The 115,343-nt window shown below is 31.0% G+C and carries 130 protein-coding genes and 2 pseudogenes (2 of these 132 cut by a window edge); 32 read left to right on the forward strand and 100 right to left on the reverse strand.

Annotation, left to right across the window (positions count from 1 at the left end):
- The 5 genes from GVY01_RS07745 to GVY01_RS07765 form a co-directional block, all read right to left on the reverse strand.
- On the reverse strand, positions 1-98 hold the start of the coding sequence (locus GVY01_RS07745; protein ID WP_017638497.1) for a SepA family multidrug efflux transporter. Its footprint begins 370 nt before the window's first position; only the first 98 of its 468 coding nucleotides appear in the window; its start codon is at positions 96-98; its stop codon lies beyond the left edge, outside the window.
- Positions 99-296: 198 nt separating this feature from the next.
- Positions 297-1,628, reverse strand: coding sequence for a multidrug efflux MFS transporter SdrM (gene sdrM / locus GVY01_RS07750; protein WP_159333701.1), 1,332 nt, complete (start codon positions 1,626-1,628; stop codon positions 297-299).
- Between the two features lie 133 nt (positions 1,629-1,761).
- Positions 1,762-2,448 (reverse strand): PAQR family membrane homeostasis protein TrhA, encoded by a 687-nt coding sequence (trhA, locus tag GVY01_RS07755; RefSeq protein ID WP_017638495.1) that lies wholly within the window; start codon positions 2,446-2,448, stop codon positions 1,762-1,764.
- Positions 2,449-2,466: 18 nt separating this feature from the next.
- Complete coding sequence (locus tag GVY01_RS07760) at positions 2,467-3,654, reverse strand: UTP--glucose-1-phosphate uridylyltransferase (RefSeq protein WP_017638494.1); 1,188 nt, start codon at positions 3,652-3,654, stop codon at positions 2,467-2,469.
- A 69-nt stretch (positions 3,655-3,723) separates the two neighbouring features.
- On the reverse strand, positions 3,724-4,245 hold the full coding sequence (locus GVY01_RS07765) for a metal-dependent hydrolase (protein WP_017638493.1): 522 nt from the start codon (positions 4,243-4,245) through the stop codon (positions 3,724-3,726).
- 200 nt (positions 4,246-4,445) lie between these two features.
- Here GVY01_RS07765 and GVY01_RS07770 point away from each other — a divergent pair, with 200 nt between their 5' ends.
- The gene (locus tag GVY01_RS07770) at positions 4,446-4,706 is read left to right on the forward strand and encodes a SunI/YnzG family protein (RefSeq protein WP_017638492.1); all 261 of its coding nucleotides are present in this window, start codon (positions 4,446-4,448) and stop codon (positions 4,704-4,706) included.
- 169 nt (positions 4,707-4,875) lie between these two features.
- Positions 4,876-5,196 carry a heme oxygenase gene (locus tag GVY01_RS07775; RefSeq protein ID WP_017638491.1) on the forward strand — a complete coding sequence of 107 codons (321 nt, stop codon included), beginning with the start codon at positions 4,876-4,878 and terminating at the stop codon, positions 5,194-5,196.
- 107 nt (positions 5,197-5,303) lie between these two features.
- On the opposite strand, the gene GVY01_RS07780 is transcribed toward GVY01_RS07775, so the two are convergent.
- The 7 genes from GVY01_RS07780 to GVY01_RS07810 form a co-directional block, all read right to left on the reverse strand.
- Complete coding sequence (locus GVY01_RS07780; RefSeq protein WP_017638490.1) at positions 5,304-6,674, reverse strand: YjiH family protein; 1,371 nt, start codon at positions 6,672-6,674, stop codon at positions 5,304-5,306.
- 285 nt (positions 6,675-6,959) lie between these two features.
- A complete protein-coding gene (locus GVY01_RS07785) occupies positions 6,960-7,925 on the reverse strand; it encodes a FecCD family ABC transporter permease (RefSeq protein ID WP_017638489.1) in 966 nt (321 codons plus the stop codon).
- Complete coding sequence (locus GVY01_RS07790; protein ID WP_159333702.1) at positions 7,922-8,953, reverse strand: FecCD family ABC transporter permease; 1,032 nt, start codon at positions 8,951-8,953, stop codon at positions 7,922-7,924. Before GVY01_RS07790 ends, GVY01_RS07785 begins: the two co-directional genes overlap by 4 nt.
- A gap of 11 nt (positions 8,954-8,964) precedes the next feature.
- Positions 8,965-9,963 (reverse strand): ABC transporter substrate-binding protein, encoded by a 999-nt coding sequence (locus GVY01_RS07795; protein ID WP_017638487.1) that lies wholly within the window; start codon positions 9,961-9,963, stop codon positions 8,965-8,967.
- A 258-nt stretch (positions 9,964-10,221) separates the two neighbouring features.
- On the reverse strand, positions 10,222-11,289 hold the full coding sequence (locus tag GVY01_RS07800; protein ID WP_017638486.1) for an alanine/ornithine racemase family PLP-dependent enzyme: 1,068 nt from the start codon (positions 11,287-11,289) through the stop codon (positions 10,222-10,224).
- 3 nt (positions 11,290-11,292) lie between these two features.
- Complete coding sequence (locus tag GVY01_RS07805; RefSeq protein ID WP_017638485.1) at positions 11,293-13,050, reverse strand: IucA/IucC family protein; 1,758 nt, start codon at positions 13,048-13,050, stop codon at positions 11,293-11,295.
- Complete coding sequence (locus GVY01_RS07810; protein WP_108017163.1) at positions 13,050-14,222, reverse strand: MFS transporter; 1,173 nt, start codon at positions 14,220-14,222, stop codon at positions 13,050-13,052. Before GVY01_RS07810 ends, GVY01_RS07805 begins: the two co-directional genes overlap by 1 nt.
- Positions 14,223-14,324: 102 nt before the next feature.
- Between GVY01_RS07810 and GVY01_RS07815 the strand changes: the two genes are divergently transcribed.
- The gene (locus GVY01_RS07815; protein ID WP_017638483.1) at positions 14,325-16,283 is read left to right on the forward strand and encodes an IucA/IucC family protein; all 1,959 of its coding nucleotides are present in this window, start codon (positions 14,325-14,327) and stop codon (positions 16,281-16,283) included.
- Between the two features lie 138 nt (positions 16,284-16,421).
- Here GVY01_RS07815 and GVY01_RS07820 read toward each other — a convergent pair whose 3' ends face one another.
- From GVY01_RS07820 to GVY01_RS07885, 14 genes and pseudogenes are all read right to left on the reverse strand, one after another.
- Entirely contained in the window at positions 16,422-16,937 is a 516-nt protein-coding gene (locus GVY01_RS07820) for an Asp23/Gls24 family envelope stress response protein (protein WP_017638482.1), read from the reverse strand.
- 84 nt (positions 16,938-17,021) lie between these two features.
- Positions 17,022-17,261, reverse strand: a complete 240-nt coding sequence (locus tag GVY01_RS07825) for a DUF2273 domain-containing protein (protein WP_002450482.1) — start codon at positions 17,259-17,261, stop codon at positions 17,022-17,024.
- Between the two features lie 12 nt (positions 17,262-17,273).
- A complete protein-coding gene (gene amaP / locus GVY01_RS07830; protein ID WP_017638481.1) occupies positions 17,274-17,810 on the reverse strand; it encodes an alkaline shock response membrane anchor protein AmaP in 537 nt (178 codons plus the stop codon).
- A gap of 346 nt (positions 17,811-18,156) precedes the next feature.
- Positions 18,157-19,164 carry a zinc-binding alcohol dehydrogenase family protein gene (locus tag GVY01_RS07835; protein WP_017638480.1) on the reverse strand — a complete coding sequence of 336 codons (1,008 nt, stop codon included), beginning with the start codon at positions 19,162-19,164 and terminating at the stop codon, positions 18,157-18,159.
- A gap of 66 nt (positions 19,165-19,230) precedes the next feature.
- On the reverse strand, positions 19,231-20,238 hold the full coding sequence (locus GVY01_RS07840) for an NADP-dependent oxidoreductase (RefSeq protein ID WP_017638479.1): 1,008 nt from the start codon (positions 20,236-20,238) through the stop codon (positions 19,231-19,233).
- A 226-nt stretch (positions 20,239-20,464) separates the two neighbouring features.
- Complete coding sequence (locus GVY01_RS07845) at positions 20,465-21,325, reverse strand: alpha/beta hydrolase (protein ID WP_108016865.1); 861 nt, start codon at positions 21,323-21,325, stop codon at positions 20,465-20,467.
- A 105-nt stretch (positions 21,326-21,430) separates the two neighbouring features.
- Positions 21,431-22,843 carry a 6-phospho-beta-galactosidase gene (gene lacG, locus GVY01_RS07850; protein ID WP_046467169.1) on the reverse strand — a complete coding sequence of 471 codons (1,413 nt, stop codon included), beginning with the start codon at positions 22,841-22,843 and terminating at the stop codon, positions 21,431-21,433.
- A gap of 18 nt (positions 22,844-22,861) precedes the next feature.
- On the reverse strand, positions 22,862-24,583 hold the full coding sequence (locus tag GVY01_RS07855) for a lactose-specific PTS transporter subunit EIIC (protein ID WP_026083542.1): 1,722 nt from the start codon (positions 24,581-24,583) through the stop codon (positions 22,862-22,864).
- A gap of 5 nt (positions 24,584-24,588) precedes the next feature.
- A pseudogene (locus tag GVY01_RS07860) lies at positions 24,589-24,900 on the reverse strand (PTS lactose/cellobiose transporter subunit IIA).
- Positions 24,901-24,931: 31 nt separating this feature from the next.
- Positions 24,932-25,903, reverse strand: a complete 972-nt coding sequence (lacD, locus tag GVY01_RS07865) for a tagatose-bisphosphate aldolase (protein WP_017638475.1) — start codon at positions 25,901-25,903, stop codon at positions 24,932-24,934.
- A 3-nt stretch (positions 25,904-25,906) separates the two neighbouring features.
- Complete coding sequence (lacC, locus tag GVY01_RS07870; protein ID WP_017638474.1) at positions 25,907-26,839, reverse strand: tagatose-6-phosphate kinase; 933 nt, start codon at positions 26,837-26,839, stop codon at positions 25,907-25,909.
- 12 nt (positions 26,840-26,851) lie between these two features.
- A complete protein-coding gene (gene lacB / locus GVY01_RS07875; protein ID WP_017638473.1) occupies positions 26,852-27,367 on the reverse strand; it encodes a galactose-6-phosphate isomerase subunit LacB in 516 nt (171 codons plus the stop codon).
- A 17-nt stretch (positions 27,368-27,384) separates the two neighbouring features.
- Complete coding sequence (gene lacA / locus GVY01_RS07880) at positions 27,385-27,813, reverse strand: galactose-6-phosphate isomerase subunit LacA (RefSeq protein WP_017638472.1); 429 nt, start codon at positions 27,811-27,813, stop codon at positions 27,385-27,387.
- 285 nt (positions 27,814-28,098) lie between these two features.
- A complete protein-coding gene (locus GVY01_RS07885; RefSeq protein ID WP_017638471.1) occupies positions 28,099-28,854 on the reverse strand; it encodes a DeoR/GlpR family DNA-binding transcription regulator in 756 nt (251 codons plus the stop codon).
- Positions 28,855-29,075: 221 nt separating this feature from the next.
- Between GVY01_RS07885 and GVY01_RS07890 the strand changes: the two genes are divergently transcribed.
- On the forward strand, positions 29,076-29,855 hold the full coding sequence (locus tag GVY01_RS07890) for an NAD-dependent protein deacylase (protein WP_181299896.1): 780 nt from the start codon (positions 29,076-29,078) through the stop codon (positions 29,853-29,855).
- A gap of 62 nt (positions 29,856-29,917) precedes the next feature.
- Here GVY01_RS07890 and GVY01_RS07895 read toward each other — a convergent pair whose 3' ends face one another.
- From GVY01_RS07895 to rpsJ, 38 genes and pseudogenes are all read right to left on the reverse strand, one after another.
- Positions 29,918-31,543 carry an ATP-binding protein gene (locus GVY01_RS07895; RefSeq protein WP_159333704.1) on the reverse strand — a complete coding sequence of 542 codons (1,626 nt, stop codon included), beginning with the start codon at positions 31,541-31,543 and terminating at the stop codon, positions 29,918-29,920.
- Positions 31,536-32,708, reverse strand: coding sequence for an SIR2 family protein (locus GVY01_RS07900; protein ID WP_159333705.1), 1,173 nt, complete (start codon positions 32,706-32,708; stop codon positions 31,536-31,538). The genes GVY01_RS07895 and GVY01_RS07900 overlap by 8 nt, the downstream gene beginning before the upstream one ends.
- A 643-nt stretch (positions 32,709-33,351) precedes the next feature.
- A pseudogene (locus GVY01_RS07905) lies at positions 33,352-38,091 on the reverse strand (DEAD/DEAH box helicase).
- A gap of 527 nt (positions 38,092-38,618) precedes the next feature.
- Complete coding sequence (gene rpsI / locus GVY01_RS07910) at positions 38,619-39,011, reverse strand: 30S ribosomal protein S9 (protein WP_002450501.1); 393 nt, start codon at positions 39,009-39,011, stop codon at positions 38,619-38,621.
- A gap of 19 nt (positions 39,012-39,030) precedes the next feature.
- A complete protein-coding gene (rplM, locus tag GVY01_RS07915; RefSeq protein ID WP_017638501.1) occupies positions 39,031-39,468 on the reverse strand; it encodes a 50S ribosomal protein L13 in 438 nt (145 codons plus the stop codon).
- A gap of 268 nt (positions 39,469-39,736) precedes the next feature.
- On the reverse strand, positions 39,737-40,540 hold the full coding sequence (gene truA / locus GVY01_RS07920) for a tRNA pseudouridine(38-40) synthase TruA (protein WP_017638502.1): 804 nt from the start codon (positions 40,538-40,540) through the stop codon (positions 39,737-39,739).
- A 5-nt stretch (positions 40,541-40,545) separates the two neighbouring features.
- Positions 40,546-41,352: an energy-coupling factor transporter transmembrane component T family protein gene (locus GVY01_RS07925; protein WP_017638503.1), complete on the reverse strand. Its 807-nt coding sequence runs from the start codon at positions 41,350-41,352 to the stop codon at positions 40,546-40,548.
- On the reverse strand, positions 41,342-42,202 hold the full coding sequence (locus tag GVY01_RS07930; protein ID WP_017638504.1) for an energy-coupling factor transporter ATPase: 861 nt from the start codon (positions 42,200-42,202) through the stop codon (positions 41,342-41,344). The genes GVY01_RS07925 and GVY01_RS07930 overlap by 11 nt, the downstream gene beginning before the upstream one ends.
- A complete protein-coding gene (locus tag GVY01_RS07935) occupies positions 42,199-43,008 on the reverse strand; it encodes an energy-coupling factor transporter ATPase (RefSeq protein WP_108016860.1) in 810 nt (269 codons plus the stop codon). Before GVY01_RS07935 ends, GVY01_RS07930 begins: the two co-directional genes overlap by 4 nt.
- Before the next feature lie 331 nt (positions 43,009-43,339).
- Complete coding sequence (gene rplQ / locus GVY01_RS07940; RefSeq protein WP_017638506.1) at positions 43,340-43,708, reverse strand: 50S ribosomal protein L17; 369 nt, start codon at positions 43,706-43,708, stop codon at positions 43,340-43,342.
- Positions 43,709-43,724: 16 nt separating this feature from the next.
- Positions 43,725-44,669: a DNA-directed RNA polymerase subunit alpha gene (locus tag GVY01_RS07945; RefSeq protein ID WP_002450508.1), complete on the reverse strand. Its 945-nt coding sequence runs from the start codon at positions 44,667-44,669 to the stop codon at positions 43,725-43,727.
- Between the two features lie 76 nt (positions 44,670-44,745).
- Positions 44,746-45,135 (reverse strand): 30S ribosomal protein S11, encoded by a 390-nt coding sequence (gene rpsK / locus GVY01_RS07950; RefSeq protein WP_002450509.1) that lies wholly within the window; start codon positions 45,133-45,135, stop codon positions 44,746-44,748.
- Positions 45,136-45,158: 23 nt separating this feature from the next.
- Positions 45,159-45,524 carry a 30S ribosomal protein S13 gene (rpsM, locus tag GVY01_RS07955; protein WP_002450510.1) on the reverse strand — a complete coding sequence of 122 codons (366 nt, stop codon included), beginning with the start codon at positions 45,522-45,524 and terminating at the stop codon, positions 45,159-45,161.
- A 22-nt stretch (positions 45,525-45,546) separates the two neighbouring features.
- Positions 45,547-45,660 (reverse strand): 50S ribosomal protein L36, encoded by a 114-nt coding sequence (gene rpmJ, locus GVY01_RS07960; RefSeq protein WP_000868342.1) that lies wholly within the window; start codon positions 45,658-45,660, stop codon positions 45,547-45,549.
- Between the two features lie 31 nt (positions 45,661-45,691).
- Complete coding sequence (infA, locus tag GVY01_RS07965; RefSeq protein ID WP_001829792.1) at positions 45,692-45,910, reverse strand: translation initiation factor IF-1; 219 nt, start codon at positions 45,908-45,910, stop codon at positions 45,692-45,694.
- Positions 45,911-46,104: 194 nt separating this feature from the next.
- Positions 46,105-46,755, reverse strand: coding sequence for an adenylate kinase (locus GVY01_RS07970; protein WP_029055863.1), 651 nt, complete (start codon positions 46,753-46,755; stop codon positions 46,105-46,107).
- A 17-nt stretch (positions 46,756-46,772) separates the two neighbouring features.
- Positions 46,773-48,068 carry a preprotein translocase subunit SecY gene (secY, locus tag GVY01_RS07975; protein ID WP_017638508.1) on the reverse strand — a complete coding sequence of 432 codons (1,296 nt, stop codon included), beginning with the start codon at positions 48,066-48,068 and terminating at the stop codon, positions 46,773-46,775.
- The gene (rplO, locus tag GVY01_RS07980; RefSeq protein ID WP_017638509.1) at positions 48,068-48,508 is read right to left on the reverse strand and encodes a 50S ribosomal protein L15; all 441 of its coding nucleotides are present in this window, start codon (positions 48,506-48,508) and stop codon (positions 48,068-48,070) included. The genes secY and rplO overlap by 1 nt, the downstream gene beginning before the upstream one ends.
- Positions 48,509-48,524: 16 nt before the next feature.
- Positions 48,525-48,704: a 50S ribosomal protein L30 gene (gene rpmD, locus GVY01_RS07985; protein WP_002432330.1), complete on the reverse strand. Its 180-nt coding sequence runs from the start codon at positions 48,702-48,704 to the stop codon at positions 48,525-48,527.
- Between the two features lie 16 nt (positions 48,705-48,720).
- A complete protein-coding gene (gene rpsE, locus GVY01_RS07990) occupies positions 48,721-49,221 on the reverse strand; it encodes a 30S ribosomal protein S5 (protein WP_002450514.1) in 501 nt (166 codons plus the stop codon).
- Positions 49,222-49,241: 20 nt separating this feature from the next.
- Positions 49,242-49,604, reverse strand: coding sequence for a 50S ribosomal protein L18 (gene rplR / locus GVY01_RS07995; RefSeq protein WP_017638510.1), 363 nt, complete (start codon positions 49,602-49,604; stop codon positions 49,242-49,244).
- Positions 49,605-49,635: 31 nt separating this feature from the next.
- Positions 49,636-50,172, reverse strand: coding sequence for a 50S ribosomal protein L6 (rplF, locus tag GVY01_RS08000; protein ID WP_017638511.1), 537 nt, complete (start codon positions 50,170-50,172; stop codon positions 49,636-49,638).
- 24 nt (positions 50,173-50,196) lie between these two features.
- On the reverse strand, positions 50,197-50,595 hold the full coding sequence (gene rpsH / locus GVY01_RS08005; protein WP_002450517.1) for a 30S ribosomal protein S8: 399 nt from the start codon (positions 50,593-50,595) through the stop codon (positions 50,197-50,199).
- Positions 50,596-50,625: 30 nt separating this feature from the next.
- Entirely contained in the window at positions 50,626-50,811 is a 186-nt protein-coding gene (locus GVY01_RS08010) for a type Z 30S ribosomal protein S14 (protein WP_001829713.1), read from the reverse strand.
- Positions 50,812-50,833: 22 nt separating this feature from the next.
- Complete coding sequence (gene rplE, locus GVY01_RS08015) at positions 50,834-51,373, reverse strand: 50S ribosomal protein L5 (RefSeq protein ID WP_026083545.1); 540 nt, start codon at positions 51,371-51,373, stop codon at positions 50,834-50,836.
- A gap of 25 nt (positions 51,374-51,398) precedes the next feature.
- Positions 51,399-51,716 carry a 50S ribosomal protein L24 gene (gene rplX, locus GVY01_RS08020; protein WP_002466469.1) on the reverse strand — a complete coding sequence of 106 codons (318 nt, stop codon included), beginning with the start codon at positions 51,714-51,716 and terminating at the stop codon, positions 51,399-51,401.
- Positions 51,717-51,751: 35 nt separating this feature from the next.
- The gene (gene rplN, locus GVY01_RS08025) at positions 51,752-52,120 is read right to left on the reverse strand and encodes a 50S ribosomal protein L14 (protein WP_017638514.1); all 369 of its coding nucleotides are present in this window, start codon (positions 52,118-52,120) and stop codon (positions 51,752-51,754) included.
- A gap of 31 nt (positions 52,121-52,151) precedes the next feature.
- The gene (gene rpsQ, locus GVY01_RS08030; RefSeq protein WP_002432741.1) at positions 52,152-52,415 is read right to left on the reverse strand and encodes a 30S ribosomal protein S17; all 264 of its coding nucleotides are present in this window, start codon (positions 52,413-52,415) and stop codon (positions 52,152-52,154) included.
- Between the two features lie 25 nt (positions 52,416-52,440).
- Positions 52,441-52,650 carry a 50S ribosomal protein L29 gene (rpmC, locus tag GVY01_RS08035; RefSeq protein ID WP_000644737.1) on the reverse strand — a complete coding sequence of 70 codons (210 nt, stop codon included), beginning with the start codon at positions 52,648-52,650 and terminating at the stop codon, positions 52,441-52,443.
- Positions 52,640-53,074 carry a 50S ribosomal protein L16 gene (rplP, locus tag GVY01_RS08040; protein ID WP_002450520.1) on the reverse strand — a complete coding sequence of 145 codons (435 nt, stop codon included), beginning with the start codon at positions 53,072-53,074 and terminating at the stop codon, positions 52,640-52,642. Before rplP ends, rpmC begins: the two co-directional genes overlap by 11 nt.
- Positions 53,075-53,076: 2 nt before the next feature.
- Complete coding sequence (rpsC, locus tag GVY01_RS08045) at positions 53,077-53,733, reverse strand: 30S ribosomal protein S3 (RefSeq protein ID WP_017638515.1); 657 nt, start codon at positions 53,731-53,733, stop codon at positions 53,077-53,079.
- Between the two features lie 23 nt (positions 53,734-53,756).
- The gene (gene rplV, locus GVY01_RS08050) at positions 53,757-54,110 is read right to left on the reverse strand and encodes a 50S ribosomal protein L22 (protein ID WP_029055861.1); all 354 of its coding nucleotides are present in this window, start codon (positions 54,108-54,110) and stop codon (positions 53,757-53,759) included.
- Between the two features lie 28 nt (positions 54,111-54,138).
- On the reverse strand, positions 54,139-54,417 hold the full coding sequence (rpsS, locus tag GVY01_RS08055; protein ID WP_002450522.1) for a 30S ribosomal protein S19: 279 nt from the start codon (positions 54,415-54,417) through the stop codon (positions 54,139-54,141).
- A 67-nt stretch (positions 54,418-54,484) separates the two neighbouring features.
- Entirely contained in the window at positions 54,485-55,318 is an 834-nt protein-coding gene (gene rplB / locus GVY01_RS08060) for a 50S ribosomal protein L2 (RefSeq protein WP_017638517.1), read from the reverse strand.
- 28 nt (positions 55,319-55,346) lie between these two features.
- The gene (gene rplW, locus GVY01_RS08065; protein WP_002450524.1) at positions 55,347-55,622 is read right to left on the reverse strand and encodes a 50S ribosomal protein L23; all 276 of its coding nucleotides are present in this window, start codon (positions 55,620-55,622) and stop codon (positions 55,347-55,349) included.
- A complete protein-coding gene (gene rplD, locus GVY01_RS08070) occupies positions 55,622-56,245 on the reverse strand; it encodes a 50S ribosomal protein L4 (RefSeq protein ID WP_017638518.1) in 624 nt (207 codons plus the stop codon). The genes rplW and rplD overlap by 1 nt, the downstream gene beginning before the upstream one ends.
- Before the next feature lie 28 nt (positions 56,246-56,273).
- The gene (gene rplC, locus GVY01_RS08075) at positions 56,274-56,945 is read right to left on the reverse strand and encodes a 50S ribosomal protein L3 (RefSeq protein WP_017638519.1); all 672 of its coding nucleotides are present in this window, start codon (positions 56,943-56,945) and stop codon (positions 56,274-56,276) included.
- Positions 56,946-56,972: 27 nt separating this feature from the next.
- The gene (rpsJ, locus tag GVY01_RS08080) at positions 56,973-57,281 is read right to left on the reverse strand and encodes a 30S ribosomal protein S10 (RefSeq protein ID WP_001118667.1); all 309 of its coding nucleotides are present in this window, start codon (positions 57,279-57,281) and stop codon (positions 56,973-56,975) included.
- A 355-nt stretch (positions 57,282-57,636) separates the two neighbouring features.
- On the opposite strand from rpsJ, the gene GVY01_RS08085 reads away from it, so the two are divergent.
- Positions 57,637-58,029: a hypothetical protein gene (locus GVY01_RS08085; RefSeq protein ID WP_017638520.1), complete on the forward strand. Its 393-nt coding sequence runs from the start codon at positions 57,637-57,639 to the stop codon at positions 58,027-58,029.
- Positions 58,030-58,098: 69 nt separating this feature from the next.
- Here GVY01_RS08085 and GVY01_RS08090 read toward each other — a convergent pair whose 3' ends face one another.
- Positions 58,099-59,433 carry an NCS2 family permease gene (locus GVY01_RS08090; RefSeq protein WP_017638521.1) on the reverse strand — a complete coding sequence of 445 codons (1,335 nt, stop codon included), beginning with the start codon at positions 59,431-59,433 and terminating at the stop codon, positions 58,099-58,101.
- Between the two features lie 111 nt (positions 59,434-59,544).
- Positions 59,545-61,683: a DNA topoisomerase III gene (locus tag GVY01_RS08095; RefSeq protein ID WP_017638522.1), complete on the reverse strand. Its 2,139-nt coding sequence runs from the start codon at positions 61,681-61,683 to the stop codon at positions 59,545-59,547.
- Positions 61,684-61,849: 166 nt separating this feature from the next.
- Here GVY01_RS08095 and GVY01_RS08100 point away from each other — a divergent pair, with 166 nt between their 5' ends.
- The 3 genes from GVY01_RS08100 to GVY01_RS08110 all read left to right on the forward strand — a co-directional run bounded on the left by GVY01_RS08100 (position 61,850) and on the right by GVY01_RS08110 (position 64,608).
- Positions 61,850-62,743 carry a GNAT family N-acetyltransferase gene (locus GVY01_RS08100; RefSeq protein WP_108016856.1) on the forward strand — a complete coding sequence of 298 codons (894 nt, stop codon included), beginning with the start codon at positions 61,850-61,852 and terminating at the stop codon, positions 62,741-62,743.
- Positions 62,744-62,930: 187 nt separating this feature from the next.
- Entirely contained in the window at positions 62,931-63,794 is an 864-nt protein-coding gene (locus GVY01_RS08105) for a GRP family sugar transporter (protein WP_108016855.1), read from the forward strand.
- A gap of 22 nt (positions 63,795-63,816) precedes the next feature.
- A complete protein-coding gene (locus GVY01_RS08110; protein WP_017638525.1) occupies positions 63,817-64,608 on the forward strand; it encodes a glucose 1-dehydrogenase in 792 nt (263 codons plus the stop codon).
- A gap of 107 nt (positions 64,609-64,715) precedes the next feature.
- On the opposite strand, the gene GVY01_RS08115 is transcribed toward GVY01_RS08110, so the two are convergent.
- Entirely contained in the window at positions 64,716-65,627 is a 912-nt protein-coding gene (locus GVY01_RS08115) for an AEC family transporter (protein WP_017638526.1), read from the reverse strand.
- Positions 65,628-65,754: 127 nt separating this feature from the next.
- On the opposite strand from GVY01_RS08115, the gene GVY01_RS12535 reads away from it, so the two are divergent.
- Positions 65,755-65,922 (forward strand): SE1832 family protein, encoded by a 168-nt coding sequence (locus GVY01_RS12535; protein ID WP_017638527.1) that lies wholly within the window; start codon positions 65,755-65,757, stop codon positions 65,920-65,922.
- A 99-nt stretch (positions 65,923-66,021) separates the two neighbouring features.
- Positions 66,022-66,339 carry a membrane stabilizing protein MspA gene (gene mspA, locus GVY01_RS08120; RefSeq protein ID WP_017638528.1) on the forward strand — a complete coding sequence of 106 codons (318 nt, stop codon included), beginning with the start codon at positions 66,022-66,024 and terminating at the stop codon, positions 66,337-66,339.
- Between the two features lie 44 nt (positions 66,340-66,383).
- Here the strand turns inward: mspA and GVY01_RS08125 are convergent, their stop codons facing one another.
- Together GVY01_RS08125 and GVY01_RS08130 are read right to left on the reverse strand one after the other, a co-directional pair.
- Complete coding sequence (locus GVY01_RS08125) at positions 66,384-69,548, reverse strand: efflux RND transporter permease subunit (RefSeq protein WP_108016854.1); 3,165 nt, start codon at positions 69,546-69,548, stop codon at positions 66,384-66,386.
- Positions 69,549-69,666: 118 nt separating this feature from the next.
- Positions 69,667-70,917, reverse strand: a complete 1,251-nt coding sequence (locus tag GVY01_RS08130) for a lipid II:glycine glycyltransferase FemX (RefSeq protein ID WP_159333706.1) — start codon at positions 70,915-70,917, stop codon at positions 69,667-69,669.
- Between the two features lie 202 nt (positions 70,918-71,119).
- Between GVY01_RS08130 and GVY01_RS08135 the strand changes: the two genes are divergently transcribed.
- Positions 71,120-71,380: a hypothetical protein gene (locus GVY01_RS08135; RefSeq protein WP_231290217.1), complete on the forward strand. Its 261-nt coding sequence runs from the start codon at positions 71,120-71,122 to the stop codon at positions 71,378-71,380.
- Here the strand turns inward: GVY01_RS08135 and GVY01_RS08140 are convergent.
- Complete coding sequence (locus GVY01_RS08140) at positions 71,377-72,138, reverse strand: VOC family protein (protein WP_017638532.1); 762 nt, start codon at positions 72,136-72,138, stop codon at positions 71,377-71,379. The two genes, GVY01_RS08135 and GVY01_RS08140, sit on opposite strands and share 4 nt — an antisense overlap.
- 178 nt (positions 72,139-72,316) lie before the next feature.
- On the opposite strand from GVY01_RS08140, the gene GVY01_RS08145 reads away from it, so the two are divergent.
- Complete coding sequence (locus GVY01_RS08145; protein WP_017638533.1) at positions 72,317-72,751, forward strand: MarR family winged helix-turn-helix transcriptional regulator; 435 nt, start codon at positions 72,317-72,319, stop codon at positions 72,749-72,751.
- Positions 72,748-73,953: an MFS transporter gene (locus tag GVY01_RS08150; protein ID WP_017638534.1), complete on the forward strand. Its 1,206-nt coding sequence runs from the start codon at positions 72,748-72,750 to the stop codon at positions 73,951-73,953. Before GVY01_RS08145 ends, GVY01_RS08150 begins: the two co-directional genes overlap by 4 nt.
- Positions 73,954-74,027: 74 nt before the next feature.
- Here the strand turns inward: GVY01_RS08150 and GVY01_RS08155 are convergent, their stop codons facing one another.
- The 7 genes from GVY01_RS08155 to GVY01_RS08185 all read right to left on the reverse strand — a co-directional run bounded on the left by GVY01_RS08155 (position 74,028) and on the right by GVY01_RS08185 (position 78,719).
- A complete protein-coding gene (locus GVY01_RS08155) occupies positions 74,028-74,378 on the reverse strand; it encodes a SarA family transcriptional regulator (protein WP_017638535.1) in 351 nt (116 codons plus the stop codon).
- 282 nt (positions 74,379-74,660) lie between these two features.
- Positions 74,661-75,683 carry a GTP 3',8-cyclase MoaA gene (moaA, locus tag GVY01_RS08160; protein ID WP_017638536.1) on the reverse strand — a complete coding sequence of 341 codons (1,023 nt, stop codon included), beginning with the start codon at positions 75,681-75,683 and terminating at the stop codon, positions 74,661-74,663.
- A gap of 12 nt (positions 75,684-75,695) precedes the next feature.
- On the reverse strand, positions 75,696-76,301 hold the full coding sequence (gene mobA / locus GVY01_RS08165; protein WP_017638537.1) for a molybdenum cofactor guanylyltransferase MobA: 606 nt from the start codon (positions 76,299-76,301) through the stop codon (positions 75,696-75,698).
- Positions 76,302-76,305: 4 nt separating this feature from the next.
- Complete coding sequence (moaD, locus tag GVY01_RS08170; protein WP_017638538.1) at positions 76,306-76,539, reverse strand: molybdopterin converting factor subunit 1; 234 nt, start codon at positions 76,537-76,539, stop codon at positions 76,306-76,308.
- A gap of 1 nt (position 76,540) precedes the next feature.
- Positions 76,541-76,987, reverse strand: a complete 447-nt coding sequence (locus GVY01_RS08175) for a molybdenum cofactor biosynthesis protein MoaE (protein WP_017638539.1) — start codon at positions 76,985-76,987, stop codon at positions 76,541-76,543.
- Positions 76,988-76,992: 5 nt separating this feature from the next.
- Positions 76,993-77,463, reverse strand: a complete 471-nt coding sequence (mobB, locus tag GVY01_RS08180; RefSeq protein WP_017638540.1) for a molybdopterin-guanine dinucleotide biosynthesis protein B — start codon at positions 77,461-77,463, stop codon at positions 76,993-76,995.
- On the reverse strand, positions 77,460-78,719 hold the full coding sequence (locus GVY01_RS08185) for a molybdopterin molybdotransferase MoeA (protein ID WP_017638541.1): 1,260 nt from the start codon (positions 78,717-78,719) through the stop codon (positions 77,460-77,462). Before GVY01_RS08185 ends, mobB begins: the two co-directional genes overlap by 4 nt.
- Before the next feature lie 58 nt (positions 78,720-78,777).
- On the opposite strand from GVY01_RS08185, the gene moaC reads away from it, so the two are divergent.
- Complete coding sequence (gene moaC, locus GVY01_RS08190) at positions 78,778-79,266, forward strand: cyclic pyranopterin monophosphate synthase MoaC (RefSeq protein ID WP_017638542.1); 489 nt, start codon at positions 78,778-78,780, stop codon at positions 79,264-79,266.
- A 68-nt stretch (positions 79,267-79,334) separates the two neighbouring features.
- On the opposite strand, the gene GVY01_RS08195 is transcribed toward moaC, so the two are convergent.
- The 5 genes from GVY01_RS08195 to modA all read right to left on the reverse strand — a co-directional run bounded on the left by GVY01_RS08195 (position 79,335) and on the right by modA (position 83,126).
- Positions 79,335-79,838 carry a MogA/MoaB family molybdenum cofactor biosynthesis protein gene (locus GVY01_RS08195; protein ID WP_017638543.1) on the reverse strand — a complete coding sequence of 168 codons (504 nt, stop codon included), beginning with the start codon at positions 79,836-79,838 and terminating at the stop codon, positions 79,335-79,337.
- 20 nt (positions 79,839-79,858) lie between these two features.
- On the reverse strand, positions 79,859-80,863 hold the full coding sequence (locus GVY01_RS08200; RefSeq protein ID WP_159333789.1) for a ThiF family adenylyltransferase: 1,005 nt from the start codon (positions 80,861-80,863) through the stop codon (positions 79,859-79,861).
- A 187-nt stretch (positions 80,864-81,050) separates the two neighbouring features.
- Positions 81,051-81,656, reverse strand: a complete 606-nt coding sequence (locus tag GVY01_RS08205) for an ATP-binding cassette domain-containing protein (RefSeq protein ID WP_159333707.1) — start codon at positions 81,654-81,656, stop codon at positions 81,051-81,053.
- The gene (modB, locus tag GVY01_RS08210) at positions 81,657-82,328 is read right to left on the reverse strand and encodes a molybdate ABC transporter permease subunit (protein ID WP_017638546.1); all 672 of its coding nucleotides are present in this window, start codon (positions 82,326-82,328) and stop codon (positions 81,657-81,659) included.
- Positions 82,329-82,340: 12 nt separating this feature from the next.
- A complete protein-coding gene (gene modA, locus GVY01_RS08215; protein ID WP_017638547.1) occupies positions 82,341-83,126 on the reverse strand; it encodes a molybdate ABC transporter substrate-binding protein in 786 nt (261 codons plus the stop codon).
- Positions 83,127-83,313: 187 nt separating this feature from the next.
- Between modA and fdhD the strand changes: the two genes are divergently transcribed.
- Positions 83,314-84,117, forward strand: a complete 804-nt coding sequence (gene fdhD, locus GVY01_RS08220) for a formate dehydrogenase accessory sulfurtransferase FdhD (RefSeq protein WP_017638548.1) — start codon at positions 83,314-83,316, stop codon at positions 84,115-84,117.
- A 25-nt stretch (positions 84,118-84,142) separates the two neighbouring features.
- On the opposite strand, the gene GVY01_RS08225 is transcribed toward fdhD, so the two are convergent.
- The 5 genes from GVY01_RS08225 to GVY01_RS08245 all read right to left on the reverse strand — a co-directional run bounded on the left by GVY01_RS08225 (position 84,143) and on the right by GVY01_RS08245 (position 88,867).
- Positions 84,143-84,898: a GNAT family N-acetyltransferase gene (locus GVY01_RS08225; RefSeq protein ID WP_017638549.1), complete on the reverse strand. Its 756-nt coding sequence runs from the start codon at positions 84,896-84,898 to the stop codon at positions 84,143-84,145.
- 73 nt (positions 84,899-84,971) lie between these two features.
- Positions 84,972-85,520: a biotin transporter BioY gene (locus GVY01_RS08230; protein WP_017638550.1), complete on the reverse strand. Its 549-nt coding sequence runs from the start codon at positions 85,518-85,520 to the stop codon at positions 84,972-84,974.
- Between the two features lie 68 nt (positions 85,521-85,588).
- Complete coding sequence (locus GVY01_RS08235) at positions 85,589-86,527, reverse strand: nucleoside hydrolase (RefSeq protein ID WP_017638551.1); 939 nt, start codon at positions 86,525-86,527, stop codon at positions 85,589-85,591.
- 156 nt (positions 86,528-86,683) lie between these two features.
- Positions 86,684-87,592 carry an ABC transporter substrate-binding protein gene (locus GVY01_RS08240; RefSeq protein WP_017638552.1) on the reverse strand — a complete coding sequence of 303 codons (909 nt, stop codon included), beginning with the start codon at positions 87,590-87,592 and terminating at the stop codon, positions 86,684-86,686.
- Between the two features lie 129 nt (positions 87,593-87,721).
- Positions 87,722-88,867, reverse strand: coding sequence for an acyl-CoA dehydrogenase family protein (locus tag GVY01_RS08245; RefSeq protein ID WP_017638553.1), 1,146 nt, complete (start codon positions 88,865-88,867; stop codon positions 87,722-87,724).
- A gap of 155 nt (positions 88,868-89,022) precedes the next feature.
- On the opposite strand from GVY01_RS08245, the gene GVY01_RS08250 reads away from it, so the two are divergent.
- The 4 genes from GVY01_RS08250 to GVY01_RS08265 are packed head-to-tail and all read left to right on the forward strand — an operon-like array spanning position 89,023 to position 92,012.
- Entirely contained in the window at positions 89,023-89,772 is a 750-nt protein-coding gene (locus tag GVY01_RS08250) for an amino acid ABC transporter ATP-binding protein (RefSeq protein WP_017638554.1), read from the forward strand.
- A 26-nt stretch (positions 89,773-89,798) separates the two neighbouring features.
- On the forward strand, positions 89,799-90,626 hold the full coding sequence (locus tag GVY01_RS08255; RefSeq protein ID WP_236549866.1) for an amino acid ABC transporter substrate-binding protein: 828 nt from the start codon (positions 89,799-89,801) through the stop codon (positions 90,624-90,626).
- 1 nt (position 90,627) lies between these two features.
- The gene (locus tag GVY01_RS08260) at positions 90,628-91,311 is read left to right on the forward strand and encodes an amino acid ABC transporter permease (protein WP_017638556.1); all 684 of its coding nucleotides are present in this window, start codon (positions 90,628-90,630) and stop codon (positions 91,309-91,311) included.
- An 11-nt stretch (positions 91,312-91,322) separates the two neighbouring features.
- The gene (locus tag GVY01_RS08265) at positions 91,323-92,012 is read left to right on the forward strand and encodes an amino acid ABC transporter permease (RefSeq protein ID WP_159333710.1); all 690 of its coding nucleotides are present in this window, start codon (positions 91,323-91,325) and stop codon (positions 92,010-92,012) included.
- Between the two features lie 50 nt (positions 92,013-92,062).
- Here the strand turns inward: GVY01_RS08265 and yut are convergent, their stop codons facing one another.
- On the reverse strand, positions 92,063-92,974 hold the full coding sequence (gene yut, locus GVY01_RS08270) for an urea transporter (RefSeq protein WP_017638558.1): 912 nt from the start codon (positions 92,972-92,974) through the stop codon (positions 92,063-92,065).
- Between the two features lie 264 nt (positions 92,975-93,238).
- On the opposite strand from yut, the gene GVY01_RS08275 reads away from it, so the two are divergent.
- From GVY01_RS08275 to GVY01_RS08305, 7 genes are read left to right on the forward strand one after another with little or no spacing between them, the layout of a single operon-like run.
- Entirely contained in the window at positions 93,239-93,541 is a 303-nt protein-coding gene (locus tag GVY01_RS08275) for an urease subunit gamma (RefSeq protein ID WP_017638559.1), read from the forward strand.
- Between the two features lie 13 nt (positions 93,542-93,554).
- Positions 93,555-93,962, forward strand: coding sequence for an urease subunit beta (locus GVY01_RS08280; protein ID WP_017638560.1), 408 nt, complete (start codon positions 93,555-93,557; stop codon positions 93,960-93,962).
- Positions 93,962-95,677, forward strand: a complete 1,716-nt coding sequence (ureC, locus tag GVY01_RS08285; protein ID WP_017638561.1) for an urease subunit alpha — start codon at positions 93,962-93,964, stop codon at positions 95,675-95,677. The genes GVY01_RS08280 and ureC overlap by 1 nt, the downstream gene beginning before the upstream one ends.
- Before the next feature lie 14 nt (positions 95,678-95,691).
- Positions 95,692-96,144: an urease accessory protein UreE gene (gene ureE, locus GVY01_RS08290; protein ID WP_017638562.1), complete on the forward strand. Its 453-nt coding sequence runs from the start codon at positions 95,692-95,694 to the stop codon at positions 96,142-96,144.
- Positions 96,137-96,826 (forward strand): urease accessory protein UreF, encoded by a 690-nt coding sequence (locus GVY01_RS08295; RefSeq protein ID WP_017638563.1) that lies wholly within the window; start codon positions 96,137-96,139, stop codon positions 96,824-96,826. Before ureE ends, GVY01_RS08295 begins: the two co-directional genes overlap by 8 nt.
- Before the next feature lie 12 nt (positions 96,827-96,838).
- Positions 96,839-97,453, forward strand: a complete 615-nt coding sequence (ureG, locus tag GVY01_RS08300; RefSeq protein WP_159333711.1) for an urease accessory protein UreG — start codon at positions 96,839-96,841, stop codon at positions 97,451-97,453.
- A complete protein-coding gene (locus GVY01_RS08305; RefSeq protein WP_017638565.1) occupies positions 97,453-98,289 on the forward strand; it encodes an urease accessory protein UreD in 837 nt (278 codons plus the stop codon). Before ureG ends, GVY01_RS08305 begins: the two co-directional genes overlap by 1 nt.
- Before the next feature lie 349 nt (positions 98,290-98,638).
- Here the strand turns inward: GVY01_RS08305 and GVY01_RS08310 are convergent, their stop codons facing one another.
- The 5 genes from GVY01_RS08310 to GVY01_RS08325 form a co-directional block, all read right to left on the reverse strand.
- Positions 98,639-98,980 (reverse strand): transcriptional regulator, SarA/Rot family, encoded by a 342-nt coding sequence (locus GVY01_RS08310; RefSeq protein ID WP_029055839.1) that lies wholly within the window; start codon positions 98,978-98,980, stop codon positions 98,639-98,641.
- A gap of 414 nt (positions 98,981-99,394) precedes the next feature.
- Entirely contained in the window at positions 99,395-99,724 is a 330-nt protein-coding gene (locus tag GVY01_RS08315) for a PH domain-containing protein (protein WP_046467138.1), read from the reverse strand.
- Positions 99,725-99,752: 28 nt separating this feature from the next.
- On the reverse strand, positions 99,753-100,475 hold the full coding sequence (locus GVY01_RS08320) for a transcriptional regulator, SarA/Rot family (protein ID WP_046467137.1): 723 nt from the start codon (positions 100,473-100,475) through the stop codon (positions 99,753-99,755).
- Between the two features lie 40 nt (positions 100,476-100,515).
- Positions 100,516-100,965: a hypothetical protein gene (locus tag GVY01_RS12630; protein WP_236549867.1), complete on the reverse strand. Its 450-nt coding sequence runs from the start codon at positions 100,963-100,965 to the stop codon at positions 100,516-100,518.
- On the reverse strand, positions 100,962-102,488 hold the full coding sequence (locus tag GVY01_RS08325; RefSeq protein ID WP_236549868.1) for a helix-turn-helix transcriptional regulator: 1,527 nt from the start codon (positions 102,486-102,488) through the stop codon (positions 100,962-100,964). Before GVY01_RS08325 ends, GVY01_RS12630 begins: the two co-directional genes overlap by 4 nt.
- Before the next feature lie 624 nt (positions 102,489-103,112).
- Here GVY01_RS08325 and GVY01_RS08330 point away from each other — a divergent pair.
- Positions 103,113-103,895: a CHAP domain-containing protein gene (locus GVY01_RS08330; protein ID WP_017636248.1), complete on the forward strand. Its 783-nt coding sequence runs from the start codon at positions 103,113-103,115 to the stop codon at positions 103,893-103,895.
- A gap of 435 nt (positions 103,896-104,330) precedes the next feature.
- Here the strand turns inward: GVY01_RS08330 and nhaC are convergent, their stop codons facing one another.
- Together nhaC and GVY01_RS08340 are read right to left on the reverse strand one after the other, a co-directional pair.
- Positions 104,331-105,725, reverse strand: coding sequence for a Na+/H+ antiporter NhaC (gene nhaC, locus GVY01_RS08335; protein ID WP_029055835.1), 1,395 nt, complete (start codon positions 105,723-105,725; stop codon positions 104,331-104,333).
- Between the two features lie 71 nt (positions 105,726-105,796).
- On the reverse strand, positions 105,797-106,867 hold the full coding sequence (locus tag GVY01_RS08340) for an NAD/NADP-dependent octopine/nopaline dehydrogenase family protein (RefSeq protein WP_017636250.1): 1,071 nt from the start codon (positions 106,865-106,867) through the stop codon (positions 105,797-105,799).
- A gap of 391 nt (positions 106,868-107,258) precedes the next feature.
- Here GVY01_RS08340 and GVY01_RS08345 point away from each other — a divergent pair, with 391 nt between their 5' ends.
- The 5 genes from GVY01_RS08345 (at position 107,259) to GVY01_RS08365 (ending at position 110,358) form a co-directional block, all read left to right on the forward strand.
- A complete protein-coding gene (locus tag GVY01_RS08345; RefSeq protein WP_159333713.1) occupies positions 107,259-107,702 on the forward strand; it encodes a DUF4870 domain-containing protein in 444 nt (147 codons plus the stop codon).
- 319 nt (positions 107,703-108,021) lie between these two features.
- On the forward strand, positions 108,022-108,522 hold the full coding sequence (locus tag GVY01_RS08350; RefSeq protein ID WP_017636445.1) for a CHAP domain-containing protein: 501 nt from the start codon (positions 108,022-108,024) through the stop codon (positions 108,520-108,522).
- Between the two features lie 151 nt (positions 108,523-108,673).
- Entirely contained in the window at positions 108,674-109,006 is a 333-nt protein-coding gene (locus GVY01_RS08355) for a DMT family transporter (protein ID WP_017636446.1), read from the forward strand.
- Positions 109,006-109,320 carry a DMT family transporter gene (locus GVY01_RS08360; RefSeq protein ID WP_017636447.1) on the forward strand — a complete coding sequence of 105 codons (315 nt, stop codon included), beginning with the start codon at positions 109,006-109,008 and terminating at the stop codon, positions 109,318-109,320. Before GVY01_RS08355 ends, GVY01_RS08360 begins: the two co-directional genes overlap by 1 nt.
- A 78-nt stretch (positions 109,321-109,398) precedes the next feature.
- The gene (locus GVY01_RS08365) at positions 109,399-110,358 is read left to right on the forward strand and encodes a 2-hydroxyacid dehydrogenase family protein (protein WP_017636448.1); all 960 of its coding nucleotides are present in this window, start codon (positions 109,399-109,401) and stop codon (positions 110,356-110,358) included.
- 67 nt (positions 110,359-110,425) lie between these two features.
- Here the strand turns inward: GVY01_RS08365 and GVY01_RS08370 are convergent, their stop codons facing one another.
- The 5 genes from GVY01_RS08370 to fdhF form a co-directional block, all read right to left on the reverse strand.
- A complete protein-coding gene (locus tag GVY01_RS08370; protein WP_017636449.1) occupies positions 110,426-111,550 on the reverse strand; it encodes an FAD-dependent monooxygenase in 1,125 nt (374 codons plus the stop codon).
- A gap of 172 nt (positions 111,551-111,722) precedes the next feature.
- Entirely contained in the window at positions 111,723-112,499 is a 777-nt protein-coding gene (locus tag GVY01_RS08375; protein ID WP_017636450.1) for an N-acetylglucosaminidase, read from the reverse strand.
- A 23-nt stretch (positions 112,500-112,522) separates the two neighbouring features.
- Positions 112,523-112,771 (reverse strand): hypothetical protein, encoded by a 249-nt coding sequence (locus tag GVY01_RS08380; RefSeq protein WP_017636451.1) that lies wholly within the window; start codon positions 112,769-112,771, stop codon positions 112,523-112,525.
- A 142-nt stretch (positions 112,772-112,913) separates the two neighbouring features.
- A complete protein-coding gene (locus GVY01_RS08385; protein ID WP_017636452.1) occupies positions 112,914-113,384 on the reverse strand; it encodes a DUF1641 domain-containing protein in 471 nt (156 codons plus the stop codon).
- On the reverse strand, positions 113,384-115,343 hold the 3' portion of the coding sequence (gene fdhF / locus GVY01_RS08390; RefSeq protein WP_017636453.1) for a formate dehydrogenase subunit alpha. The gene runs 995 nt beyond the window's last position; the window shows 1,960 of its 2,955 coding nt (coding positions 996-2,955); its start codon lies beyond the right edge, outside the window; its stop codon occupies positions 113,384-113,386. The genes GVY01_RS08385 and fdhF overlap by 1 nt, the downstream gene beginning before the upstream one ends.

Genomic DNA, 115,343 nt, shown 5'->3' on the forward strand with positions numbered 1-115,343 from the left:
CCTAAAAACATTAAAAATATCGTTCCAGAAATTATAAAAATAGTTAGAACAATAAGTGTAGATATTAAATTATAAAATTTATCTTTAAAAAACTTCATTACACTTATCCCCCTAATTTATTCAATACAAATGTATTTTACCACTAATTAATGACCTTATAAAATTATAAAAAATGAGAAGCTAACATGAAGTAAATATAAAGTATCACAAAATCATGAATTAGTCTTACCGTCGTTTAATACAAATATATGTTTAGAGCCTAAGGCACTTAAATATGCCCTAGGCTCTTTTATAGTTTAATTGCTTTGTTTTATATATATTAATGCCCAGCTAATAATTAAAATTATTTCTACAGCAATTACAAAACTTAATATATTTTGTAGATCTGACCCAAACCAACCTGCTTTGATTGCATATAAATAGCCCATTAAAGTTGAACCTATTGATGAACCTAAATTTTTAGTTAGAGAGTAAAATGACATCATTTTCTTCATTTGATTTGGAGTCGTTTCTTCCTGAACTATAACACTGTCTTTTGTGTAAATATAACCAAAACCTACACCAGCTAAAATAACACTAAGTGCAATGAGTAATGGTAATTTTAAACCGAATAATATGATAATACTTGATACAATAATTAAAGTAAAAGCCGATAAATATAGAGTCTTTCTTGTTAAGCTTTCTTCGACTTTACCCAAATAAAAATTAAATATTGTCCAAGCTACTGAAAGCGGGAATATAACTAGGCCACTTTGTAATGGGCTGATACCTACTTTTTCTTGTAGATAAACCGGTATATAAATATTGAATCCCATAAGACATAACGCAGTTAATAAATCCGTAATAAAGACTAAAGATATTGATTTATTAAACTCGATTACTGGTAAAAATGGGTGATCACTTTTCTTTTCAACTTTATATAATAAAACAGCTACACACACTGCTAAAATCAAACTGACTATATTTAAAATGAACATCGTTTGATTTAATAAACCGTACATTAATAAACCAATAAAAATATAAAATAATGTTAAACCTTTAGCATCAAAATTAATATTTTTATTAACCTCTTCCTCTTTAAAGTTAAAGGTAAAAATAATTAATATAATCGCAATGATAGCTATAGGTAAGTTAATAAAAAATAACCAGTGCCATGTTGCAACTTCTAATATACCTCCACCAACGAGTGGCCCTACTATACTAGAAATTCCCCAAACACTACCAACAATACCCATTACTTTATATCTTAAAGGAATTTCAAAAGCTAATTTAGGTACAATTTGTGATAGAGACATAATCACTCCAGCGCCAAAGCCTTGTATAATTCTTGAAATAATTAATAATGTAAACGTATCGCTTAAACCAGACATCAAACTCCCAATACCAAATAAAATCACACCGCATATCGCAACAAACATGATTTTAAAACGTGATATAAATTCACCAACTATTGGGTTAGCAATGACTAACGCAATAAAGTAAACAGTAACTACTAACGAAATATGTTTACCTGCATTTAAATCACGATTAATACTAGGAAGTCCTAGAGATATAATAGAGGTTTCAATTGCAGCCATGAACATAATCATAATTAATGCAATGACTGTAACAATAGATCTTAATTTCATTATTTTACTCCCTTTCGTTTTCTTTCAACTCAAACAATAATATAGACTTTATGTTGATAAAACAATCGTATATTAGTATGAATTTTTGAAAATAAAAATGACGAGGCCAATCCCCGTCATTTTTGTCATACTTTTATTTCATAAAAAATAGAATGCCAATCAAATGGAAAAAAGAAGCTACCACTATAAATATGTGCCAAATCATATGGAAGTATGGACGGTTTTTCTGAGCATAAAACCAAGCTCCAATAGTATATGAAAGGCCACCTAAAACAATAAATAAAATAAATAACCATGATGTTCTTAATATGATGATAGGTGCAAAGATTACACCTACCCATCCCATTACTAAATATACAATTAAACTCAGTTTGTGATTAACATGAGTAGCCAGTGATTTATATAAAACCCCCCATACTGTAGTACCCCATAATAGTAAAAACACTAACCAACCGAGCCAACCACCAATCACATTTAATAATATAGGTGTATAAGTTCCTGAAATTGCTATATAAATCATACTATGATCAATAATTCTCAACACATATTTTTGCAATGTGTGATTAGCCATAGCATGATATATAGTTGAAGATATAAACATTAAAAATATACTAATTACAAATATAGATATACTTGTTGATAAAAGGGCGCCACCCTTATTATAACTATGAACAGCAGCATAAGGTAATATCATCATTGTAATCAGTGAGGCAACACCGTGAGATATAGAATTACCTATTTCTTCACCGAATGACAGTGGCATGATGTCTCTAAATGAACTTTTATTAGTGTTATTTTGATGTGTTTCTGAATTTGCCATTTGCTTATCCACCTTAATTTAGATCATGTTCATTCTTTTTAAATCAGCAGTAGCTGTTTCTACGCTATCTTTACCTTCTTTGTTTTTTAAAGGTGAAAATTCTTCTTCTCTAGGAACTTGTAGTGTGATAAAACTTGTACCATAACGGAATATATCAAAATAAAATAGTTCAAATTTTAAAGTTGGTTGTTCTATTACACCAAAATCTTCATCTAGTTGTTTCAGATTTTTTATAGCTATATGATACGGTAATTCTCTATCTACTGCACTCATAATAAATCCTAATTTAAAAGCATGTATTCCGATATTAGCATTTTCAAATTGATTAGCTATATTTGGGTCTAGTTCAGAGTATTCAAGTACAGTATCTTTACTATCTTTGTTTACAAGTCTTCCTACACTTTCGCCATGTTTAGGTTGAATCGTTTTAGATGTAATATCTTTATTGTTAGCAACAGTGAATCCTGCAAACATAGGATCTAATACTTTTACTAACACATTATCAATATTATTTAAGAATACATATTTCACATTATCTTGTTTCATCTTGTCAAGATAACCCGCTTTTTTAAGCGATTTAAATATACCACCATTACCATTTGGCGTTTCCATGATATGTCCAGTTTCATTTAATACAAGTTGACCCGCTTCACTTAAAGCTACAATATTATCTTGTTTAAAGAAATGAATCTTTTCAGGGTCATATTTAAAATAGTTATGTTGAGCAAAGTAATCTTTAGTAGCTTCATGATTAATATCACTTGTCATGATGTACCAATCTATCGTATGTCCACTTTGTTCTTTTAAATCAATCAATTGACGTGCCTGTAGTTCAAATAAACTAACACCTTCAATTTCAAATGAACCTTTTGGACCAGAATAACCTAATCGAGTTCCTTGACCTCCAGCCATCAATACAACAGCAAACTGCCCATTTCTAATTGCTTCAATGCCTTGTTCTTTGTATGTATTTATCGTTTTGTTATCCATATTAGACTTTACTGAATACTTAACTTCTGAAACATCCGAAGTATCATCAATTGTTTGTCTATTAACATATAAGTTGTTATACATTTTTTGAATGTCTTCTAAATCTAGCGTTTCAATTTTCTCTTCAAGTGCTTGTTTTTCATTAGTGCTCATTAATTTTTCATATTCATATATATGCTGTTGATTAAATTTCTCTAATTTGTTTTTGTCTAACATCAATTAGTCTCCTTATGTAAAATATAAATTTTCGCTCGATAACCTTATCATAAATACACTATACAATTTTTAATCATTCGCAAAAAAGTATCTCCAATAATGTATGATATCATTTACTCCAATTTGAAAAAACACATAAACAGCACCAACTGTTAATGCAGTAGCAAGAGATAAATCTACAAGCCCACCTGTTTTAAAGTTAATCGGCATTTTAATTGTGATTGGTAAAGGATATAAAAATTTTACTCCTTTAGGTGTAATCATATCTAGTATAACATGTGAAAACAAGCCTATGATAATAGCTACTCCATAATATACTGGCGTATCGATGAGATATAATAAAAAACCTATAATACCAATAAATAATAAGGAATGGGTGAATGTTCGATGTCCAAAAATAAGTCGAATGAAAAAACTAAGTAATTTAAATTTCTGTCCAATTTTACTTTGTGTATGACAAATATCTGGTAACAAACTAGAAATCACTGATAAGACAACCACTGTTACTGATGAAAATAAGTCTGTATGAAAATACTGAGTTGTTAATGCGCCTACTAATAAACCACACGATGCATGTGTCTTTCCAGTCATAATTACCTCTCCTTTAATAGCAATATTTTACCATATTTAACCACTTTATACGAACGTATTTTCGGTTACTATTCACTAAATCAACATCATTCCAATTAGTATGACTTAATTTATAAAAAGTATCACATTATGTGTTGAAAACGTTTCCAAAATAATATATGATATATGTACAAAAATAATTAAAGGATGTGTATTGAATCATGGCAATGACAGTAAAAAAAGATAATAACGAAGTAAGAATTCAATGGAGAGTTGCAGATATTAAAATACCTACAAACGAAATTAAAAATATTTATCAAGACCAAGACATCCATGCTGTTCCAAACGCTGAAGGTAGAGAAATCTCTAGAATAGGTTCTACTTTTGGCAAAACAAATCGAGTTGTAATTGATACAGCTGACCATGAATACATTATTTATACTCAAAATGATCAAAAAGTTTATAATGAGCTAACTAAGTAAACTCTAAAAATAGGTTTACTTCTGTATATATCGGGGCAATAACTTAGCATTTCATAATGTTTTAAGTTATTGTCCCCTTTTGTTTTTATTAATGCTGTAACAAGTATTATAATTTATATAAACTTAAGTAATAATAATAGTATTTAATATTAATAGAGGAGTGATATAAATGTTCGTAGTAACTAATCGTATTACTGTCAAACAGGGATTTGCTGAAAAAATGGCACCAAGATTTACAAAAGGTGGGAAAATCGAATCGTTAAAAGGATTTAACAAGATTGAAGTTTGGCAAGTAGAGAAAGATGATGACACTGAAGATATGTATGTTAACACATGGTGGGATACTGAAGAAGATTTCAAAAATTGGTTAAATAGCGATGCATTTAAAGAAGCACATCAACGTCCTAAACAATCAGATAATAAAGAAGCTTCCCCAGTTATAAAAAGTGAAATTGTAAAAGCGAATGTTCTTTCTGTTCTTAATCCTTAAACTTTAATTTATAATAAAAACCAAGTAGCTGCATTTTAAAATGTATATGTTAAGTTTTGTTACTAACACTTATACACTTATATTAAATGACTACTTGGCTTTTTTAATTATAGAAATAGATGTGCAATTAAAGCTATGATAGGTAAAGTGATAACCGTTCTGATTAAGAAGATAATAAATAATTTCCCTATATTGACCGGTATTTTAGAACCTAGAATAACCCCACCTACTTCAGATAAATAAATCAATTGTGTAATACTCAACGCACCGATAACAAAACGAGTTATTTCGCTGTGTGCACTTTCAATTAAAATTGATGGTAAAAACATGTCAGCAAAACCAATTAATATGGTTTGAGATGCATGTGTCGCCTCGGGAATTTGAAGTAATTGTAAAAATGGAACAAAAGGTTTTCCAATATATTCAAATAGAGGTGTGTAATTAGCTATTATTGTTGCTATTGTTCCTATACTCATAACTACAGGTAAAATAACAAACCACATATCTATAACCGTTTTAAATCCTGATTTAAAAAAGTCTTTTAAACCTGGTGCTTTGATTCCAACTTCAGTTGCCATATCGAAGCCATGACCAATTGCTGTTTTACCTTCTGGCAACTGTTCAGTTCTAGCATCACTTGAAACTTCTTTTGCATATTCATCAGGAATTTTATTTAATGGCCAAATTCTAGGCATAATCATTGCCGCAATTAAACATGATATAATCACGCTTAAATAGAATAAGAAAAATTTATCTTGCATTTTAACTGTGTCAGCTATAATTATCGCAAATGTAATTGAAACAACACTAAATGTCGTGGATATCACAGTTGCTTCTCTTCTAGAGTAAAACCCTTCTTCATATTGACGGCTTGTAATTAATACTCCTACTGTACCATCACCTATAAATGAAGCTAAATTATCTACTGTTGATCTTCCCGGTAATGTGAACAATGGACGCATAATGGGTCTAAATAATGGTCCCAATAGTTCTAGTAATCCATACTCCATTAATAATGGTAAAAATAATGCTGCAAATAAAAACACAGCAACTAATGTAGGTAATAGACTTGAAAATACAAGACCTCCAGTGTCTTCTGAATATATCATCTTAGGACCTATTTTCAAGAAAGTAACCCAGGCAAATATCACTGCTAACAATCTTAAAATCATCCAGCTGATATTAACATTGAATGCATTATACATTAAACCTGTTGGATTCAATTTACTTTTTAAAACTGTAGAACAAAGTAGTGTTAATATTGCTGATAATGTAATAATTGTGACGATAATAATAGGCATAGCATCACCGACAACATCTTTTAACCAATTGGCTAAAAATGCGACAGGTAATGTTGTTTGCTTTTTGCCATCTTGTTCAACTGGTATAGGAATTAAAAATAGTATAATTCCGATAAGCGACATTGTAATAAATTTTATTCTACCTTTAATAATCTCTTGCTTAGTGTGTCCATTCATTTTATGTCATCCATTTCTCTCTATTTATAATTGCAATTTTATGTATTCATCCATTTCAATAAAATTATTGAATGTTTTATTAATATATATACACTTTTATGAATAATTAAGTATTTATAACTATACTCGATTTATGTTCAAAGCGCAATGATATTTCGCTAATTATTATTATTTATCCATTAACAATCAACGTATGATTAACTTCAAATTGAAAATGCACCAAGCAACATCATACGATGCTGCTTGGTGCATCTTATTAATTTATGCTGTACTGTTCGTTCATTATTACATTTTTCTTAATAGGAATAAGAAATATGGCGCACCGATGATTGCGATAATGACACCCACAGGAATATCTAACGGTGGATGTATACCTCTTGCTAAACCATCGCCAAATGTTAATAATATTGCTCCAATAAAACCTGACATAATAACAACATGCATATTTTTATGTCCGACTAGTTGTCTAGCAATATGTGGTGAAATTAAACCTAAGAAGCTAATACCACCCACAACTGCAATAGAAGCTCCTGCTAGCATTACAGATAAAATAAGTAACACCATTTTTAACAGTTTAACTCTTGCACCTAAAGCTAAAGCAACATTATCTCCTAAACCTAAAATATCTAATTGATGACTAAGAATTAGAATAATCGGAAGTGTAATTACAAACCAAGGAACAATAGATAAAAAGTTCGAAATATTATGTCCATATAAACTTCCTGTTAACCATACTAATGCATTATTTGCATCCATAGGATTTCTAATTAATAAAAATTGTACGATAGCTGTACAGATAGCACCAATAGCTAAACCAATTAAAGCTAAGTTAGAACCTTTGACATCAAATTTAGAAATCAAGAATGATAAAATCAAACTAATAATTAATGCACCAAAGAACGATCCGATTGGCAATACTGCTAAGGGTGCTGATGGAAATAGCATAATGATAATAACTGCTGCTAAACTTGCACCTTTAGATATACCTATTACATCAGGAGAAGCAAGAGGGTTTCTAACAACGCCTTGAATTACTGCACCAGATATCGCTAAACTACATCCGATAATCAATCCCAATAAAGTTCTTGGAATTCTATACTCATTCAAAATAAAATTATCTTGTGTAAATATACCTTGTATTGCTTCAATAGGATTAACGATTACTGAACCCACACACAAACTAAATAAAGTACTTAGTATTAATAGTATAAATACAATGCTATATCTAATCATATGCTTCTTTTTTGTCATATGCGTTTCACCCCTCTAACAGTAATTAATAAGAAGTAAAATGCACCAACGAAAGAAGTTACTATACCTACAGGTGACTCAAATGGATAAGTGACTAGTCTTGATAACACATCTGAGAATAATAATAAATCTGCACCAATGATTATAGTGAGCGGAATCATTAAAATATAGTTATTATTGATATAACGTTTTACTATGTGTGGCACAATTAACCCTACAAAACCTATTGGACCAGCAATTGATACTGATAAACCTGCTAATATAACAACTAATAAACCTAATATTAATCTAACGACTTGAATTTTCTGACCTAGTCCTTTAGCAATATCATCACCTAATTCCATGATTGTTAATTGACGTCCCATAAGCATAGTGATAATCATTGCTACAATTAACCATGGTGAAATGACAATAATTTCTGGCCATTTCACGCCAGACAATGAACCTACTAACCAAAACATAACAGATGAGTTTGAATCTTCATTTAATAAGATAACACCTTGTGTCATACTACTAAAAAATAAATGGACTGCCATACCAGCTAGTGCAAGTTTGACTGGTGTCATAGATCTAGTTGAACCTGACAAAGTATACACGGTTAAACCACCTAGAAATGCACCAATCATTGCTAATATCATTGAATAATTTTCAAGAGCTGGCACAAGAACAGTGATTAGTACAATGACAAAAGATGCCCCACCATTAACACCAAATATTTGTGGTGATGCTAAGGGATTTCGAGTTATAGATTGCATTAATAGTCCTGCTAGACCTAAAGCGCCACCTATTAATAATCCTGCTAACATACGAGGCATTCTTGAATTATGTATTAAAAATGTCTGTTCCGTATCCGTATGTCCTGTAATATAATGAACAATATCTTTAAATACTATATGAGAAGAACCAATCGCTAAATTTAAATAAATACAAATAAAAAGAAAGCACACACTCACAATATATGTGAGTGTAGTGCGTTTTCTTTTATTTTGTAATATAGCGGATTGACTACTTTTATGCTTCATAGTCATAATTTTCCACCTTACTTATCTTCTTTATTTTGATCCTTTTTAGAAATTTCTACTAATTCTTTGGCCATTTCTTCAGAAGAAATTAAACCACGCGCTCTTGCCCATAGGTCTCTGTCTACAACACTTACTCGATCATGTTTAACTGCATCTAATTTTTTCCAAACTGGATCTTTTTGCATTTTTTTGAATGTTGGTTCATCTGGACTTGCTTTATCAGTCATAACAAACATACGTCCAGGATTAACATCTAATAATGTTTCAAAACTCATTTCAAGATAAGGTCCTTTTAAGTATTTACTTAAACCTTTAGTTACTTTAGGAGTTAAGGCTTCTTTGAATCCTAATTCTTTTAAGAACTGACCTACATATGATTCACTTGGATGTCCTAAGAAACTTGATTTTGCTGCTACAGCTGGTAATACTTTTTCATCTTTGTTGAATTTAATTTCTTTTTTGTACTTAGCAATTTTCTTGTCATGTTCTTCTAAACGTTTGTCACCTTGTTTTTCTTTACCTAGTGCTTTAGCGATTGTTTTGAAAGCATCTATATTATCATCGTAGTCACCATCAAAGCTTTTCAATTCTATTGTCGGCGCAATTTTACTTAAATCTTTGTAGATACCTTTATGTCTGTTGCTATCTGCAATGATTAAATCTGGTTTTAATTTACTAATTTTTTCTAAGTTAGGTTGTTTACGTGTACCTACTGAAGTATAATTTCCAATTTTATCTCTAAGTGGTTTGATAATACGTTCTTTTTTATTATCATCAGCAATACCCACTGGTTTTACATTCAATGCTGCTAATGCATCAACAAATGAGTATTCAAGTACAACTACTCGTTTAGGATGCTTAGGTACTTTAGTAGTGCCCTCAGCGTGTTTAATTTTCACACCATCTTTAGGTTCTTTACTACTAGAGCTATTTGAACTGTCGTTATTTCCACAGGCAGTAACTAAAATTAAAGCAAATAATATGCCAATTATGCTAAAAATCTTTATTCCCTTCATGATTCCACTCCTTATTGTATGTATATGCTTTCATATAACAGTTTATTGATAACGATTATCATTGTCAACATACTTTTTATAATTTTTGAAATTAATTTGAGTCCTCTGAATACATTTTAAATATATATTACTTTTCGTATTAATAATTAGATGGAATTGGATTTTTTAAGAGAATAAAAAAAGAGTAATCAACACTGTGTGCAAATTTAACCAAGTTTGCATGTGTCGGTACTCTTAATTATTAAAATTTATATTTAATTATGATTTATGCATTGAACATAAAGACTGATTAAAACTTTCTATGAGGGTTTCTACTTTTGAATCTAGTATATAAACTTTTTCAAGATTTTTATTATACATTGAGCGTGATAATGCTTCATAACTTAATTCGAATTGAATCATATCACCTACTTGATAATGATCCTGATTATTTAAATCAATCATTAAATGGTCACTAGACGCACCCATTATATGAATATCATTTGCAATCGGAGTAATGTGAGTCGTATCTGTATCTATATATCCAATATCAACAATAGCTTGTAAATATGATTGATTTGTTATGTGATTTAAACGTGGTTTAATTTCTATAACTTCCGCTTCAAGTACAATGGTATTTTGATATAAATGTGCTACTGGTTTATCTGTAGTAGTATCGACACCTCTAAATAGTGTTTCTCCTATTCGTAATTCATTTATTTTACCTAAATCATTATACATTATTAACGGTAACATACTTGAGTTGCCACCTGAAACGATGGTCATACGGTAACCTAATTCTCGTTCTATAGCACTAACAAATTTATTTATCATAAACACATCATCTTCAATTGGTAATTTTGATTTGAAACACATGAAGTTAAATGACACGCCTACCAATTGAATATGAGATAGTTGTAAAATTTGTTCAATATATTTTACGACATCATAAGTTAATATACCTTCTCTACCATCTTTCCAATCAACCATTAAAATCACTTGATGTTTTATATCTAGTGTTTTAGCAATACGATTGATTTCAAAAATAGTGTTTAATTCAGTTTGTATACTTATTTTTGTACATTGAATCATGTCAGCTAACTTAGATTGTTTTGTGGATCGTAATATAGTATAAGAACAATTAAAATCATTTAATTGACTGATATTTTCTAATCTGGAATCTGCGAAATGTGTGATTCCTAAATCAATTAATTTTTGTACAATTTGTCTATCTCCAGCTATAGATTTAATCACTGGTGTAAAATGTATTTGCTTAGAATCTAAAATTGTTTGAAGTACTTTGGCATTATATTGTATTTTTGATAAATTTATTTTTAAATTTGCCATGTACTACACCTCTTTTTTTATTGGATTGTCCAATTCTGTATTTAAATACTTTTTAACTTTATTTTCCATTCTCATACTTAATAATGCTTTAACTGAAATCGTTGAACCAAATAGTACTTGATATAATGCATGCGCATGATTTTTATTACTATCAATAGCTGATTCTACTTCTTGTTGCACAATCTTAAATAAGTTATTCTCATTAACAAAATCATATTGATTAAAATGATGGATTAATTCAGCCAATTGATTTTGAATCACTGCATGTTGGAATTTAGCTATAACCGCTTCAATATTTTCAGCTATTAAACTTTCATTTGTTATTTCAATGTGCGGTAATTTTTGCTGAAGCGTTTTGATATCTATACGTGATCCACCTAGATCTCTTACTAAAAATGTAATTTGATAGTCAGGCCCAAGATTAACTATTGTATTTTGCATATGAGCTTCTAATGCAATACCGTAATCTTGAATATACGCAATGAGTGGTTTCACTAAAGTACGTGTATATTCACGCATAAAACGTTCAATATTATCTTTAGTAAGTTCATTATCTAGCCATTTAATATAACTATCTACAACCACTTCAAGATCAACTGGATTACGATTAACTAAACTCGCACTGACAATCGTTGAACCTACTTGATTTAATTCTGGTTTTTCTCGAATAATACAAGCGAGTTGTCGAGCTAAATCAGGATCTGTATTAATATATTCTCCAAATGGTTCTGCAGCTACTTTTAACTCAGGATAAATATTCAGCATATCTTGTAATGCATAACTTAATTTCGGACCATCTACAGTTGTTACAGTAGATACAGTTCGTACAGCACTAGTAGCTTGAACATTTACTGGAAGCTTAACATGGAAAGGTCGTTTTAATAATTCCATAGTTCTAAATGATAATGTTGCTTTTGAATCTACTGTAAATGGAGTTGGGATTAATATTTTTTCACTTATCCACGTTTTAAATTTATCTCCAATCACATGGTCATACTGCCAAGGGTGGACAAATATTGCTCTATAGTCATCCACATTCAAATCAAAAGGATTTAAAAAATGTTGTATTTTATCTTTTAATTCTGGGATGACATTATTTATTATAAATTGGTCATCCCCTTCCATGGATGTCGTAACCATTTCCGAAGAAGAAACTAGCATAATATGTAATGGTATAATTTTTTCGAATTCCGGTGAATATCTACGAACCTCATCCTTAGTCAGCGGTAATTTCGTTTTAGTTAGAGGGTGAGTTGGATGTCCTTCAATAACTAAACTTTCTGAATAACTTAAATCATCAGTAGTATCATTAGCATTTAAATGTTGTAACCAAGTAAAAAAGTTTATAGTATCTGGTAACATAGAAAATTTCATACTCTGATGTATAAGTGATTTTCTATTATTGAATTGTTTATATGTTTCGACAAAACTGTCTCTACTATGAATTAATTCTCGGTATAAACGATCAGATATTTTGATATCAAATTGGTCATTTAATATTTTTAGTAGCTGTTCTAGGTTACTAATTTGGATTTTTTGTTCAGCACATTGATATGTAAACTGTCCATCAAATACATATCTTTCCAACATACTTTTTCTTAAAATACGGCCAGTTAATACACGGCCATGATATTGTAACTCAATGTTTTCAAATGATTTATTTATTTTGGCATCTTCTGGACATATCTGTTCTTTGATGATTGCATTCAATATCCGATGCTGAATATTTTCATCCGCAAGTAACCATTCATTGCGCTCCATTATGAAATTCCTCCAATTTTAGTAATTCGTTGCATTAAGTAAAAGATGACTGAAATAGCTACAGTACTAATGCCCATAATTAAAAATGTATTTAATACACCGAATTGATCCGCAAAGAAGCTCATAATTAAACTTCCTAAAGGTATCATGCCGCGATCCATCATAACAATACTTAATACCTTACCCCTTTCGTTATCCTTAACACTATTTTGGAAGTAAACTCTATTGGTTGTTCTTGCCCATTGACTAAACAATCCAATTAACGAAATACAAATAAACATCACAACTAAATTGTGAATAATAATTCCTAATAATGCTAAGCCAAATAGAAAAGAACTCAAATAATACATTTTTACTGCATTAATATGATCAAGTATTTTAGGTAAAATAATAGTGGCAACAATACCGCCTACCGCACAACAAGTCATAGCTATACCAAATATTTCAGATTGACCTGGAAATACATGATTAGTAAGAACAGGTAAAATTGTCGTATAACAAAAACCAGTTGCCATAATTAAAAGAGATGTGATAAAGATTTTACTTGCTTCTAAATTGTGTTTGAAATAATTCATCACTACTTTAAGTGACATCTCTTTATTATTTTTACCTAATTCTGTTGCTTTAATATGAATCGGTATACATAGACCAACTGCTAAGAGATAGCAAAGTGCTTGGGCTAAAAACGTTGTTGGTGCATGATAAGCTGCTAATATAACACCAGCAATTGCAGGACCAATTGAACGGCAAATATTGATAATAAATGAGTGGAATGAGACAGCTTGTGTTGTTGTAATTTTATTAGATAACTCTGGTAAAACGGCTTGTCTAACCGGTGTTTCAACAGCACTTAACATTCCACGTAACGTAGCATATATTAAGATAAAATACACAGGAATATTATCGATGGTATAAGTTAATACACATAATATTGCTGTAACTAAAAATGATGAAGATATTGTAATACGTAATAAATTTCCTTTATCATATTTATCAGCAATAGAACCAGCCCATACACTTAATATCAAAATCGGTACGAGTCGGCAAAAATTAACTAAACCTAAATAAACTGCGTTATGATATGTAGTAAGCACAAACCAGTTGAGACCGATTTGCCCAATCCAATTCCCCAAAAACAGAAGAAATGAACTGGAAAAGAAAAATTTTGCCATAAATTTCACCTGTCTTTTTAATTGATAATAATAATCATTATCATTAATATGGATTATACAAATCTTATTAATTTTTGTAAAATATTTTTTTAGAGGTGAAATATGAATTCAATTAAAAACACAAATAAAAATAATTTATATATGACTAAGGATGAGCAAGATGCATATGATTTCTTAAGTCAATCACATCCAGAATGGGCAAATCATTTTATTAATCAAATTGCTAATGGTCGTGATAAGGTTACACAGCGATTAGTTACATCTATACATAGAGAAAATCTTGTTCATGGTAATGATCATAGTAGAATACTTAATTCTGATAAAATTGAATCCTTACCTTGCGAAACTACTAATGTTTTAGAAATAGAATTTAAGTCTGCACAAAAATTACTATATGCCCCTATTAGTGGTCAGCATGCTTTCAATCGTGTAGATGTGAAAGGTCCATTTTATTATAAATATAATACAGAATCAGATCAGACATTTCATCGCGTAGAACATCCAAATGATATTCTAGATTGGATATTAATTGAAGCACCAGAATTAAATAATGAGGCAAGTAATCAATTTAAAGATGATTTAAATAATAGTGCGGCTAATATGATATTCGCAATGAGCTACCAGTCGTATTCAATGCAAGACGAGTCAAGAACTTTATTCGACATTATAAAAAGTGATGAGGACAGCTATTTACGATCTGAACAAGCTGTTATAGAAGGTCACCCACTACATCCCGGTGCTAAATTGAGAAAAGGTATGAATTCAAATGAAACATTTATGTATTCATCAGAATTCTCACAACCTATTTCACTTAAAGTAATACTCATACATCAACATTTTTGTAATGTTCAATCATTGTCAATGTCATATAACGACACTATTAAGCAATTGTTTCCAAGTATGTATCAAAAACTTCAAGAGGAAATGCAACAACATCATCAGCTTAATATAGATGATTATCAAGTTATGATTGTCCACCCTTGGCAATATGATGAAGTTCTAGACCGAGATTATCACGATGAAATTGCTCAACAAATGATTATCAAATCACAATATACTTTACCTTATTATGCCGGTTTATCATTTAGAACTTTAATGCCTAAAGCGCCTAATAGTGATCCACATATCAAACTATCAACCAATGTTCATATCACAGGCGAGATTCGTACATTGTCTGAACAAACAACACATAACGGTCCTCTTATGACAAAAATTTTAAATCAAATTTTAAATAGTGATGCAACATTCAAACCGTATGATTCATCAATTGTTGATGAAATTGCTAGCATTCACTTTTATAATTCTCATGATCAAGATCCGTTACAAACAGAACGTAGCGAACAACTAGGTACATTATTCAGAACAAATATTAATAGTCAACTTAAAAATGGAATAATATCTATGATTCCATCTAGTTTAGTATCTTATTATCCATACAATACAGAAGCACCAATCGTATCTCTGATAAAGTTATATCAAACTCATTATCAATATACGTCATATGAAAGTGCTGCTCGAGCATGGATGAAAGAATATAGTAAAGCGCTTTTAGGCATTGTAATACCGCTATTAACCAAATATGGAATTGCACTTGAAGCACATTTACAAAATTCAATTGTTCATTTTAATGAAGATGGTTCTTTAAATCACTTATATGTAAGAGATTTTGAAGGATTACGCATTGATGAAGCATATTTAAATGATATGGGATATTCAACAGATGATTTTCATGAAAAATCTCGCATTTTAACTAACTCTAAAACAACTGTATTTAATAAAGCATTCTATTCAACAGTACAAAATCATTTAGGTGAGTTAGTATTAACTGTTGCACAATCATCAAATTCTAATGATTTAGAAGCAAATATTTGGAAAGATATTGCAACTATCATAGAGCAAATTTTAAACGATATTACTCATATTTCAGAAGAAAGAATTTCAGAAATCAAAGACGTTATGTTTGCCAAAACGATTGATTATAAATGTGTTACAACGATGCGCTTAGAAGATGAAGCACATGAATATACTTATATTAAAGTGAACAATCCATTACATGTTTAATGTATAGAATTTATAACAGTTGTCAGGTTGTCATTAATAAATTATATAACAAATTAAAAAATCCGAGAGACACTCATATGAAGGTCTCTCGGATTCTTTTATTTAATGATTGTTCAACCAACTAACTTGAATGACAGATTATTGTAAACCTTGTCTGTCGTTATTGTTGTTGTTTTGGTTGTTATCTTTTTCATGTTTTTGTTGCCATTCTTTTTTAGTCATTACATCGTCAACTTGCATGTTAACTTCTACAACTTCTAAACCAGTAATATATTTAACTTGTTCTTTAACTAAGTCTGTTACTTTACGGAAGATTTTAGGTGCTGATTCACCATATTCTAAAATTACTTTTAAGTCGATTGCAGCTTGTTTTTCGCCAACTTCAACAGAAACACCTGTTGTAACGTTATTACCACTTGAGAAAGCGTTAGTAAAGCTATCAGTGAATCCGCCTTTCATGTCTAAGATACCTTTAACTTCACGAGCTGCGATACCAGCGATTTTTTCAACAACTTCATCAGAGAAAGTTAATTTATTTTCAAATTGTGGTTGTTGATTTTCTTGTTGTTGTTTTTGTTGTTCTTGTTTTTCTTTTTCGTTAACACCTGTTTGGTTATCGTATGCTTGTTTTGCTTTATTGTTATCTACTGCCATTTTGCATTCTCCTTTATCAATAAAATGTTTAATTGTTAGTTTTATAAAAAGTTAATATGAATATCTTAAATGTCTAGAGTTACGTTAACTCCATCTATTTAGAAAATTCAAAAAGTCTTGTGTACGGTCTTTAATATACCCAATACCAATTCCTATTAAACATAAAACAATTATTAAGATTGTTTTCCAAAAACCTAAAGTTAGGAATAATATAGCTATAAGTAAAAATGCTAAAAATCCAATGATTCTCCATTTAAAAGTTTTCAATATGTTAATAAGTTGTTGCGTAGAGTCTTGTCCATTTTGGTTATTATTGTTAGCCATGATATCCCTCCCTTACAACACTCTTGGACCAGAAGTTTTCTGATCTTTGACGTTTACTTCTAATTTTCTTACTGGCATTTCAGTAAAGTGTTCAACATTCTGTTTAATATCTGAACGAATACTTTCTGTTAAAGATGTAGCTTGTACATTGTTTGGTACAAAGAAATCTGCTTTTATATCAATAAATGATTTCTTTTTCTTATTGTACATTTTTGAGACAACATTAGGTTGTCTAACTTGATCGTATTTTGCAATAGTATCGTAAACAGTTTTTTCAACAGCTTTTCTTGATACATATACATGTCCATCATCAAATTCTTTATACAATCCAGGTTTTCGATACGTAGGTTTGAATATGCTTAATACTAATATTAAACCGATTAATATTAATAATCCTGCTAGCCCAATCAATAGTGGTTGGAACCAATTGAATTGTAAGAAGTAGTCTTGGTATTGAGAAATACGACTGTCTTTAACATACATAAACAATAAGAAACCAACAATGACTACGATAAGTAAGCCAAGGATAAAGTTTTTAAGTCTTTTCACCTCGTATGACACCTCCTCAATTAATATTTTACTTTTTAGTATCACACAAAATGAGTACCCTATCATAAATAAAGTAAAACCAATAATTTAAAACTAATTTATCAGTTTTAATATTTAATTAAGTACTACTTATATGCTTTATTCCCAATTAATTGTTATTGAAAACGTTTATTTCAAAAAATCTTAAAATATTTTTTATCTTTAGTATTATTAATTACTAATAGAACAAATACGTTTTACTATTATTTCATAATATAATCTTTAAACCATATATTAACTAAAGAAGTCGATTGAATACTCGTGATATTCAATCGACTTTCCTTTAGTCAACTTATTTTTATTCAATTTAAATATTAATGACTAACTTACCTATCATTGATTGACTCTCTAATATTTGATGCGCTTTATATAAATTATCTTCAGTTAGACCATTTAATACTTGTGTCGTAGTTGGTTGATAATGTCCCTGTTCTACTTTAATAGCTATATCTTTTAAATATTCATGATGTTTAATCATGTCGTTTGTTTGATGAATAGGTCTAGCAAACATAAATTCATGTGAGAACGTAATGCTTTTAGGCTTAAGTAAGTTTAAATCTTGTTTATCATTAAAGGCTACTATAGTTGCAATATGACCTCGTGGTTTAATCATATCAATCATTTTTTCATAATACATATCAGTATTAAATGTACAGAAGATATAATCTACTTCATTAATATCATGTTCTATGAGTTGTTGTTTTAAATCTTCTTTATGATTTAAAACAATATCAGCGCCCAAATCATAACACCATTTTTGGGTTTCTTCTCTAGATGCAGTTGTTATCACATGTAATCCATAATATTTAGCTATTTGTATAGTGATACTTCCAACTCCACCTGCAGCATTAATAATCAATAAAGACTTACCTTTATTATCGTCTGGATTATATGAGATATTAAAGCAGTCGAATAATGTTTCTGATGCAGTGAGCCCTGTTAAAGGCAAACTCGCTGATTGTTCAGCTGAAATATTATTAGGTGCGTGTGCAACTAAGTTTTCTTGTATCAATTGATATTCAGCATTAGAACCATGTTGATTCGGTGAACCAGAATACATCACAGTGTCTCCTACTTTGAACATTGTGACCTCATTTCCAACAGCTTCAACAGTGCCAACTGCATCAAAGCCTAGTATTCTTGGTGATTGTTCGACAGGCAACAGTCTTTGTTTCGTATCAACTGGGTTGACACTTATACTTTGTACTTTCACTAAAATATCATGTCCTGAAGGTGAGGGTGTATTCAACTGAAAAGTTTTAAACTGATTACCTTGATCTAAAGTAAATGGGTTTTCAAATCCTATTGCTTTCATATTAAGCCACCTCTATCAATATTTATAAATAAATATGAGCTTTGTTTTCTTTTAATTTTAAAGAATTTATTCAACATCTGCTACTTTAATTACTTGCTTACCGAAGTTATCTCCAGTAAATAAGTTTCTGAAAGCATTAGGAACTTTATCAAAACCTTCTTCAACTGATGTTTGTGTTTTAATTTTACCTTGTTGTACCCACTCAGCTAATTGTTCACTTGCGTTTTTGAAATCATCGGCAAATTCGGCTACTAAGAATCCTCTCATCATAGCTTGTTTTTTCACTAATGTTCCTTGAATTCTTGGTCCAATGTCTTCTTCAGGGTGATTATATGCAGAAATAGAACCGCATACAGGTATACGCGCATGACGATTTAAATGCTTGAATACTTCATCACTAATTTGGCCACCAACATTTTCATAATATACATCAACGCCATCAGGTAATGCTTGTTCTAGATTACTTGAAAATTGATTGTCTTTATAATCAACACCTGCATCAAACCCTAATGTGTCTGTTAGGTAAGATACTTTTTCTGGTCCACCAGCAATACCAACAACACGACATCCTTTAATTTTAGCAATTTGACCTACAACAGAACCGACCGCTCCAGATGCCGCTGATACAACAACAGTTTCACCTTCTTGAGGACGACCAATATCTAATAATCCATGATAACCAGTCTGTCCTGGCATACCTAGTACACTTAAATATAATTCTAACGGTACCTCAGTAGATGGTACAACTCGTACTTTATCACTAGTTACAGTATTATATTTTTTCCATGGTAATACGCCGGTAACAATATCACCTTGTTTAAATCCATCTACTTGTGATGCAGTTACTTGTGCTACAACGTGACTTTCTATAGTTTGTCCTATTTCAAATGGTTGAACATAAGAATCTCCTTTAGACATTCTTCCACGCATATATGGATCCACTGAAATATATAATGTTTTTAGTTGTACTTCACCATTTTTAGGCTCAGTAATATCTATGTCTTCATATTTGAATGTATCATCTTGTGGCATACCTTCAGGGTATTTATTAAAAATAATTTGTTTATTATCCATGAAATCATCCTTTTTAATTATTGATAATATTTAAATACCTCAATTCAAGATGTCTAAATCATGCCAACTTAATTGTATAAGAAAATAAAATTTTAAATTAAGAATGAATCGTGTTACTGATTTCTTAAAAAATATAAAAAAGTACAATCTCTAGCTGTTTTTGACTTAACCGTTTAATTCTAACAATTAAGTACGAATTCATATCAGTTAGAAACTGTACCTTTTTTTATTTAGCCCATAAAAATTCTACGATTTCATCGGCAACTTTTTTATTTTCGTGTAATTGACTATGTTGAGCAGATTTACCTGTATATTTAGATTCTTTATAACTTTTAACACTATTACCAATTAAGTATTGAAGTGACTTTGATGAACTATTAGAGACACGTCCATCCGAATGTGTGCCGTCTTTTAAATCTCCATATATATTCAATACCTTGATATCTTTATTTTTATAAATATTTTTCAGCGGTAATAATTCTTTAAAATTATCAGTCATTTTGTTTGGCTTACCTTTTTTATCAACACTAATTTCATTTACTTTTTCATTTAGATTTAATACGCCGTTAAAAGTACCTGCTATATTAACCTCTTTATTTAATTGTGGTAACTTTTTATCTGTACCATACATTTTCATGAAATATGCAAAGGATAAGTTGCCCATTGAATGACCTACGAAATTGTATTTCTTTATTTCATATTTTGTTTTTAACTGGGATAAAACATTTTTAATATTTTTTGCGTTTTGTGATGTGTCCCCATTTTTATTATCTTCCAATTCTATTTTAATAATAGGGTTTATAGCTTTTGACTTCATATGTCCTTTGAAGTTAACTTCACCATTGCTATCTACCTTAGCTGTAATTACATTTTGGGTTACACCCTGTTGAGTTGCTTGTTTTACCATAAACGTTTCAGACTTTTCGCTTCCACCATATCCATGTAAAAAGATAGTAGCCGTATGACTTTTTATAAAACGTTGATCGTTTACTTTAGTAGAATGATGTTGACGTGTAATCATCACTGTAGCAATTGCAATGAATGCGATGATTAAAATACTTATAATTAATAGCCATTTTGCTTTCATTAGATTACCTCTTCTATTTTATATATTCTATTAGTATATAGTATTTTTACAACCACCGCACATAAAAACAAGGCGCATTATTTTAAATACACCTTGTTTTATAAGTTATTTTATTTCTCTTGTTTCAGCTACTTGTTTATACCAATATGCGCTTTTCTTCGGATAACGTTCTTGTGTATCAAAATCTACATAGAATAATCCATATCGTTTTTCATAACCATTTGACCATGAGAATACATCCATTAATGACCATAAGAAATAACCTTTTACATTAGCGCCATCTTTAATTGCATCAGCAATAACATTTAAATGTTGCTTAATGTAGTCAATTCTAGCATCGTCATGAACTGTTTTTTCAGATTCAATAAATTCATCTTTATAGCCTAATCCATTTTCAGTGATATAGATTTTATGATAATTCGGATAATCTTTTACAACTCTCATAATTTGATCATATAAACCTTGAGGATAAATCATCCAATCCCAGTCCGTTCTAGGTACATCGACATCAAATTCTCTTTGGCCAACACCTTTTAATTGGTACTTTGATCCACCTTTATCTCCAGTTGAATTATGTGTGATGAGACATTCACCATCATATGCTTTCATCCAATCGCTCATGTAGTAATTGATACCTAAAAAGTCATTTAAATCTTTAGCAGCGTCTAAAATTTGATAGTCTTCTTCTTTAATATCTAATTTACCACCATTAACAGCTAAAATATGTTGAACACCTTCCATAGTTTCTCTTGAATATTTACCTAAGTATGTTGCATCTAAAATAAATTTATTGTGAATGATGTCTTCTAATTCTGCTGCTCTAACGTCTTCTGGGTTGTTAGGATTTAATGGATATTTAGTCGGCAATGCATGTACAACACCAATTTCTCCTTTATAACCACCATCTTTAAATAACTTTACTGCTTTAGCATGTGCAACCATCATATTATGATGTGATTGAAATACTTTTCCGAAATCGTATGTAATTCCTGGTGGAAATTTTCCAACTAAGTATTGTCCATCACCAATAGGTCCAATTTCATTAAAAGTAGTCCAGTATTTTACTTCTGGAAACTCTTTGAAACAATATTCAGCATAATCTACAAAATATTCAATGGTTTTACGGTTTAAAAAATCACCATCTTTATGCAATACTTCTGGCGTATCAAAATGATGTAACGTAACAAATGGCTCTACATGACGTTTATGGCATTCTTTGAATAAATTATGATAGTATTCTACTCCTTTTGGATTAACTTTCCCAAATCCTTTAGGAAAAATTCTTGACCATGCAATTGATATACGGATACCATTAACACCAAATTTTTCACTTAATTCTAAATCAATTGGGTATCGATTATAAAAATCACTTGCTGGTTCAGCAGTATACCAGTAATTTTCTTCTAGATAAGTATCCCATGCAACACGTCCTTTACCATCAGTTTGAGTTGCTCCTTCTGCTTGATATGCGGCAGTCGCTCCACCAAAAATAAAATCTTCAGGTAATTGTTTAGTCATTATGAAAAACGCTCCTATCTAATTTTCAAATTGTTTTTGTACAAATGCTAATGCTGCTTGTCCATCACGTGTTAAATTAATGTACTCGACACCTTGAGTTTTAACTAATTTAATACCTAATTTATCAGTGTCTTGTTTAATATCTTCAAAATTGGATGCTACTTGAGGTGCTAAAATGATTAATTGATAATCTTTCATAATATCGTTATGTGCACCATATCCTCCAGCAGCTGCTTTAACTGGAACATGATATTCTTCTGCTGCTTTATTAAGTGCATTAGCTAGTAATCCACTTGTTCCTCCCCCAGCACAAAGGACTAATACATTCGTTTGTTCTGTAATATTATTAGTTAAGTCAGATGTTGACTCTGCTTCTGTATTAGAATGTGAAGCTAATATTGCATCTGCTTTTTTAGTATCAAAGTTAGCTGCTACTTTATCTTGTAATTCGCTATTACTTTCTTTATTACCAGCTTCTTCTTCTAAAATTTCATTATCATAAACTTTTAAGAATGGATAATAAATAATAATATCCACAATAATTAATACTAATGCTAAGACAAATGATAATAATGCAAATTGTGTACCCATGACGATACCTAAAGGTGCCGGTGTAGTCCACGGTAAATTAACAGAAAAACTATTCATCCCTAATACATCTACGAAAAATTTAAAGATCCATACGTTAACAATTGGTGTTAAAACAAATGGAATAAAGAATACAGGGTTTAATACTAAAGGTGCACCAAATAAAATTGGTTCGTTAACACCAAAGAATGTAGGTACCACAGACGCACGACCTATAGCTCTATTTCGTTTAGATTTAGCTATCCACATAAACATAAATGGAACTACTAATGTTGCACCTGTACCACCCATAGTTACGATAAACATTTGAGTACCAGAGGTAATAACATTGTCTGCGTGTTCACACGCTTGAATTAACTTAAAGTTTGCTTCAATGTTTGCATATGTAATAGCTGCAATAGCTGGCTCTACAATAGATGGACCATGTATACCAACAAACCAGAACAAAGCAAATGCACCAAAGATAATTGTGATTCCAATCCATCCGTTTGCTGCAGTAAATAATGGTTCGAATACTTTAAGAACCGCTGCCGCAACATTAGTTTCGATTGTTGCTCTAACAGTTAAATCAAATCCATAAAGAATTAAAATGACTGCTGAAAATGGAAAAATATCTTTAAATACTTGAGATATGTTTGGAGGTACTTCTTTAGGCATTTTGATAGTAATATTACGTTTAATAAAGAAGTTATAAACAATAACAGTTACAAATGCAGAAATAAACGCTGTTAATAAACCTTTTGTTCCTAAAAATGCGTTTAAGAATCCACCTTCTTTAGCAGGATCTGCTGCTAAGAATAAAAATCCACAAATTGACGCAAGCATAGTAGAAATAAAGTTAATTTGATTCGTACTTTCTAACTTGCGGTTATATGAATCTGTTAAAGATTTGGCAGTTGTTCCAGCAACTAATAATGCTACAAGACCCATTGTGTAGTTATAAGGCTTCATTAAAATGCCTTCCATCTCTTTATCCCACTTAAAGCCAAATACATTCGGTACAAATGCAATCAATAGGAATAAACTTGAAAATAAAATAACAGGCATTGCTGATATAAAGCCATCACGAATGGCTCTTAAATAAATATTTCTCGATAACTTTTCAAAAAATGGTTTACCCTTTTCAATTTGAGCAATTAACTTTTTCATCAAGGTCTTCACCCTCTTTTATATAATTCAATTAAATGTGACATCACATCTTTTAATAATATAGTTGTCATTAAATGGTCTTGACCATGCATCATTGTCACACTATATGCGATATCCTCTCATTGGGCTTCTTTAGCCAAAAGACTTGTTTGTGCTTTGTGCGCGTCTGCAATAAGACCTTTTCCTTCTTCAATTAAAGCTTCAGCTTTATCGAAGTCTTTATTTTGTGCAGCAGTCAATGCTTCTAAAAATTTAGACCGTGCATCTCCTGCAAAAGCAACTATTTCAAAACCAATTAATTGTACTTCTTCTCTATTCATGAGCGATATACTCCCCTCAATTTAAATTATGTTATTTCCAAGATGTCGCTGTTTGAGTTAGTACTTTGTTAAGATCATCTATATTTTTAAATCCTGTTGTTCTTAACCATTCACGTGCAGCGGCTTCACCTTGTTCAATATATACTTGAACTGCACCAGCCCATGTTGCACGACCGCATAGTACACCATTAAATTTAGCCCCTGATTCATGTGCAAATTTTAATGTTTCTTGGAATAATTCTGCAGAAACACCTGCACTTAAATAAATGTATGGAAGATTCGTTGATGCTTCTTGATTTCTAAAATGTTGAGCCGCTTCTTCTTTGGTATAAACAACTTCTCCATCAGTAAACCCTTCAACATATTGCATATTTACTGGTACTTCAACTTTTAGTACGTCCACATTAAAACGTGGTTCAGAGAATAATTTCATAGCTTCGTTAACCTTTCTAGGTTTAACTTTTGCGTATTCAACACTGCTATTATCTGAAATATTGTCATCATATGATAAAACTTCTAAGAAAAATGGGATATCTTCTGCAACGCATTCAGAACCAATTCTTTCAATATATGCTTGTTTTTGAACATTGATATACTCATCATCATCAACGTCGTAGTAAAGTAAGAATTTGACTGCATCCGCGCCTTGTTCTTTTAAACGTTTAGCTGACCATTCAACTAAACAGTCAGGTAAGCGACCTTTAGCATTTACGTCATAACCTGTTTTTTCATATGCTAATAATAATCCGCAGTTTTTATTTCTAGCTTCAGTAGCTGGTAAACCATATTCTGGGTCTAATAAAATAGATGATGCATATTGTGTAAGTTCTTCAGCTACAAGTACTTTTAATTTTTCAATTTGTTCAACTGTTGGTTCAGTTGTTTGGAATTTAGACATCATTCGCTTTAAAGCACCACGTTGGTCAAATGCTAATGCTGAAATAACACCATTTTCATTACTTAATTGTGAAATTGCTGTCGTTTTATTTTGAGTTTTTACCATTATTTACACCTCTAATAATTCAATTTGATGATATAATTCGTCATAGTTTTTGATATTGACATATCCTGTACGTGATTCTTGAGCATTGAGCATACCTAAGGTGTTAGCTTTTTTGAGAAGTTCATCATCACTTTCATTGTTTAACAATGCAGAAGCTATACCGGCAACTGTAGAATCTCCAGAACCAACTGGATTTAATACTTTAATAGAAGGTATGTTGACTTTGTAATATTGATTATGATGCTTAGCGAACATACCCTTTGCTCCTAATGAAACAATGACCCATTCTATATCTTTGAATAATGAATCATTTACTGCTTGTTTTAGCCCATCTATACTTTCATCAACAGGTTGACCTAATAACTGATATAGTTCATCAATATTGGGTTTTATAACAGTTGGCTTATGTAATCCTTTTAAAGAAGATACTAATGTTTCTCCAGAGCTATCTAGTATTAATGGAACCTGTTCATCATGACATTTTCCAATAATCTTCAAATAGTAATTGTTATTTAAACCTTTAGGTAGACTTCCTGAAATAACAACCACTTTAGTTTGTCGAATCAATTCATCAACGTGTTCTAAGAAGTTTTGTCCTTCTTTTTTACTAATAGTTGGCCCTTTTTCCAAAATTTCCGTTTGCTTACCTTGATGTAAAATAGCAATACAATTTCTAGTAACATCTTTAATTTTGAAAAAAGAATGTTTAATATGTGAGTCTTCTAATTGTTGTTCAATAAATTCGCCCAGTTGACCACCGATTAATCCACTAGCTATAACTGATTCGTTTAGTTGATTCAATACTCGAGTTACATTGAGTCCTTTTCCGCCAGCAGTTTTATCAATGTTCGATACTCGATTCACAGTATCAAGCTGAAAATCTTCAATAGCATATGAAATATCTACAGACGGATTTAAAGTTAGTGTTAATATCATATGTGTCTTCCTTTAATCGTGATATTCGCCTTTATCCCATTTTTCTAAAAATTCATTAAAGAAATTAGGGTTCGTTTGGTCTTCGTTATGTGTTTCTAAATGTTTAATTTTCGCAATTAATTTTTCATTTTTTTCAGAAGGTTTATACTCTGCTTCAATGAAGGCTTCGATAATGTCACACATTAAAAGTTCACCAATGATTTTACCTCCAAAACCAATGACATTTGCATTTAGCTCTTCCTTGGCATAAAGGGCAGAAGTCATATCTCTTACAAGTGCGGCTCTAACACCTGGTACTTTATTAACTGCATTGTTTATACCAACACCAGTTCCACAAATACAAATACCTAGATCCGCATTCCCACTTGTTACTTGTTCACCCACTTTTTTACCAAAAATTGGGTAATGAGTTCGCGCGAAATCATATGTTCCTACATCGATAACTTCGTGACCTTTTGATTTCAAAAACTGTGAAACTTCCATTTTTGTATCAGTTACAATATGATCGCAACCTAATGCTATTTTCATTGTTAATCCTCCTCTAATTAGCACATTTTATTAAGCATATCTACGCGTATTTGGTGACGCCCGCCATCGTAGTGTCCATTAACAAAACCTTTAACTACATTTTGTGCCAATGTGTCCCCTACGATTTCTGAACCTAACGTAATCATTTTTGAGTTATTATGACCTCTTGTCATATATGCAGATCTTTCATCTGACACTTCCGCAGCGATCATACCTTTAATTTTTGTAGCAACCATAAAGCTCCCAACTCCGAACGCATCAATTGCGATCCCTAAATTGTCATCATTCTTTTGTACTTCTTTAGCAATGGCAAGTGTAGAATCTACAAAATCTAAATCTTTACCTTCAGTAACGTCTAAAATATCAAAATTACTTTCTACTAAATATGTTTTAATTAAATCTTTTAAACGCTTACCATCCACATCTGATCCAATTATGATTGTCATAGCAATTCTCCTTATCAAATATAGTCATTAAAAGCATCTTATATATATTTAAAGAAAAGGCTTTCAAATCTTTACGTTTAAATTATAAACTTAAACCAACATAAATTCAACATAATATGTTTGTATTTTGTTTGAATTAAACACTTTTCCAAACATTTGTAGCTAAATATTCGATTTTTCACAGAAAAATGTTTTATTATGTTGAAATTCGTTTAATAAGTAATTATTTCAAACAAAAAACCTCGAATCGTTTGATTCGAGGTCATTTATTCTGAAAGTAATATATTATTCTACTACTTCTATATATGTTTTAATTTGTTCTAGCTTCTCTTGATCTTGATTATCCATTATAACTGCGGTCAGATCATCCAAGTGACAAATTGAAGTAAAATCATTTTTTCCTATTTTGGTATGATCTACTAGTAAATATTTCTCAACTGAATGTTCTACTGCAAGTTGCTGTGTGTAGGCTTCATCTAAAGAAGATGTCATAACACTGCCTTTATTAACACCATTACTACTAAAAAACATTTTACAAAAACGAAGCTTTTCTAATACTGAGTTTGCCATTTCACCTACAAACGCTTCTGTTAAATGTCTCATTTCTCCACCTAGTAAATAAACTCGGAAATTAGTTGTTTGTTTCTCTAATAATATTTTATAAACGGGCAAACAGTTTGTTATCACTGTTAAAGAATGATGGTTTATTTCTTCGGCAAGAACTTCAATCGTCGTTCCTGGTCCAAAAAATAATGTATCACCATCTTCAATTAAACTGGCTGCTTTTTTAGCAATATATCTTTTTTCTTCAATTTGGTGTGTGTGCTTTTCTTTATGTGACATTTCTTTATATTGAAAATTTGAATTACTACGTGCTCCACCATGTATTTTCGTTAAAACACCTTGGTTTTCTAATTCAACTAAATCTCTTCTTACTGTCATATCAGAAACATTTAAACCTTCAACGATTTCATTAGTCCTCACTGTTCCCTTTTTATTGACTAGCTTAGCAATCTCATCTAAACGTTCGTGCTTATTCACTAAATAAATACCTCCTTACATTAGGCCAGTGTCATCATTCAATTTCCATCTTTTATCAATATTCATGATTATTCAATAGTAAAAATACTGAATCTACCTAATCATTTACTAATTTTAATTGTATACAAAATACATTGTTCAACTGTATTTTAATAGTATGTATAAAATCACTTCAATATCTTTAACATTATTACTATAATATATAAATGTAAAGAAGTCATATGTTAAAAGTGATATGCTGTATAATCTATTTTTTACAAGAAGGTGTATTTTTGAATAATAAAATTGAAAGTTTAAAACAACTAATTGATAACTCTGAGAAAATTGTATTCTTTACGGGTGCTGGTGTATCTGTAGCAAGTGGGGTTCCAGATTTCAGATCTATGGGAGGTCTATTTGATGAAATTTCAAAAGATGGCTATTCACCAGAATATCTATTAAGCCATGATTATTTTGTAGATGACCCTGATGGATTTATCAATTTCTGTCATAAAAGATTAATTTATGCTGATAAATTACCTAATAGTGTACATGAATGGATTGCTCATTTAGAACATAACGGTCAATCTCTTGGAGTTATTACTCAAAATATTGATGGATTTCATTCAGATGCAGGGAGTAAGCATGTTGATGAATTACATGGAACATTAAACAGATTCTATTGTCCTAAATGTCATAAGTCATACACTAAAAAAGACGTACTTGATAGACAGTTAAAACAATGTGACACATGTGGTAGTACTATTAGACCTGACATTGTTCTGTATGGTGAAATGTTAGACCAATCAGTGATTATGAATGCATTACAAAAAATCGAAAATGCAGATACGTTGGTTGTACTTGGTACTTCATTAGTTGTGCAACCTGCAGCTGGATTAGTATCAAATTTTAAAGGTGACAATCTAGTTATTATCAATAAAGATACTACACCTTATGATAATGAAGCTTCTCTTGTTATTAATGAGGATATGGTAGATGTTATCAATCAATTGAATAGTTAAACATTAAAAAGCACTTCCCGAAGATTCGAGAAGTGCTTTTATCTTACTTTTAAAACTTAATATTATAAAATAATAGTTGAATTATCATGTGACCTGTTACTTTTAAAAATTTCTAAATATAAATCTTGTATTAAATTAATACTTGTGAGTATAGTTTCACCTTGATTGAGTTTATTAATTTGTCTATATGATTTCTCAGATAAATGATTTTTAATTGCTTCCATTTCATTTTTATGGGTAAGTCTATGGATAAATAATGTTCCGATTTGTCCAAGTAATTCTTTTGGTACATCGTGAGGATTTTGTGTGGTTAAAAATAAAAATATTCCTTTTTTACGTCCTTCTCTCGCAATAGATGTTAATCCCATTTGGTAATTATTATTTAAATCGTTTTTAGCATATCTATGCACTTCGTCAATAAATAATACAAAACCGTTATTATCTCTTTTTTTTGAATCAATAATGTAAGAACTTATCATATCGATTATCATTGATCCAATACTTTCACTAATACCAATAGTCGATGTATTGATATACAAACTATGAGTTTCATTTTTTAAAAATTTATCAATTTCTTCAATTAAATCAAACTTATTATCTAGTTTTTCTGAAAAAAACTCTGTTAAACGCGTATTTGATATTTTATAAGTAACCTTCTGTACTAGCCACTGCTTTTGGTTAAATTGAAAAGAGGCAGTAGTGTATTTTTTCATACTCTTATCCATTTCAACTGCTTCTTCAGTAATTTGTTGTGATAGTAAAGTTAGGTCAAAAGATTTATCCTCATCCGTTAAAGTTTCAATTTCTTCTAATACTGTTTTAATTTCCTTACCAGCCTTTTTATATGGAATTTTATTTTTTTCTTTTTTTTGATACCGAAGACTTATTATTGCATCAGCTAATACGGCTGGTTGAGTAGAATCATTGGTTTCAAAAAGGGTTGCCCATTGAATAAATGATAGACGTCCAGTACTTAATACTGTATCAATTCCTAAATTTAGTTTTGTAAATCCTTCATCTTCATAAAATGAATTAGAATATTCTCCTGTTGGATCAATAATTAATACTTTTTTTTTATTTTGAATTAATTTATCTAAAATTGATAATGATGAAGTAGACTTTCCACTGTTAGTAGTACCAATTGTCATTAAATGTCTATCAAACAACGTACTTGGACGCAAGGAAACCTCGTCACCAGACACATTTGAAAGTTTCGCAAACGATGTCAACTTAACTTCAGGATTTTTTAAATCCTCCTCTTTATTTTCAACAGAATTTAAATAAATCTTTATTATTTTTTCATTAGCAATAAAAACTTTGTCGGTTAATCCAACTGTAGAAAATCCTGCTAACTTGAATTTTTCACCATTATTTTCCATTATTCCTATAATATCCAAAGTTAATTCTGGATATATTCTTTCTGCATTATTTTTTAACAATTCTTTATGAACACTTTCAGAATTGGGAATTTTTGACTGGTTTACTTCTCCTAAAAAAATCCCAGAAACAGAGTCAATAACAACAAGAAAATTTATTGTATTTGGAATTAATAATTCTTTTCGAATCTTTCTGAATTTAAGCCAAGAAAGATTTTCAACTTGAACAACACTTGAATTTCTATAAACTTGAGAAATCATACCTAAATAAAAGTCGTTTTTATCATTATTTTTATATAGAGTATCAATCATCGTTTTCACCTCTAGTGAAATAGTCTGTTAAATCCATATTCATTGTAGCTTTTAAAAATGCAATATTATAATCATCGTTCATTAAATCCAATAGATTTTTCCAATTTTTATTAGGTTCTTTTGTATCAATATTAAAATCTGTAATTAACAGTGATAAACTTGGTATGGCTTTAATAGCTTGAATTATCATTTGAGAGATATGATTGTCAGCAAAGCTAAAACCTGAGGTGATTAATATAGTATTTGGTCTACGCAATAATTCTTGAAACTTAGAAAATAATTCGAAATATGGTTTCTCATAACTTTGCATATATTTATTTGAACTTGGAAAAATCATAATCGGTTCTTCAATTTCTTTTTTATTACTTCGAACAATATTATTTCCATCTCTCTTCCATGTTAATGAACCATGAATTTTTAATAAATTAATCACTGATTTTTTATATGCTTCTTTTTGAGATTTGACAACTGATATTGGCTTAGATAAATTCCAATCAAACATATCTATATCAAAAATAGGTTGATGTGAAAAAGTAAATCCATCAAATACAGTAAAATTCAAATTATAGGCACTTTCTTCGATAACAGTATCATAATTAGTGGTAACTACTGAAAGGCGATTTGGTGTCACATGTAATTCGGTTAATTGTTTAATTAATTTACCATGCTTAAAACTATTCTTGTCATAACTATAAGATGTTTTATCTTTAATTACCTCAATAATTTTCTTGTATGATTTATTAAATTTGTATTTTTCTTTATCTGGTACAAATTGTAAATAAGATTGCATACGTGATAATAAGTCTTCTAAATTAAATATATTATTATCACTAGAAGTATTATAGTTGCACATTGAACAAATCTCTTCAATAGTATAATACTTAGGAGGTTGTAATTGCTTTTTAACTTCTTCCCCTAACATTTCAACAGTATGACCAAAGTTAGGATCTTTATCTCCAACTACTGATGCACCAGCTCCTGCAAGTAAAATGATATTATCAAAATGCCCCATAAACATAAAAATTTCTTCTTTAATTAAATATTTAAAATCTTCTTCATTAATTGAGTTTTCTTCATCATTAAGAAGTTCTTCAGAATTCTTAAAGTATTTATTATCTTTATTTTTTGAAAAATTAGTGCTTGTGTTTTTAAAGTAATTTATCATTAGTTCACTCATTTCTATGTATTTATTTACAATTTAAAATATTTTAAATTTTAAAAGAAAAATTAGATTTTAAATATTTATTTTTACAAAATACATTCTTTTATTGATTTCACAGACTCTTATGATAACAATATTTAATTACAAATAAATATTTAATTGTAGAGTTAAAATTGCTTCATTAAATTTCCTTATTTTTATTTTACTTGCATCTTCGCATAGTTTACTTTAATTTATTATTTATTGCTTTTCTCAAAACTTATATTTTATTACAGTATATCAATTTCTTACCATTATTGATATATTCCAACTTATAAAGTTACACATTTCTTTTTTATTATTAAATTTATATTTGTTATCTCAACGTTTAAATTCATCATAAGATAAGAAAATTCATCTTTAATTATATATGATACTTTAAATGATTTATTTCGCACAAAAAGCACTCCTCGAGAATTTGAGAAGTGCATGTTTAGCTTTCTTATTAATTTGTAAATAGTCTTAAGTTTTTAAAATATTAAAAATAAAAGTTCAAGAAGAAAGATTATCCAATGTTAAATATGATTTGATATCAATATTTAAAAATAACCATGTAATAAAAATTTTTCAGGGATATCATTGCAAATTATTAACACCATAAAATAGACTAGTCAATTACTTCAAATTTTGGTAATTCTTCAATTAATTCTAATGTTTTCATACTTACAGTAATAACAGATAATAACAAATTTAAAATATATTTCGGATCATCACTAAATTCATTTGGATCATCCGTAATTCCTGATTTTTTATCTGTTTTAACACGATATTGATCAATGATCCATTCTATTGCTGGACGTCCATTAACAACATATTCATAGGCTCTTTTAGGTATGTTTGAAACTGTAATATGTTCATTATATATAATGGTATCTAAAACACCCTTTTTAGGATGTTTCATTTTTTCAACTCTATAAGTAGTCGGTCTATCATTATTTATTACTACTTCTACACCATTCCAACTAGGTTGATTTTCATAATTTAAGTGTAACTCAGTTAATTTTTTACCGATTTCTACATATTTTATATGATTCTTTAGTAGTGGTATTCTAGGAGATCCTTTTAATAATTCTGATTTATAGACTTCTTTATAAGTAATAGAATTTAAAACCGCATAGACATAATAAAATAATTCCTCTGTTTAATTAAAAACATCAAACCAAACAAAGTTCATATTATCCATATCAGATATCTCAAATAAATGATCAGATCCTTTAAATTTTAATGACTTAAATAAGATTTGACCGTTTGATTCAAGGTGTTTTTCAGGAATAAGATTTGAAACAATGGACGTAAATTCATTTTTACTACCGTTTCCAGGAACAACAATCATAACACTATCATCTTTAATTTGATATCTGTGATATTGACTAGGCATCTCTATCAACCTCGTATCATAATATAGCCATTTTTTTACAAAAGGTCTATACATACTTAATGCAAAATTACCTTCATCAAAAGTTAGTTTTGTTCCATTTTTAAATTGTTTAAGTAATCCTCGAGTCCATTTAATAAATGATTCATCCCGATTTATTTTGTTCAAACTGTCGCTATCATTTACTAGCCTCATAAGTTCATTATCATAATTATTTATCATTCGTTTAATATTTTTACCAACCTGTTTTCGGGAAAAGCCATATACCCAACTATCTCGGCTCGTAGCTAGTCCAACCAATCTAGATTTAAATATATTCTGTTTTTCTCCAGATTCATTTAAAGGTATATATTGCTCATACTGCTCATCTTTTTGATTGATCCAATCGTTATTCTTATCTGGCACAATAGAATTCCAATCTAATTTGTCTATTGATTGATTTGTCTTTAAAATGTTCAGTTTGTCATCACGGCTCAAATAGTCGCCAATATCATGATAATAAATTTTATGATTATCACTTCCATCTTTTACAAGAATAGAAATTGCTATAGGTGTTCTACTACCTGATCCAAATATTTTCCCCCCTTCTTTTCTAGATAACTCCCCTTGAGTCCGTTGATCTCCACGTAAATTTAGAATATAAAGATGATTAAATTCTTCTGATAATACTTTTCGGAAACCATCGGTACTTTGGCTATCAATAAAAGACCCATTACTTACAAATCCAATAACACCTTGTGAACCTAATCTATCTGTGGCCCATCTAAACGCCTGAATATATGAATCATATATTGCGTTTTTAAGTGTTGCAGTAGTATGCTTTACATATGTATTTTTAATTTTCTCAAAAAGTTTAGTATAATATATATTTGCATTATCATCATTCGTACTTAACTGCTTAGCAGAATATGGTGGGTTCCCAATAATAGCCGTAATTGGCATTTCTTGTTGTTTTTTTAATCGTTCATCGTTAGTACCAAAATAATCATCATCAAATGTATTTTCAGTTTCTGTACTTTCAAACGTATCCGTTAAAACAATACCTTCAAAAGGTACATATCCTTGTTCATCTCCATTAATATCATCAAATGTAGATTCAATATTAATAGCAGCAATATAATAACTTAATAAAATAATTTCATTAGCATGTAATTCTTGCGTAAATTTACTTGTAATATCCGCCAATGTAATTTCACCATTATTCATTAGTTCTTGAAAATAAGCCAACGTACGAACAATGAATGTTCCCGTTCCGGTAAATGGATCCAATATATGGACTCCTTCACTTGCTAATGATTTTCCAAAGTGCTTTTTCAGTACATCATCTACTGACTTGACTATGAAATCTACAACTTCTATAGGAGTAAATACTATTCCCAAGCGTTCAGTAGTTGATTTAAATGCTGTACTAAAAAATTTATCATACAGTGTAATAATGATTTTTTGTTTATCTTCAGATTTTTCAACACCTTCAGCGCGCATTTTTACTGATTCATACAAGGGTTCAAGGTTTTCTTGTTCCTTTGCAAATCCAGCCTTCTCTAATTCTTTTACAATATTTTCCATAGCTAATGAAACAGGATTATTATTTACAAAACTATATTCATCAAAAAGTGCTTCAAATACAGGCTTTGTAATTAAATGTTGAGACAACATTTCAGTAGCTTGATTATCATCAATACTTTCATTGATATTATGCTGTAATGAAGCTACAAACTTTTTGAATTCAATTGTAATAGGATCTTTTTTGTCACTTAATTTGTTTTTAATCCAACTAATTTGTCTTTGAGCAATCTTGGCTACATCAGCAGACCAATTTTCTAAATACTTTCTATCTCCTACTTTTTGAACAATCTTACCAAATATTGCACCTTCAAATTTATCCCAATCAAACTCAAGTTGAGTTTGTTCAAATTTTTGTGTAGATTCTGTTCCCTTACTTATGTTTTCAATATTATTTTCTTCATTAGGAGCACTACCAATACCAATTACTTCTAATTGTTTGGGTTTCGCAATATTTAATTTATCAATCATTGCTTCAAATCGTTCATCTACTGAGCGTAATGCATTAATAATTTGCCAAACAGTTTCGTATTGTTTATTGTTATCCAATATTGTTTCTGGAGTCTCTCCTGCTGGTATTACAACAGGTAAGATTATATATCCGTAATCTTTGCTTTCAGATTTACGCATAATACGACCAACTGCTTGTACAATATCAACTTGTGATTTTTTTGGTGCAAGAAAAATAACTGCATCTAATGTGGGTACATCAATACCCTCAGTAAGAAATCGAACATTTGATACAATTCTAGCTTCATCTATTGGTTTGTTTGAATCTGCTAACCAGTCTAGCATTTTCCCTTTTTGCAACGCATTCATAGACCCATCAGCGTGTTGCATTGAAAGTTTAGTTGTTTGTTGATCTTTTGAAGAACCTATATACTCATTTACAACTTCCTCAAATTGTTTAGACACTTTCTTAGAATCTTCAATTGTTCTAGTGAAAGCAATAGCTCTTTCTAATGGTGCACCGTCAAATGGGCTGTTCTTTATAGGATTTTTATATCCATTACGACGCATCATTCCATTCCAAATACCAACAATTCTTCCAACATCATCAATATTAAGTCCATTTTCTGGATCTGCTAATGTTTTTTGCATATCTTTTTGAATAGCCGTTTCATCAACAGCTAAAACCATTACTTTATAATCTGTTAAAATTCCATGTGATACAGCTTGTCCAAATCCCATACGATAAATAACTTCGCCGTATTTTGATTCATCATCCATAGAAGATAACAATATACTTTTATCTTTAGCATTTTTCTTAGCATTATCACCATAAATCTTTGGCGTTGCCGTTTGGTACATCCTTAATTTACCTTTAACTTTCTCATTATCATGTACTTTAGTAAATGCGCTGGCATCTTTTTTCATTTCATGGGCACCAGTAGTTCTATGTGCTTCATCAGAGATAATTAAATCGAATTCAGGGAATCCTTTTTTTTGTGCATCACTTATTACATCAATACTTTGATATGTGCTAAATACAACTAACATATCTCGATCAGATTGAGTTTCCTTTACGTCATACCAGTTCTTTAATAATTGGTCTTTGGAAGTTGTAGCAGGATAGCCAATATCAGTAGCTTTGATATCTTCAGTTCCATCATTTCCTCTTGAAGCATCCCTGTCAGATGTAACAGCCATACTTGCAATTTTTAATTCAGTATCATTATTCCATCCTCTAAGTGTTTGAGTTAACAATTGAATACTTGGCACAAGATATAATACTTTAAATTGATTATTCACTTTTTTAGATAATGCTTCAGAAATTTTCAAACTTGTAAAAGTTTTCCCAGTTCCTGGCGCCATTATTAATTGACCACGATCATATTTTTCAAAATGATGAATAGCATTTTCTAATGCGGTTTTTTGGTAGAAACGAAGTTCTTTAGGTTTTTTAATAGTTAATTCTTCTGGTCTTTCAAAATTAAAATCAGACCAATTTATTTGAGAATTTCTCAAATCTGATAAACCAAGTATTTCTATATTTTTTTCATGATTTTCTATGGTAGATTTTGCATTCTTATTCCAATTATCTACTGTAGAAATGATTAATCCACCTTGATAATATTTAGAACCAGTTTCAGCAACAAAAGAATTAATTTCTGATTTTCCAATAGTATTTTTATGAAACTTTGCTTGTATCGCTATTAAATCCCCGTTATATTGTTCAGCTACTAAATCGACACCATTATCTCTCTTGTCAGGTAAACCTATATCATTAGGTACGTCTCTTAGTTCCCAAACATTTTTATATAATGCCTTATATGTAGGCTCATTTTTTAAATATGCTAGAACTAATTTTTCAAAAAGAGTACCTTTTTCACGTTTTACATTGTTTGAGGTTTTCTCTATTTGTTTAAGTAAAGTATCAAAACTCTTAATTTTATCTTTTGTATTCATATAAACCTCCTAGGAGTATTATTTTCTTATTATCTCATATATAAAATACAATGAATATCAAATTTTGAATAATTTTAACTAGCACGTTGATTTATTAGATACTCTCAAAATAATTGAATATATACTTAAAATTTCCTTAAATAATTTATTAACCATTAGAAAAAGGGCAATGTTTTAATCAATAAAAGATTTTAAAATTCATTTTCAAATTTATGAGTATAGACTTTTGATAATGTTCCTAAAATAAAGTAATTTATATAATTTTAGTAATTACATTGTCACGATAACTTCTATATTGTATCAACATTTATTTCCAATAAAACTCCATGAATTTTAAATTTTTAAATAAATAAAATTTAATAATCAAATGAAGGTAATTCAAATAAAATTAGTAACGTAACTTTTGAAATTTGTTTTATCCCAACAAAAAAAGCACTTCTCAAAAAATTGAGAAGTGCTTGATTTATCGTTCTTATTAATTGTAAACAAATCAGATAGCGAAAAACTTCGCAAACAATTTGTATATATTAACGTTTTGAGAATTGAGGAGAACGACGAGCTTTTTTAAGACCTGGTTTTTTACGTTCTTTCATACGTGGGTCACGTGTTAATAATCCAGCGCGTTTTAAAGAACCTCTGTATTCAGGATCTGCTTCTAATAATGCACGAGCGATTCCGTGACGGATTGCTTGTGCTTGTCCTGTGAATCCACCACCGTGAACGTTAACTAAAACGTCATAGTTACCTTTAGTTTCAGTAACATCGAATGGTTGGTTTAAGTCTAAGATTAATGATTCAAATGGTAAGTAGTCACGTACGTCACGGTTGTTAACTTTGATGTTACCTTCACCTGGTACTAAACGTACACGTGCTACTGAGTTTTTACGACGGCCTGTGCCTTTATATTCAACTTGTGCCAATGTAATTTCCTCCTTCTAATTAACCACGTAACTCGTAGTTTTCTGGTTGTTGTGCAGCGTGTGGATGTTCAGCGCCACCATATACAAATAATTTTTTACCTTGTTTTTCACCTAAACGGCTGCTTGGTAGCATACCTTTAATTGAATTTTCAAGTAAACGTTCTGGGTTAGTTCTTCTTAATTCACCAGCAGAGATTGATTTTAAACCACCTGGGTGATTTGAGTGACGGTAATACATTTTGTCCTGCTCTTTGTTACCAGTGAATTCGATTTTTGAAGCGTTGATGATGATTACATAATCACCTGTATCAACGTGTGGTGTATAAGTTACTTTATTTTTACCGCGTAAGATAGATGCTACTTCTGATGATAAACGACCTAATGTTTGGCCTTCAGCATCGATAACATACCATTTGCGCTCAATGTTTGATTCATTTGCCATAAATGTTTGACGCATAATAATTGTCCTCCTAAAAATAAATGTTTCGTTTTAGTCTCTAGACAAACTTGTTTAACAAAAGTTACTTCGTATTGTCTAAATTCTATTTGTTTGAATTAAAAATTTGTTACGATTTAAAGCGTAGATTTCATTTATTTTGTTAACTGTTGTTCTATTTTGCTTATATATCTTGTAACACAATAAGATTCCGGGGCTTATCGTGGGGTGGATATAAAACAATACCGTTAATAATCTTATAATTTCATAGACCTTTTGTCAATGCAATTCAATCATTTTGTAATGATTTTTTATAATGTATTTTAATATGCTCACCAAAGTCGTTCATTAACTCATGATCAGATAAATATATTTTCTCTAAATATAGTCCATCTGATGGTGCAGTAAAAGGAATTTTATTACGATTTTTCTCTTCAAGTAATACAGGTATTTCTTCAGGTTTTCTTTTTCCTTTTCCAACTTCAATTAAAAATGCTACTAATACACGAACCATATTATACAAAAATCCTGAACCAGTAACTACATAATCAAAACCATCTTCTGTTTTGATAATTTTACTTTCGTATAATGTTCGTACTTTACTTTGAACTTCTGTTTTTTGAGAACAAAAACCTGTAAAGTCATGAGTTCCAATAAATAATTGAGCTGCTTTATGCATTCTATCTAAATCTAATGTTTCGGATACATACGTTTTTAATCCACTTTGAAATGGATTCCGATGTTCGGCTTGATATACTTTATATCTATACTTTTTTCCTACACAATCATAACGGCAATGAAAATCTTCATCTACGTGTTGAACACTTTTAACATATATATCATCTGGCAATGCACTATTCATCGCATATTGCCATTTATTATTTTCAATATTTAAGTCAGTATCAAAATGAAAATACTGTTGATAAGCATGCACTCCTCTATCCGTTCGACTAGAAGGATGTATTCTTACATGACGTTTATGCATTCTTTTAAGAATTTTTTCAAATTGTTGTTGTATTGTGCGACCTTGTTGTTGTATTTGAAATCCTAAAAATTGATTACCTTGATATTCTATTTCTACTAATATACGCAATGCTTTTACACTCCAAAATATTTAATTAACAATAGGATAGCTAATATAGGAATGAGTAATAATAATGTACATGTATCTCTCAGACGCCATTGGAGCATTCTATAGCTAGTTCTCTCAGCATGAGCATCGTACCCTCTCACTTCCATAGCTATCGCTAATTCTTCGGCTCTCTGGAACGCAGAAATAAACAATGGAATCAGTAACGGTACAAATGCCTGAATTCTTGCTACTAATCCACCTGAACTTATCTCTGAACCTCTAGATTTTTGAGCTAAAATAATCTTATCTAATTCGTCCATTAATGTAGGTATAAACCTTAATGCAATAGACATCATCATACTTAATTGATGTACAGGTATTTTAAGCCATTTGAGTGGCGTTAATAACTTTTCAAATGCGTCAGTTAAATCTATTGGACTAGTCGATAAAGTCATTATTGTAGCTATCATTACAATAAATATCAATCTTAAAGAGATAAAAATACCTTCCAATATCCCCTTACTTTCAATAGTTATAAAGTTCCATTGAAAAAGAATGATACCACCTTTAGTAAAGAATACATGCATTAAAAATGTAAAAATTAGAAAGATAAATATAGGTGTTAAACCTTTAATCAAAAACATAAAATTAATTTTAGCCATTTTCATAATGATTAAAATAAGAACAAAAAGCCATGCATATGTTCCGAAAGAGTGACATAGAAAAATAAATATAATAAAAGCAAATACAAATATCAATTTTGCTCTTGGGTCTAACTGATGTATAAATGAATTGCTAGGGAGATAACGTCCAATAATTAATTTATTTTTCATTTTGCCACTCCCTATATAAATCAACAAATTCTTCTTCAGTTAACGCGGTTGAAGATAGTTTAGTTTGATATTTAGTTTCAAAATCTTGCTGTAAGCGGACAACATCAGGCATAGTTATATTCCACTTTTTTAGATTATCTGGTTCACTAAATAACTTGCGAGGACTTGTTTTAACCTTGATTTCACCTTTTTGCATCACAATGACCTCATCAGCATATCTTGCTACATCATTCATATCATGCGTAACTAAAATAATAGTTTTATTTTGTTCATTTTGTAATTTTTTAAGCAATGACATTACTTGATGTCTACTTTTAGGGTCTAAACCAGCTGTTGGTTCATCGACTACTATAATATCTGGATCCATAGCTAATATTGAAACTAAAGCTATTTTTCTCATTTGACCTCCAGACATTTGAAATGGTGATAACGACATCACATTTCTTGAAAACCCTAAATCAAGTAACATATCAAATGCTTTTTCTTTAACTTGCTGAATATTCATATTAAAATTTTTAGGCCCAAATTCAATTTCTTTTTCAACAGTATCTTCAAAAAGCTGTGATTCAGGAAATTGAAAAACCATTCCAACATTCTGGCGTATTGGTCTCAAAACTTTATCCTTTGATTTGTGATTAATATAAATACCATTAAAATTTATATCACCACTAGTCGGTTTTAATAAAGCATTAATATGTTGAATTAACGTTGACTTACCACTACCAGTTTGACCGACAATCGTATAATAATGACCTTTTTCAAATTCAACTGAAATATTTTTTATAGCAGTATATTCATAAGGTGTGCCAAGTTGATAAGTATAACTCACTTTATTCATTTTAAAACTCATAATAAATCAACCAACCCTTCATATGTAACGAATGTTGATTTACCAGTTAATAGTTGATTCATCTTCATAGAAAACGGTAATTCAAGACCAATTTTATTTAAATTAACTATATCATCATATATGTCATTAGGTTTACCTTGTTTATACACTTTACCTTGATTCATAACTATAATATTATCAGCACTCATTGTTTCTGATAAATCATGTGTAATAGAAATAATCGTTATGTGTTGTTCACGTTGTAGTTCTCTAACTAAATCAAGTAAAGATTTCTTTGCCACTGGGTCTAACATTGAAGTAGCTTCATCTAAAATAATTATAGAAGGACTTAATGCTAACACACTAGCTATAGCTACTCTTTGTTTCTGACCACCAGATAACGAGTGAGGTTCATAATCAGCTAAATCAAACATATCAACTTGTTTTAAAACTTTGTCTACTTTTTCATGCATATCATTATATGGTATAGACAGATTCTCTAAACCAAATGCAACATCATATTTAACAGTTGAACCAACAAACTGATTATCTGGATTTTGGAAGACAATGCCTATTTGTTTTCTTACTTGTGTAATCGTTTCTTTAGTTACACGTTGGTTATTTAGAATAATATGACCTTCATCACAGTTTTCAATTCCTACCATTAGTTTAGTAACAGTTGATTTACCAGATCCATTGTGTCCTACTATACTTGTCCATTGGCCACGAGGAATATTAAATGATACATCATTTAACGTGAAGGCAGAATCACTTTGATATTTAAATGATACATTACTAAATTCAATAATATTATCTTGATCCATCACATTTATTCCTCCCCAATGTAGTAATTACCTTTAATATTTTACATGATTTATAAACATATGTATACTTCCACAATTTGTTTATTAACATTTTCATTTTCTTATTTAAATGATTAAACACTAATTAAAATAATTTTATAATTAAAAAAGCTGAGAAATAGTATCTCAGCTTAAAATAAAAAAGCGCGCACCCCATCAGTTTTGTTGAGTTCACGCTTTAATTTAATATTTAGTTTGATGGGGTACTCTGAGCTAGACAAAATCTGTATGTGGCAGATTTTATCGTTGCACTCATTTGCTTTATATATAAGTAGTTAGTGTATTTATAATTAAATTATACTAATTCGATAATTACTGATTCAGCACCGTCACCACGACGAGGGCCTACTTTAAGAATACGAGTGTAACCACCTTGACGATCTGTATAACGTTCAGCGATTTCACCGAATAATTTTTGAAGAGCAGTTTGAGTTGATTCATCTTCATTTAAGATTTCAACATTTTGTAATGTTTTAGCTGCATTACGACGAGAAGCTAAATCTCCTTTTTTACCTAAAGTGATTAATTTCTCTACTACACTGCGAACTTCTTTTGCACGAGCTTCTGTTGTTTCAATACGTTCACTTACGATAAGTGCTGTAGCTAAGTTACGTAACATAGCTTTACGTTGATCAGAAGTACGACCTAATTTTCTGTAACCCATGAGTTAACCTCCTTTATCAATCTTCTTTTCTTAATCCTAATCCTAAATCTTCTAATTTATATTTAACTTCTTCAAGAGATTTACGACCTAAATTACGCACTTTCATCATGTCAGCTTCAGATTTATCAGCTAACTCTTGTACAGAATTGATTCCTGCGCGTTTCAAACAGTTATATGAACGTACAGATAAGTCTAATTCTTCGATAGACATTTCTAATACTTTTTCTTTTTGATCTTCTTCTTTTTCAATCATGATTTCAGCATTTTGAGCTTCATCAGTTAGACCTACAAAGATATTCAAGTGTTCAGTCATTATTTTTGCTGCTAATGAAACTGATTCTTGAGGAGTGATTGAACCATTAGTCCAAACATCTAAAGTTAATTTATCAAAATCACTACTTTGACCTACACGTGTATTTTCAACTGTATAGTTTACACGTTCAACAGGTGAATATAGTGAGTCTACTGGAATTACACCAATTGGTAAATCACTAGTATTATTTGTTTCAGCTAATGCGTAACCTCTACCCTTATTAGCAACAAGACGAACTTTTAAATGTCCACCTTTAGAAACAGTAGCAATTTTTAGTTCTGGATTTAGAATTTCTACATCACTGTCGTGAGTAATATCACTTGCAGTAACTTCGCCTTCATCCTTAACATCGATTTCTAAAGTTTTATCTTCTTCAGAATAGATTTTTAATGCTAATTTTTTGATGTTCATAATAATTGTAGAAACATCTTCAACTACATTATCTACTGCTGAGAATTCGTGTAACACGCCTTCAATTTCGATGTACTTTACTGCTGATCCTGGTAATGAAGATAGTAGGATACGACGTAAGGAGTTTCCTAGTGTAGTACCGTAGCCACGTTCAAGTGGTTCAACAACGAACTTACCGAATTTAGCATCTTCACTAATTTCAATTGTCTCAATTCTAGGTTTTTCGATTTCTATCATTTACAAATATCCTCCTTATATACGTCGACTAGATTTATAATGTTTGCTCAGTGACCTGTAACAACACAACAATAAATTAAACGCGACGACGTTTTGGTGGACGACAACCATTATGAGGTACTGGAGTAACGTCTCTAATTGCTGTTACTTCAAGTCCTGCTGATTGTAACGCACGGATAGCAGATTCACGGCCTGGTCCAGGTCCTTTAACTGTTACTTCTACAGTTTTTAAGCCATGTTCCATAGCTGTTTTTGAAGCTGTTTCAGACGCCATTTGCGCTGCGAATGGTGTTGATTTTTTAGATCCTTTGAATCCTAATGCACCAGCTGATGACCAAGATAATGCATTACCAAATTCATCAGTAATCGTTACAATTGTATTATTGAATGTTGAACGGATGTGTGCAACACCACTTTCAATATTCTTTTTCACTTTACGTTTACGAGATACTTGTTTACGTGCCATTTATTTTTTGCCTCCTTTACCGATTATTTTTTCTTGTTCGCTACAGTTTTAACTGGGCCTTTACGCGTACGAGCGTTGTTTTTAGTTTTTTGACCGCGAACTGGTAAGCCACGACGGTGACGAATACCACGGTATGATGAAATTTCCATTAATCGTTTAATGTTTAAGTTTTGCTCACGACGTAAGTCACCTTCAACTTTGTAGCTATCTACTACTTCACGGATGCGACCTAATTCATCGTCAGTTAAATCTTTTACGCGAGTGTCTGCTGATACGTTAGCTTCTTCAACGATTTTTTTCGCAGTAGAAGTACCGATACCATATACATAAGTTAAAGAAATAACAACGCGTTTTTCACGTGGAATATCCACTCCTGCAATACGTGCCATATACATTTACACCTCTCTTTTATTAACCTTGTCTTTGTTTGTGTTTAGGATTTTCACAAATTACCATTACTTTACCTTTACGTTTAATGACTTTACATTTTTCGCAAATTGGTTTTACTGATGGTCTTACTTTCATTTTAATACCTCCCTATATTATGGAGTGACGATTATTTATAACGATAAGTAATTCTACCGCGTGATAAATCATACGGAGACATCTCAACAGTTACTTTGTCGCCAGGTAGAATTCGAATGTAGTTCATTCTAATTTTACCACTTACATGTGCTAAAATTTCATGACCATTTTCTAATTCTACTTTAAACATTGCGTTTGGTAAAGTATCTAATACAGTACCTTCTAATTCAATAACATCTTGTTTAGCCATTGATTAACTTCCCCCTTTTTGCAATAGTAAGGTTATCGTCAATAGACAACTTCAACGATACGAATCTATTTGTGACTAGTTTTAATAAGTTTAACAAAAATTACGGGAATTATTATCGTCATTTGTCACTCATATTAAATTTTATACTACAGTTTAATTAAACATTCACATCATCATAGATCGTAAAAGCTGATCTATTGTAATTGATCTAAGATATCAATGACATCAGTAGTAACCTCTTCAATATCTTTTGAACCATCAATGTTATTCAATACACCTTTATTATCGTAATACTCTAATATTGGTTTAGATTGTTTAACATTAACTTTCAAACGATTTGAAACAGTTTCCGGATTATCATCTTCACGTTGATATAATTTACCACCATCAAGATCACAAATACCTTCAACTTTTGGAGGATTAAATACAAGATGATAAGTCGTACCACATTTCTCACAGATACGACGACCTGTAAGACGATTCATTAGTTCTTCCTCTGGGACTTCAATATTGATGACAGCATCAATACTTCTATCAAGTTCAGCCATAATTGAATTTAAAGCTTCTGCTTGATCAATAGTTCTAGGGAAACCGTCTAATAAGAATCCTTTTTTTGCATCGTCTTCAGAAATTCTTTCTTTAACGATACCCACAGTAACTTCATCAGGGACTAATTCTCCACGATCCATGTATGATTTAGCTTCTTTACCTAAATCAGTCTCATCTTTAATCGCTTTTCTGAACATGTCACCAGTCGATATATGTGGTATTGGGAATTTCTTAACAATTTCACTCGCTTGAGTACCTTTACCTGCACCAGGTAAGCCCATTAAAATGATATTCATAAGTGCCCTCCTACAAATTATCTACCACCAAAGCCTTTATATTCTTTTTGATTTACTTGTGCTTCTAAAGATTTCATAGTTTCAATAGCAACACCGATAACGATAAGAAGACTAGTACCACCAATTTGAATAGATCTTGGTAAGCCCATGAACTTCGTAGCTAAGATCGGTAAAATCGCAATGACTGCTAAGAAAATAGAACCAACAAACGTTAAGCGATAAAGAACTTTAGTAATATATTTTTTCGTTTGTTCACCAGGTCTGATACCTGGGACATAACTACCTTGTTTTTTAAGGTTGTCAGCCATTTTTTCTGGATTAACTTGTACAAATGCATAAAAGTATGCAAATGCAATAATTAATACAATATAGATTACCATTCCTATGTTACTTGATGGATTTGCAGTATCTGCAACTTGTTGAGCCCATTCAGCTTTAGGGAAGAATAGCGTCAACGTTCTTGGTAATAAGAAAAATGCCATCGCAAAAATAACAGGAATAACACCAGCTGAGTTAACTTTTAAAGGTAGATAAGTTGCTTGTGAACCTAATCGTTGAGCTGTTTGTTTCTTCGCATATTGGATAGGAATTTTACGTTTTGCTTCAAGTACAAATATAGCACCTACTGTTAACAATACTAATGCTACAATTAATGCTACTATTTTTAACCAAGCTAATGAAGTATCTTCTTGACCAACAAATGCTTGTTGACCTGCTTGAATAATGCTTGAAGGTAAAGTTGATAAAATACCTGCAAAGATGATAAGTGAAATACCATTACCAACACCAAACTGAGTGATTTGGTCACCAAGCCATATCAAGAATGCAGTTCCTGCTGTTAAAGTAAGTGCAATCAATAAATAAGTTAGTACAGATTGGCTTACAATTAAGCGTCCTCCGTATAAATTATTAAATTGAAATGACATACCAATTGACTGAATGAATGCTAATATTATAGCGAAATAACGTGTTACATTGTTGATTTTCCTTCTACCTACATCACCTTGTTTCGCCCATTCTGAGAACTTAGGAACAATATCCATCTGTAATAATTGCATTACGATAGATGCAGTAATATAAGGCATAATACCCATCGCAAATATTGAAAAGTTCTTCAAGGCTCCTCCACCGAATGTATTAAGTAAATCAGTGACACCTTGAGAACCTTTTGCTGCTTGATCAAAAGCATTAGGATTTACTCCAGGAGCTGGAATGTAAGTCCCAATCTTGAATATAACTAACATTGCTAGAGTAAAGAAAATCTTGTTTCGAACTTCTTTAGTTGTAAAGAAGCTCACAAGCGTTTGAAACATTAGATCACCTCGTGTGCTCCACCTTTAGCATCAATAGCGTCTGCTGCTGAAGTTGAGAACTTATGAGCTTTCACTGTTAATTTTTTATCTAGTGAGCCATTACCTAGTATTTTAATACCAGATTTTTCATTCTTAACAACACCAGATTCTACTAATAAAGCTGGAGTTACTTCAGTACCATCTTCGAATTGATTAAGTTGGTCTAAGTTAACAATAGCATATTCTTTACGATTTATGTTAGTAAAACCGCGTTTTGGTAAACGACGGAATAATGGTAATTGTCCACCTTCAAATCCAGGTCTTACTTTACCACCTGAACGTGCTTTTTGACCTTTATGTCCACGGCCACTTGTTTTACCATTACCAGTTGCTGCACCACGACCTACACGGTTACGTTCTTTACGAGAACCTTCTGCTGGTTTTAACTCATGTAATTTCATGTCGGCACCTCCTTAATTATTTTTCTTCTATAGTTAATAAATGTTTAACTTTGTTGATTTGCCCACGAATAGCAGGGTTATCTTCAACAACTACTGAACTGTTAGTCTTTTTAAGACCTAAAGCTTCAACAGTTTTACGTTGTGTTTCAGGACGACCAATAACACTACGAGTGAGGGTAATTTGTAATTTAGCCATAACTTATTTTCCCTCCTTAATTATATAATTCTTCAACTGTTTTGCCGCGTAATTTCGCAACATCTTCAGCGTTTTTAAGGTTTTGTAAACCATTTAAAGTTGCACGAACCATGTTAATTGGTGTGTTAGAACCTAATGATTTACTTAAGATATCAGTGATACCTGCTAATTCTAATACCGCACGAACTGGACCACCAGCGATTACACCAGTACCAGGAGCTGCAGGTTTCATAAATACGCTACCTGAGCCATAACGGCCAGTGATTGTGTGAGGTGTAGTACCTTCAACACGTGGAACTACAACTAAATCTTTTTTAGCTGCTTCAACAGCTTTTTTGATTGCTTCAGGTACCTCTTGAGCTTTACCAGTACCGAAACCTACACGACCATTTTTGTCTCCAACTACTACTAATGCAGTGAAACGGAAACGACGTCCACCTTTAACAACTTTAGCAACACGATTGATTGTAACAACGCGTTCTTCAAATTCTTTCGTTTCTTCTTCTCTACGAGCCATGTATTTGTCCCTCCTTTAAATTAAAATTCTAAACCGTTTTCTCTAGCAGCTTCTGCTAATGCTTTAACGCGCCCGTGGTATAAGTAACCTCCACGATCGAATACGATTTCTTTAATTCCTTTATCATTTGCTTTTTTAGCAATTGTTTCGCCAACTTTTGTTGATAAATCAACTTTAGTTGCTGATTCGCTAGCGATATCTTTATCTTTAGATGAAGCTTGAGCTAATGTTTCGCCTTTAACATCATCGATGATTTGTGCGTAAATGTGTTTGTTTGATCTATATACATTTAAACGTGGCTTTTCAGCTGTACCTGATAATTTAGTACGAACACGTGAATGTCTTTTCAAACGCACTTTATTTTTATCAATTTTACTGATCATTTTAATACTCCTTTCTTTAGAGTGTTATCTATTATTTACCAGTTTTACCTTCTTTACGGCGTACGTATTCACCTTGGTAACGAATACCTTTACCTTTATAAGGTTCTGGAGGTCTTACTGAACGGATGTTAGAAGCGATTGCTCCAACTTGCTCTTTAGATACACCAGAAACTTTAACAGTTGTATTTTTCTCAACAGCGAAAGTAATGCCGTCTTCAGCTTTAATTTCTACTGGGTGAGAGTATCCAACGTTAAGTACTAAATCATTACCTTGCATTTGAGCGCGGTAACCCACACCAACAAGTTCAAGTGTTTTTTCAAAACCTTGAGAAACACCTTGTACCATATTATTTAATAAAGCACGAGTTGTACCATGATCTGTTCTGTCATCTTTAGAATCAGATGGTCTTACAACTTCAATTGTGTTTTCTTCTTGTTTAAATGTCATTCTTTCATTTAATGTTTTTGATAATTCACCTTTTGGACCTTTAACAGTGACATGATTATTGTCAAAAGTTACTGTTACGTCACTAGGGATGTCAATAATTTTCTTACCAACACGACTCATGTTATGGCACCTCCTTATTATTTATTACCAAACGTATGCGATAATTTCTCCACCAACATTACGTTTTCTTGCTTCTTTATCAGTGATTACACCTTCAGAAGTTGATACTAATGCAATACCTAAACCATTAAGTACTTTAGGTACTTCGTTAGCTTTAGCATATACACGTAAACCTGGTTTTGAAATACGTTTTAATCCTGTGATAACACGTTCATTGTTTTGACCATATTTTAAGAATAAACGAATAACACCTTGTTTATCGTCTTCTACGTATTCAACGTTTTTAATGAAACCTTCATTTTTTAAGATTTCGGCAATTTCTTTTTTGATATTAGATGCAGGTAATTCTAATTTATCGTGACGAACCATGTTAGCGTTTCTTACACGAGTTAGCATATCTGCGATTGGATCTGTCATTGTCATTGATTGTTGCCTCCTTTCAGACTCTTTTTATTACCAGCTAGCTTTACGTACGCCAGGAATTTGGCCTTTATAAGCTAATTCACGGAAACAAATACGGCATAATTTAAATTTACGATATACAGAATGTGGACGACCACAGCGTTCACAACGAGTGTATTCACGAACTGCGAATTTTTGTTTTTTTTGTTGCTTAGCAACCATTGAAGTTTTAGCCACTTAATTAGCCTCCTTTTAGAGATTATTTACGAAATGGCATACCGAAGTTTGATAACAATTCACGAGCTTCCTCGTCAGTGTTAGCAGTAGTTACGATAACAATATCCATTCCTCTTACTTTGCTTACTTTATCATAATCGATTTCAGGGAAAATTAATTGTTCTTTAACACCTAATGTGTAGTTACCGCGACCATCGAATGCTTTTTTAGAAACACCTTGGAAGTCACGTACACGTGGTAATGATACTGAAATTAGTTTGTCTAAGAATTCATACATTCTTTCTCCGCGAAGTGTAACTTTCGCACCGATAGGCATACCTTCACGTAAACGGAATGTTGCAACTGATTTTTTAGCTTTAGTTACTAATGGTTTTTGACCAGTGATTTGTTCTAATTCTTCTACAGCGTTATCTAACACTTTAGAGTTTTGAACAGCGTCACCAACACCCATGTTCACTACGATTTTGTCAATTTTAGGTACTTCCATTACTGAACTATAGTTGAATTTTTTTACTAAGTTCTCAGTAACTTCAGAATTAAATTTTTCTTTTAAACGGTTCAAAGTGGATCCTCCTTTCAACTAGTAATTAATTATTAGATTTGATTTCTTCGCCAGATTTTTTTGCAATACGAACTTTTTTACCATCAACAAATTTGTAACCTACACGAGTTGGTTCGTTTGTTTTAGGGTCTAATAATTGTACGTTAGAAACATGGATAGCTGCCTCTGTTTCTAAAATTCCACCTTCAGGGTTTAATTGAGTTGGTTTTTGGTGTTTTTTAATAACATTAACACCTTCCACAACGACACGGTCACGTTTAGGTTCAGTAGCAACTACTTTACCTTCTTTACCTTTGTCTTTACCTGCGATAACTTTTACGTTGTCACCTTTTTTGATATGCATGTGGGCACCTCCTTATATATTTTGGTTAATTGATTTTATAGTACTTCTGGTGCTAATGATACGATCTTCATGAAGTTACCTTCACGTAATTCACGAGCAACCGGACCAAAGATACGAGTACCACGTGGGCCTTTGTCATCACGGATGATAACACATGCATTTTCATCAAATTTGATATATGAACCATCGTTACGGCGTACACCTGATTTAGTACGTACTACAACAGCTTTGACAACTTCGCCTTTTTTGACAACGCCACCTGGTGTTGCATTTTTAACAGTACATACGATAACATCGCCGATGTTCGCTGTTTTGCGACCAGATCCACCTAATACTTTGATTGTAAGAACTTCACGAGCACCAGAGTTGTCTGCTACTTTTAAACGTGTCTCTTGTTGGATCATTAGTTAAACCTCCCTTATCTCTAATCTTGTATTAAATAATTACTGACTCTTCAACAATTTCTACTAAACGAAAACGTTTTGTTGCTGATAAAGGACGAGTTTCTTGAATTTTAACAATGTCTCCTAATTTAGCTGAATTGTTTTCATCATGAGTTTTGTATTTTTTTGAGTATTTTACTCGTTTACCGTATAATTTGTGTGTTTTGTAAGTTTCAACAAGTACAGTAATAGTCTTGTCCATTTTGTCAGAAACAACTCTACCTACATAAACTTTACGATCATTTCTTTCGCTCACTTTTGTAACCTCCTCTTTCAATTAATTATTGATTAGCCTTACTTTGTTCAATTTCTCTTTCACGAGCAACAGTTTTTAGACGAGCAATCGTTTTTCTTACTGTGCGAATACGTGCCGTTTCTTCTAATTGACCTGTAGCTAACTGAAAGCGTAGGTTAAAAAGCTCTTCTTTTGAAGATTTGATTTGTTCTTCGATTTCTGAAGTGGTTAAGTCTCTAATTTCCTTAGCTTTCATTTGTTTCACCACCCAATTCTTCACGTTTTACAAACTTAGTTTTTACTGGAAGTTTGTGACTTGCTAAACGTAGTGCTTCGCGGGCAACTTCTTCTTGTACCCCAGCGACTTCAAATAAGATTCTACCAGGTTTAACGACTGCAATCCAGCCTTCAACCGCACCTTTACCAGCACCCATACGTACTTCTAAAGGTTTTTTAGTATATGGTGTATGAGGGAAGATTTTGATCCAAACTTTCCCACCACGTTTCATATAACGAGTCATTGCAATACGAGCTGATTCGATTTGACGAGATGTGATCCAAGACGTTGTAGTAGCTTGTAAACCATACTCACCAAATGTTACATAGTTACCGCCTTTAGAACGACCAGTTGTTTTAGGACGATGTTGACGACGATATTTAACACGTTTTGGTAGTAACATGATTATTTTCCTCCTTCACTAGTGTTCTTAGTAGTAGGAAGAACTTCTCCACGATAGATCCATACTTTAACGCCTAATTTACCATAAGTAGTATCTGCTTCAGCGTGTGCGTAATCGATGTCAGCACGTAATGTATGAAGTGGAACAGTTCCTTCAGAATATTGTTCAGCACGAGCGATATCTGCTCCGCCTAAACGACCTGATACTTGAGTTTTGATACCTTTAGCACCAAGTTTCATAGCTCTTGTAATAGCTTGTTTTTGTACACGACGGAATGAAGCACGGTTTTCTAATTGACGTGCGATATTTTCAGCAACTAATCTTGCATCAATATCAATTTTCTTGATTTCAATTACGTTGATGTGTACTTTTTTATCTGTTAAAGCATTTAATTTGTTACGAAGTTTGTCAATTTCTGAACCGCCTTTACCAATTACCATGCCTGGTTTACCAGTGTGAATTGCGATATTAATACGGTTAGCTGCACGTTCGATATCTACGTGAGAAACTGATGCTTCTTTTAATTCATTATCAATAAATTTACGGATTCTTAAATCTTCGTGTAATAATGAAGCGAAATCTTTTTCAGCATACCATTTTGCTTCCCAATCACGGATGATACCAACACGAAGTCCGATTGGATTAATTTTTTGACCCACAGTATTCCCTCCTTAGAAAGTTATTAAGCTTCTTTAGCTTCTTCTTTACCGTCACTTACGACGATTGTAATGTGGCTTGTACGTTTGTTTATCGCACTTGCACGTCCTTGCGCACGTGGGCGGAAACGTTTTAAAGTTGGTCCTTCATTAGCATAAGCTTCTTTTACTACTAATTCATCTGTGTTCATGTCGTAGTTATGTTCAGCATTTGCTAAAGCGGACATTAATACTTTTTCGATCACTGGTGATGAAGCTTTGTTTGCTAATTTTAAAATTGCAATAGCTTCTCCAGCATTTTTACCTCTAATTAAGTCAAGAACTAGTCTTACTTTACGAGGTGCGATTCTTATTGTTCTAGCAACCGCTTTTGCTTCCATTAGGATTTCCTCCTCTACTTTTTAAAAATTATCTTCTTGTTTTTTTATCGTCAACAGCATGACCTTTAAATGTACGAGTTGGTGCGAATTCACCTAATTTGTGACCTACCATATCTTCTGTTACATATACAGGTACATGTTTACGTCCATCGTATACTGCGAAAGTATGACCAATGAAATTTGGGAAAACTGTAGAACGACGTGACCATGTTTTAATTACTTGTTTTTTTTCACTTCCGTCTTGTGCTTCCACTTTTTTCATTAAGTGGTCATCAACGAAAGGTCCTTTTTTAATACTACGAGCCATTTGGGCGCCTCCCTTCTTATTCTGTGCGTGCAGCAATTAAGCCGCACACCCAAATAAGTTAATTTTATTATTTTTTCTTACGTCCACGAACGATAAGTTTGTCTGAAGATTTTTTACCACGACGAGTTTTCTTACCAAGCGTAGGTTTACCCCAAGGTGACATTGGAGATGGTCTACCGATTGGAGCACGTCCTTCACCACCACCGTGTGGGTGATCGTTAGGGTTCATTACAGAACCACGAACTGTTGGACGGATACCTTTCCATCTTGAACGACCTGCTTTACCAACATTTACTAGTTCGTGTTGGATATTACCAACTTGTCCAATTGTAGCACGGCAAGTTGAAAGAATCATACGAACTTCACCAGAGCGTAATCTGATTAATACGTATTTACCTTCTTTACCTAACACTTGTGAACTAGCACCAGCTGAACGAGCGATTTGTCCACCTTTACCAGGTTTTAACTCAATATTATGAATTACAGTACCTACAGGAATGTTTTGTAATGGTAAAGCATTACCAATTTTGATATCTGCTTCAGCACCACTTTCAACTACTTGTCCTACTTGTAATCCTTTAGGTGCGATAATATAACGTTTTTCTCCGTCAGCATATACTAATAAAGCAATGTTAGCTGAACGGTTTGGATCGTATTGGATTGAATCAACTTTAGCGTTGATACCATCTTTGTTACGTTTGAAATCGATAACTCGGTATTGACGTTTATGTCCTCCACCGTGATGGCGAACAGTCAATTTACCTTGGTTGTTACGTCCCGCTCTTTTCGGTAGCGGTTGTAATAATGACTTTTCTGGTGTAGTTTTCGTAATTTCAGCGAAATCTAATGAAGTCATATTACGACGACCATTAGTTATTGGCTTATATTTTTTAAGAGCCATTGTCGTTTACCTCCTTATTGGTAATGTTTTAGTTGAATAAGTCGATTGAACCTTCTTTTAGTTTAACAATCGCTTTTCTTCTTTTATTTGTGTAGCCTTGGTAACGGCCCATACGTTTTTTCTTAGGTTTATAGTTGATGATGTTTACATTATCAACTTTTACGTCGAAGATTTCTTCAACAGCAATTTTAACTTGTGTTTTGTTAGCACGAGTATCAACATCGAAAGTATATTTATCTTCCGCCATTGCTTCTGAAGATTTTTCAGTGATTACGGGGCGCTTAAGAATATCTCTAGCTTCCATTATCCGAGCACCTCCTCAACTTTTTTAGCAGCAGCTTCAGTAATTACTAAACTGTCAGCACTTGTGATATCTAATACATTTAAACCTTGAGCAGTTGTTACTTGAACACCAGGGATGTTACGTGCTGATAATTCAACGTTAACATCTTCGTTTTCAACAACAACTAATACTTTTTTAGGTTGTTCTAATGTAGTCAAAACATTTTTGAATTCTTTTGTTTTTGGTGCATCAAATCCGAATGCATCAACAACTGTAAATCCATTTTCTTTAACTTTAAATGACAATGCAGAACGTAATGCTAAACGACGCATTTTCTTAGGCATTTTATATCCGTAACTTCTTGGAGTTGGTCCGAATACAATACCACCACCGCGCCATTGAGGTGCACGAATTGTACCTTGACGAGCACGACCTGTTCCTTTTTGTCTCCATGGTTTACGTCCACCGCCGCGCACTGCTGAACGGTTTTTAACTGAATGTGTACCTTGACGTAATGAAGCACGTTGTAAATTGATAGCTTCGAAAAGGACACTATTGTTTGGTTCGATTGCAAAGACTGCATCGCTTAATTCAACTGAACCACTTTTTGATCCGTCTACTTTTAAAACATCATAATTAGCCATTATGCATTTTCCTCCTTTCGCTTATTGATTATTTATTACCTTTTTTAATTGATTTAATTGAAGTTGAAATTTCTACTAAACCTTTTTTAGGTCCAGGTACATTACCTTTTACTAAGATTACACTGTTTTCAGTGTCAACTTGTACTACTTCTAGGTTTTGTACAGTAACTGTGTTTCCACCCATACGGCCTGGCATTTTTTGACCTTTAAATACTCTTGAAGCATCTGAAGCCATACCTACAGAACCTGGTGCTCTGTGGAAATGAGAACCGTGAGCCATTGGTCCACGAGATTGTCCGTGGCGTTTAATAGCACCTTGGAAACCTTTACCTTTTGAAACACCTGTAACATCAATGATGTCACCAGTTTCGAATGTATCAACTGAGACTTCTTGACCTACTTCGTATTCATCAACATTAACGTTTCTGAATTCACGAATGAAGCGCTTAGGTGCTGTGTCAGCTTTTTTAGCATGACCTTCAGCTGGTTTATTAGCATATTTGTTAGTTTTTGAACCTTTTTTATATGCTTTTTTATCTTCAAATCCTACTTGGATTGCGTTGTAACCGTCAACTTCTTCAGTTTTCTTTTGTAATACAACGTTTTGTCCTGCTTCTACTACTGTTACTGGGATTAATTCACCGTTTTCTCCAAACACTTGTGTCATCCCGATTTTTCTTCCTAAGATTCCTTTGGTCATCGAAAGTCCACCTCCTAATTTTTTCTATTATAATTTAATTTCGATGTCTACACCAGATGGTAAGTTTAAGCCCATTAGAGCATCAACTGTTTTTGGTGTTGGGTTAACAATATCGATTAAACGTTTATGTGTACGTTGTTCGAATTGTTCACGTGAATCTTTGTACTTATGCACGGCACGGATGATTGTATAAACTGATTTTTCAGTTGGTAACGGAATTGGTCCAGAAACATCTGCACCAGAACGTTTAGCAGTTTCAACAATTTTTTCTGCTGATTGATCAATCACACGGTGATCATAAGCTTTTAATCTGATTCTGATTTTTTGTTTTGCCATAATTTTCCCTCCTTATTCGTCTACATTTAAGTGATAGACTTCTCCACGAAAACTATCTCACACAGCGCCATGGCAAAGCGGCCGGGTGTGTCAGTAACCTTTCGCTTCATCGCGTTATTTAAAGTCCAACATTAGATATGTTACATGAAAAACACTGATAAATCAATTGTTTTCATTAACTTTTTTCTGTTTTGTCTAACACATACTTTGTTATTGTACTTTAAATGTATCTCTTGTTCAACCTTTTTAGGGAAATTTTTATATTTAAATATGTAATTACAAGACTAAATTTAATCATATTAATATTAACCTTAATCATTTTCTATTATAATAATAGAGAACGGGGGTGAATCATTTGAAAAACGGTATTAAGCTTGCTCTATCCATTATTGGCGTCTTCCTAGTTATATGTGAGTTCTTTTATGGGATTCCTTTTTTAGGTGGCAGTGTAATTTTAAGTTTTGGTTGGCAACCTCTATTATTTAACGCTTTTCTCTATTTGGTTTTAACGATTATTCTATTAGTTGATAAACAAAACACAATTAAACCAATGGTCATTATACCTATTTTAGGTATTATTGGTTCGTTTGTCGCATTCATTCCATTTATTGGTATGATTATACATTGGGCTTTATTCGTATTAATGATTTTCTTTGTATTTATAGTCTTAGCTGCTCCAACTTATGTTCCTAATAAAAATGCTCGCGTTATTTATACTCAATATAAAGATGGTCATAAGTCTAAATAAACTTGAATTCATTTCACAACTAAAAAAAGACGTTCGTACTATTTTAAGTACGAGCGTCTTATTTTTTATTTAGCCATGTACGAATACAAAGTATAAGATAAATAATACCATTAATACATACATAATTGGATGTACTTCTTTATGTCTTTTACTAATAATCATTGTTATTGGATAAAAGATAAATCCACAAGCTATACCTGTTGCAATTGAATAAGATAAAGGCATCATGATGATTGTTATAAAAGCAGGTACAGCGACTTCGAATTTTTTCCAATTGATTTCCGCAAAGTTTGCAGCCATTAGTACACCTACCACTACCAATGCCGGTGTAGTTACAGCACTTGTTACAACTGCAATTAGTGGACTAAAGAATAAAGCTAGTAAGAAACAGCAACCTGTAACAATACTTGCGAATCCTGTTCTTGCACCAACTGCAACACCTGACGTAGATTCTATATAAGAAGTAGTCGTTGTTGTACCGAATATAGAACCAACAATTGTAGCTAATGAATCTGAAAATAACGCTCTACCTGCTCTAGGAAGTTTATTATCTTTCATAATTCCTGCTTGAGTTGCAACAGCTACTAATGTTCCTGCAGTATCAAAGAAATCAATAAATAGGAATGTTAGAATAACAATTAAAAATTGAATAGTAAATAATTGACCTGGATCCTTAAATGATTCAAATGCAGCTCCGAAAGTTGGTTTAATACTTGGAACGTGACCTACAATGCCAGTTGGCGTATGTATTTGTCCAGTTATCATTCCTACTATTGCAGTAATTATCATACCTATAAATATAGAACCCGGTACTTTTTTAGTGTATAAAATAACGGTAATAACAATACCAAATATTGCTAATAATACTGGTGCTTTCGTTAAATGCCCTAGGGTAACTAATGTTGAATCATTTTTCACAATAATTCCTGAACTTTGTAAACCTACAAAGGTTATAAACAACCCTATTCCAGCAGAAACAGCCATCTTCATTTGATAAGGTATTGCGTTAATAATTATTTCCCTTAATCCGGTTACTGTTAATATTGCAAAGAATATACCTGAGAATAGAACGCCAGTTAATCCGACTTTCCATGGTATCCCCATTGTAAGAACTACTGTAAATGCGAAAAATGCATTTAATCCCATGCCAGGTGCTAATGCTATAGGGTATTTTGCTATGAGTCCCATAAATAGCGAACCTACAAACGCAGCTAAAGCAGTCGCAACAAAAATGGCTCCCTGATCCATTTTCATATCTTCAGATACACCTTTGACTCCTGCTAGGCTTAATACTTGAGGGTTTACAGCTAGTATGTACGCCATTGATAAAAACGTAGTGATACCACCTAAAATTTCTTTTTTAAAGTTAGTACCATGTTCATCGAACTTGAAGTATTTTTTCACGGCTAATGCTCCTTTTTTTGAAATACTTAATAAGTTTAATACCAAATCTCTAAAATGACAATACTAAATACGAACTTTAGTTATATTCTTTTTCCTTTTGTTCGAATTTATTTATAGTTTTAGATTTTTCAAAGCATCTTTGAACGGATTATTGTCTAATTCTTCTTGTTGATTCATGTATTTCTTCATTTCTTTTTTAGAAACTTTATCGCTTGATTTTTCTTTCATACGTTTATCCATTTGAGCTTGTGTTTCTGAATGACCACATGTACATCTATATGTCGCATCCTTACCTTTACCAAATAAAGTCATTTTCTTTTTACAGTTAGGACAACGTGCATTTGTTTTTCTTTGGACATTTTTCTTTGTTTTACAAGATGGATCTTGGCATACCAACATTTGTCCATTTTTAGTTTTAACTTTAATCATAAATTTGCCACAAGTAGGACATTCTGTTGTAGTTAAATTATCATGTTTATATTTTTGTTCGCTATTCTTAATTGTGTTCACTACTTCTGTTGTTAATTCTTTCATTTCTTTTATAAACTGCTGTTTATTATATTTACCTTTTTCAATAAGCAATAATTTTTCTTCCCATTCAGCAGTTAATAATGGTGATGTTAATTTTTGAGGTGCTAATTCTAAAATTTGTTTACCTTTTGAAGTTACTTTAATTTTACCATCTCTTGATTCTATTGCATTCATATTAAATAGTTTTTCAATGATATCCGCACGTGTCGCAACAGTTCCAATACCGCCTGTTTCCTTCAGAGTATGTGCATGTTTTTTATCCTTAAGTTGAATATAGTTTTGAGGATTTTCCATCGCTTTTAATAATGTTCCTTCATTAAAATAGTCAGGTGGTGTTGTTTGATGATCTTTAATTTTAGAATTTGAGACAGTGACGACTTGATTGTTTTTAAAAGGATGTTGAGTAACAACTGATTGCTCATTTTCTTTTAAAGCCTTATACCCTAATTGTTTTGTAACTTTTTCTTGTAATACAAATTGATAACCATTAACAGTTAAGTATACTTTAATACTTTCATATTCATAAGGAGGCATTAAACTTTCTAGAAATCTTTCTACAATAAGCATATATATTTTACTTTCTCTATTACTTAATTGTGAAAAATCAGGTCTTATCTCAGTAGGTATAATAGCATGGTGATCTGAAACCTTTTGATCATTAAATATATGCATTTTAGCGGAATATGACTTTCCTATTAAATTACGAACACTTTCTTTATAGTCTGTAGCTAATAAGGCTTGTAATCTTTCTTTTATTGTAGAAACCATATCTGCAGTTAAATAATTGGAATCTGTACGTGGATACGTTACTAATTTATGTCTTTCATATAAATTTTGTAACGTATTTAGTGTCTCTTTGGTCCCCATTTTATATCGATTATAAGCGTCTTGTTGTAAATCAGTTAGATTATAAAGTGGCTTAGGAAATGTTTTCTTAATTTTAGATTCAACTTTTTCTATATTACCTTGCTGTTTATTTATTTGATTCATAATATTTTTTAATTCTTGTTGGTCGGTAATTCTTTGTTTTTTTGACACATAATTAAATTCAAAACCATCCACTATAGCTGTAAGTGTGTAATAGGTTTGTGGTTTAAATTGATTAATTTCATTTTGACGAGATTGTACTAGTTGAATTGTTGGCGTCTGTACGCGTCCAAGTGACAACTGAGCATCATATTTTGTTGTTAATGCTCTTGTTGCATTAATACCAACCACCCAATCCGCTTCACTTCTAGCTAAAGCAGCTTCGTATAAATGTTGATATTGTCTTCCATCTTTCAAGTGGTTAAATCCATCTTTGATTGCTTTTTTAGTTACTGAACTAATCCATAATCGTTTGATTGGCTTTTTATTTCCCACTTTATCTAAAATCAATCTTGCTACAAGCTCTCCTTCTCTTCCTGCATCAGTAGCAATTATAATTTTATTCACATTCTGATTAAGTATTAGTGATTTTACAGTCTTAAACTGTTTACTAGTTTTACCTATAACTATTGTTTTCATATGTTTCGGAATTATAGGTAAGTCTTCAAGTTTCCATTCTTGATATTTCTTATCATATTGTTCTGGTGTTGCATTAGTTACTAAATGTCCTAATGCCCATGTAACAATATATTGATTATTTTCATAATAACCATTTCTTTTCTGATTAATATTCAGTGCATTTGCAATATCTCGAGCTACTGATGGTTTTTCCGCTAAAATTAATGATTGCATGAGTTATAGTTCCCTTTCTATATTTAATACATTTTAAGTTTATGTTTGATTAATTTGCTTTAAGAATAGTTACCTTAATTGTAACATGTACGTATATATATTAACTTTCATTTCAATGCAATTACTCATATAATTAAATTAATAAATACGGTACGGAGGTAAGAACATGGATATTATTCAGTTAAAGGACCCTAAAAAAATAAAAGCTTTTATTGAAACTGCTGATTACCAAGTAACTTCCTATTTATATAAAATACCTCAACAATTTGCAGAATTTGATCATTTATTAGAAGAAGCAATTAAAACTCCTGGTGCTTTTGCCATTTCTGATAATAATCAAATAAAAGCATTAATCATTGCGATTTCTTATGAATCGCATAAGTTTAAAATAATTGGCCCTTTTATAGAGCCAAATTTTGACATCACTCCACAGTTATTTCAAAACCTATTCAATGCAATGACAGAAAATCAACCTGACAATGCTATATATAACTTTTCATTTGAAGAAGGCGTTCAAACTTATAAACCTTTTATTAAACAAATAAAAGCAAGTTATAATTTTACTGACTATTATTTAGAGGCACATCAAGATATTGGTGAATTAGATAATGAACAAAATATCATAGAATATCAAAAAGGTTTCCATAGAGCATTTGCAAAAATGCATCATAAGACATTTAAACATGATGCAATGGAAGCAAATGATATTGTTAATACATTAGATGAAAATAATAAGCTATTTCTTTTTGTAAGCGAAGGACTTTTAAAAGGTTATTTATATCTACATGTTAATCCTCAAAAATCTAAAGCAGAAATTAAATATTTCAGTTCTCACATAGATTATCGAATGAAAGGAATTGCTTTTGATTTATTGGAATATGCTTTGCATTACGCTTTTTCTCACTATGAACTGCATAAAGTTTATTTTAAAATTCGAAATAAAAATAGTAAGCTCGTAGAACGTTTTAATGAACTTGGTTTTACTACTAATTATGAATATAAAAAGTATAAATTAGAACCACAATACATTCATGAAAATGCTACTAATCCAGAAACTTAAATATTGATTGAACTTGGGAGTAGGACAGAAATAAATTTTGGAAAATTTATTTCTGTCCTACTCCCTTTTTTACTTTTCTAAAATAAGCCGATGTTTTTTACTATTCAACTTAATTGTTTTAGAATTAACTTCAAGTGTTATTAAAGGGGAAGCACTTAATTCGTTTATTTAGGAGAGTGAGAAACATATGCAGTTTCTTGATATTTTAATAGCATTATTACCTGCACTATTTTGGGGTAGTGTTGTAATAATCAATGTATTCGTAGGTGGAGGCCCCTATAATCAAATTAGAGGTACTACTTTAGGTGCACTCATTGTTGGTATTATTTTATTACTAACAGGTAATGCAGCATTTGATGATTTAACTGTTATTATTGTTGGATTATTCTCAGGTGCATTGTGGGCATTTGGTCAAGGTAACCAATTGAAATCTGTTAATTTAATTGGTGTTTCAAAAACGATGCCAATTTCTACTGGTATGCAATTAGTTGGTACTACTTTATTTAGTGTTATATTCCTAGGCGAATGGAGTACAATGATACAAGTCGTATTCGGACTGATTTCTATGATCTTATTAGTTTCAGGTATCGCATTAACATCATTAAAAGCTAAAAATGAAGGTAAATCAAATGATCCTGAATTTAAAAAAGCAATGGGTATCCTTCTAATTTCAACAGTAGGTTATGTTGGCTATGTTGTACTAGGAGATATCTTCAATGTTAGTGGTACAAAAGCACTATTCTTCCAATCTGTTGGTATGGCTATTGGTGGTTTCATTCTTTCAATGAATCACAAAACGTCTATCAAGTCTACTGCCCTCAATTTAATTCCTGGTATTGTATGGGCAATCGGTAACTTATTTATGTTCTATTCTCAACCTAAAGTAGGTGTTGCAACTAGTTTTTCATTATCTCAATTATTAGTTATCGTATCTACACTTGGTGGCATTTTTATTTTAGGAGAGAAAAAAGACCGTCGTCAGATGATGGGTATTTGGTCAGGTATCATACTCATTATTATTGCAGCAATTATTTTAGGTAACCTAAAATAAAACATTTTTAGGAGGCATTTCCATGTTTAAAGAATTAGAAAATAAAGTTGTTATCATTACAGGAGCTGGTAGTGGTATCGGTAAATCTTTTGCAGAAAATTTTGGTAAAGCCAAAGCAAAAGTCGTACTTAACTATCGTTCAGATAAACACGATGAATCATTACAAGAATCTGTAAATATCATCAAACAAGCTGGTGGAGATGCGTTACTCGTTCAAGGAGATATGGCTAAAGAAGAAGATGTCATTAATTTAATCAATCAATCTGTAGACCATTTCGGTACTTTAGATATCATGATTAACAATGCTGGTTTTGAAAAAGCAACACCATCGCATGAAATGACGATTGAAGAATGGCAAAAAGTGATAGATATCAACTTAACAGGTGCGTTTATAGGTTCACGTGAAGCAGTAAAACACTTTAGAAAAGAAGATAAGAAAGGTGTTATTATTAATACTTCAAGTGTTCATGATACTATTCCATGGCCAAATTATGTTCACTATGCTTCAAGTAAAGGTGGATTAAAATTAATGATGGAATCCATGTCAATGGAATATGCACAATATGGAATTCGTATTAATAATATATCCCCTGGAGCAGTTGTTACTGAACATACTAAAGAAAAATTCTCTGATCCAAAAACTCGTGAGGAAACATTAGAAATGATTCCAGCTAGAGAAATTGGAGATGCTCAAGATATCGCTAATGCTGCATTATTCTTAGCATCAGACTTAGCTAGTTATATCCACGGAACTACTATTTATGTAGATGGTGGTATGACAAACTATCCAGCTTTCATGGGAGGTAAAGGCTAAGTCAAACAATAAACCATGCAATTTTCATGTGTAACATACATTAAATTAATGTAGTGTGTACTCATGAATTGCATGGCTTTTTATATATAAATAACTATTTCTATTTATTATGAAACAAAGAACGCTTGATAAACATATATAATAACAATACTTATAACAATTGATAAATTAGTTACCATCCCTATTAAGGGTAGTGTTTTATATTTGAATTGTATTGAATAAGGAATAATTGCCACACCAACTGGTAATAACCATGTGATAAGCAATGTCGTTTTAATCATCTGATCTGAAACTGGTAAGAAGAAATATACAATTAATCCAGCAATAAGACCTATTCCATAATGAAGAGAAAGATATTTGATTGCTGCAGGTAAATAAGCTTTTTCAATAGTAAAGTTCAACATAACGCCTAATAAAATCATAGATAGTGGCATATTAGCTTTTCCTAAAATTGAAAAGAAATCAATAGACACATTAGGTAAATGAATGTTCGCCATATTAAGTATAAACATAACAATATAAGTAACCAGTGGTACAGATTGAATTAATTTCTTAACTAAGAATTTAAAATTGAATTGGTCACTTCCCTCACTAAAGTAACTTCCAACAAAGTAAGTGAGACCAAACATAATAACTGCGCCACCAATATCAACCATGCCAAAATAAACCATTCCCTTACTTGGCCATATAGCATCTACTAATGGATAAGCAAATAATCCAATATTCATAGCTCCAATCATCATACCAACAGAACCACGCATTTGATTATCGTATTTACGGAAACTCCAAATAACAATTATTTTTGAGACCACACCGTAGATAATCATCATAATAGGTAAAATAGAAAATGATAGGTTTAAATCAGCTTTATTTAAATTCACGATAACTAAAGAAGGTAAAGTTACATTTAATACTATTGTTGAAAGCACTTGGCTATCTGTTGCTTTCAAATAATTAATACGCTTTAAAAAATAGCCTAAAGCAATTAAAAGAATGATCATTACAAATTGTTCTGTCATATTAGCCCTTCTTTCACGTATCTCAACACTTTCAATTGATAACTTTAACACATTTGCTATAAATTTTAGAACTAGTTTGTTTCATGCTATAATTTAATCATACTTTAATTTAAGGAGCGATTGTATAATGGATTTAGAAAGTAAATTAACAGAACTAAAATATGATTATACTAGACTACAAGGTGACTTAGAAAAGCGCGAGTCATTAAATCAAAATATCGATCCTTTAGTCAATCAGCTTGAAGAAATTGAGAAAGAAATGGCCAATGTAAGAAAGCAAATAAATGAACAATAATTAATTACATGTCACAATTTAACTACATTTCTTTAGACATCCTAGTCATAAGTATGTGAACGTGCTAATATATATTCGGAAAAGAAAGGATGTCAACTCATGAAATTATACTTAATTTTATTGCCTTTACTATACTTAATTGTAAGTTACATAAGTATATTCAAGATGAATTCAATTTTCACTAGAATTTTAAGAATCATAATGGGTATATTATTGTTATTTGTTGTAGCAATTACAACGATGCAGTTCCCTAGTGAGAACTGGTGGGTATTTATAGTGTTGCTACTTTTAGTTGGAAATGTAGAAGTTACTGCATTTAAAACACTTAAGAATGATGATAAAGGTGTTAATATTTTAAATATATTATCAATCGGTTTGTTCGTGATTTATATCATTCTAACTTTAATTTTATACTAAAGTAAAAAGCATCATTCCTTTTTGGAGGAATGATGCTTTTTTTATTATTTTCTGTTTAGTTTACGATAAATTTTATCTTTAATTGTGAATAAAATTTCGTAAATTACTGGAACAACAACAAGCGTTAATATTGTTGAAGATATTAGTCCTCCAATAACAGTTGCTGCCATTTCTTTAGATATTAAGATAGAACTATCTTCACCAAATAACAACGGTACTAAAGCACCTATAGTTGCTATTGCTGTCATTAATATAGGACGAATTCTCGTTCCTCCCGCTTCAATTAAAGCAGTTTTCATATCCATGCCTGATTTTTCATTATTAATAACTCTGTCTATCAATACAATGGCATTTGTAACAACGATACCAATTAACATCAACATACCAATTAAACTAGGTACTGAGATAGTTTCACCTGTAATCACAAGTGATAATACAACCCCTATAATTGTAAATGGTAATGAGAATAAAATAGTGAATGGTGCTAATCCACCTTTAAATGTAATTACTAAAATGAGATACACTATAATTATTGCTGCTAACATAGCTATTGCAAGTTGAGATATAGCAGAGTTGATGTCATCAGTTGCGCCTCCAAAATTCACTTTTACGCTATGTGGTTTATCAATTTTATTAATCTTAGACATTACTTTTTGTGAAGTACCACCTACATCACTTGTCGTAATCTTACCTGAAACTGTAGTTGAATAATCACCATCTTCTTGAGTCAATTTACTTGGTGTAGTTGATTTTTTAAGACTAGCAATTTCACTTAATTTAATTGAACCACCTGTTGGTTTTTTCAATTTAATATTTTCTAATTTACTTTGTGACCAATCAGTTTGCTTGTTTTGTTTTACTTTAACATCTATTTTCTTACCGTTTTCTTTAACTGTTGTAACTGTTTTCTCTGGTAAGTTTTCATTTAAATTCATCGCAAGCTGACTAGCTGATATTCCATTATCTGCCGCTTTATTTTGGTCAACTTTTACTTCATATTGATCATATGTTTGAGATAAATCTGATTTAACATTATTAATACCTTTTACATCTTTCATAGTACTTTCAATTTTATGAACAGTACCTTTAATAGCATCTGTTGAAGGACCTTTAACTGTTACTTCAATAGAATCATTTCCAGCCCCAGTACCTAAATCTTGGTTCTTCCATTGACCAGGATGTTTAAATGAATCAACATGTTTTAATACTTTATCTGGCTCTTCTTCAAAGTTTGGCGTATCTTTATCATAATCTACCATCAACGCCATACTATTTGTACTACCAGTAGGATCAGATGGTGTTGGCCCGCCTACTGAATATTGAACAGTGTTAACTTTATCTTTAGATTTTAAATATTTTTGAACTTGTTCACCATGTTCAAGCACTGATTTTTCAGTTTCACCTGGTTTAGGCGTATAAGTTAACGCCATGAATTTATTATCACCTGATGAAATATAACTTGTACCTAATTTTGCAGCACCTAAGCCAATACTTCCAGCTAGTAATACAATACTAATTATGATGACGATCCACTTATGATTAAGTGACCAATTTAATACCTTTTGATATCCCTCACTGACTACTCCATGCTTTTGTTTTTGAGGTTTAGTTTGGATTCCTTTTCTAAATAACGTAGAACCTAGTGCAGGAACTACTGTGATTGAAACTAATAATGAAGCTAATAAACTGAATGTAATTGCGAGTGCGAATGGTCTGAACATTTCACCAACAGACCCTGACACAAATGCTAATGGTAAGAATACAATAATAGTAACCAATGTTGAAGATAGTATTGGTTTAAACACTTCAGTTGTTGCGCTTATGATTAATGAATCACCTTTGAGTTGTTCATTTTTATCAGATAAACGTCTATATATATTCTCAACCACAACGATAGAATCATCTATCACTCGTCCAATAGCTACTGTTAATGCTCCTAAAGTCAATATATTTAGTGACACATTAGATAATTTCAATGCTACGAGTGCAATTAATATTGACATTGGTATTGAAATGACTGAAATAGCTGTTGTTCGTATATTTCTTAAGAATAACAATATAACTACGATAGCTACGATTGTTCCTAATGCTGCTTTTTCAATCATTGTATATAAAGAATCTTCAATTGGTTTAGCAGTATCCATCGTTTTAATAGCTTTCATTTCACTATTATTTTTTTCAAATTCATCTACTTTTTTCTGTACATCTTTTGCAACTTGAACGGTATTAGCATCTTGAGCTTTTGTTATTTGTAAATTTACTGCATCTTTTCCATTCGTTTTCGAAATGGATGTACGTTCATCACCAACCGTAATATTAGCTACGTCTTTTAATTTAAATGTAGGCATAGAGCCTGATGAACTTTGTTTAGAACTACCAGCGGACGCTGATGATTGATCAGATGGCATTAAGCTGTCGCTCTCTCCATCGTCGCTGCTATCACTACTTTGTCCTTGTCCGGCAATCGTTGCAGGGATTTTTAAGTTTTTCAGTGCATTGACTGATGTAAACTGTCCATCGACAACGATAGATTTGTCAGTATCTCCAAATTGGAAAAGCCCTAGCGGCGTTTCTCGAGTCGCTGTTTTTAAATAGTTTTCGACATCATCTGCTGTAACACCTTTTTCATCAAGTTCTTTTTGCTTGAACTTTAATGTTACTTCACGATTTGTTTGGCCATTTAATTGAGCATTTTGAACACCATCGATTGTTTGTAATTTTGGAATAAGTTGCTGGTTTAATTTTTTAGTTACTGATTTTAAATCATTATCTTTATCTGTTAAAGAATAAGCTACGATAGGAAATGCATCCATAGAATTTCTTGTTAATTCAGGATCACTGACCCCGTCTTTGAATTTAATTTTATCAATTTCTTTTTTTAACTGTTCCTCAGCTTTATCCATGTCTGTATCATTATTATATTCTACAGTTACAATTGAAGCATTTTGGATAGATTCAGTTTTAACGCTTTTAACATATGCCATCGATCTAACTTGACTATCTATTTTACTGCTAATCTCATCTTGAGTAGTTTGTGGTGTGGCACCAGGCATTGTTGTTTGAACTGAGATCATAGGATTCTCTACGTCCGGTAATAATTCAAGTTTTAACTTGGCACTAGCATACACTCCACCTAAAATAACGAGTAATACCATCAAGAATATTGCGAACTTATTGCCTAAAGAAAATTGCAATAGCTTTTTGATCATATAATTAGTGTCCCCTTTTATCAATTTATATATAGTGCTATATTCTATTATTTTAAAAAATGATTCTAAAAAAATCTGAACGTTCTTTATTTATAGAATCGTTCAGATAATAAAAAATCTATTTACGCTTTAATTTTCGTGATAGTTTAATTTTAGCTTTTGTTAATTTTGGTTTAACTTGTTCAATAAGTTGGTAAAGTGGTTGATTTAAAACATAATCAAATTCACCAATTTTTTCACTTAAGTAAGTTCCCCATACTTTTTTAAATGTCCATAATCCATAATGGTCTGAATCTTTGTCTGGATTATTATCAGTTCCACCAAAATCATATGTTTTAGCTCCGTGATCACGAGCATATTTCATCATAGTATATTGCATATGATGATTAGGTAAGAAATCTCGGAAGTCATTAGATGAAGCGCCATATAAGTAATAAGATTTACTACCTGCAAACATTAATAATGCACCTGATAAATAAATACCTTCTGGATGTTCTTTTTCAAGTCTTAATAAATCATCTTTTAAATCTTGAGATTTTTTAATTTTATTATTAGCATCATTGATTTTATTTAGTGTTTTTTTATCTTGCTTTTTATTTTGAAGTTTTTCAATTTCATTTTCTAATTCTTTAATTTCTGAATTCACTGTTTCAAGCACTGGTTTTGGTTCTAATTTAACTAAGAACAATTCTGCATCGCCATCTTCATGTAATGCATCATATATATTTTCAAAGTAACTAATATCTCTAGTTAAGAATCCATCTCGTTCTCCTGTAATTTGCATTAAATGTGCGAATGTTTTTAATCCTTCTCTACCAGCTCTTTCAACTTTCGTACCTCTTTTTAATGCTAATCTCACTTTAGAGCGATTTCGTCTTTCAAAACTTTGAATAATGTCTTCATCAGATTTATCAATTGGTGTGATCATTGTCATTCTTGGTTGAATATATTCTTTAGATAAACCTTCTTTAAATCCTTTATGCTTAAATCCTAAATTACGTAAATTTTTCAATGCTTCAGCACCGTGTTCTACTTCAACGTCTGGATCTATTTTAATTGCGTAAGCTTTTTCTTCTTTAGCTACTTTTTTCGCTTCTTCTAATAATTGTGATAATGCTTCTTTATTATCGTAATCAGTTACAAATCCTCTAGATACATAACATAATGTAAATGGTAGTTTCGGAATTTTTTTGAATAATAATTGTCCAACGCCCTTAATTTCACCATTTTCACCTATCGCAATTCTTCTTGAATACCATCCAGTCAATTTCTTTGTTTCTGCCCATTTCGTAAGTTGCAGTAAATCGCCATTTGGATGAGATTTTACAAATGCGTCATGTTCTTGATTAGTGATATTCATCTTTTCCATGGTTTATAATATCTCCTTTTTATTAACAATAACTATAATTATACAACGTCTATCTATGAGTGTCGATAAAACACATAAATGAATCTACAACAACATTAAAAACATGTTCTTTAATTCCTATAAGTTATTTTATTTCAGCTAAATAATTTTTAAAGCAGTTTTAAAATTGGTATAATAAAACACTAAAATTCTTACGAAAGAGGTGTTCAAATTGCGTCCAACGCTATTAATTTTATTTATCATCTTAAACGCTCTTATCATTGTCATTAGTTTGAATAATGATTTAACAGTCCAATATTTTAGCTTAAGAGTCATACTGGCTGCATTTAGTTTCGTTTTATCATTGTTCTTTTTACTTATTAGAACAACTCAATTTAGCATGTATTTAAGTATTGCTTCGATTATTATTGTAGTTGTCCATATCGCCATTATCATACAAAGTGCTTATACTTATCTATATTAATTATTAGGTTCAAAACGATATTTTGCACCTCTTATATATATTGAATAAGGTGATGTTGCTTCAGCGTCTTTAAACACGATAGTGTGATAACCAGATTCTTTACCATCTTCAATTCTAAAGTACATTTGATCTTCTTTTAAAATTAAATCAGTGTATTTATCAGTTTCATTTACAACTTGCATATCAAACCAATTTTGCCAGTTTTGTACTGTCTTTTCTCGTTGACTAGTAGTAATCATTATCATCTCTATAGAGAATTGGGTTTGATATAAAGGTCTTAACTGTGCATCTCGATTAGCTTCACCTTGATCCCATTGTATGAAAAATGGTGGTTTAACCATATAACTAGGATCAGCAATATATAAAAGTCGCCAAGTTATTTTTTCACCTTTTTTAGTTTCTCTCTCCATATTTACTGGACCGATAACTTCTATATTACGTTCTTCCAGTGTTTGCTTAATAGCGTCAATATTATTTGTTCTTAAACAAATGGTTTTGAATCCTTGTTTAAAATGATCTTGAGCTATTTTAGTAGCAAATGATACTCTTCCCTCTTCAGTTTTAGCTAATTTCTGCAATTTTTCTTGATCTTCTACATCTAAAAATTCTATGTAATTTCCATTTATATACGATAACTTATTAAATGTTCCAAATTTATTGTGTTTTCCACCTGAATGCAACGTGATAAGGTTACCTGGAAACTTAAATTGCTCTAATTGATCAATATAATGAATGATATGATCAAATTTCAAATCCATCTTTTTGTCCCCTTTTTATTCATTTCTCAGTTCTTATTTTAACAAAATTGAAAGTATTATACTTCTAAAAACTTACTTTAAATTGGTATTGAAAAATATTGCTTTTAGTTTTATAATGAATCTTGCGTTTCAAAAAGGTTAGCTAAGCTAACTAAATTATAAATTTTGAGGTGTGCTCATGATTAACAACAAATTTTTCAATAGTTTTATTAGTATTTATCGACCTTATATTAAATTAACTCAGCCTATATTAGAACGACATAATATTCATACTGGCCAATGGCTCGTTTTAAAAGATATTGCGCAATTTCAACCAACGACCTTAGTTAATATATCTTATCGTCGTGCTATAGAAAAACCGACTGCTAGAAAATTTATTAAAGTTTTACTCGAAAGAGAATTAATTTCTTATACTACTGGAAATGATAAACGACAAAAATGGTTAAGTTTAACTGAAGAAGGTCGACAATTTTTTGAAACTATCAATAAAGAGGTAAATGAAATACAGGATGAAATTATTGAAAAATCTGGTATAAATGAGCAACAACTGACAGAAATTACTAATTCAATGTCAATTATTTATGAAACAATACTAAAGGAGAGTCAAGAATGAGTGAAACTTCATCTATTAAAGCACCTATCTTTACTAAACGCTTCAATCTTAATTTCATCATAAATTTTTTCGTGTACTTATGTATGTATTTATTGATTGTAGTCATCGCAGGCTATAGTAAATCTGAATATCATGCATCTGATAGTTTAGCTGGACTAGTCGTGGGGTTATTTATTGTGGGATCATTAATTGGTCGTTTTGGAACGGGTAAATATGTAAATACATTTGGTCCTAAAAAGATTTTAATGTTTGGTCTTTTCTGTCTTGTAATAACTCAAGCATTGTATTTTATTCCTGGTAATATTTATTTCTTAATGTTTGTACGTTTAATCAACGGTATTGCAACTGCAATTGCTACAACAGCAACTGGTACTATCGCAGCTTATGTCACACCACAAACACGTAAAAGTGAAGGCATTAGCTTATTTTCACTAAGTTTAGTTTTAGGTACAGCTGTTGGTCCTTTCTTTGGTATTTTGTTACTGAATGCATTTTCTATCACCTTACTATTTACGTTATGTATTGTGTTAGGCATTTTAGGACTTATCTTATCCTTATTTATTAATATTGATTTTAATCCTACGAATAAAGAACAAAATTCCACAAGTTCAAATGGCTTTAGTATTCATAATTTCATCGCTAAAGAAGCTGTACCAGTTGCAATTGTTATGTTATTAGTTGGTATTACTTATGCAGCGATATTAACGTACTTACAAGCTTTTGCTGAGCAACGTGATTTAGTCAGTGCGGCTAGTTACTTCTTTATTTTCTACGCAGTGGCTTCTTTAGTTACACGCCCTATTGCCGGTCGTTTAATGGATAGTAAAAATGAAAATGTAGTCGTTTACCCTTCATTTATTGCTCTTATACTAAGTTTCATTTGTTTAATGTTTAGTTTTAATAGTGGATTATTATTACTTTCTGGTGTATTACTAGGTATTGGTTACGGTAACCTTTCTTCATCAATGCAAGCTATTTCAATTAAAGTATCACCTTCATTTAAGTATGGCTTAGCTACATCAACTTACTTTATCGGATTAGATGTTGGTATTGGCTTCGGTCCTTCATTCTTAGGTTTATTTACACATATGATTTCATATAGTCAAATTTATGGAGCAATGGCTATTTTAGGCATTCTAACTACAATTGTATATTTCTTTGTTCATGGTAAAAAAGTTAAAAACACATATTCATATGAATAGTAGTTACTACAAATAAATTAAAAAGCTAGAGACATCACATTAAAGATGATGTCTCTAGCTTTTATTTTTTATATTTAGTTTGCAATACTAATTGCTTCGATTTCGTTTATCATTTTATCCATTAATTTCTTTTGCTTTGCGTTAAAGAAGTAGTAAACTTGTCGCTCATCTGTTTCTGAACGTAATTTTGAAATAAGTTCTTTTTTATAAATCTTACGGATAATCACATCAATTTTACTTGTGTCCCATAACATTTCAAAATGTAACGTATCTCTTAATTCTTTACCACTAATCTTCTCACCTTCAAAGACTTTGTATAAAACGACAAATTCTTCAATTGAAGTGCGATAAGATGTTTTTAACCAGTGCTTAAGTTGACTTAGTTCTCTTTCAGATGCAATAAACCCTTGTACTTTATTATTCATATTAAAATGCCTCCTATGTTGATTCTTAGATGTTATGTTTGTATTGTACAATTAAATTGCTTAACTTTATTATATAACATAGTAAGCATTTTATCTATTACAAATATTAAATTTAAGTCTAAATTTTGTTTAGAAATTCAACATTTTAAAGTACATGTTTAATAGTGAAAAGTATATAAAAGTTATTGTATTGAAATTACGAGACACATATAATCTATAAAAGATTTTATGATTGTATAAATATGACTCTATTTTTCCACTTATTTAAATTAAAATTTAATACTATCCACCAATATAGTTCATATTAATCTTATTACGTTTTCTATTTTTTACTGTTTGTTCTGTTCGTTCATCTGAATATCGATCATCTCTAATGTGCCAAAGTGCTTTAAATTGCTCTAATAATTCCTCGTCTGTTGCACCAGAGCGCATAAAGTTCTTAACATCAAATCCTTCTACATCCGCAAATAAACATCCGTAAAATTTACCATCTGAGGATAAACGGGCTCTCGTACATGTTGAACAAAATGATTGAGATACACTAGTTATAAGTCCAAACTTCACTTGATTATCTTTGTGACGATAGTATTTAGCTACTTCCCCAAAATATTTAGGTTCTACAGGCTCAACTTCAAAATGTTGTTCAACCATATTTAACATTTCATCTTTACTCACTACTTTGCTAAAGTCCCAGCCATTGTCATTACCGACATCCATAAATTCAATAAATCTTATTTCAATAGCTTTATCTTTAAAATATTCAATCATAGGTATGATTTGATCATCATTCACGCCTTTTTGAATAACGACATTCACTTTAACTTGTAAACCAATCGAAATCGCATAATCAATCTGTTCTAATATTGTAGAAGCTTTAATATTTCTATTATTAATTGCTTGAAAGACTTCATCGTCAATAGCATCTAAACTCACATTAATACGTCTAAGGCCTGCATTATATAAATTTTGACCATGTTTTTTTAAAAGTAATCCATTAGTAGTCATACCTATATCTTCAATGCCTTCTATTTGATTCAGTTGCTCAATGAGTTGATAAAGATTTCTTCTTAATAATGGTTCTCCACCTGTTATTCTTATCTTTTTAACCCCTAATTGAGCATACAATCTAGCAATTCTGACCATTTCATCAAAAGACAATAATTCATCTTTAGGTAAAAAGACAAAATCATCGCCAAATATTTCTTTTGGCATGCAATAATCACATCTGAAATTACATCTATCTGTGACTGATAATCTTAAGTCTCTTATCGGTCGACCAAGTTTATCTTTAATTTGCTCCACCATAATGGACCCTCCTTATTGATCTAACTGTTGTTTTAAAGTGTCCAAATCTTGTTGAGAGTTAATATTATAATACCAATATGACGGTGCATCGATGTCTTCTACATTAATCCAATCTACATTCATTTCTTCATATAATTGCTTAAAACTATAATCATCAGAACTCAATATTTCTTCAATAACATTTTTCGTCTTAGGACTATAAAAGCCAATCGTCGGAATCATATATCCATTTGACTTAACCGTTGCTATATCTATTTGATCTTCAATAAGATGAGACATCATAAATTGATATAGTTGATTTATGGCTTTTTCGTTTATCATCGGTGTATCAACTGATACTACGAAAAATAATTCTTCATCCGGGTATTGTTCCATCACTGACATTATGCCTGCTAGCGGTCCTTTTCCTTTATAATTGTCTTTATCTACAACTATATTTTGATATTTAAATTCATTTTTAAGTTGACTATTCGTACTAATAATAATGTCATTAAACATATTTGTTGATTTAAGTACATTCACTATTCGCTGATAAAACATTTGTCCGTCAACTGAAGCAAATGCTTTAGGACGCCCAAAACGACTTGATTGGCCTCCAGCGAGTATAATTGCTTTCATTTATTTATCCTCCACTCACTGGTGGAATGAGTGCTACAGTATCACCAGGTTCAATCTTATCAGTTAATTTAACGAATTCTTCATTAACTGCAATTTGAAATTGCTTATGTGCCATTTCTGGATAATGTTCAACAATCATCACTTTAAACGCTTCTACAGTTAAAGGATCTGAAACATCTATTGTTTCTGACTGTTTATTAGCTATATCTTTTAATTCTGCAAAGTAAAGTACTTCCAATTTATTTCCTCCCATTAGCTTCATCATAGTCGCCTTTTTGATGGCCTTGCCATTCAGCACCATCTTCCCATATCTCTTTTTTCCATATTGGTACTATTTCTTTAATTCGTTCTATGGCATATTCATTCGCACGATATGCATTTTTACGATGAGGAGATGATACCACAATTAAGACAGCTATATCTGATATCTCAAGAGGACCAATTCTGTGTACTATAGTTGTTATAGTACCTGGCCATTTTTGTTCTATTTCTTGACCTATTTGAGCCATTTTCTTTTCAGCCATTGGAATATAAGCTTCATATTCTAAATACTCAGTTTTTACTCCTTTAGTCCATTCACGAACATGTCCAGTGAACGTCACCATTGCACCTTGATGTTCGTTTAGTGTAAATGCACGATATGGCTCTATTTGAATTGGTTCTTTAACGATTTCAAATTGTTTCATTGCACTCAATCCTTATGTGTCACTTTATTTATTAACCATTCATCAAATAATTGATAAGCATTAGGTTCATTTAATTTTATCTTATAACATACATTGTTTAAATGATTTAGCTTTTGCAATTGTGATTCACTGTTATAAACTATGATTTTTTCATATTTTTCATCCTTAAAACCTTCAACTAAAATGATGTCATAATCAATTGTAACAGAGTCTTTAATAATCTTTGAAAGGCTTTGTTCATTAATTCTAGTTACAGTTTGTCTATATTCATGCCCTTGTATAATGCTTTGGTCCGCTCCTGATTCAAAGTGTTTCATATGATCCACATGTTGTCCTTGTAACTCAATATCCGAACCAGTATGCCCATGATGTTTTATTGTCGCAACTTTTAACTCTAGAGATTTTAATTTATTAATTGCATGCATCATAAGTGTTGTTTTTCCAGAATTTTTAAATCCGACTATTTGAAGAATCATATATTCAATTCCTCTTCATAAGCAGATGATTCTGTAAGTATAACGTCTACTAGGTGTCCTTTTTTAAACCCTCGTGTTCCTCCTGGCAACATAATCATTGAATTTGAATGAGCAATAGCGACTACTGCACCTGATTTATTAAATCCAGATGGAACAACTGTAGCGCCAGCAGATGTAAATGTAGCTTTAGCACGTATAAATCTAGTAAATGGATTAGCTTTAGTAAAATCTTCCATTAATGTAGCTTTAACAATTTGAGGATAAACTGCATTAGCGTTCATCATTTGATTAATTGCTGGTTTTACAAACAATTCAAATCCTGTGAAACATGCTGAAGGATTACCGGACAAACCAAATAAATATTTATTATTAGCAACTGCAACAGTTGTCACACTTCCTGGTCTCATTGCAACTTTATTAAATAATACTTCTGCATTCAGGGCTTGATAAATTTCAGGTAAGTAGTCAAAATCTCCAACAGATACGCCACCTGTAGTAATAACAATATCATGTTCATCCATCGCTTTTTTGACGACTTCAATACTACTTTGTAAATCATCTTGCTGAATTTGATAAGTACCTACTTTTAATCCAAATTGTTCAGCTAATGCTTTAATCATCGGACCGTTTGAGTTTCTAATTTTACCAGGTTGAAGCTCATCTTCCACTTCTAATAACTCACTACCTGTCGCAATAACAGCTATACTTGGTTTCTTCCATACTTCAATATCTGTATAACCATATGTTGCTAATACAGCTATAGCTCCTGGATTGATTTGTTGTCCTGCTTTCAAAACAAGGTCTCCAGTCTGTGTTTCTTCACCTTTCAATGAAACATTTTCATGTTGTTCAAATGTCTTTCTAATTGAAAACGTATCTTCTTGTTGTACAGTTTGTTCAAACATGACAACTGCATCTGTTCCTTCAGGTAATTGTGCACCTGTCATAATTCTTACCGCTTCATGTTCACCAACTTTTTTATCAGACACGGAGCCAGCGCCAATATGATCAATCACTTTAAAATGTACACGATTTTCACCACTTGCTCCTATAGAGTCTTGACTTCTAATCGCAAATCCATCGTATGGTGATTTATTAAATCTTGGTATATCATAAGTAGCTACAATGTCACTTGCTAAAATATGGCCAGTACTTTGATTTAAAGGAACTGAAATTTTGCTAGAATTTATATCTTGTTTTACAACACGTTGAATTGCTTCTTTAACGGGAATTGGACTTCTTTTTTCAAATGTCATATGATCATCTCCAAAATATTTATTTCGTGATATACTTGTATCGATAAGGAGGGTTAATATGTCAGATTTTACACACATTAACCAACAGGGTAATGCGAAAATGGTTGATGTTTCAAATAAAGAAATTACAAAACGAACAGCAATCGCTTATTCCAGCATTATAGTGAACGAAACTATTTATCAACAAATTGTTCAAAATACTAATGCTAAAGGTAACGTATTAAATACTGCACAAATTGCTGGCATCATGGCAGCTAAAAATACTTCTACAATAATACCAATGTGTCATCCGCTTCCATTAACTGGTATAGACGTCGCTTTTGAATGGGATACTTATCAATCTAACCAATACGAATTGCATATAAAAGCAACTGTATCAACAACCGGAAAAACAGGTGTAGAAATGGAAGCACTAACTGCTGCATCGGTAACAGCTTTAACAATATATGATATGACGAAAGCAGTTGATAAAGGAATGACAATAGGTCAAACTTATTTAGCTGCTAAATCTGGTGGTAAATCAGGCGATTACAAGCGTCCAGAATAATAAATAAAATAACTGTATACTTAAATGGGATTGAAGCAATGAAACTTTGACTTCAGTCCTCTTTTATATTATTTTGTTAATTCATGAACTAGATGATTTAATTCTGGCTTAATAAGTTTATCCATAGCTAATTTAACTGCACCAGTTGATCCTGGAAGTGAAAATAACAGTTTATCCTGATGTGTACCTGCAATTGCTCTAGATAAAATAGCTCTCGTGCCTACATCTTCTGTATAACTTAAATAACGAAACATTTCCCCAAATCCTTCAATTTCTTTATCTAATAAAGGACGTACAACCTCAATTGTCACATCTCTTTGTGCTATACCTGTCCCACCAGTCGTTATAATGACATCTATATCATTCTGTTTTAACCATGTGGAAAGTTGTTCATGAATATCTTGCTGATTGTCTTTTACAATCTTATAATAGTCATCTTTCACATTAACATTTTCATTTTCTAATAATGTTTGAATAAGTTGTCCACCTTTATCAGTATTATAATCTCTTGTGTCCGATACAGTTAAAATTGCCACTTCAATGTCTCTATCTAGTTTAATATGTTGATGCATGATTTCTCCTCCTTAAATGTTTACCCAAATAATTGATTGATGAGTTTAGTAGCTTCGTTAGGACTAGTTAATCCATGTATTAATAATCGACCTCCATTAAATGCTACGATTCTATAACCTTTAAATGAAAATACAATCATATATGGATTTTGTTTAAATTGAATATGGTGAGAATTTAAAAATGATATAAGCATTTCCTGGGTAATATCTTTATTAATATATTGCACTGTATCTCTGCCACATAATGTTGCATACTGACGTTGACTATTATTCAAATAAGGATAAGTAGGTGATTGTCCGCAGGTAGAACATGAGTCATTTTGCATATTTTTAAAACCAATGGCATGATGATATCCTTCCCACACATCACCATATTTTAATTTAATATCGGTAGCTTGATGCGTGAGTATTTTCAATGCATCAGTGATTTGAAAACTAGTTGTCATTGTTACAGCCGGTTGTATCACACCTACAGTATCGCAAGTTAAATTAATTGAAGGTAAATGTGGTAATAAGCAATTAAAACATGGTGTATTTCCTGGAACAAAGGTAGTTTGAGCATAAGTACTTTGTACAACTCCCCCATAAATCCATGGAATTGAATTTTGATAAGCAAAATCATTAATAAGCTGTCTTGTATCAAAATTATCAGTTGCATCAATGATTAAATCAATTCCAGATGTATGTTTATCTAAAAAGTAAGCATCTACGTGTGAGACAAATTCATTGATTGTCACATCATGTCGAATTGATTCTAGATGTTTCTTGGCAGCAATGACTTTAGGGAGCATATCAAGTGCGTCTTGCTCAGTAAATAAAGTTTGCCGTTGTAAATTACTATACTCAATATAATCTCTGTCAACAATCGTAAGTTGTTGTATGCCGGCTCTTACTAAACCTTCTGAAACATGTGTGCCTAATGCACCCATCCCAACAATCATCACATGTTTTTGACTAATACTACGTTGACCTTCGACACCTATATGTTTATATAACATCTGTCTTGAATATCTATCTTGATTCATTTCCTGATTCATTTTTGAATCTCCCTTGAAGTATGTTATCTCCATTATAAATCTTGTATCTCAAAGTGACAAAACCTCAACATAAAAAGTTCCCATCAAAGTTCTCATTTTTCAATGTTTACTCTGATAGGAACTTATTAAAATTGACTCTCATTAATTTTGATTAATAATTGATAACTTATTATATTTAAGAAATCATAATCATTTCGTCTGCAAGTTCTTTGGCTTCTTCATTCGAATGTGTAACAAATATAATAGGAATTTGCCACTCATTAAAAATCTTTCGAACTAATGCTATGCTTTCACGTTTAGTCTGATCGTCTAAACTAGAAAATGGTTCATCGAGTAGTATTAAATCTGGTTTTATACTTAAAGCTCTTGCTAAAGCAACACGTTGTGCTTCCCCACCTGATAAGGTGATTGGATAATGATTCATTAAATGTTTTATATTTAAAGTTTCTAATAAATTATCTATATGTTCTGATGAAGATGTCATAAATGTAATATTCTGTTTCACAGTGAGATGTGGAAACAATTGATAATCTTGAAATAAATAACCAATTTGTCTTTGTTGAATTTTTATATCAATATGCTTTTCAGTTTCGGTTAGTACACGATCATTAATTTGAATCATTCCATCATCTGGTTTTTTTAAACCGGCTATCATATTTAATATAGTCGTTTTGCCTATTCCAGACGGTCCTTGGATTGAATATATTTTGGGAACCTGATCTTCAATGTGAATATGAATTGGACGTTGATTAATTTGATGTGTAATATCAATATTCAACATTTAATCACGCTCCCTAAACTTATCATAATTTAATAAATTGATTGTCATAATAACAACAATAGAGAATGCTACTAGAACTAACACCCACAACCAAGCTTGATTTTCTTTTCCTTCAACAACTAAGAAATAAATTTCTAGTGGTAACGTATTGGTTTTATTAGGAATATAGCCGGCAACCATTAAAGTTGCTCCGAATTCACCGATAGCTCTAGCGAAACTCATCATAATTCCTGATAATATATAACGCTTAGATAAAGGTAATACTATTCTATAGAAAATCTTTCCTTCACTTGCTCCCATTGTTCTAGCAGTATCCAACATACGTTTATCAATGCTATTAAAACCTTGAATTGTATGTTGATACATCAGTGGAAAACTAACAATAACAGATGCAATAACAGCTCCAGTCAATGTAAATACTACTGGTAAATGCAATATATTACTGAAGAATTTTCCTACAATACCTCGTGGTGAAAATATAATTAATAATATGAATCCCATTACAGTGGGCGGAAGAACAATAGGTAATAATATAAAACTTTCAATGATTTTAACCCATCGTTTCTTACGATGATATAACCATCTTGATACAATAATTCCAAGTACCATTACAATCAATGTACTCAAAGTTGCTACTCGAATCGATAGCCAAAATGCAGTTAAGTCAGGCATTAAAAACAACCCCTATGCTGAGAACTGATAATCTTTGATGATTTGTTTAGCTTTGTCTGATTTTAAGAATTCCATCCATTCTTTAGCTAATTTTTTATCAGAAGTCGCTCCTGCTTCATAAGTAATTGGTTTTGATAATTTTACTTCTTTAATTTCTTTTACTGAATCAATTTTCTTTTTATTTTTATATAAATCTGTTTTATAAACAAATCCTTGTTGTGCGTTACCTTTTTGTACATAGTTTAATACTTGTTTAACGTCTTTTGCGTAAACTACTTTGTCTTTTGTTGCATCCCACAAATTATTTTCTTGTAAGTATTGTTTACCATATTTACCTGCAGGTACTGTTTTGATTTGACCTAAAGCTAATTTTTCATTATCTTTTAAATCTTTAACAGATTTATAATTTTTATCTTTGTCGCCTATAAGTACTAATTTATTTTTGGCATAATTATATGTATCATGCGCTTTCTTTTTATCTTTTAAGATATCAACATCTTTTGTGTTAGCTGACATAATAACGTCTACTGGTGCACCTGATTCAACTTGTTGTCTTAAAGCACCTGAACCACCATAGTTGAAATCAACTTTAGCATCTTTATGATCTTTTTCAAATTCTTTTTTCAATTCTTTACTAACATCTGTTAAACTTGCTGCTGCTGAAATTTGTAATTCTTGTTTCTTATCTTTACTGTCAGATTTTTCACTTTTCTTTCCATTATCTGATGATGAATTCGAACATCCGGCTAGAACCAAAAGTCCCATTAACAAAATCACAAATAAACTTTTAATCTTCACAAAAATTCCTCCTTAAAGTACATTACACTTCGAATTTAATAGATTTATATTTTATTTGAAGTTAATATCTATATGTAGATTATATACTTTAATTTTTTAAATTGAAATAACTATCAAAGCAAATTTATTTATATTTTGTGAAAAACGCACTAATATAGAATTTATAGTGATATAAAGGAGTTACAAAATGAATAAAGATGTTTCATCCAATCAGCACATTATTAGATTTGAAAATGGTGAATTAAAGGATACTGTAGATACTTATGTAACAGAATTCCCATTAACTATCATGGTCAATGGTGAAGAGTTTGCAACTGTTATTTGTAGTCCTACTAATATGGAAGAATTAGTATTGGGTTTCTTAGCATCAGAAGGTGCATTATTAAAAAAAGCAGAACTAAAATCATTACAAATAGATGATAGTAGAGGGTTTGCCCATGTTGAACTAACAAAATCGCTAAATGATCGATTCGAATACTCTAGTAAACGAATGATTGCATCATGTTGTGGTAAAAGTCGTGAATTTTATTTTCATAACGATGCTGCTACTGCTAAAACATCCTTATCTAATATCACTATTACTCCTCAGCAAGTTTTAAATATGATGACTCGCTTACAAACTGCCAGTACAATATTTAAGCAGACAGGCGGATTGCACAATGCGGCTATTAGCGATGGTGATAACTTCTTTGAACATCGTCAAGATATTGGTCGTCATAACGCGCTAGATAAATTATTTGGATTTTGTATACAAAATAATATTCCTGTAAGAAATAAAATTTTAATATTTAGTGGTCGTATTTCCTCGGAAATTTTAATTAAAGCTGCCAAAATTGGCGTAGGCGTTATTTTATCTAAATCAGCACCAACGACATTAGCTGTACAATTAGCAGATGATTTAAACATTACTGCTGTTGGATTTATTAGAGACGGTAACTTTAATATATATAGCCATCCAGAACGTATAAAAGCTGCTGGTGATTTCAATTAGTGTTTGAAATCAACAGCAGCTCTTTTTATATATTTTCTTTTAATATTTGATATCTAAAACTTCTATATACATAACCCTGTTTCAAATACATATCTTTAACTGTATCTTCACCATCTGCAACTAAAATAACTGGGCGTTGCCCTGCTAATTCCCCTATATACGATTGCATTGTACGACCGATACCATTTCTTTGGTAATTTTCAAGTACGCCAAATCCATCTATTTCTACAGAGTTTTTATTTTCTATCACATCGACAATACCTACTGGCTTATTTTCTAAATATCCAATCATAGGCGTTGCTTTCATGTTATCAAAGTTTTGTCTAATCTTTTCAACATTTTTTTTAGCATATTTTTTGCCATATGGTAATGAAAATTGATAGAAAATATCAAGATAATCATTTAAGTTAGTACGATTTACTTTGATTAATCTTACATCTTGATTTCTACTTAATTGGGCTAAGTCATTTGCTTCAATGATATAGAATTCTAATACACCAAGTTCAAATCCTAATTCCTTAAACAGTTCAAACCACTGTTCATTAAGTTGATCGTTCTCAGGAAAGTAAAAAGATAAGTGATTGGAACCTTGTGCAACATGCATTTCCTTTTGGGTTTCAATATCTTTCAACCATTGAACTTGTGATGGGCACTGATGATATAACCAAGTATTGTTGGCAAATTGAAGTGCATCTGATGGTGTTAAATAAACGGTCTTCATTGAATCTTCTAAAAAAATATTACCTTCCAAATATATATCAGACATCGTCAAATGCTTCATAAATATTACCCCATCTCAGCAGATAATTAGAATTGTTATGATTCTATATATGAAACATTGTCTTACACTGATTTTATTTTATCAACTGTTTGAATCGAGAGTGATTAAGTAAAGTCGCTCCTATTAAGCTTGCAATAATTGCTTTAACTATATCCCCAGGCATAAAAGTTAATGATAATACGAAGGATTTAGAAATAGGTATATTTATAATGAATCCCATTATAATGGTACCTAGTATATCTAATCCAAGCACACCAATGATAATAGTAGCAACTAATAGCGTTATAAAGTTTACTTTATGTAAATATTTGTCTCTTATCCATCCGATAAAGAAAGCTACAACTGGATATAAGAATAAAAATCCTGCTGAAGGACCTGCGAAAACGCCGATACCCCCTCTACCACCTGATAACACTGGTAGTCCTACTGCAGCTAACAGTAAAAATACAACAACACTTAAAGTTCCTAACTTTCTTCCTAACATTATTCCTGCTAAAAATATCCCTATATTTTGCAATACAATTGGTACTGGCATAATTGGTAAAGGTACTGGTGGTACCAAACCTAAAATACAAATGATGGCTGCCATCAAAGCTGTAAATACTAATTCTTTTGTACTCATCATTTCATCCTCCTTACATGAGAATGATTATACCATTAATGTAAACTTAATGGAATAAAAAGTTTACATTAGTTGACACGTTTTGCTAAATCACTTATATAATTAAAGAAATTATTTCGCTCTACATAATTAATCACATTAACCTCTCGGCCATCATTACATTTAAATGTTCTACCTTGACTTGGACCATGTGCTATAACATCTACATTCAATTTAACTGATTTAGTTAATTTAGGATTACCTACATAAGCTGTTGTTAACACATCCCATAAAAAGTAAGTCGAATTTGTTATAAAATGTGTTAATGGTGGTACAGCTGCATAACTAACACCTAAGAAATCAATACCTGTATAATGACGTTCATCTGCCCAACGTTGTCTCACTTCTAAAGTTAAAGGAACTTGATTGGTGCTTTCTAAAGCTACCATATCTATCTTGATATCACTATCAAATACTGTTTTCACCGCTTCTGGATCCCAAAACGCATTCCATTCTGCCGTGCCGTCATGCTCTGGTTCTTCAACATTACCCTTTTCTAAAAATGTTCCTCCCATCCAAACTAATTTATCTACTTTGTTCACTATAGTTGGTTGTATTTTTAATGCTTTAGCTAAGTCAGTTAAAGGACCAGTAAATAACAATGTAATTTTTTCTTCAGTATTTTGAAGAATGTTAATGATATCTTCATAAGCCTCAAGATGATTTTCTTTTGAATTTGTTAAAGTAACTTTTTCATTTAAAATTGGTAACGCGTCCATGAAAAATGCATGCATTCTCCAATCCTTAGGAAATGGATTTTTCCCTCTTTCAAATGATGGTGCAACATCAAGTTTTTGATTGGAAAAGCGATTGATAATCTTGATAGACGCACTTAAAGATGGTTCTAAATAGCAATCTGCTCCAATCGTGCTTACACCTACAAGTTCTATTTCTTCCATTTGTAAAAGTAAGAATAAAGATATAAGATCATCAACGCCACCATCATGATTAAAATAAACTTTTTTCATTGTTTTTCTCCTTTTTATTATTTTATTTCTTTCAATTTATATGTAATTATATCGAAATCACAAACAAAATTCATAATTTACTACTACATAAAAGAAGTTGAGACACAATTTGCGTCTCAACTTCTAAGTTATTGATATCGTTTTTTTATTATCTTTTTATTTAGTATCCATTAATTTTTTCTTCAAATCTTTACGCATGAAGTCTAAGCTATATGGATCATTATACCAGTATGTTTCTGCTTTAACTTTAATCACATTACCATTTTTAACTGCAGGTAAGTTTTTCCACATATTTGTTTTTTCATATGCAGGTGTTGCTTTACCTTCACTTGTAGATACAATGTAATCGCCAGCGTATTGATCAACTTTTTCTTGTTTAACTTCAGCAAATCCAGCTTTTTTAGTTAAATCATCAACTGATTTTGGCATTTTAAGACCGAATGCTTGATATAAAATTTCTCCGCCACGGCCCCAATGGTCGCCGTAAGTGTATAATTTTTTATCAAATTCATCAAAGATAGTTACAGTTTTATCTTTACCAATTTTATCTTTAATCTCTTTGCCGTCTTTAGAAGTTTGATCTTTCCATTCTTTTTCCCATTTTTTAACTGCATCTTCTTTACCTAGTAATTTACCTAGTTCTTCTTGTTGTTCTAAGTAACTATGTTTCGCATAGTTAAATGGTACAGTTGCTGCGATTTTTTTATATTTTTTAATGTTTTTATTTTGATCTAAGACAATAATTAAATCTGGTTTTTCTTTTGCAACTTTTTCGACATCATCGTCTCCAACTTTAGTTACACCTTTAAATTTGTCTTTCAAAATATCACTTTGATCGACTTGATTACTTACTGCTACTACATTTCCACCTAATTTTTTCACGCCACCAGCATATGATGGAGCTACAACAGCAATTCTTTTTGGATCCTTAGGAACTTTTATTGTTTTCCCATCATCCGTTTTGTAAGATTTCTTCTCAGAACTCTTTGAACTATCGTCTGAGTTGTTACCACATGCAGCTAAAACTAACACTAGTGCTATTAAAGGTAATAATAATTTCTTCATTTTTTCCTCCCATTGAAAACGATTATCAATTTCATTAAAATTATACAACTTTACATATATTTTTACAATAAGCAATTTCACCAGTTTTTTTAAATTTTAATAAATTTATTTCAATAAAGTAACTTATTACTATATTAATCCTGTAATGCTTTTTGCAATATTAGTATATGCCATATCTTCCATCGGAGGATTATGAAGACCTGCGCGCATATCTCGATAATATCTTTGTAATGGTCTTTCCATCTCAAGACTTTTTGCTCCTACAATTCTCATTGCTAAATCTACAACTTCCAATCCTTGATTTAATACAAGTACTTTACTTGCAGAAGTCTCATTCCAAATTTCTGTGTCTTTCTCATATAATTGATAACCGTGGGCAGTACTCCATAAAAAATGTCTTGCCGATAATAATAGAGATTCCATTTTACCTAAATTTTGTTGAACTGTAGGTAATTCTGCAATAGTTCCTTCTATACTATTCGGACTATACGTTTTAGTGAAATCTACTGCGTAATTTCTAGCTGCTTGTGCGATTCCTAAATAGACACTAGGAATATGCAAAATCCAACCATTTGCTCCAGGTTTACGTTTCTGTTCAACAAAATATTTATGAGGAATTTTTACATTATTTAACACTAAATCATGACTTTCAGTAGCACGCATACCAATCATGTTCCAATTATCGGCGATGTCCACGCCTTCAACATTTCTTGGAACTAAAAAGAATCCTACTTGATCTAATTCTTCTACATATGCTCCTACAATAAAGTGTGTTAATGCCTTACTCATTGAAGTAAATGTTTTGACACCATTTAAAATATAGCCGTCTTTTTCTCTTACTGCATGAGTTGCCGGACGTCCTCCGCGTGTAGGGCTACCAGTTTCAGCTTCACTTACTGCACGATTAACGAGTGCGCCTTTTTTCACTGCTTCGGCAAATTCTTCTAATAATTCAGGTTCCCACAATTGTTGTTCAAATAATTGACCCACTACACTTAAATGCCAACCTATTGATAAGGCAGTTGCGCCATCTATTTCTGCTAAATAAGTTTGCAAAATAACCATATCTTCAATCGTAGCGCCTTCACCGCCGTATGCTTTTGGTAATGTTAATAAAGTATATCCTTCATTAATTAACCACTCTATATTTTCAAATGGAAAGCGTGAGGCAATATCATTTTGCTCCGCATACGATTTAAACTGCTCTTCTATTGTTTTAAACTTTTTTATCCATTTATGTTGTATCTCTGATTGCACCAAGAATGACTGTGTCATTATTTTCACCTCATCATAGTATTAATAGCTTGTTAATTATCCTTAGTTTAACACTCAACATTATTAAATAAAAGGACTGATATTTCACAATTCCTACTTTACCGATAAGAATTAATGTGATAAATTTACTTTAATATATTTGGGAGGCTGATACCTTGATACAAGTAGAACATTTATCTCATTTTTATCATTCAAATCAGGTTTTAAAAGATATTAATTTTTCACAAGAACAGGGAACCGTGACAGCTATTATTGGACCTAGTGGTTCAGGAAAAACAACTTTACTTCGTACTCTCAACGCACTCGCAACTCCTTCTAAAGGTTCGATAACGATTGATGATTATCAATTTAATGCTGAACAACATACTAAAAAAGATATTTATCATCTTCGACAACAATCAGCAATGGTTTTTCAAAATTATAATTTATTTAAAAACAAAACCGTATTAGAGAATATTACTGAGGGCTTAATTTATGGGCAAGGTAAAGGAAAAAGAGAAGCGATACATATTGCTGAAGATCACTTAAATATGGTGAATTTATTAGAACATAAAGATAAGTACCCTATCCAACTATCAGGAGGTCAAAGTCAACGTGTTGGTATAGTACGTGCACTTGCATTAAATCCTAAAGTACTATTATTAGATGAACCTACATCTGCATTAGACCCTGAATCAATCCAAAGTGTATTAAATCTTATACAACGTATTGCACAACAAGGAATGACAATGGTTATAGTAACTCACGAAATTAGCTTTGCTGAAGCTATTGCTGATCAAATTTTATTTATTGATAACGGAGAACTAGTCGTACATGGTTCACCAAGTGATGTTTTATATAATCAAGATAATGACCGTATCCAACGTTTTATACAACGTATTAGAACGGAGGTAGATGTAAATTGAAACGATTCTTCCCCTGGTTAGTATTAATGAGCGTATTTATATCTACTATAGCTTTATCTGCATGCTCAAATGATCAATCACAACGTGCTACTAAAGCTCATCCAAAAGAAATCAAAGTAGCGTTATCGGCAGAAGTAAATCCTCCATATTTATATACTAATAAAAAGAATGAATTTGTAGGACTTGATATGGATTATATGAAATTATTAGAGAAGAAATTACCACAATATCATTTTAAATATGAAGTTGGTGAAGAAGAATCTAACCTAGTAGGTATAGGTTCTAAAAAATTTGATATGGGAATTAATTGGTTCTTTAAAACACCCGAACGCGAAAAACAATTTTTATATCAAGATGTTCCTTACAGTTATGCATTACCTATGCTTGCAGTTAATAAAAATAATCATGATATACATCAGCTTAGCGATTTAACTAATAAGAGATTAACTCCAATGGCACCAAGTGGTGGTTTATTTTCTATATTAAAACAATATAACAAGTCACATAAAGAACCTATCAATATAGATACGATTCAAGCACCTTCTAATGGAGATAATTTAAAAATGGTTGGTAATCATCGACGTGATGCAATGTTTTTAAATTGGAATACATATAAAGCGATTCAAGAAAAAGTAAATGAAGATGTTAAAATTGGTGGCATTATTAAAAAAGAACCGCTTCACATCGTTTATAACAAAGATAATCAACAATTACATGATGATATTGATCAAGCTACTCAAGAATTAAAAAAAGAAGGTAAACTTCAAAAATTATCTAAAAAATATTTTGATATTGATGTGTTTGATGATTTAGAAAATATCAATAAGCATAAGAATCAATTGGAGGTGCAATAATATGTCTGCCACACAATGGTTAGATTTATTTAATCAAGTATTACAACAACTTCCTATTACTCTAGTAATGATTATAAGTGCTTTAATCTTTGCCATTATATTAGGACTATTATTAACAATGATTCGTATTAAGCAAACGCCTATATTGGCGCCTTGCGCCAGAATATACCAATCATTTATGAGAAGTACCCCACTTCTACTTCAATTGTTTTTAGTATATTTTGCATTACCTCAATTTTTATTAATATTTCATATAAACATTAATCACTTTGACAGATTATTTTTCATAATATTAGCTTTTAGTCTTCATAGTGCTGCTTATTTATCAGAAGTCTTTCGAGCTGGTTATTTATCTGTTGAATATAGTCAGATTGAAGCTGGATTATCAGTAGGTTTAAGCTATCCGAGAATACTAAAAAATATTATCGTTCCACAAGCTTTACGTAACAGTATTCCTAATTTAACGACTCAGATTATAGAATTAATTAAAGATACATCGTTAGCATTTACTATTGGAATTATAGACATGATGGGACAAGTTCAACTTATTATTGGCAATAATTATGGTTTAGGAATGTTAGAAGTATATATTGTTATTTCTATTATATATTGGATGCTCGCTTTGATTGTTCAAGGTGTGTTTACATTAATTAATAAAGTTTCAGAAAAACCATATCAAGCATAGGAGGCAATCAAATGTCATTCATTTTACATACCTTCATTGAAGTTTTAAAGGGTGTACCAAATACAATTGCAATTACACTTATAGCTATGTTGATTGGTATTATTATAGGTACAGTATTTGCGATTATTCGATTGCAACGAATACCTGTACTATCTCAATTAGTAATCGTTTATAATTCATTTTTCAGAAGTACACCGCTCATAGTTCAATTATTCATTTTCTATTATGGTTTGCCAGCACTTATTCTATGGTTCAACTCAATTTTTCATACTTCACTTAATCCAGATATGGCACATCCATTGATGATTGCTGCAATCACCTTTGCATTGCATGCGACGGCCTATTTATCAGAATCTATTAAAGGTGGTTTACTTTCTATTGATCCTAAACAAATTGAAGCTGCTCAAACTGTAGGTTTATCTAAATGGAATGTTTATAGACGCATTGTTTTCCCTCAAGCGTTTGGCTATGCATTACCTAATATTGAAAATCAATTTATTATGTTATTAAAAGGAACATCACTTGCTTTTGCTGTACAAGTAACAGAAATTATGGCGATAAGTACTGAAATTGCTAATGAAGGTTATCAATTTGTACCAGTATATACAGTAGCAGCGATATTTTACTGGGCATTGGAAATTGTTATTGAGTATGTGTTCCATAAAATTGAACATCGCACAACACACTATTTAACATCTTAATAAAAAATTATGGGACTCACTACTTTAATGGTGAGTCCCATAATTTTTAATTAATTTCTACTTCCTATATCTCTATTTTGACGGCCTGCAAATAACATAATCCATGTTGCTAATATAAATGGCATTGTTAATGAAGGTAACCCAAGAGGTTCAAGCATTGTGTTCAAACCTAGATTTAATAGTACTGCTAGTAATAACCCTAAAAAGGCAGAAAGATATGTATTAATTGACGTTTTAAATGTTGAGCCTAAAGCTATTGCAGTTAAAATTAAATTATATCCAAATAGTCCTTGGTTGATGTTATCAGTGTTACCACCTAATAAACCAACAATTAAATAACCAATAATACTTCCTACAATTGCAAAAACAAACGCTTTTCTTGAGCCAATTAAAATACCAATAAGTATTAATAATCCAGCCCATACACTAGGTATTAAAAATACTTCACTAAACCCATCTAAAATGGAATGTAGTAAATTTAAATGATGACCAGAATTACTTGTCACTGGTTTAATGGTGTTTGGTAATAAATTTAATGGTGTTTTCACAGCTTTTACTTGTTCAGATATAGAAACTGCAAACCACGTCACAATGACAAAGGGTGCTGTAAGCATTGCTATTCCGTATGGCTTTAACCATTCTCTTATTGCTGATCCAACAGGTAATGTTAATATTGTTGCCATCAATGTAATTAGAATACCTGCCCAGTTTTCATTTAAAAATAATGTCAAAGCTATTGCAGTTAATACAGGATTAAAACCTGCTAATCCATTATCTATTTCTTCTTGAGAATAGTTAATATATGGCGCAAGTATGTATGCAATGATACTTCCAATTAATGCACTTATACCGACTTTCCAATTACCAACAAATAATGCAATTAATATAAAAAGCCCTGTGTAATGATTATTAATTAATAAAACTTGTGAAATGTTTTTCAAAATGATTTGAATGGATTTCATGAACTTTTCCCCCAATTCGACAATGAATATGATACAACAATTTAATATTAATGTGTATTAATTTGATATAAAGAATGAAAATGTTTTACTAATTAAAAAATTCAAATAATATTAGTAAACGCGCTGTAATCATTAAAAGTTTTGCCCATTTTAATTAAATTTTTAAATTTATGGAATCGTTATACTTGTTTAAAATTAAAAATCGTCCTAATATAAAATTTGCAAGTTTATTGCGAACTTTATTTCGGGAAAGAAGGGATTATTTTGCACTTTACACAACGTGAACAAGATAAACTAATGATAGTTGTAGCTGCAGAAGTTGCTCGTCGCAGAAAAGCGCGAGGACTTAAATTAAATCATCCAGAAGCACTTGCATTAATTAGCGATGAATTATTAGAAGGTGCTCGTGACGGTAAAACTGTAGCTGAATTGATGAGTTATGGTAAAACAATTTTAAATGAAGAAGATGTTATGGATGGGGTTGCAAGTATGATTACTGAAATTGAAATTGAAGCAACATTCCCAGATGGAACTAAATTAATCACTGTCCATCATCCAATTGTCTAAGGAGGACATAAGTATGATTCCTGGAGAAATTAGAGTAAAAAAAACAGATATTGAAATTAATCCAAATTCACCTGAAACAGTTATTGAAGTTAAGAATGTTGGAGATCGTCCTATTCAAATTGGTTCACATTTCCACTTTTTTGAAGCTAACTTAGGTTTAGAATTTGAAAGAGACAAAGCATATGGTAAACATTTAGATATTCCAGCTGGTGCCGCTGTCAGATTTGAACCTGGCGATGTAAAACACGTGCAACTAGTAGAGTATTCTGGTAACCGTAGAATTTATGGTTTCCGTGGATTCGTTAATGGTCCAATTGATGGCTCCCGTGTTTATCGCCCTACTGGTGAAGACGACGAGTACGCTGGTGTTTATAATGACGAAGGTCATGAAAATACCAATAAAAAAGGTGGTAAAAGATAATGAGCTTTAAAATGACTCAATCACAATATACAAGTTTATATGGTCCAACAGTTGGAGATGCAATTAGATTAGGCGACACTAACCTATTCGCAGAAGTTGAAAAAGATTATGCCAATTATGGTGACGAAGCAACTTTCGGTGGCGGAAAATCTATCCGTGATGGTATGGCTCAAAATCCTAACGTGACTCGTGATGATAAAAATGTAGCCGATTTAGTTATAACTAATGCAGTCATTATTGACTATGACAAAGTAGTTAAAGGTGACATTGGTATTAAAAACGGCTATATTTTTGCAATCGGTAAAGCGGGTAATCCAGATATTATGGATAACGTCAATATAATCATCGGAAGTACAACAGATATTATTTCTGCTGAAGGTAAAATTGTTACAGCGGGTGGTATTGATACACACGTTCACTTTATTAACCCAGAACAAGCTGAAGTTGCTTTAGAAAGTGGTATCACTACTCATATTGGTGGCGGAACTGGTGCATCTGAAGGTGCAAAAGCAACTACCGTTACACCTGGACCTTGGCATATACATCGTATGTTAGAAGCTGCTGAAGCATTACCTATCAATGTAGGTTTCACAGGTAAAGGGCAAGCTGTCAATCATACAGCACTTATTGAACAAATTCACGCTGGGGTTATTGGTTTAAAAGTACACGAAGACTGGGGTGCAACGCCTTCAGCTTTAAGTCATGCTTTAGATGTTGCAGATGAATTCGATGTCCAAATCGCTTTACATGCTGATACATTGAATGAAGCTGGATTTATGGAAGACACTATGAAAGCAATTAAGAACCGTGTGTTACACATGTACCATACTGAGGGTGCTGGTGGTGGTCACGCACCTGACTTAATTAAGTCCGCTTCATATTCAAATATTTTACCTTCATCTACAAACCCAACTCTACCTTATACACATAATACTGTAGACGAACATTTAGACATGGTAATGATTACTCACCATTTAAATGCTTCTATTCCTGAAGATATTGCATTCGCGGATTCTCGTATTCGTAAAGAAACAATTGCTGCAGAAGACGTATTACAAGATATGGGTGTATTCAGTATGATTAGTTCTGACTCTCAAGCTATGGGTCGTGTAGGTGAAGTGATTACACGTACTTGGCAAACTGCACATCGTATGAAAGAACAACGTGGTGCTTTAGAAGGCGACTCAGAATATAATGATAACAATCGTATTAAACGTTATATTGCTAAATACACTATTAACCCTGCGATTACACATGGTATTTCAGAATATGTTGGCTCAATTGAATCAGGTAAATTAGCCGACCTTGTATTATGGGATCCTGCGTTCTTTGGCGTTAAACCTGAACTTGTAGTTAAAGGTGGTTTAATCAATGTAGCAGTTAACGGTGATGCTAATGGCTCTATTCCAACTTCAGAACCTATGAAATATCGTAAAATGTATGGTCAATATGGTGGTAATATCACTCATACAGCAATGACTTTCGTTTCTAACACTGCATTTGAAAATGGTATTTATAGACAACTTAACTTACAACGTATGGTTAGACCTGTTAAAAACATTCGTAATTTATCTAAAGCAGATATGAAAAATAACAGTGCAACACCTAAATTAGATGTTGATCCACAAACATATGAAGTATTTGTTGACGGTGAAAAAATTACAAGTGAAGCTGCTACTGAGTTACCATTAACTCAAAGATACTTCTTGTTCTAGGAGGAAAATTGTTAATGATTATAGAAGAAATTCAAGGCAATATTGCTAATTTATCAGCTGATGAAAAAAATAAACATGTAGAAAAAGTTTATCTAGAAAATTCTGACTTAGTTAAACGTATCCAACGCGTAAAAACGGATCATGGTAATGAAATTGGTATTCGTTTGAAACAACCTATCGATTTACAGTACGGTGATATTTTATATAAAGATGATACAAATATGATTATCGTTGATGTAAATTCTGAAGATTTACTTGTTATCAAACCACGTACATTAAAAGAAATGGGAGATATTGCCCATCAACTTGGTAATCGTCATTTACCTGCACAGTTCACAGAAACTGAGATGTTAGTACAATATGACTATCTCGTTGAAGATTTACTTAAATCTTTAGGTATTCCTTATAGTCATGAAGATAGAAAAGTAAACCAAGCGTTTAGACATATAGGACATTCTCATGATTGATCATCAAAATTTACGCTTATTTCAGTTCTGTGATTCACAGTTTCCAACCGGTGCATTTAGTCATTCATTCGGCTTGGAAACATATATTCAACATGAAGCGGTACATGATGATTTAACATTTGTTCAATGGTTAAAATTATTTTTAAATGAACAGCTAACTTATTCTGATGGTTTAGCAATGAAAATTGTATACGAAGCCTTAGACAATAATGATGTTGATAAAATCTTACGTATGGATCGACTTATCTTTGTTCAAAGTTTACCTAAAGAAACTCGTGTCGGAGCTAAACAAATGGGCACAAGAATGGTGAAATTAGCTATGGAATTATACGATAGTGAATGGATTCATTGGTATCATGAACAAATGAAAAATAAAAAAGCTAAGCTACATCCAGCAATTTGTTTTACTATGCTTGGTCATTATTTAGGCGTTGATATTAGTACAATTATTGATTATTATCTCTATCAAAATGTATCTAGTCTCACGCAAAATGCAGTAAGAGCTATTCCCTTAGGTCAAACTGCCGGTCAAAAAGTTGTAACTCAAATGATTCCTTATATAGAAGAAACACGAAATCATGTTTTATCTCTTGATGAAAGTGACTTTGGTATGACTGCGCCTGGATTAGAATTAAATCAAATGGAACACGAAAATGTAAATGTAAGAATATTTATTTCATAGGAGGTCAAATATATGACTGAACCAATTAAAATTGGAATTGGTGGACCTGTTGGTGCAGGTAAAACTCAATTAATAGAAAAAGTTGTTAGACGTCTAGCTAAAGATATGAGCATTGGCGTTATAACAAACGATATATATACAAAAGAAGACGAAAAAATCTTAGTCAATACAGGTGTCTTACCAGAAGATAGAATTATCGGTGTTGAAACTGGTGGTTGTCCGCATACAGCAATTCGTGAAGATGCTTCTATGAACTTTGCTGCTATTGATGAATTTTTAGAAAGAAATGATGACATCGAACTTATTTTCATTGAATCTGGTGGCGATAATTTAGCTGCAACATTTAGTCCTGAACTTGTTGACTTTTCAATTTATATTATCGACGTTGCCCAAGGTGAAAAAATTCCACGTAAAGGTGGACAAGGTATGATTAAATCTGATTTCTTTATCATTAATAAGACAGATTTAGCACCTCATGTTGGCGCTTCTTTAGACCAAATGGCTGAAGATACAAAAGTATTTCGTGGAGACAGACCATTCGCATTTACAAATTTAAAAACAGATGAAGGCCTAGATGAAGTTATTGAGTGGATTGAACGAGATACGTTACTAAAAGGATTATCATAATGTCTCAACAATCTTGGACAGGTCAACTTGATTTAACAGTTTTTAATAATGGTAAACGTTCTGTAGCACGTGACATCTTTTTTGAAAAAGCATTAAAAGTCATACGTCCTGTTTACCTAAATGGGTCAACTACCCCTACTTTCTATATTGTTAATGTAGGTGGTGGTTACCTTGATGGTGACCGTTATTCTATGAATTTCAATATTGAAGATAATGCTAGTGTCACACTAACGTCTCAAGGTGCTACAAAAATTTATAAAACTTTAAAAGATCATGTTGAACAATATCAAACTTTCCAATTAAAACCTAATGCTTATATGGAATACGTAGCTGATCCAATCATTGCTTATGAAAATGCTAAATTTTATCAACACAATCGTTTTGATTTAGATGAAACAAGTGCGATGTTTTATACCGATATTCTCACACCTGGTTACTCATCAGATGATAAAAACTTTTCATATAAATATATGCATTTAGTTAATGAAATTTATATCAATAATGAACTCGTAACATACGACAATCTTATGTTAAATCCTGAAAAAAATTCAATTGATTCTTTAGGTTACATGGAAAATTATACACACTTAGGCTCAGCATATTTTATTCATCCTAGTGTAAATCAAAAATTCATTGATGAAATTTATAATCAAATTAAACACTTTGAGAAAGAATTAAACTGTCGATTAGGTATAACGCAATTACCTACTCATGGACTTTCAATTAGAATTTTGTCTAACCGTACGCAGTATATAGAATCCATACTTGAAAAAGCCCAATCTTATATTGCTAATGAACTGTATGATAGAGAAATTAACTTTTTAAGAAAATATTAAATTAAAAGGCATGGTTACAAATGTAACCATGCCTTTTTCAAGCTAAAAAATAAGGATGAAGCTATATTATGTAGTTTAGATGCTATTCAATTTGTGATCAATGGATACTCTTTATCGTATTAACAATAAAAACACATTCACTAACCATTAAATAAATCTCTTTTCTATTTAATAAACTTTCTTACTGATCAACATCTATCATTTCCTAGCTACCCTATTAAATGGAGCATATCATATAAATTTATATACTCCATTCCACTTCTCAATTCCAAAACCTACTTTTCCATTACATCAATCACCTGAATTTGAACCCTTAATATAAGAAATACAATATAATAAAACGAGTTACTTAGATATATTGTTCTAATTCATCAATGAGCTTTTTAATTTTATCTTTTTGTTCTTTAGTTACATATACTATAACTGTACGTTCATCATGAACACTTCTTTTTTTCGATAATAAATCTAACTCTTTTAGTTTTTGTAATGCTTTTGTTAAGTAATATGGTTTAAATTCAGAACATGTCGCAATTTCTTTAGAAGAAATCTCAGTAGAACCACTTTTTAAGATATAATTCAAAATATAAATTTCCTCATAATTCAAATTATATTTCTTTTTAGTGTCTCTAAAGAACTTTTTCACTTGAAATGTAGCTTCTACTAAATCATTAATATTTTTTATTTTTGCCATTTTAAAAACCACTCCTCTGATGCACATCTTGTTGTAGCAAGGCTCACATAATTTCATCTAACTGAATTGAACTCCACCCATGTTACAAAGTTCATTTTAAACAAACAAGTATAAAAATTCAATAATTTTATTACTCGAATTTGCATTTATATATTTATTACTTTTCACAAACATTTATTTAACTTTATTCAAGGTTATTAAAATATGCATATCAAAATTTTAATACTTTTAATTATTGGTTATATTTTAATTATTTTATAATAACTATCTGATTAATTGACTTTTTAGAAGTAATTCTACATGTTTAAACTTTTAAAATAAAAAAGCGATAAGCCAGAAAAAATTAAGAATTAATTTATTCACGGTTTATCGCTATATTAATAATTTTAATTCAGCTGATTTTGAAACTCTAAATTACTTTGATTGTAATTTTTCTTTAACAAAATCAACAAAACTTTGTACATCGTTAGATTTAAAATCGTGCATTGGAATTTTACCAATATTGAAATCAAAAGTGATTGTTTTACCATCATATTGTATATCATTAACTTCATCATACCCAATACTTCTATAATAAAATTGTCCATTCATATCTACATTCATTATAATTCTTTCTGAAGTAGCTATAAATGCACCTTCAAATTGTGACTGTCCTCTAACTTCGTAATCCATAATACCTAATACAGAAGGTCCTTTTTTCTCTGTTGGAAATAAATCATTGGGATTTACATTATCTAAAATCATATGTTAACTCCTTCTATTACTTACTAATTTACAAGTTCTTCATTCCTTGTTTTAAAGTATTGTAACATGATTCAATAATAGAAAGTATTAAGGATGCTTTACAATCGTTCAATTTTAATATAATCGTTCTTTCATCTTCTAAACTACGTTCTTTGATTATATAGCCTTTTTGATTTAACTTTTTTATTATAGAACTTAAAGAAACTATACCTACTTGAGTTTTATATCTCATATACTTAACTGTCATTTTATTATCATTATTAAGTAATATTGCTAACAAATACACCTCTTCCAAAGAGAGATTATTAATCATTAATTGTTCATCCATATCATCAAGTACCTCACCACATTTAATAAAATATAAAATGTGGTTACTTACTCTCTGATTTATAACTATCTTTCGAGATTCTAGCATCTCATCAATTTCATTAAATAATAAATGAATTTTATTCTTCTGTTGTTCTGACATAGTAATAACCAATTTTCGTTGATCTTTGTCATCACGTTCTTTTGATATCCAATTGTTTTGATACAAATATTGCAACATTTTTAAAATTGAAAATTTCGATCGCTTATTATACATTTCGAGTTGGCTAATATCTATATGCTTATTTTCATCATATAAATATAATATAAAGTAGAGTAATTTAACATGATTTATAGTTAAATGGTATGAATATTTTAAATAATCATTAGCTAATTTAACTAACATATAGTGTGCTACAAAACAGTTCATTTTCACATATGACATGACATATCTTCCTCTCTACTAATCAGTCATGCATAATTAACTAAATCAATATTTTAATATGTGCTATTGTCATACTTGGTAATCGAATTAAGCTTTCTTCTATGTCTTTTTTAGTCATTTCGCCAATCCAATAAAGGTTCTCTATTTTCATTTCACTTACAATTGATTCATTATCGTTTTTCATTGGTTTCATAAATGTTTGATAATTAATCATGTTAATTTCAGCATGAGTGATTTTATTAATACTTGAGAAATTTAATTGAACTTGCTCAACATTTGGATTTTTGGAAATAGGTAAATCAAATAGTGCAATACATTGATATTCATTTTTATAATTAGTAACTAATAATTGTGTATCTAGATAAACTATATCCCCTCGTAGTTGATTAAAAATATTTAGCATAAATAAAATGGAATCTGACAATGAAATTTGAGATGACTGTTTTTCTTTCAAATCTAAATGTTGCCAATATAAATGAATAGATCTCATATTACATAGATGTTTAAATATATTTTCAAATTTTTTAAATCAACTATATCAATAAGTTCTTTTGTTGTATTTGTAAATAAATTACTTATCATTAACTTATTTGGTTGCGCTAATTTGATTTTATCTGTCTGATTTATTGGAAGAATAATATAGTCAACGAATGTTTCAACTTGTTCAACTATTGCTAATTGTTCTTCATTAGGTCTCCATAGCAAAATGTGATTATCAAAATATGAATTTAAAATTTGCTTAAATTCTTTTATTTCAAATAAACTTAATTCATGCATTAAAAATTCAATATTTTCATTTCTAAAGCGTCTTGATACTTGAAACAACGTATTCATTAATTGTTGTAATGCTATTCTTTCTTGCGCTGTAAAATACTTAGATTGTTTAGTTTTGATTTTATAAACAGGCGTCATATGTACATCGTCCATTAATGTCAACAATTGAGTTATGTTATCTTCAAATATTTTTATATTTTGCATAATTAAGTCAAAATCAATGTCAATAATAAGATGTATCTCATTACTTCTATAATTCAATTTATTTTTTAATTTTAATAAATCAAAATGACTCAACGTCATTAATTTATTCATTTCTATATAAAGTTGATATGGAAAAATACAATTCTGTTTGTCTTGCGCAGAAAATTGAATATCACATTGTATAGATGTGTTATTAGAACTTTTCTCTATATTACGTATAAGTTTAAACACATTTTCGTCCAATTTAATTTCTTCAGTTTCATTATTTGAGATAGATGTTCCTATGTATTTCTTTCTAATTAATTTAGGAGTTTGTCCATAAGCTTCTTTAAAAAGTTGTATAAATCGAGAATAATGATTAAACCCATGCTTACCAGCTATATCTTCAATAGGAAGATTCGTTGAAATAATATCTAATAAACAAAATCTAAGTCTAATATGATTTAAATATTGATTAAAACTATTGAATGGCGTATGACGAAACATTTCTGTTAATAATTGGCTAGGTATTTTTGTAGCAGACACGAGATCACTTTTAATAATTTTTTGTGAATGATTCTTAACTAAGTATTCATGAACTGGTTCAGCAATAAAAGATAATTTTTCATTATCATTAATATTTGAATCAACTGAACATAGTTCGATACACAAGTATTTAATAACTTTATCTATCGTCATGTATTGAGTTTTATTGATACATCTTAATTCAATTAGTTTCTTTAATAACCAAGATATTCTTGTATGATTTTCTGAATTAATTTCTCCACCTAATAAACTCGTCCCAGGAGTCATGAATCTCATAAAATCCTTTGCCGAAATTTCTATTAGACTAGTTATAGCTTGTTCTTCACTATTAATTTGATACACATCATTAATCATAATAAGTGCAATGCTACCGGTTTGCATTTTATATCTTTTTAAGTTGATTAATATATCTCCATTCCCTTTCAACCAATAAACAAGTTTAACATTTGTCTCTTTACTATTATTAATAATTAAATTCTTGAAAACACGAATTGAATAATTTTCTATCATTTAAATTCCTCACGTTGCATATAGACATATTTCTAATCTTTATTTTGTCCCCATTTCTTTTAAATCTTTAAATTAGATAACATCTATCTTCTTACTTAATTGTATAATGGTTCAAAAATTTATAGTAGCAATTTATTTTAATATTATATCAATTTTTAATTATATTTAAATAGCATGTTTTGAACTATATGTTACTTTATCCATATTTCTTAATATTTTATCACTGCTCATTCATCTTACTTTGATTTTAAAATATGCACGTTAGTCAACGTATGATTAAAAGAGGTTGTCTCACACTTAAAAATTTTGTTTATACTTTTCATCTATATTCAATTTAAATTTTCTGTAAATTTACAGATATGTAACACATCATTTTGTAACTTTTTTAATATATTTGATAAATAGCTTAACCACTATATTTATGTGCCTTTCATGTACTATTATATTAATTTTAAATTGTGTAACAATATTAGCATAAAATTACAAATCAATAACAAGGCACACAAATTCACTTTTTTTTGGTAAAGTATGTCTTGTCGTTAACAAACGAAATAAAACTTACATAAACTATAGCTTTGATGCTATTTAAACTTTTTAAGCATATTTTAGGAGGATATTTATCAAATGAAAAAAATCGCTACAGCTACAATCGCAACTGCAGGAATCGCTACTTTCGCTTTTGCAAGTCATGATGCTCAAGCAGCAGAAAATAATAACGGGGGCTACAACCCAAATGACCCAAGTTCATATAGTTACTCATACACAATCGATCAACAAGGTAACTACCACTACACTTGGAAAGGTAACTGGAGTCCAAATCAAGTAAACCAAAATAATAGCTACGATTATGGTTACAATACTCAAGCTTACAATTACAACAATAATAATTACAATAGTTATAACAATAATTACAATAGCTACAAAAATAGTTATGATTACGGCTATAATACACAAGCTTATAATCAAAACAACCAACGTACAGGTGGTCTTGGTGCTAGTTACTCAACTTCAAGCAGCAATGTACATGTAACTACTACTACTGCACCATCATCAAACGGTGTATCATTATCTCAAGCATCTTCAAATGGTGGTAACTTATATACTGCTGGTCAATGTACTTATTACGTATATGATCGCGTAGGTGGTAAAGTTGGATCAACTTGGGGCAATGCTAATAACTGGGCAAATGCTGCTGCAGCTGCAGGTTATACAGTAAATAATAAACCAGCTGCTGGTTCTATTTTACAAACAACTCAAGGTGGATATGGTCACGTTGCATATGTTGAAAGTGTAAATAGTAATGGTTCAGTACGTGTATCTGAAATGAATTATGGTCATGGTGCTGGTGTTGTTACTTCACGTACAATCTCAGCTAGCCAAGCCGCTTCATATAACTACATTCACTAATCAATTTTAAATATTAATAAAAAGAAGACCGAACTATAAGTCACTTTCTAGTGATTTCATAGCTCGGTCTTCTTATATTATATTAGTGCAACTATTATTTACTCATCAAAAATGTCGTAACTTATCATTCGACATAGTCAATAACCAAACGAACCAGGTAATATCAATATATCTCACCTGGTTCTTTGATTATAAACAAATTCAAATAAATTTCTTGATTAGTCTTTCTCATAATAATTGGCAATTTATTAATATGTTGTTTAAAAGAATTCGTTTAGTCTAATATTTCACGGTTAAATTCCGCTACAAAACTTAACCCCTACTCTAATTAGAAGGATATTTATCATAGTTAAAACATAATGAAGATATAATCGCTACAATTTATACCTATGTAATTGTTTTAACGTATTTATTACTTTCCACTTATTTATTAATTTAAACTTCATTTTTATTAATTTTTTTAATTCCTATTCCTGTAAAGCCATATATCACTGCTATAATTGCGCAAATGTAACAAGGAACTGTCCAAATAAAGAAGTCATTAACATTTACATTTAATTGTTGTGCATAGTATATACCTGAAGTACCCCAAGGAATTAAAGGTAACACCATTGTACTTGAATCTTCTAAAGTTCTTGATAACACAGTTTGCGATAATTGTCTTTCCTCAAACATTTCTTTCATTAAAACACCAACCATAATGATGACGATAGAAGCTACACCTGCTGCAAAAACTAACATAAGACAACATACAACTGTTATTAAAATCAGTGTCCCTACTGAATTAACACCTTTAGAGACAGTTTTTAACAATACGTCTAAACAACCTGTTCTTTCTACTATCCCCGCAAATGCATAACCGCAAAATATCGTAACAATAATTTCGGTCATACTCATCATACCGCCTTGCTCAATAAGTGCTTTAACATTATTCGACACATGGCTATGATTCGTCATTGTATGGCTAAAGCCATTAAATGTCGCTTTAAATCCATCAACGATATTGAAATGATTATTAAATGTACCGACTAATAATGCACTTAAACTTGATATTAACATCGCAGGTACTGTAGATATTTTACATAGTAAACAAATGATTATAACAATTAAAGGAATCCATACAAATACATTGATATGATATATCTTTGCAAGTTCATGTAGTAATTGTTCAATTTGTTTAGGATTAGTTTGACTATGGTAGCGTAATCCAGCAAAAAACCAAACAATTAAACCTATGATTGATGCAGGAATTGTTGTCCACATCATCGATTTGATATGTGCAAAGATATTCACCTTTGTAACTAAAGCTGCTAAATTGGTAGTATCAGAAAGTGGCGACATTTTATCACCAAAAACAGCTCCAGCAATAATTGCACCGGCAGCCATACCACTATCAATGCCTAATTGATTTCCTATTGATATTAAAGCAATCCCTGCAGTGGATGCAGATCCCCAAGCAGTCCCTGTTGCTACTGAAGTAATTGCACTAATTATAAAAGCTGATACTAAATAATAACTCGGATTTAAGAAATTAAGACCATAATAAATGAGTGCCGGAACTGTACCTGAAAACATCCAGCTACCAACTATAATACCTACTGCTAAAATGATAAATATAGCTGGCATTGCTGTATTTAAACGTTTAGAAATTCCTTCTTCCAAATCTTCCCATCGTAAGCCTACACGGTATGCAATACAAGCTGCATACGCAGAAGAGATCAATAACAATACTTGAATAGGTATGTTAAATATTACAAAACCAGTAGTTACTACTATTACCATAACTATAATAGTAGATATCGATTCTAAAAAAGTTGGTTGTCTTTTCATATATTTTCCCCTTATCTATACTTTTCTTTTTGAAACAAGACCTCTTTCCTTTCAATATTTTTGACATGTAATTATTCTAAATCTAATTTATCTAATCCTAATTCTTCTACAGTTAAACCATCTTCAAAGAAATCACGTTCTAATATAGTAGAAGCAATGACAATGACTGCATCTATATTAGGTGTAGGTACATCTATGACACGGCCTAAACTTGACCATAGCACTAGACCATATGCAATATCCTCTGTCAGATATCTATTTTCCACATGATTAGGACCTGGAATTTGAGAAAATACTGGACTGGTATTAAATAATCTATTTAATGGTTCGTCTTCATCTTTACGTTCTAAATACCCTCTTTGAATTCTTGATTCTTTAGCGGTTTCTAACTCAAAACCTAATTTACGTCCTAAATTTAAACGTTCTAATTCAATGCCATGAAGTAAACGTACCGTATGTTTTGTTATTCCTTCTTTATATAATGAGAACTCTTCTGCATAATCTATACGACCTACATTTAATAAAGTTGGTCCTGGATGAACTTCGGGGTTACCATTTTCTAAATTAGTTTTAAGTAAACTTTCTTCTTTAACTAGGTTTGGATAAATTTCTGATACTTTATCATAACTATCATTCAATTCTTCTCTGTTAAATGTTGAGAAATAAACTCTACGTACGTTTAAAGATAAATCAACGCGTGCTTCATTAAAGTCAACACGAGTCCCATATGTTAATGTATTCGCTTCTGCAAAATTAGGCATAACATCAATATGTCTGTCTTCTAATACATTCATAAAACGAATAGATGCCATAGAAGCTGCAATGTTAAAGAATATTAATTGATCATTTGTCACATGATAAGACATCACTTTTGCATAATATTCTATAAATGAAGAAGGAATAATAACTTGAATAATTTCTGCATCTTTCATTACATCTTCAATATCATCACTAATATTAGTGAATTCTATAAATTTTTCTTCGCCTTCATTATTAAAATCAAACCCACCACGTTCAAATGCTTTATTGAACTTTTCAATAGATTGATTTCGGCAATATAATTTAACATCATGCCCTTTGTCTACCATATCTAAAGCAGCTGTTACTGCACCATTACCTGATCCAATAATTGCAATTTTCATATAAAAACCTCTTTCTTATTTATATTTCATTAAAAAGGTGGAACTAAAATGGCTTTATAAAAAGTTATCCTAGTCCCACTCTATACCTTCGTAAATCATTAATAATTTTACATTTCTACATTATAATTGTTAATACAATATGATTAAACTATTTATTTAGTTTAGTCACCATTTACATATTAAATTTATATATAAACTTAGGTTACAGAATACTTAATAATGACGAAACTAATAATTTTATATATCCTATTTTATAATAAATAAACCTGTAGATAGACGATAAGACAAATCATGTTATTGTATAAACTAAAAACTTATTTATTAATTTATAAACATTTGATATAGTAAAGATGTAATAAATTTTATTTACATATAAAATGGAGGTATTCCTATGGCAGAACAATTTCAATATAATGAAATATCTGATCAAACATCTCAAATGATTGATTCGAACGATGAAGATTCACGTCTTATGTCTATGCTAATATATCTACTAAGTTTATTTAGTGGCATTATTGGACCGATTATTATTTGGGTTATTAAACGTAAAGAATCTAAACTTGTTGATAAAGCTGGTAAGAACTATTTTAATTTTGCTATTTCGTATACTATTTGGACAATCATTCTTACAGTAATTATGTTAATACCTTTTATTATCGGTTTAAGTATGAATAATGATACTGCCGCAATAATTGGCATCATCTTCTATATTGTTGGCATAATTGCATTATTAGTTCTATGTTTACTATCATTTATTTTTACTATCATTGCATGTGTAAAATATTATGGTGGTAAAGAATATTTAATTCCTTTAAGCATAAGATTTTTCAAATAATTTCTGGATAATTTATTACAACCTCTTGTAATATATGTTTTTTAGAAATGTTACTTAAATTAAAAAAATAGATTAACAACGCCATTGTAAGCGTTAACTATATTTATTACCATGATTTTTGTTTATTACAACAAGAGTCATGGTTTTTTTAATTTAATTACGATAGTGTAACAACACACACAAAGTCATTGATATCTGTTAAAGTTACCCTTGTCGTAAAACGATTAAAACTTAAATTGGTAAATGAAGATGATATTTGGATCGCTACACCATATCACTTTACATATTAATACCAAACAAATTCGGGAGGATATTTATCATGAAAAAAATTGCAACTATTACTACATTAACAGCAGGCATTGGCGCTGCATATTTCGGTACAACATCTCATCATGCAGATGCTGCTGAATTTAATCAACCAAATAATCAATCATATAATACAACACAGACTTCAACTACAACTACTACAACATCTACTACTACACAGAATTCTTCATCTGGTAATTTATATACTGCTGGTCAATGTACTTGGTACGTATATGACAAAGTCGGTGGAAAAATTGGTTCAACTTGGGGAGATGCTAGAAATTGGGCATCAGCAGCACAACAAGCTGGTTATACAGTAAACAACACACCTAAAGCAGGATCAATTTTACAATCATCAGCTGGCGGCTACGGTCACGTTGCTTATGTTGAAAATGTTAGCAGCGATGGATCAGTTACAGTTTCAGAAATGAACTATAATGGTGGACCTTTCTCTGTTAGTACACGTACTATCTCAGCAAGTGAAGCTGGTTCATACAACTATATCCATATCTAATATTGATAGTAATTTGAATAATGAATAAAAACTTGTAAATGATTAATTAATCATTTACAAGTTTTTTTATGTTATAACACTTACATTTTGCCTCTTATCACCGATTTTGAGAGAATAGATTTATTGTCATTTTATTAGGAGGAATACAATATTGAAATGGTTAAAAGTCATTTTAGCAGGATTAGTAGAAATCATATGGGTTACTGGTTTAAATAACGCTGATTCATTTATTAGTTGGTTAGTAACCCTTATTTTTATATTTTTAAGCTTCTATCTTGTGATTGATACTACTAAAAGCTTACCTGTAGGTACTGTATACGCTTTTTTTGTTGGTATAGGAGCTGCAGGTACAGTTATTGTTGATATGGTCTTTTTCAATCAACCTTTTACATTTATTAAATTATTTCTAATTATATTATTAATATTAGGAATTATCGGTTTAAAACTTTCAACGAATGAAGATGTTGAAGGAGGTCATCAATAATGGCATGGATATATCTCATCATCGCTGGTTGTCTAGAAATTACTGGCGTTGTATTTATGAATGAATGGTCTCGAACTAAAAATAAAATATTTATGATTTTAATTGGGATAGCTTTTGTCTGTAGTTTTAGCACATTGAAGCTTTCAATGACTGAAATACCTATGGGTACTGCTTATGCTATTTGGACAGGCATTGGTACAGCGGGAGGTACTATTATAGGTATGATTTTTTATAATGAATCTAAAAATGTGTTTCGTATTATTTGTATTGCTATGATATTAGCTGCTGTAATCGGATTACGATTAATAAGTTAATTTGACCTATTCTTATAGTTGAATTAATTGTTAAGACTCGTATCTTTTTATATACTGTTGATAAAAGGAGTGATTAGGATGGAAAAGGTATTTATCGCAGGTGCAATTCCAGAAGTTGGATTAGAACTTTTGAAAAAGCATTTTGAAGTAGAAATGTATGATGACGAAGGTTTAATAAGTAAAGAAGCATTGATAAATGGTGTTAAAGATGCAACAGCATTAGTAAGTTTACTATCAACAAACGTTGATAAAGAAGTTATTGATAGTGGTAAAAACTTAAAAATCATTGCAAATTATGGTGCTGGCTTCAACAATGTCGATATTGACTATGCACGTGAAAAAAATATCGATGTTACAAATACGCCGAAAGCTTCAACTAACGCAACAGCTGATTTAACAATTGGTCTTATCTTAAGTGTTGCGCGTCGTATCGTTGAAGGTGATGAATTATCTCGTACTAAAGGATTTGATGGTTGGGCACCTTTATTCTTTAGAGGACGAGAAGTATCTGAAAAAACTATTGGTATTATAGGTTTAGGTGAAATTGGTGGTGCAGTTGCAAAACGTGCCCGTGCATTTGATATGGACGTGTTATACACTGGGCCTCACCGTAAAGAAGAAAAAGAAAGAGATATCGGAGCTAAATACGTAGACTTAGATACTTTATTGGAAAATGCAGACTTCATTACTATAAATGCTGCATACAATCCAGGTTTACACCATTTAATTGATACTGAGCAATTTAAGAAAATGAAATCAACGGCTTACTTAGTAAATGCAGGACGTGGCCCTATCGTCAACGAACAATCATTAGTACAAGCACTAAAAGATAAAGAAATTGAAGGCGCTGCTTTAGACGTTTATGAATTTGAGCCTCAAATCACTGATGAATTAAAAACATTAAAAAATGTAGTACTAACACCTCATATTGGTAATGCAACATTTGAAGCAAGAGATATGATGGCTAAAATTGTTGCTAACGACACTATTAAAAAACTTAATGGCGAAACGCCTCAATTTATTGTGAATAATAAATAATGGTAATTAAAAACTTTATGTCTCTGACACAAGTACTGCTAATCTAATAAAATTCTAAACTAACTCATTATTTTTCTTTAGATTTATAAAGAAATTTAGTTTGATTAGAGGCAATTTTATTAGGTAATATCTTCATAGCAGTATTTCTTAATTTAACCATTAAGCTATTTTGATATTGAGCTATTTTACCGATTTTGCGAGATTTTTTAATCACTTTAGATGTATGATTGACTCTTAATTTATCATAACGTTCTAGTGCTTTAGTAAAATCATATTCTTTTAGACAATTAGCTAATACAATTGCGTCTTCCATTGCTTGGCCTGCACCTTGTCCCATATTTGGAGTTGTAGCATGTGCAGCGTCACCTAATAAAATAGTACGTTCTTTTACAAAGGATTTGAGTGGTTTCATATCATAAATATTGTTTAATATAATACCAGTTTCACTTTGTTTATCTAGAATATGTCTTACTTCATTTGGGTAATGGTTAAAACGCGCTTGTAAATGTGGTTTACCAAATGATTTGTATTTAAGATCATTTTCTTTGGTATTAATTGTTATAAACCAATACGCTTGATTGCCTACAAGAGGAACAATACCTACTCGACCTTTTCTACCCCAAAATTCTTTTGCTACAAATGGATCTTCTAATTGGACATCATCCACTAAACCACGAAAACATGTATAACCTTGATATTGTACTTTACTTTGTTCATCTATAGTATTTCTCACAGTGGAATGAATACCATCTGCACCAATACACAAATCAAATGCTTCACTTTCCTGTTTAATAAAATGTAACGTCACCTTTGAGTTATTATTATCTATTTTAGTTACATTATGATTTAAGTAAATACTGTCAGGTTCAACGTACGATTGAATAATATTAATTAGTTTTTGACGAGATAATGTCACATTAAGTGTATCTTGTTTAAGAAAAGCAGTCATTAATGGATTATTTTGTTCATCAAATGTTTTCATTGCTGTTAAATTTTGACCTGCATTTTTAATACCTTTAGCTAAATCGTGATTATGTAATTTTTTAATCACATTATCGCCAATACCTATCCCAGCACCTATTTCTCTAATAGCGTCGTTCTTTTCATATACTTTAACTTGATGACCTTGTTCTTGTAATAGTGCAGCAGCAGTTAATCCACCAATACCTGCACCGACGATTGCGATTTTCATATGATTCCACCTTATCATTGTGATTCTAATATATTTTATCACATCTCAAACTTTAAAAAAATTCGGTCCTTACAACTTAAATTTCAAATTTCACAAAAAAGGAAGTATACTACATCATTACAGATGAATAGTAACTTCCTATCTAACGTTAATCTTTTGTATTTGAAACCGACTATAAGTAAAAATCTTTTCTAACTTTATCTTTTTTTATACCAAATTGTTCGTAATATTTTTTTATAAACTTGGCAATATTATCTGCCCAATGTATATCACTAGCATATTGATTTTGTCCGGGTTCTTGTGGATTCCATCTCATTTGATACAAAGAAATTTGCTGATTTTCAAAATATTGCTTTCTAACAAATTTTGCACCACCTAAAATAGCCTTTCTAGGTGAATTCCAATCTTGCTTTTTAGCATAACTTTTACCAGTATGCACTGCATTTTCATCGAAAGCACCTATACCATAAAAGTTATAATAATGATGTTTACCATCTTTAATGCCATGAGCTAAATCTGATTGTCCATTACCTGTTTCAATAATAGCATGACTGATTAAATAAATAATATTTACTTCGTATTTATCTTGGGCATCTAAAAAGCTTTTTCCTTGTTTTTCTAATATACCTTTACCTTTTAGTATCTTATTTACTTCCGCTTCTGACATAGGAACCTTTTCAGATATGTCCATGTATTTTAGTTTATTGTCACCACGGTGAATTGACATTGCTTTTTTAATATCAGATTCATTCGCCTTTTTAAATTCACCATTTTCTTCTTTTGTATTTAGAACACCTTTATTTTGTTGTCTTGATACTGCTTCATTAAATGAAACACGTTTATCATTGTTAAATAAATTAGTATCGAAAATAATATACAAAATACCAAAAATAATAATTAGTACAATGATAACTAATGTACTCAAGCGGGCTTTACTCATATTTTTCATTTATTCAAAGCTCCTATTTATAACTATTTAGATAATACGAAATAAGCAACGACAATTGCCACGACAACTATAAAGAAAGAAACATTAATAGCAATCTTCATTCCTGTTTTATCTCTGAAGAGTACATTAAATATAACTAAGCTAATAGCTAATGACACTGCAAAAAAAGTAATGGCTAAAACTAATTTCAACATAATTAAAAAGATAATACCTATCACTAATAACACGTTGGATACAATTGCCATTGCTTTTAATATATTAGGATTTATCATACGACACCTCTATTCTTTAAAATAATATTTAATATACATGATACATGATTTTTTAAATTTCTGTCGACATAAAGAAAAGAGATCAGAACATCATAGGAGAATATGCTTATCCTAGATAAAATGTTCTGACCTCAAATGTTAATTAGTCTTCTCGAGACATGCCTTTTAATAAGTTTAGCATGTATGTAAGACTACGATTCATATCATCATCTTTTAATACACCCATTAAGCTTCTAATCGTTGTTTTAGAGTTAGGGCTTGCTTGATTTGCAACATGCATACCTTTATTAAGTTTATTAAGCATTTCACTTAAATCTTTAACATTTAAGTCTCCTAATAAGAATACTAATGATGCCATATTTGAAAGTAATCCTGTATAAATATCTTTATTAAGTTCAACAGCAAATTTATTAATAATTACTTGTCTACCTTTAATACCACCATTTAATGCATCTAATATTTTCGCTTCATCTAATACTTTAACTAAGCGTATGGCTTTTAAGATACTGTCTTTGTTTTCAGATATAGCATCCAATACTTCGTTAAGACTTTCTGCTTTAACTTGTTCGGGTGACTTTTGCATACGTTTGATTTCAGTTATTCTTTCTGCCATTAGTCATTCACCTGATTTCCCGGGAAAACATAGTCCTCACGATCCCATTTTTTATCAACTCTAACACTGTATTGTGGATTACGTTGTTTATCTACACGGAAGTTAGTTGGATTCAATGGTGACTTACCACGTTTAGAAATCACTTCCATGCGAGCGCTAGTTCGTTTATATGATGGTGTATCTGTTTCAGGATCCACATCACTATTCGTAAGTGCATTGATCGCACCCATAGCACCATTTTCAAGGGCGTCATTATTTAATGGAATATAAATTTGTTTGCCGCTCACTCTATCAGTAATATGTGCTAATAAAGTAGCTTCACCTGATTCAGAAATGAATTTTAATTCTGCGCCTTCATGAATACCTCGATCTTTAGCAAGTTCTGGTGAGATTTCAACAAATGCGTTAGGCATTTTATATTTAATCATTTCAGTTTGATACGTCATATTTCCTTCATGGAAATGTTCTAATAATCGACCGTTATTAACGTGAAGGTCATAAACTTCATCTTCTTTAAAGTAATTATCAAACGTTAATGGATAAAGTTTAGCTTTACCATTATCAAAATTAAATCCTTCTAAATAAAGTAACGGTTCATCTGTGCCATCTTCATGAACTGGCCATTGTAAACTATTGAACCCTTCTAAACGCTCATAACTTACACCTGAATATAAAGGTGTTAAACGCGCAATTTCATCCATAATTTCGCTAGGATGTTGATAATTCCAATTAAAACCTAAGCGATTAGCAATAAGTTGGAAAATTTCCCAGTCAGGTTTAGAATCGCCTTTAGGTTCTAAAGCTTTATATAAACGTTGGATACGACGTTCTGTATTTGTGAATGTACCATCTTTTTCTAATGATGGGCTTGCAGGTAGTACAACATCAGCATATGTCGCTGTATATGTTAAAAATTCATCTTGAACTACCATAAAGTCTAATTTTTCGAAAGCTGCTTGAACGAAATTGATATTTGAATCAACGATACCAGTATCTTCACCGTATAAATATAGTGAATTGATTTCACCATTATGAATACCTTCAATCATTTGGTGGTTATCACGACCTGGTTTTTTATTTAATTCTACGCCATATTCTCTTTCGAATTTAGCACGAACATCATCCGCTTCAACACTTTGATAACCTGTAATTTTGTCTGGCATACTACCCATATCACTACAACCTTGAACATTATTATGTCCACGTAATGGATAAGCACCTGTACCTGGTTTACGATAGTTTCCTGTAACTAATAATAAATTAGAAATAGCAGTACTTGAATCACTACCGATATCTTGTTGCGTAATACCCATTGCCCAACAAATAGATACTGATTCAGCTTTGGCTACTTCATTAGCAAATTTAATTAAACGTTCTTTTGGAATACCAGTTGTTTCTTCTGCAAATTCCATAGTGAATGTTGACAATGATTCATAATACTTATCAAAATCATCTACCCATTCATCTAAAAAGTCTTTGTCATGTAAATCATGGTCGATAATATATTTTGTTACTGCACTTAACCAAACTAAGTCAGTTCCTGGTTTAGGTTGGTAGAATTCGTCAGCACGTTCAGCCATTTCATGTTTTCTAATATCAAACACATGAGATTTTTGGCCAAATAGTTTTTGTGCACGTTTCATACGTGACGCGATAACTGGATGTGCCTCGGCAGTATTTGTACCAATAAGTACAGTCATAGCTGCTTTTTCTAAATCTTCAATACTACCAGAATCTCCACCGTGTCCAACAGTTCTAAACAACCCTTTTGTTGCTGGTGCTTGGCAATATCTTGAGCAATTATCAACATTGTTTGTACCAATAACTTGTCGTGATAATTTTTGCATTAAATAAGATTCTTCATTAGTTGCCTTAGACGAAGAAATAAATGCTAAATGATCTGCATCATATTTTTCTTTAATTTTAGTAAAGTTGTCAGCGATTACATTTAACGCTTCA

Source organism: Staphylococcus sp. 8AQ (genome assembly GCF_902506595.1).
Lineage (GTDB): Bacteria > Bacillota > Bacilli > Staphylococcales > Staphylococcaceae > Staphylococcus > Staphylococcus pasteuri.

Bases quoted from the DNA above. Each gene is read 5' to 3' on its own strand.
- GVY01_RS08140 (WP_017638532.1), bottom strand. From the start codon at position 72,138: ATGGATTTGAAATTTGATCATATCATTCATTATATTGATCAATTAGAG.
- GVY01_RS08325 (WP_236549868.1), bottom strand. From the start codon at position 102,488: ATGATAGAAAATTATTCAATTCGTGTTTTCAAGAATTTAATTATTAAT.
- GVY01_RS08105 (WP_108016855.1), top strand. From the start codon at position 62,931: ATGCAGTTTCTTGATATTTTAATAGCATTATTACCTGCACTATTTTGG.
- GVY01_RS08385 (WP_017636452.1), bottom strand. From the start codon at position 113,384: ATGGCAGAAAGAATAACTGAAATCAAACGTATGCAAAAGTCACCCGAA.
- GVY01_RS07970 (WP_029055863.1), bottom strand. From the start codon at position 46,755: ATGAATATCATTTTAATGGGCTTACCTGGTGCAGGTAAAGGTACTCAA.
- GVY01_RS07845 (WP_108016865.1), bottom strand. From the start codon at position 21,325: ATGAAAGCAAAATGGCTATTAATTATAAGTATTTTAATCATCGCATTC.
- moaA (WP_017638536.1), bottom strand. From the start codon at position 75,683: ATGGTGGAGCAAATTAAAGATAAACTTGGTCGACCGATAAGAGACTTA.
- GVY01_RS07790 (WP_159333702.1), bottom strand. From the start codon at position 8,953: ATGACTATGAAGCATAAAAGTAGTCAATCCGCTATATTACAAAATAAA.
- mspA (WP_017638528.1), top strand. From the start codon at position 66,022: ATGAAATTATACTTAATTTTATTGCCTTTACTATACTTAATTGTAAGT.
- yut (WP_017638558.1), bottom strand. From the start codon at position 92,974: ATGAAATCCATTCAAATCATTTTGAAAAACATTTCACAAGTTTTATTA.
- GVY01_RS07925 (WP_017638503.1), bottom strand. From the start codon at position 41,352: ATGAAAAATAAATTAATTATTGGACGTTATCTCCCTAGCAATTCATTT.
- GVY01_RS08230 (WP_017638550.1), bottom strand. From the start codon at position 85,520: ATGAGTACAAAAGAATTAGTATTTACAGCTTTGATGGCAGCCATCATT.
- GVY01_RS08095 (WP_017638522.1), bottom strand. From the start codon at position 61,683: ATGCAATCATTAATTTTAGCGGAAAAACCATCAGTAGCTCGAGATATT.
- GVY01_RS08360 (WP_017636447.1), top strand. From the start codon at position 109,006: ATGGCATGGATATATCTCATCATCGCTGGTTGTCTAGAAATTACTGGC.
- GVY01_RS07765 (WP_017638493.1), bottom strand. From the start codon at position 4,245: ATGACTGGAAAGACACATGCATCGTGTGGTTTATTAGTAGGCGCATTA.
- rplP (WP_002450520.1), bottom strand. From the start codon at position 53,074: ATGTTACTACCAAAACGTGTTAAATATCGTCGTCAACATCGTCCTAAA.
- GVY01_RS12535 (WP_017638527.1), top strand. From the start codon at position 65,755: ATGGATTTAGAAAGTAAATTAACAGAACTAAAATATGATTATACTAGA.
- GVY01_RS08185 (WP_017638541.1), bottom strand. From the start codon at position 78,719: ATGACATTTGAAAAAAGAAGTCCAATTCCCGTTAAAGAAGCAATTCAA.
- GVY01_RS08370 (WP_017636449.1), bottom strand. From the start codon at position 111,550: ATGAAAATCGCAATCGTCGGTGCAGGTATTGGTGGATTAACTGCTGCT.
- GVY01_RS08305 (WP_017638565.1), top strand. From the start codon at position 97,453: ATGTCTCAACAATCTTGGACAGGTCAACTTGATTTAACAGTTTTTAAT.
- GVY01_RS07810 (WP_108017163.1), bottom strand. From the start codon at position 14,222: ATGGCAAAATTTTTCTTTTCCAGTTCATTTCTTCTGTTTTTGGGGAAT.
- lacA (WP_017638472.1), bottom strand. From the start codon at position 27,813: ATGACAATCATAATTGGATCAGATGTGGATGGTAAGCGTTTAAAAGAT.
- GVY01_RS07900 (WP_159333705.1), bottom strand. From the start codon at position 32,708: ATGATAAATTACTTTAAAAACACAAGCACTAATTTTTCAAAAAATAAA.
- GVY01_RS07820 (WP_017638482.1), bottom strand. From the start codon at position 16,937: ATGGCAGTAGATAACAATAAAGCAAAACAAGCATACGATAACCAAACA.
- GVY01_RS07780 (WP_017638490.1), bottom strand. From the start codon at position 6,674: ATGAATGGACACACTAAGCAAGAGATTATTAAAGGTAGAATAAAATTT.
- rplR (WP_017638510.1), bottom strand. From the start codon at position 49,604: ATGATCAGTAAAATTGATAAAAATAAAGTGCGTTTGAAAAGACATTCA.
- GVY01_RS08280 (WP_017638560.1), top strand. From the start codon at position 93,555: ATGATTCCTGGAGAAATTAGAGTAAAAAAAACAGATATTGAAATTAAT.
- GVY01_RS07805 (WP_017638485.1), bottom strand. From the start codon at position 13,050: ATGGAGCGCAATGAATGGTTACTTGCGGATGAAAATATTCAGCATCGG.
- trhA (WP_017638495.1), bottom strand. From the start codon at position 2,448: ATGGCAAATTCAGAAACACATCAAAATAACACTAATAAAAGTTCATTT.
- GVY01_RS08295 (WP_017638563.1), top strand. From the start codon at position 96,137: ATGATTGATCATCAAAATTTACGCTTATTTCAGTTCTGTGATTCACAG.
- GVY01_RS07840 (WP_017638479.1), bottom strand. From the start codon at position 20,238: ATGGATAATAAACAAATTATTTTTAATAAATACCCTGAAGGTATGCCA.
- nhaC (WP_029055835.1), bottom strand. From the start codon at position 105,725: ATGAAAAGACAACCAACTTTTTTAGAATCGATATCTACTATTATAGTT.
- GVY01_RS08205 (WP_159333707.1), bottom strand. From the start codon at position 81,656: ATGTTGAATATTGATATTACACATCAAATTAATCAACGTCCAATTCAT.
- GVY01_RS08345 (WP_159333713.1), top strand. From the start codon at position 107,259: ATGGCAGAACAATTTCAATATAATGAAATATCTGATCAAACATCTCAA.
- GVY01_RS07890 (WP_181299896.1), top strand. From the start codon at position 29,076: ATGTTAAAAGTGATATGCTGTATAATCTATTTTTTACAAGAAGGTGTA.
- GVY01_RS08125 (WP_108016854.1), bottom strand. From the start codon at position 69,548: ATGATCAAAAAGCTATTGCAATTTTCTTTAGGCAATAAGTTCGCAATA.
- rplM (WP_017638501.1), bottom strand. From the start codon at position 39,468: ATGCGTCAAACATTTATGGCAAATGAATCAAACATTGAGCGCAAATGG.
- lacG (WP_046467169.1), bottom strand. From the start codon at position 22,843: ATGACTAAACAATTACCTGAAGATTTTATTTTTGGTGGAGCGACTGCC.
- GVY01_RS08260 (WP_017638556.1), top strand. From the start codon at position 90,628: ATGTCTGCCACACAATGGTTAGATTTATTTAATCAAGTATTACAACAA.
- GVY01_RS07795 (WP_017638487.1), bottom strand. From the start codon at position 9,963: ATGAAGGGAATAAAGATTTTTAGCATAATTGGCATATTATTTGCTTTA.
- GVY01_RS07785 (WP_017638489.1), bottom strand. From the start codon at position 7,925: ATGACAAAAAAGAAGCATATGATTAGATATAGCATTGTATTTATACTA.
- rpmJ (WP_000868342.1), bottom strand. From the start codon at position 45,660: ATGAAAGTAAGACCATCAGTAAAACCAATTTGCGAAAAATGTAAAGTC.
- GVY01_RS08255 (WP_236549866.1), top strand. From the start codon at position 89,799: ATGAGCGTATTTATATCTACTATAGCTTTATCTGCATGCTCAAATGAT.
- lacC (WP_017638474.1), bottom strand. From the start codon at position 26,839: ATGATATTAACACTAACTTTAAATCCGTCTGTAGATATTTCATATGCT.
- ureC (WP_017638561.1), top strand. From the start codon at position 93,962: ATGAGCTTTAAAATGACTCAATCACAATATACAAGTTTATATGGTCCA.
- fdhD (WP_017638548.1), top strand. From the start codon at position 83,314: ATGAATAAAGATGTTTCATCCAATCAGCACATTATTAGATTTGAAAAT.
- GVY01_RS07930 (WP_017638504.1), bottom strand. From the start codon at position 42,202: ATGAGTTTTAAAATGAATAAAGTGAGTTATACTTATCAACTTGGCACA.
- modB (WP_017638546.1), bottom strand. From the start codon at position 82,328: ATGCCTGACTTAACTGCATTTTGGCTATCGATTCGAGTAGCAACTTTG.
- lacD (WP_017638475.1), bottom strand. From the start codon at position 25,903: ATGGTAAAAACTCAAAATAAAACGACAGCAATTTCACAATTAAGTAAT.
- rplF (WP_017638511.1), bottom strand. From the start codon at position 50,172: ATGAGTCGTGTTGGTAAGAAAATTATTGACATCCCTAGTGACGTAACA.
- rplN (WP_017638514.1), bottom strand. From the start codon at position 52,120: ATGATCCAACAAGAGACACGTTTAAAAGTAGCAGACAACTCTGGTGCT.
- GVY01_RS08310 (WP_029055839.1), bottom strand. From the start codon at position 98,980: ATGGCAAAAATAAAAAATATTAATGATTTAGTAGAAGCTACATTTCAA.
- GVY01_RS08195 (WP_017638543.1), bottom strand. From the start codon at position 79,838: ATGCATCAACATATTAAACTAGATAGAGACATTGAAGTGGCAATTTTA.
- GVY01_RS08320 (WP_046467137.1), bottom strand. From the start codon at position 100,475: ATGTCATATGTGAAAATGAACTGTTTTGTAGCACACTATATGTTAGTT.
- GVY01_RS08240 (WP_017638552.1), bottom strand. From the start codon at position 87,592: ATGAAGAAATTATTATTACCTTTAATAGCACTAGTGTTAGTTTTAGCT.
- GVY01_RS08315 (WP_046467138.1), bottom strand. From the start codon at position 99,724: ATGATTTTAGATAATGTAAATCCCAATGATTTATTTCCAACAGAGAAA.
- GVY01_RS08145 (WP_017638533.1), top strand. From the start codon at position 72,317: ATGATTAACAACAAATTTTTCAATAGTTTTATTAGTATTTATCGACCT.
- GVY01_RS08115 (WP_017638526.1), bottom strand. From the start codon at position 65,627: ATGACAGAACAATTTGTAATGATCATTCTTTTAATTGCTTTAGGCTAT.
- secY (WP_017638508.1), bottom strand. From the start codon at position 48,068: ATGTTTCAAACGCTTGTGAGCTTCTTTACAACTAAAGAAGTTCGAAAC.
- rpsH (WP_002450517.1), bottom strand. From the start codon at position 50,595: ATGACAATGACAGATCCAATCGCAGATATGCTAACTCGTGTAAGAAAC.
- GVY01_RS12630 (WP_236549867.1), bottom strand. From the start codon at position 100,965: ATGAGATCTATTCATTTATATTGGCAACATTTAGATTTGAAAGAAAAA.
- mobA (WP_017638537.1), bottom strand. From the start codon at position 76,301: ATGAAAGCAATTATACTCGCTGGAGGCCAATCAAGTCGTTTTGGGCGT.
- rpmC (WP_000644737.1), bottom strand. From the start codon at position 52,650: ATGAAAGCTAAGGAAATTAGAGACTTAACCACTTCAGAAATCGAAGAA.
- mobB (WP_017638540.1), bottom strand. From the start codon at position 77,463: ATGATTCTTCAAATAGTCGGATTTAAAAATTCTGGAAAAACAACACTT.
- ureG (WP_159333711.1), top strand. From the start codon at position 96,839: ATGACTGAACCAATTAAAATTGGAATTGGTGGACCTGTTGGTGCAGGT.
- GVY01_RS08100 (WP_108016856.1), top strand. From the start codon at position 61,850: ATGGATATTATTCAGTTAAAGGACCCTAAAAAAATAAAAGCTTTTATT.
- rplO (WP_017638509.1), bottom strand. From the start codon at position 48,508: ATGAAATTACATGAGTTAAAACCAGCAGAAGGTTCTCGTAAAGAACGT.
- GVY01_RS08225 (WP_017638549.1), bottom strand. From the start codon at position 84,898: ATGAAGCATTTGACGATGTCTGATATATATTTGGAAGGTAATATTTTT.
- rpsS (WP_002450522.1), bottom strand. From the start codon at position 54,417: ATGGCTCGTAGTATTAAAAAAGGACCTTTCGTTGATGACCACTTAATG.
- rpsE (WP_002450514.1), bottom strand. From the start codon at position 49,221: ATGGCTCGTAGAGAAGAAGAAACGAAAGAATTTGAAGAACGCGTTGTT.
- moaC (WP_017638542.1), top strand. From the start codon at position 78,778: ATGTCAGATTTTACACACATTAACCAACAGGGTAATGCGAAAATGGTT.
- GVY01_RS08245 (WP_017638553.1), bottom strand. From the start codon at position 88,867: ATGACACAGTCATTCTTGGTGCAATCAGAGATACAACATAAATGGATA.
- infA (WP_001829792.1), bottom strand. From the start codon at position 45,910: ATGGCTAAACAAGATGTTATTGAATTAGAAGGTACTGTATTAGATACT.
- GVY01_RS08150 (WP_017638534.1), top strand. From the start codon at position 72,748: ATGAGTGAAACTTCATCTATTAAAGCACCTATCTTTACTAAACGCTTC.
- rpsM (WP_002450510.1), bottom strand. From the start codon at position 45,524: ATGGCACGTATTGCAGGAGTGGATATTCCACGTGAAAAACGCGTTGTT.
- rpsK (WP_002450509.1), bottom strand. From the start codon at position 45,135: ATGGCACGTAAACAAGTATCTCGTAAACGTAAAGTGAAAAAGAATATT.
- GVY01_RS07800 (WP_017638486.1), bottom strand. From the start codon at position 11,289: ATGGCAAATTTAAAAATAAATTTATCAAAAATACAATATAATGCCAAA.
- GVY01_RS07775 (WP_017638491.1), top strand. From the start codon at position 4,876: ATGTTCGTAGTAACTAATCGTATTACTGTCAAACAGGGATTTGCTGAA.
- GVY01_RS08155 (WP_017638535.1), bottom strand. From the start codon at position 74,378: ATGAATAATAAAGTACAAGGGTTTATTGCATCTGAAAGAGAACTAAGT.
- sdrM (WP_159333701.1), bottom strand. From the start codon at position 1,628: ATGAAATTAAGATCTATTGTTACAGTCATTGCATTAATTATGATTATG.
- rplB (WP_017638517.1), bottom strand. From the start codon at position 55,318: ATGGCTCTTAAAAAATATAAGCCAATAACTAATGGTCGTCGTAATATG.
- rplD (WP_017638518.1), bottom strand. From the start codon at position 56,245: ATGGCTAATTATGATGTTTTAAAAGTAGACGGATCAAAAAGTGGTTCA.
- GVY01_RS08350 (WP_017636445.1), top strand. From the start codon at position 108,022: ATGAAAAAAATTGCAACTATTACTACATTAACAGCAGGCATTGGCGCT.
- GVY01_RS08235 (WP_017638551.1), bottom strand. From the start codon at position 86,527: ATGAAAAAAGTTTATTTTAATCATGATGGTGGCGTTGATGATCTTATA.
- GVY01_RS08375 (WP_017636450.1), bottom strand. From the start codon at position 112,499: ATGAAAAATATGAGTAAAGCCCGCTTGAGTACATTAGTTATCATTGTA.
- GVY01_RS08200 (WP_159333789.1), bottom strand. From the start codon at position 80,863: ATGAATCAAGATAGATATTCAAGACAGATGTTATATAAACATATAGGT.
- rplC (WP_017638519.1), bottom strand. From the start codon at position 56,945: ATGACCAAAGGAATCTTAGGAAGAAAAATCGGGATGACACAAGTGTTT.
- GVY01_RS07945 (WP_002450508.1), bottom strand. From the start codon at position 44,669: ATGATAGAAATCGAAAAACCTAGAATTGAGACAATTGAAATTAGTGAA.
- GVY01_RS07825 (WP_002450482.1), bottom strand. From the start codon at position 17,261: ATGGCTAACAATAATAACCAAAATGGACAAGACTCTACGCAACAACTT.
- rplV (WP_029055861.1), bottom strand. From the start codon at position 54,110: ATGGAAGCAAAAGCGGTTGCTAGAACAATAAGAATCGCACCTCGTAAA.
- GVY01_RS08330 (WP_017636248.1), top strand. From the start codon at position 103,113: ATGAAAAAAATCGCTACAGCTACAATCGCAACTGCAGGAATCGCTACT.
- GVY01_RS08365 (WP_017636448.1), top strand. From the start codon at position 109,399: ATGGAAAAGGTATTTATCGCAGGTGCAATTCCAGAAGTTGGATTAGAA.
- GVY01_RS08265 (WP_159333710.1), top strand. From the start codon at position 91,323: ATGTCATTCATTTTACATACCTTCATTGAAGTTTTAAAGGGTGTACCA.
- rpmD (WP_002432330.1), bottom strand. From the start codon at position 48,704: ATGGCTAAATTACAAATTACCCTCACTCGTAGTGTTATTGGTCGTCCT.
- GVY01_RS07895 (WP_159333704.1), bottom strand. From the start codon at position 31,543: ATGATTGATACTCTATATAAAAATAATGATAAAAACGACTTTTATTTA.
- rplX (WP_002466469.1), bottom strand. From the start codon at position 51,716: ATGCATATCAAAAAAGGTGACAACGTAAAAGTTATCGCAGGTAAAGAC.
- GVY01_RS08380 (WP_017636451.1), bottom strand. From the start codon at position 112,771: ATGATAAATCCTAATATATTAAAAGCAATGGCAATTGTATCCAACGTG.
- rpsJ (WP_001118667.1), bottom strand. From the start codon at position 57,281: ATGGCAAAACAAAAAATCAGAATCAGATTAAAAGCTTATGATCACCGT.
- ureE (WP_017638562.1), top strand. From the start codon at position 95,692: ATGATTATAGAAGAAATTCAAGGCAATATTGCTAATTTATCAGCTGAT.
- GVY01_RS08110 (WP_017638525.1), top strand. From the start codon at position 63,817: ATGTTTAAAGAATTAGAAAATAAAGTTGTTATCATTACAGGAGCTGGT.
- GVY01_RS07835 (WP_017638480.1), bottom strand. From the start codon at position 19,164: ATGAAAGCAATAGGATTTGAAAACCCATTTACTTTAGATCAAGGTAAT.
- GVY01_RS07760 (WP_017638494.1), bottom strand. From the start codon at position 3,654: ATGTTAGACAAAAACAAATTAGAGAAATTTAATCAACAGCATATATAT.
- rplQ (WP_017638506.1), bottom strand. From the start codon at position 43,708: ATGGGTTACAGAAAATTAGGTCGTACTTCTGATCAACGTAAAGCTATG.
- lacB (WP_017638473.1), bottom strand. From the start codon at position 27,367: ATGAAAATAGCATTAGGTTGCGATCATATTGTAACTGATACAAAAATG.
- rplW (WP_002450524.1), bottom strand. From the start codon at position 55,622: ATGGAAGCTAGAGATATTCTTAAGCGCCCCGTAATCACTGAAAAATCT.
- GVY01_RS07815 (WP_017638483.1), top strand. From the start codon at position 14,325: ATGAATTCAATTAAAAACACAAATAAAAATAATTTATATATGACTAAG.
- GVY01_RS08340 (WP_017636250.1), bottom strand. From the start codon at position 106,867: ATGAAAATTGCAATTATTGGATCAGGTAATGGTGCAGTAACAGCTGCT.
- GVY01_RS08175 (WP_017638539.1), bottom strand. From the start codon at position 76,987: ATGAAACAATTTGAAATCGTTAAAGAACCAATTCAAATAGAGCCATAT.
- GVY01_RS08130 (WP_159333706.1), bottom strand. From the start codon at position 70,917: ATGGAAAAGATGAATATCACTAATCAAGAACATGACGCATTTGTAAAA.
- GVY01_RS07770 (WP_017638492.1), top strand. From the start codon at position 4,446: ATGGCAATGACAGTAAAAAAAGATAATAACGAAGTAAGAATTCAATGG.